This is a genomic window from Roseibium marinum (assembly GCF_002906165.1).
GTDB classification, from domain to species: domain Bacteria; phylum Pseudomonadota; class Alphaproteobacteria; order Rhizobiales; family Stappiaceae; genus Roseibium; species Roseibium marinum.
This window is the reverse complement of record NZ_PPCN01000014.1, coordinates 1-109,271: the sequence shown is the minus strand read 5'-3', so window position 1 is coordinate 109,271 and position 109,271 is coordinate 1. Positions and strand designations below refer to the sequence as shown.

109 protein-coding genes and 3 pseudogenes are annotated in these 109,271 nt (G+C 61.2%); 50 read left to right on the top strand and 62 right to left on the bottom strand.

Going from position 1 to position 109,271, the window contains the following annotated elements:
* From CLV41_RS24155 to CLV41_RS24125, 7 genes and pseudogenes are all read right to left on the bottom strand, one after another.
* Positions 1-200: pseudogene (locus CLV41_RS24155) on the bottom strand (ABC transporter substrate-binding protein); the annotation flags it as partial.
* A gap of 151 nt (positions 201-351) precedes the next feature.
* Complete coding sequence (locus CLV41_RS24150; protein WP_103225044.1) at positions 352-1,971, bottom strand: benzoate-CoA ligase family protein; 1,620 nt, start codon at positions 1,969-1,971, stop codon at positions 352-354.
* Between the two features lie 3 nt (positions 1,972-1,974).
* Positions 1,975-3,129 (bottom strand): acyl-CoA dehydrogenase family protein, encoded by a 1,155-nt coding sequence (locus tag CLV41_RS24145; RefSeq protein WP_103225043.1) that lies wholly within the window; start codon positions 3,127-3,129, stop codon positions 1,975-1,977.
* Entirely contained in the window at positions 3,129-3,929 is an 801-nt protein-coding gene (locus tag CLV41_RS24140; RefSeq protein WP_103225042.1) for an enoyl-CoA hydratase family protein, read from the bottom strand. The genes CLV41_RS24145 and CLV41_RS24140 overlap by 1 nt, the downstream gene beginning before the upstream one ends.
* Positions 3,930-3,933: 4 nt before the next feature.
* Entirely contained in the window at positions 3,934-4,404 is a 471-nt protein-coding gene (locus CLV41_RS24135) for a MarR family winged helix-turn-helix transcriptional regulator (protein WP_103225041.1), read from the bottom strand.
* Positions 4,401-5,144 (bottom strand): SDR family NAD(P)-dependent oxidoreductase, encoded by a 744-nt coding sequence (locus tag CLV41_RS24130; protein ID WP_103225040.1) that lies wholly within the window; start codon positions 5,142-5,144, stop codon positions 4,401-4,403. The genes CLV41_RS24135 and CLV41_RS24130 overlap by 4 nt, the downstream gene beginning before the upstream one ends.
* Positions 5,141-7,435, bottom strand: a complete 2,295-nt coding sequence (locus CLV41_RS24125) for a bifunctional salicylyl-CoA 5-hydroxylase/oxidoreductase (protein ID WP_103225039.1) — start codon at positions 7,433-7,435, stop codon at positions 5,141-5,143. Before CLV41_RS24125 ends, CLV41_RS24130 begins: the two co-directional genes overlap by 4 nt.
* A 226-nt stretch (positions 7,436-7,661) precedes the next feature.
* Between CLV41_RS24125 and CLV41_RS27880 the strand changes: the two genes are divergently transcribed.
* Together CLV41_RS27880 and CLV41_RS24120 are read left to right on the top strand one after the other, a co-directional pair.
* Entirely contained in the window at positions 7,662-7,805 is a 144-nt protein-coding gene (locus tag CLV41_RS27880; protein WP_170107305.1) for a hypothetical protein, read from the top strand.
* A gap of 218 nt (positions 7,806-8,023) precedes the next feature.
* A complete protein-coding gene (locus tag CLV41_RS24120) occupies positions 8,024-8,671 on the top strand; it encodes a Crp/Fnr family transcriptional regulator (protein ID WP_235867235.1) in 648 nt (215 codons plus the stop codon).
* Between the two features lie 93 nt (positions 8,672-8,764).
* On the opposite strand, the gene CLV41_RS24115 is transcribed toward CLV41_RS24120, so the two are convergent.
* The gene (locus tag CLV41_RS24115; protein ID WP_103225055.1) at positions 8,765-9,136 is read right to left on the bottom strand and encodes a response regulator; all 372 of its coding nucleotides are present in this window, start codon (positions 9,134-9,136) and stop codon (positions 8,765-8,767) included.
* Positions 9,137-9,306: 170 nt separating this feature from the next.
* Here CLV41_RS24115 and CLV41_RS27635 point away from each other — a divergent pair, with 170 nt between their 5' ends.
* Complete coding sequence (locus CLV41_RS27635) at positions 9,307-9,609, top strand: hypothetical protein (protein WP_146048630.1); 303 nt, start codon at positions 9,307-9,309, stop codon at positions 9,607-9,609.
* A gap of 285 nt (positions 9,610-9,894) precedes the next feature.
* Here the strand turns inward: CLV41_RS27635 and CLV41_RS24110 are convergent, their stop codons facing one another.
* The 4 genes from CLV41_RS24110 to CLV41_RS24095 all read right to left on the bottom strand — a co-directional run bounded on the left by CLV41_RS24110 (position 9,895) and on the right by CLV41_RS24095 (position 12,260).
* Positions 9,895-10,998, bottom strand: coding sequence for an AI-2E family transporter (locus CLV41_RS24110; RefSeq protein ID WP_103225037.1), 1,104 nt, complete (start codon positions 10,996-10,998; stop codon positions 9,895-9,897).
* A gap of 59 nt (positions 10,999-11,057) precedes the next feature.
* Entirely contained in the window at positions 11,058-11,423 is a 366-nt protein-coding gene (locus CLV41_RS24105) for a hypothetical protein (protein ID WP_103225036.1), read from the bottom strand.
* A 53-nt stretch (positions 11,424-11,476) separates the two neighbouring features.
* Entirely contained in the window at positions 11,477-11,821 is a 345-nt protein-coding gene (locus CLV41_RS24100; protein ID WP_103225035.1) for a DUF883 family protein, read from the bottom strand.
* 178 nt (positions 11,822-11,999) lie between these two features.
* On the bottom strand, positions 12,000-12,260 hold the full coding sequence (locus tag CLV41_RS24095) for a DUF7218 family protein (protein ID WP_103225034.1): 261 nt from the start codon (positions 12,258-12,260) through the stop codon (positions 12,000-12,002).
* Between the two features lie 460 nt (positions 12,261-12,720).
* Here CLV41_RS24095 and CLV41_RS24090 point away from each other — a divergent pair, with 460 nt between their 5' ends.
* Together CLV41_RS24090 and CLV41_RS24085 are read left to right on the top strand one after the other, a co-directional pair.
* Positions 12,721-13,236, top strand: coding sequence for a Dps family protein (locus CLV41_RS24090; protein WP_103225033.1), 516 nt, complete (start codon positions 12,721-12,723; stop codon positions 13,234-13,236).
* A 141-nt stretch (positions 13,237-13,377) separates the two neighbouring features.
* Positions 13,378-13,614 (top strand): hypothetical protein, encoded by a 237-nt coding sequence (locus tag CLV41_RS24085; RefSeq protein WP_103225032.1) that lies wholly within the window; start codon positions 13,378-13,380, stop codon positions 13,612-13,614.
* 52 nt (positions 13,615-13,666) lie between these two features.
* Here the strand turns inward: CLV41_RS24085 and CLV41_RS24080 are convergent, their stop codons facing one another.
* The gene (locus tag CLV41_RS24080) at positions 13,667-15,472 is read right to left on the bottom strand and encodes a sensor histidine kinase (protein ID WP_103225031.1); all 1,806 of its coding nucleotides are present in this window, start codon (positions 15,470-15,472) and stop codon (positions 13,667-13,669) included.
* Between the two features lie 192 nt (positions 15,473-15,664).
* Between CLV41_RS24080 and CLV41_RS24075 the strand changes: the two genes are divergently transcribed.
* Positions 15,665-15,862 (top strand): CsbD family protein, encoded by a 198-nt coding sequence (locus CLV41_RS24075; RefSeq protein WP_103225030.1) that lies wholly within the window; start codon positions 15,665-15,667, stop codon positions 15,860-15,862.
* Between the two features lie 177 nt (positions 15,863-16,039).
* On the opposite strand, the gene CLV41_RS24070 is transcribed toward CLV41_RS24075, so the two are convergent.
* Positions 16,040-16,837: a response regulator gene (locus CLV41_RS24070; protein WP_103225054.1), complete on the bottom strand. Its 798-nt coding sequence runs from the start codon at positions 16,835-16,837 to the stop codon at positions 16,040-16,042.
* Between the two features lie 187 nt (positions 16,838-17,024).
* Between CLV41_RS24070 and CLV41_RS24065 the strand changes: the two genes are divergently transcribed.
* The 3 genes from CLV41_RS24065 to CLV41_RS24055 all read left to right on the top strand — a co-directional run bounded on the left by CLV41_RS24065 (position 17,025) and on the right by CLV41_RS24055 (position 19,187).
* Positions 17,025-17,246, top strand: coding sequence for a NepR family anti-sigma factor (locus CLV41_RS24065; RefSeq protein WP_103225029.1), 222 nt, complete (start codon positions 17,025-17,027; stop codon positions 17,244-17,246).
* Positions 17,243-17,797 (top strand): sigma-70 family RNA polymerase sigma factor, encoded by a 555-nt coding sequence (locus CLV41_RS24060; protein WP_103225028.1) that lies wholly within the window; start codon positions 17,243-17,245, stop codon positions 17,795-17,797. Before CLV41_RS24065 ends, CLV41_RS24060 begins: the two co-directional genes overlap by 4 nt.
* A gap of 82 nt (positions 17,798-17,879) precedes the next feature.
* A complete protein-coding gene (locus tag CLV41_RS24055) occupies positions 17,880-19,187 on the top strand; it encodes a DUF2254 domain-containing protein (RefSeq protein WP_103225027.1) in 1,308 nt (435 codons plus the stop codon).
* Between the two features lie 100 nt (positions 19,188-19,287).
* Here the strand turns inward: CLV41_RS24055 and CLV41_RS24050 are convergent, their stop codons facing one another.
* Positions 19,288-19,458, bottom strand: a complete 171-nt coding sequence (locus tag CLV41_RS24050) for a DUF1328 domain-containing protein (protein ID WP_103225026.1) — start codon at positions 19,456-19,458, stop codon at positions 19,288-19,290.
* A gap of 175 nt (positions 19,459-19,633) precedes the next feature.
* Between CLV41_RS24050 and CLV41_RS24045 the strand changes: the two genes are divergently transcribed.
* The 4 genes and pseudogenes from CLV41_RS24045 to CLV41_RS24030 all read left to right on the top strand — a co-directional run bounded on the left by CLV41_RS24045 (position 19,634) and on the right by CLV41_RS24030 (position 22,163).
* A complete protein-coding gene (locus tag CLV41_RS24045; protein ID WP_103225025.1) occupies positions 19,634-19,819 on the top strand; it encodes a PLD nuclease N-terminal domain-containing protein in 186 nt (61 codons plus the stop codon).
* A gap of 123 nt (positions 19,820-19,942) precedes the next feature.
* A complete protein-coding gene (locus CLV41_RS24040; RefSeq protein WP_103225024.1) occupies positions 19,943-20,887 on the top strand; it encodes a PRC-barrel domain-containing protein in 945 nt (314 codons plus the stop codon).
* Positions 20,888-21,070: 183 nt separating this feature from the next.
* Positions 21,071-21,253: pseudogene (locus CLV41_RS24035) on the top strand (IS3 family transposase); the annotation flags it as partial.
* Between the two features lie 181 nt (positions 21,254-21,434).
* Positions 21,435-22,163, top strand: coding sequence for a GGDEF domain-containing protein (locus tag CLV41_RS24030; RefSeq protein ID WP_103225023.1), 729 nt, complete (start codon positions 21,435-21,437; stop codon positions 22,161-22,163).
* Positions 22,164-22,440: 277 nt separating this feature from the next.
* On the opposite strand, the gene CLV41_RS24025 is transcribed toward CLV41_RS24030, so the two are convergent.
* The 12 genes from CLV41_RS24025 to CLV41_RS23965 all read right to left on the bottom strand — a co-directional run bounded on the left by CLV41_RS24025 (position 22,441) and on the right by CLV41_RS23965 (position 34,516).
* A complete protein-coding gene (locus CLV41_RS24025; RefSeq protein ID WP_103225022.1) occupies positions 22,441-22,926 on the bottom strand; it encodes a DUF992 domain-containing protein in 486 nt (161 codons plus the stop codon).
* A gap of 172 nt (positions 22,927-23,098) precedes the next feature.
* Entirely contained in the window at positions 23,099-24,676 is a 1,578-nt protein-coding gene (locus CLV41_RS24020) for an acyl-CoA dehydrogenase family protein (protein WP_103225021.1), read from the bottom strand.
* A 12-nt stretch (positions 24,677-24,688) separates the two neighbouring features.
* Positions 24,689-25,144, bottom strand: coding sequence for a DUF3237 domain-containing protein (locus CLV41_RS24015; protein ID WP_103225020.1), 456 nt, complete (start codon positions 25,142-25,144; stop codon positions 24,689-24,691).
* Complete coding sequence (locus CLV41_RS24010) at positions 25,141-26,013, bottom strand: amidohydrolase family protein (protein ID WP_103225019.1); 873 nt, start codon at positions 26,011-26,013, stop codon at positions 25,141-25,143. The genes CLV41_RS24015 and CLV41_RS24010 overlap by 4 nt, the downstream gene beginning before the upstream one ends.
* A gap of 29 nt (positions 26,014-26,042) precedes the next feature.
* Entirely contained in the window at positions 26,043-27,857 is a 1,815-nt protein-coding gene (locus tag CLV41_RS24005) for a feruloyl-CoA synthase (protein ID WP_103225018.1), read from the bottom strand.
* A 286-nt stretch (positions 27,858-28,143) separates the two neighbouring features.
* Positions 28,144-28,629, bottom strand: a complete 486-nt coding sequence (locus tag CLV41_RS23995; RefSeq protein WP_103225016.1) for a MarR family winged helix-turn-helix transcriptional regulator — start codon at positions 28,627-28,629, stop codon at positions 28,144-28,146.
* Positions 28,630-28,633: 4 nt separating this feature from the next.
* Positions 28,634-29,401 carry a crotonase/enoyl-CoA hydratase family protein gene (locus tag CLV41_RS23990; protein WP_103225015.1) on the bottom strand — a complete coding sequence of 256 codons (768 nt, stop codon included), beginning with the start codon at positions 29,399-29,401 and terminating at the stop codon, positions 28,634-28,636.
* A 10-nt stretch (positions 29,402-29,411) separates the two neighbouring features.
* Complete coding sequence (locus CLV41_RS23985; RefSeq protein ID WP_103225014.1) at positions 29,412-30,176, bottom strand: SDR family NAD(P)-dependent oxidoreductase; 765 nt, start codon at positions 30,174-30,176, stop codon at positions 29,412-29,414.
* A gap of 85 nt (positions 30,177-30,261) precedes the next feature.
* Complete coding sequence (locus CLV41_RS23980) at positions 30,262-31,578, bottom strand: TRAP transporter large permease (protein ID WP_103225013.1); 1,317 nt, start codon at positions 31,576-31,578, stop codon at positions 30,262-30,264.
* The gene (locus tag CLV41_RS23975) at positions 31,575-32,162 is read right to left on the bottom strand and encodes a TRAP transporter small permease (protein ID WP_103225012.1); all 588 of its coding nucleotides are present in this window, start codon (positions 32,160-32,162) and stop codon (positions 31,575-31,577) included. The genes CLV41_RS23980 and CLV41_RS23975 overlap by 4 nt, the downstream gene beginning before the upstream one ends.
* A 68-nt stretch (positions 32,163-32,230) precedes the next feature.
* A complete protein-coding gene (locus tag CLV41_RS23970) occupies positions 32,231-33,271 on the bottom strand; it encodes a TRAP transporter substrate-binding protein (RefSeq protein WP_103225053.1) in 1,041 nt (346 codons plus the stop codon).
* Between the two features lie 336 nt (positions 33,272-33,607).
* Complete coding sequence (locus tag CLV41_RS23965; RefSeq protein ID WP_103225011.1) at positions 33,608-34,516, bottom strand: helix-turn-helix domain-containing protein; 909 nt, start codon at positions 34,514-34,516, stop codon at positions 33,608-33,610.
* A 200-nt stretch (positions 34,517-34,716) separates the two neighbouring features.
* Here CLV41_RS23965 and CLV41_RS23960 point away from each other — a divergent pair, with 200 nt between their 5' ends.
* From CLV41_RS23960 to CLV41_RS23880, 17 genes are all read left to right on the top strand, one after another.
* Positions 34,717-35,934: an amino acid ABC transporter substrate-binding protein gene (locus CLV41_RS23960; RefSeq protein WP_103225010.1), complete on the top strand. Its 1,218-nt coding sequence runs from the start codon at positions 34,717-34,719 to the stop codon at positions 35,932-35,934.
* Between the two features lie 81 nt (positions 35,935-36,015).
* On the top strand, positions 36,016-36,891 hold the full coding sequence (locus CLV41_RS23955) for a branched-chain amino acid ABC transporter permease (RefSeq protein ID WP_103225009.1): 876 nt from the start codon (positions 36,016-36,018) through the stop codon (positions 36,889-36,891).
* On the top strand, positions 36,888-37,844 hold the full coding sequence (locus tag CLV41_RS23950) for a branched-chain amino acid ABC transporter permease (protein ID WP_103225008.1): 957 nt from the start codon (positions 36,888-36,890) through the stop codon (positions 37,842-37,844). The genes CLV41_RS23955 and CLV41_RS23950 overlap by 4 nt, the downstream gene beginning before the upstream one ends.
* Positions 37,844-38,578 carry an ABC transporter ATP-binding protein gene (locus tag CLV41_RS23945; RefSeq protein ID WP_103225052.1) on the top strand — a complete coding sequence of 245 codons (735 nt, stop codon included), beginning with the start codon at positions 37,844-37,846 and terminating at the stop codon, positions 38,576-38,578. The genes CLV41_RS23950 and CLV41_RS23945 overlap by 1 nt, the downstream gene beginning before the upstream one ends.
* Positions 38,565-39,278 carry an ABC transporter ATP-binding protein gene (locus CLV41_RS23940; protein ID WP_103225007.1) on the top strand — a complete coding sequence of 238 codons (714 nt, stop codon included), beginning with the start codon at positions 38,565-38,567 and terminating at the stop codon, positions 39,276-39,278. Before CLV41_RS23945 ends, CLV41_RS23940 begins: the two co-directional genes overlap by 14 nt.
* 50 nt (positions 39,279-39,328) lie before the next feature.
* Entirely contained in the window at positions 39,329-40,780 is a 1,452-nt protein-coding gene (locus CLV41_RS23935) for an aldehyde dehydrogenase (protein ID WP_103225006.1), read from the top strand.
* Positions 40,781-40,821: 41 nt separating this feature from the next.
* Positions 40,822-41,577: an SDR family NAD(P)-dependent oxidoreductase gene (locus CLV41_RS23930; protein ID WP_103225005.1), complete on the top strand. Its 756-nt coding sequence runs from the start codon at positions 40,822-40,824 to the stop codon at positions 41,575-41,577.
* A 104-nt stretch (positions 41,578-41,681) separates the two neighbouring features.
* A complete protein-coding gene (locus CLV41_RS23925; RefSeq protein WP_103225004.1) occupies positions 41,682-42,377 on the top strand; it encodes an HAD family hydrolase in 696 nt (231 codons plus the stop codon).
* Between the two features lie 169 nt (positions 42,378-42,546).
* A complete protein-coding gene (locus CLV41_RS23920) occupies positions 42,547-44,157 on the top strand; it encodes an EAL domain-containing protein (RefSeq protein ID WP_103225003.1) in 1,611 nt (536 codons plus the stop codon).
* Between the two features lie 159 nt (positions 44,158-44,316).
* Complete coding sequence (locus tag CLV41_RS23915) at positions 44,317-45,273, top strand: sugar-binding transcriptional regulator (protein ID WP_103225002.1); 957 nt, start codon at positions 44,317-44,319, stop codon at positions 45,271-45,273.
* A gap of 164 nt (positions 45,274-45,437) precedes the next feature.
* Entirely contained in the window at positions 45,438-46,739 is a 1,302-nt protein-coding gene (locus CLV41_RS23910) for an ABC transporter substrate-binding protein (RefSeq protein ID WP_103225051.1), read from the top strand.
* A gap of 109 nt (positions 46,740-46,848) precedes the next feature.
* Positions 46,849-47,715, top strand: a complete 867-nt coding sequence (locus CLV41_RS23905; RefSeq protein WP_103225001.1) for a carbohydrate ABC transporter permease — start codon at positions 46,849-46,851, stop codon at positions 47,713-47,715.
* A gap of 12 nt (positions 47,716-47,727) precedes the next feature.
* Positions 47,728-48,558: a carbohydrate ABC transporter permease gene (locus CLV41_RS23900; RefSeq protein ID WP_103225000.1), complete on the top strand. Its 831-nt coding sequence runs from the start codon at positions 47,728-47,730 to the stop codon at positions 48,556-48,558.
* 10 nt (positions 48,559-48,568) lie between these two features.
* A complete protein-coding gene (locus tag CLV41_RS23895) occupies positions 48,569-49,573 on the top strand; it encodes an ABC transporter ATP-binding protein (protein WP_103224999.1) in 1,005 nt (334 codons plus the stop codon).
* Complete coding sequence (locus CLV41_RS23890; RefSeq protein WP_103224998.1) at positions 49,570-50,340, top strand: L-iditol 2-dehydrogenase; 771 nt, start codon at positions 49,570-49,572, stop codon at positions 50,338-50,340. Before CLV41_RS23895 ends, CLV41_RS23890 begins: the two co-directional genes overlap by 4 nt.
* Before the next feature lie 3 nt (positions 50,341-50,343).
* The gene (locus CLV41_RS23885) at positions 50,344-51,813 is read left to right on the top strand and encodes a mannitol dehydrogenase family protein (protein ID WP_103224997.1); all 1,470 of its coding nucleotides are present in this window, start codon (positions 50,344-50,346) and stop codon (positions 51,811-51,813) included.
* Between the two features lie 152 nt (positions 51,814-51,965).
* On the top strand, positions 51,966-52,502 hold the full coding sequence (locus tag CLV41_RS23880) for a TlpA family protein disulfide reductase (RefSeq protein ID WP_103224996.1): 537 nt from the start codon (positions 51,966-51,968) through the stop codon (positions 52,500-52,502).
* On the opposite strand, the gene CLV41_RS23875 is transcribed toward CLV41_RS23880, so the two are convergent.
* Genes CLV41_RS23875 through CLV41_RS23860 form a run of 4 tightly spaced genes read right to left on the bottom strand, consistent with a single transcriptional unit; the run spans position 52,491 to position 56,472 of the window.
* Positions 52,491-53,321 carry a heme ABC transporter ATP-binding protein gene (locus tag CLV41_RS23875; RefSeq protein ID WP_103224995.1) on the bottom strand — a complete coding sequence of 277 codons (831 nt, stop codon included), beginning with the start codon at positions 53,319-53,321 and terminating at the stop codon, positions 52,491-52,493. The genes CLV41_RS23880 and CLV41_RS23875 overlap by 12 nt on opposite strands.
* 12 nt (positions 53,322-53,333) lie before the next feature.
* A complete protein-coding gene (locus tag CLV41_RS23870) occupies positions 53,334-54,467 on the bottom strand; it encodes a FecCD family ABC transporter permease (protein WP_103224994.1) in 1,134 nt (377 codons plus the stop codon).
* Positions 54,468-54,475: 8 nt separating this feature from the next.
* On the bottom strand, positions 54,476-55,372 hold the full coding sequence (locus CLV41_RS23865; protein ID WP_103224993.1) for a heme/hemin ABC transporter substrate-binding protein: 897 nt from the start codon (positions 55,370-55,372) through the stop codon (positions 54,476-54,478).
* Entirely contained in the window at positions 55,369-56,472 is a 1,104-nt protein-coding gene (locus CLV41_RS23860) for a hemin-degrading factor (RefSeq protein ID WP_235867233.1), read from the bottom strand. The genes CLV41_RS23865 and CLV41_RS23860 overlap by 4 nt, the downstream gene beginning before the upstream one ends.
* Before the next feature lie 256 nt (positions 56,473-56,728).
* Between CLV41_RS23860 and CLV41_RS23855 the strand changes: the two genes are divergently transcribed.
* The 6 genes from CLV41_RS23855 to CLV41_RS23830 are packed head-to-tail and all read left to right on the top strand — an operon-like array spanning position 56,729 to position 61,909.
* Positions 56,729-58,834, top strand: a complete 2,106-nt coding sequence (locus CLV41_RS23855; RefSeq protein ID WP_208987708.1) for a TonB-dependent receptor domain-containing protein — start codon at positions 56,729-56,731, stop codon at positions 58,832-58,834.
* 55 nt (positions 58,835-58,889) lie between these two features.
* On the top strand, positions 58,890-59,330 hold the full coding sequence (locus CLV41_RS23850) for a hypothetical protein (protein ID WP_103224991.1): 441 nt from the start codon (positions 58,890-58,892) through the stop codon (positions 59,328-59,330).
* A 9-nt stretch (positions 59,331-59,339) separates the two neighbouring features.
* Positions 59,340-60,023, top strand: a complete 684-nt coding sequence (locus CLV41_RS23845) for a MotA/TolQ/ExbB proton channel family protein (RefSeq protein WP_103224990.1) — start codon at positions 59,340-59,342, stop codon at positions 60,021-60,023.
* Positions 60,013-60,399, top strand: a complete 387-nt coding sequence (locus CLV41_RS23840; RefSeq protein ID WP_103224989.1) for a biopolymer transporter ExbD — start codon at positions 60,013-60,015, stop codon at positions 60,397-60,399. The genes CLV41_RS23845 and CLV41_RS23840 overlap by 11 nt, the downstream gene beginning before the upstream one ends.
* Positions 60,396-60,797 carry an ExbD/TolR family protein gene (locus tag CLV41_RS23835; protein WP_103224988.1) on the top strand — a complete coding sequence of 134 codons (402 nt, stop codon included), beginning with the start codon at positions 60,396-60,398 and terminating at the stop codon, positions 60,795-60,797. The genes CLV41_RS23840 and CLV41_RS23835 overlap by 4 nt, the downstream gene beginning before the upstream one ends.
* On the top strand, positions 60,794-61,909 hold the full coding sequence (locus CLV41_RS23830) for an energy transducer TonB family protein (RefSeq protein ID WP_103224987.1): 1,116 nt from the start codon (positions 60,794-60,796) through the stop codon (positions 61,907-61,909). The genes CLV41_RS23835 and CLV41_RS23830 overlap by 4 nt, the downstream gene beginning before the upstream one ends.
* Positions 61,910-61,931: 22 nt before the next feature.
* Here the strand turns inward: CLV41_RS23830 and CLV41_RS23825 are convergent, their stop codons facing one another.
* From CLV41_RS23825 to CLV41_RS23815, 3 genes are read right to left on the bottom strand one after another with little or no spacing between them, the layout of a single operon-like run.
* Positions 61,932-62,999: an ABC transporter substrate-binding protein gene (locus CLV41_RS23825; RefSeq protein WP_103224986.1), complete on the bottom strand. Its 1,068-nt coding sequence runs from the start codon at positions 62,997-62,999 to the stop codon at positions 61,932-61,934.
* Positions 62,996-64,366: a sensor histidine kinase gene (locus CLV41_RS23820; RefSeq protein ID WP_208987707.1), complete on the bottom strand. Its 1,371-nt coding sequence runs from the start codon at positions 64,364-64,366 to the stop codon at positions 62,996-62,998. Before CLV41_RS23820 ends, CLV41_RS23825 begins: the two co-directional genes overlap by 4 nt.
* Before the next feature lie 19 nt (positions 64,367-64,385).
* Complete coding sequence (locus tag CLV41_RS23815; RefSeq protein ID WP_208987706.1) at positions 64,386-65,057, bottom strand: response regulator; 672 nt, start codon at positions 65,055-65,057, stop codon at positions 64,386-64,388.
* A gap of 190 nt (positions 65,058-65,247) precedes the next feature.
* On the opposite strand from CLV41_RS23815, the gene CLV41_RS23810 reads away from it, so the two are divergent.
* The 4 genes from CLV41_RS23810 (at position 65,248) to CLV41_RS23795 (ending at position 69,266) form a co-directional block, all read left to right on the top strand.
* The gene (locus tag CLV41_RS23810; protein WP_103225048.1) at positions 65,248-66,237 is read left to right on the top strand and encodes a Bug family tripartite tricarboxylate transporter substrate binding protein; all 990 of its coding nucleotides are present in this window, start codon (positions 65,248-65,250) and stop codon (positions 66,235-66,237) included.
* A gap of 306 nt (positions 66,238-66,543) precedes the next feature.
* A complete protein-coding gene (locus CLV41_RS23805; RefSeq protein WP_103224984.1) occupies positions 66,544-66,975 on the top strand; it encodes a tripartite tricarboxylate transporter TctB family protein in 432 nt (143 codons plus the stop codon).
* Positions 66,976-66,987: 12 nt separating this feature from the next.
* Entirely contained in the window at positions 66,988-68,529 is a 1,542-nt protein-coding gene (locus tag CLV41_RS23800; RefSeq protein ID WP_103224983.1) for a tripartite tricarboxylate transporter permease, read from the top strand.
* A gap of 224 nt (positions 68,530-68,753) precedes the next feature.
* The gene (locus CLV41_RS23795) at positions 68,754-69,266 is read left to right on the top strand and encodes a hypothetical protein (protein ID WP_103224982.1); all 513 of its coding nucleotides are present in this window, start codon (positions 68,754-68,756) and stop codon (positions 69,264-69,266) included.
* A gap of 120 nt (positions 69,267-69,386) precedes the next feature.
* Here CLV41_RS23795 and CLV41_RS23790 read toward each other — a convergent pair whose 3' ends face one another.
* A complete protein-coding gene (locus CLV41_RS23790) occupies positions 69,387-70,508 on the bottom strand; it encodes an alpha/beta hydrolase family protein (RefSeq protein ID WP_103224981.1) in 1,122 nt (373 codons plus the stop codon).
* Positions 70,509-70,643: 135 nt separating this feature from the next.
* Here CLV41_RS23790 and CLV41_RS23785 point away from each other — a divergent pair, with 135 nt between their 5' ends.
* Positions 70,644-71,675, top strand: coding sequence for a helix-turn-helix domain-containing protein (locus CLV41_RS23785; protein WP_170107304.1), 1,032 nt, complete (start codon positions 70,644-70,646; stop codon positions 71,673-71,675).
* A gap of 138 nt (positions 71,676-71,813) precedes the next feature.
* Here CLV41_RS23785 and CLV41_RS23780 read toward each other — a convergent pair whose 3' ends face one another.
* The 7 genes from CLV41_RS23780 to CLV41_RS23750 all read right to left on the bottom strand — a co-directional run bounded on the left by CLV41_RS23780 (position 71,814) and on the right by CLV41_RS23750 (position 80,288).
* Positions 71,814-72,977, bottom strand: coding sequence for an iron-containing alcohol dehydrogenase (locus CLV41_RS23780; RefSeq protein WP_103224979.1), 1,164 nt, complete (start codon positions 72,975-72,977; stop codon positions 71,814-71,816).
* A 308-nt stretch (positions 72,978-73,285) separates the two neighbouring features.
* Entirely contained in the window at positions 73,286-74,674 is a 1,389-nt protein-coding gene (locus CLV41_RS23775) for an aldehyde dehydrogenase family protein (RefSeq protein ID WP_103224978.1), read from the bottom strand.
* Between the two features lie 226 nt (positions 74,675-74,900).
* Complete coding sequence (locus CLV41_RS23770) at positions 74,901-76,268, bottom strand: glutamine synthetase family protein (protein ID WP_103224977.1); 1,368 nt, start codon at positions 76,266-76,268, stop codon at positions 74,901-74,903.
* 125 nt (positions 76,269-76,393) lie between these two features.
* Positions 76,394-77,443, bottom strand: a complete 1,050-nt coding sequence (locus CLV41_RS23765) for a TRAP transporter substrate-binding protein (protein WP_103225047.1) — start codon at positions 77,441-77,443, stop codon at positions 76,394-76,396.
* A gap of 118 nt (positions 77,444-77,561) precedes the next feature.
* On the bottom strand, positions 77,562-78,902 hold the full coding sequence (locus CLV41_RS23760) for a TRAP transporter large permease (RefSeq protein ID WP_103224976.1): 1,341 nt from the start codon (positions 78,900-78,902) through the stop codon (positions 77,562-77,564).
* Positions 78,902-79,498 (bottom strand): TRAP transporter small permease subunit, encoded by a 597-nt coding sequence (locus CLV41_RS23755; protein ID WP_103224975.1) that lies wholly within the window; start codon positions 79,496-79,498, stop codon positions 78,902-78,904. The genes CLV41_RS23760 and CLV41_RS23755 overlap by 1 nt, the downstream gene beginning before the upstream one ends.
* Positions 79,491-80,288: an N-formylglutamate amidohydrolase gene (locus CLV41_RS23750; protein ID WP_208987705.1), complete on the bottom strand. Its 798-nt coding sequence runs from the start codon at positions 80,286-80,288 to the stop codon at positions 79,491-79,493. The genes CLV41_RS23755 and CLV41_RS23750 overlap by 8 nt, the downstream gene beginning before the upstream one ends.
* 204 nt (positions 80,289-80,492) lie before the next feature.
* Here CLV41_RS23750 and CLV41_RS23745 point away from each other — a divergent pair, with 204 nt between their 5' ends.
* The 8 genes from CLV41_RS23745 (at position 80,493) to CLV41_RS23710 (ending at position 88,119) form a co-directional block, all read left to right on the top strand.
* Positions 80,493-81,362 carry a MurR/RpiR family transcriptional regulator gene (locus CLV41_RS23745; protein ID WP_103224974.1) on the top strand — a complete coding sequence of 290 codons (870 nt, stop codon included), beginning with the start codon at positions 80,493-80,495 and terminating at the stop codon, positions 81,360-81,362.
* Positions 81,363-81,655: 293 nt separating this feature from the next.
* Positions 81,656-82,156 carry an NUDIX domain-containing protein gene (locus tag CLV41_RS23740; protein WP_103224973.1) on the top strand — a complete coding sequence of 167 codons (501 nt, stop codon included), beginning with the start codon at positions 81,656-81,658 and terminating at the stop codon, positions 82,154-82,156.
* Positions 82,149-83,783, top strand: coding sequence for a phosphotransferase (locus CLV41_RS23735; protein ID WP_103224972.1), 1,635 nt, complete (start codon positions 82,149-82,151; stop codon positions 83,781-83,783). Before CLV41_RS23740 ends, CLV41_RS23735 begins: the two co-directional genes overlap by 8 nt.
* Positions 83,776-84,666 (top strand): GAK system ATP-grasp enzyme, encoded by an 891-nt coding sequence (locus tag CLV41_RS23730; RefSeq protein ID WP_103224971.1) that lies wholly within the window; start codon positions 83,776-83,778, stop codon positions 84,664-84,666. Before CLV41_RS23735 ends, CLV41_RS23730 begins: the two co-directional genes overlap by 8 nt.
* On the top strand, positions 84,663-85,763 hold the full coding sequence (locus CLV41_RS23725; RefSeq protein WP_103224970.1) for an HprK-related kinase B: 1,101 nt from the start codon (positions 84,663-84,665) through the stop codon (positions 85,761-85,763). Before CLV41_RS23730 ends, CLV41_RS23725 begins: the two co-directional genes overlap by 4 nt.
* Positions 85,760-86,464, top strand: a complete 705-nt coding sequence (locus CLV41_RS23720; RefSeq protein ID WP_103224969.1) for a histidine phosphatase family protein — start codon at positions 85,760-85,762, stop codon at positions 86,462-86,464. The genes CLV41_RS23725 and CLV41_RS23720 overlap by 4 nt, the downstream gene beginning before the upstream one ends.
* 30 nt (positions 86,465-86,494) lie before the next feature.
* Positions 86,495-87,832: a metallophosphoesterase family protein gene (locus tag CLV41_RS23715; RefSeq protein ID WP_208987704.1), complete on the top strand. Its 1,338-nt coding sequence runs from the start codon at positions 86,495-86,497 to the stop codon at positions 87,830-87,832.
* Positions 87,829-88,119, top strand: coding sequence for an amphi-Trp domain-containing protein (locus CLV41_RS23710; protein ID WP_103224967.1), 291 nt, complete (start codon positions 87,829-87,831; stop codon positions 88,117-88,119). Before CLV41_RS23715 ends, CLV41_RS23710 begins: the two co-directional genes overlap by 4 nt.
* An 89-nt stretch (positions 88,120-88,208) precedes the next feature.
* On the opposite strand, the gene hypE is transcribed toward CLV41_RS23710, so the two are convergent.
* The 19 genes from hypE to CLV41_RS23615 form a co-directional block, all read right to left on the bottom strand.
* A complete protein-coding gene (gene hypE / locus CLV41_RS23705) occupies positions 88,209-89,246 on the bottom strand; it encodes a hydrogenase expression/formation protein HypE (RefSeq protein ID WP_103224966.1) in 1,038 nt (345 codons plus the stop codon).
* Entirely contained in the window at positions 89,243-90,394 is a 1,152-nt protein-coding gene (hypD, locus tag CLV41_RS23700; protein ID WP_103224965.1) for a hydrogenase formation protein HypD, read from the bottom strand. The genes hypE and hypD overlap by 4 nt, the downstream gene beginning before the upstream one ends.
* Positions 90,391-90,648, bottom strand: coding sequence for a HypC/HybG/HupF family hydrogenase formation chaperone (locus CLV41_RS23695; protein WP_103224964.1), 258 nt, complete (start codon positions 90,646-90,648; stop codon positions 90,391-90,393). Before CLV41_RS23695 ends, hypD begins: the two co-directional genes overlap by 4 nt.
* Positions 90,649-90,659: 11 nt before the next feature.
* Complete coding sequence (gene hypB, locus CLV41_RS23690; RefSeq protein ID WP_103224963.1) at positions 90,660-91,499, bottom strand: hydrogenase nickel incorporation protein HypB; 840 nt, start codon at positions 91,497-91,499, stop codon at positions 90,660-90,662.
* Positions 91,499-91,840, bottom strand: a complete 342-nt coding sequence (hypA, locus tag CLV41_RS23685) for a hydrogenase maturation nickel metallochaperone HypA (protein WP_103224962.1) — start codon at positions 91,838-91,840, stop codon at positions 91,499-91,501. Before hypA ends, hypB begins: the two co-directional genes overlap by 1 nt.
* Entirely contained in the window at positions 91,833-92,291 is a 459-nt protein-coding gene (locus tag CLV41_RS23680; RefSeq protein ID WP_170107303.1) for a hydrogenase maturation protease, read from the bottom strand. Before CLV41_RS23680 ends, hypA begins: the two co-directional genes overlap by 8 nt.
* A 159-nt stretch (positions 92,292-92,450) precedes the next feature.
* A complete protein-coding gene (locus tag CLV41_RS23675; RefSeq protein ID WP_103224960.1) occupies positions 92,451-93,893 on the bottom strand; it encodes a Ni/Fe hydrogenase subunit alpha in 1,443 nt (480 codons plus the stop codon).
* Positions 93,894-93,973: 80 nt separating this feature from the next.
* Complete coding sequence (locus CLV41_RS23670; RefSeq protein ID WP_103224959.1) at positions 93,974-94,543, bottom strand: NADH-quinone oxidoreductase subunit B family protein; 570 nt, start codon at positions 94,541-94,543, stop codon at positions 93,974-93,976.
* Positions 94,540-95,268, bottom strand: coding sequence for a 2Fe-2S iron-sulfur cluster-binding protein (locus tag CLV41_RS23665; protein WP_103224958.1), 729 nt, complete (start codon positions 95,266-95,268; stop codon positions 94,540-94,542). The genes CLV41_RS23670 and CLV41_RS23665 overlap by 4 nt, the downstream gene beginning before the upstream one ends.
* Positions 95,265-97,145, bottom strand: coding sequence for an NAD(P)H-dependent oxidoreductase subunit E (locus CLV41_RS23660; protein WP_103224957.1), 1,881 nt, complete (start codon positions 97,143-97,145; stop codon positions 95,265-95,267). The genes CLV41_RS23665 and CLV41_RS23660 overlap by 4 nt, the downstream gene beginning before the upstream one ends.
* Before the next feature lie 205 nt (positions 97,146-97,350).
* Entirely contained in the window at positions 97,351-99,672 is a 2,322-nt protein-coding gene (gene hypF, locus CLV41_RS23655) for a carbamoyltransferase HypF (RefSeq protein WP_103224956.1), read from the bottom strand.
* 103 nt (positions 99,673-99,775) lie between these two features.
* Positions 99,776-100,927 (bottom strand): M56 family metallopeptidase, encoded by a 1,152-nt coding sequence (locus CLV41_RS23650; RefSeq protein WP_103224955.1) that lies wholly within the window; start codon positions 100,925-100,927, stop codon positions 99,776-99,778.
* Entirely contained in the window at positions 100,914-101,309 is a 396-nt protein-coding gene (locus tag CLV41_RS23645) for a BlaI/MecI/CopY family transcriptional regulator (RefSeq protein WP_103224954.1), read from the bottom strand. Before CLV41_RS23645 ends, CLV41_RS23650 begins: the two co-directional genes overlap by 14 nt.
* A 99-nt stretch (positions 101,310-101,408) precedes the next feature.
* The gene (locus CLV41_RS23640; RefSeq protein WP_103224953.1) at positions 101,409-101,687 is read right to left on the bottom strand and encodes a DUF2160 domain-containing protein; all 279 of its coding nucleotides are present in this window, start codon (positions 101,685-101,687) and stop codon (positions 101,409-101,411) included.
* Positions 101,687-102,484, bottom strand: coding sequence for a carbohydrate ABC transporter permease (locus tag CLV41_RS23635; RefSeq protein ID WP_103224952.1), 798 nt, complete (start codon positions 102,482-102,484; stop codon positions 101,687-101,689). The genes CLV41_RS23640 and CLV41_RS23635 overlap by 1 nt, the downstream gene beginning before the upstream one ends.
* Before the next feature lie 11 nt (positions 102,485-102,495).
* A complete protein-coding gene (locus CLV41_RS23630; protein ID WP_103224951.1) occupies positions 102,496-103,362 on the bottom strand; it encodes a carbohydrate ABC transporter permease in 867 nt (288 codons plus the stop codon).
* Entirely contained in the window at positions 103,359-104,450 is a 1,092-nt protein-coding gene (locus CLV41_RS23625; protein WP_103224950.1) for an ABC transporter ATP-binding protein, read from the bottom strand. The genes CLV41_RS23630 and CLV41_RS23625 overlap by 4 nt, the downstream gene beginning before the upstream one ends.
* Before the next feature lie 12 nt (positions 104,451-104,462).
* Complete coding sequence (locus CLV41_RS23620) at positions 104,463-105,527, bottom strand: ABC transporter ATP-binding protein (protein ID WP_103224949.1); 1,065 nt, start codon at positions 105,525-105,527, stop codon at positions 104,463-104,465.
* A gap of 125 nt (positions 105,528-105,652) precedes the next feature.
* Positions 105,653-107,392, bottom strand: a complete 1,740-nt coding sequence (locus CLV41_RS23615) for an ABC transporter substrate-binding protein (RefSeq protein ID WP_103225045.1) — start codon at positions 107,390-107,392, stop codon at positions 105,653-105,655.
* Between the two features lie 542 nt (positions 107,393-107,934).
* On the opposite strand from CLV41_RS23615, the gene CLV41_RS23610 reads away from it, so the two are divergent.
* Positions 107,935-108,990 carry an NAD-dependent epimerase/dehydratase family protein gene (locus tag CLV41_RS23610; RefSeq protein WP_103224948.1) on the top strand — a complete coding sequence of 352 codons (1,056 nt, stop codon included), beginning with the start codon at positions 107,935-107,937 and terminating at the stop codon, positions 108,988-108,990.
* Between the two features lie 155 nt (positions 108,991-109,145).
* Here CLV41_RS23610 and CLV41_RS28220 read toward each other — a convergent pair.
* A pseudogene (locus CLV41_RS28220) lies at positions 109,146-109,271 on the bottom strand (ABC transporter substrate-binding protein); the annotation flags it as partial.

Here is a 109,271-nt window from a genome sequence, read left to right as displayed (position 1 = left end):
TGGTCGTCCTCGACGATCACCTCCATGTCGGTGTTGCCGGACTGTTTCACAGCCAGCAGGAAACCGTCGCGCACATCGATCCCCAGACCAGCGCCGCCGCCCGAAAGCGTCGTGATCATGCCAACCTTCACCGGTCCGGCCTGAGCGCCCGTCAGTCCTAAAGCCAGCGCGGCAGCCGCCGCCATCGTCATCACCTTCATCACAAACTCCTCTTGTTACTGGACCTGCTATTCCCGTTTGTTTTCTCATTCGCTGTCCGGTGCCTGTTTCAAGTCTTTCCGGAAAGTTCTGGGCAGTCGTCTGTTTTTTCCTTTTCCGCGTGCCCGCGCGGGAAAGGTGTCTCCTATGGGCTCACGCCTGCGGCCGCAGCCGGAACCTCTGGATCTTGCCGGTTTCCGTCTTCGGCAAAGTGTCGGCAAACACGACCGAGCGCGGATATTTATACGGCGCGATCATTGCCTTGACATGGTCCTGCAGCACCCTGCGCAACTCGTCGCCCGGCTCGGCTCCCTCGCTCAGAACCACATGAGCCTCAACGATGGCGCCACGGTCCTCGTCCGCGACTCCGATGACAGCGCATTCCAGAACCGCCGGATGCGCCAGCAGGGCCGCCTCGACCTCCGGCCCGGCAATGTTGTAACCGCCGGAGATGATCATGTCGTCATTGCGCGCGGCGAAATGCAGATAACCGTCCGCGCTCATGGAAAAGCTGTCGCCGGTAATGTTCCAGCCATCGACGACATATTGCCCCTGACGCTCGTCCGCCAGATAGCGGCAGCCGGTCGGCCCACGTACGGCAAGCCGCCCGACTTCGCCCACAGGAACCGGCTGACCGTCCGTCCCGACGACCCTGACCTGATAGCCCGTCACCGGTTTGCCGGTGCAGGCGGGCTTGTGATCCTCGAAACGGTTGGAAACGAAGATATGCAGCATCTCCGTGGCGCCGATGCCGTCCAGCATCGGCTTGCCGGTCTTTTCCATCCAGGCGTCGTAAACCGGCGCCGGCAGGGTCTCGCCCGCCGAAACAGCCGCGCGCAGGGAGGACAGGTCCGCCCCTTCGTCCATCGCCTTCAGCATCACCCTGTAGGCGGTCGGTGCCGTGAAGCAGACGGTCGCCTTGTATTTCTGGATGATCTCGATCATCTGCGGCGGCGAGGCGTTCTCCAGAAGCGTGGCCGCCGCGCCGAAACGCAGCGGAAAGATCGCCAGACCGCCGAGACCGAAAGTGAAGGCCAGCGGCGGCGAGCCGACAAAGACGTCGTCAGGGGTCACGCCCAGCACTTCCCGCGCATAACCGTCGGCGATGATCAGAAGGTCGCGGTGAAAATGCATCGTCGCCTTCGGAGTGCCCGTCGACCCTGAGGTAAATCCGAGCAGGGCGACATCGTCGCGCCCTGTCGGCACGGCGTCGTATTGCACGGATTTTTCCAGCGCCAGCCGGTCGAGCTCCGCATCGTGATTGGAGGTGCCGTCAAAGCCGACGACCTTCTTGAGATACGAAGATGTCTTGGCACAGGCGACCATTTCCTCCATCAGCCGCGTGTCGCAGAGCGCGAATTCGATCTCCGCCTTGTCGACGACCTTGGAAAGCTCGCCCGCCCGCAGCATCGGCATGGTGTTGACGACCACCGCGCCTGCTTTCGTGGCAGCGAGCCAGCAGGCCACCATGGCCGGATTGTTGGCGGAACGGATCAGCACCCTGTTGCCGGGCCGCACGCCGAGATCCTCGCTGAGGACATGAGCCAGCCGGTTGGTCCAGTCGGCCAGTTCCTTGTAGGTCCGCCGCCTGCCGTTGCCGATCAGCGCCGTGCGGTCGCCGAAGCCCTTGTCGACCATCCTGTCGGTCAGCTCCACCGCCGCGTTGAGACGCTCCGGATAGGAGAAGCCATCGAGCAGAAACTCTGGCCAGGCGTCTTCGGGCGGCAGGTTGTCCCGCGTGAAGGTATCGGTATGTGCGGAAGGACCAAGCATGGATCAGGCCTCCTGAAATGCGCTGAACGTCTGGCGCGCTATGATGATTTTCTGAACGTCCGAGGCACCCTCGTAGATGCGCAGGGCGCGGATTTCCCGGTAAAGCGTTTCGACCGCCGTGCCCGAGCGCACACCGTCGCCGCCGTGCAGCTGCACGGCCTTGTCGATCACCTGCTGCGCCTGATCGGTGGCGAAGAGTTTGGCCATGGCCGCTTCGCGGGTCACGCGCGGCGCGCCGCTGTCCTTGGTCCAGGCGGCCCGGTAGACCAGCAGCGCGGCCGCATCGATGTCGAGCGCCATATCGGCGATATGGCCCTGCACCAGTTGCAGGTCGGCAAGCGGCGCCCCCTGAATTTCCCGGGTGGTCACCCGCCGCAGGCTCTCGTCAAGCGCCCGCCGGGCAAATCCGAGGGCAGCGGCAGCGACCGTGGAACGGAAGATATCCAGAACGGACATGGCAATTTTGAAGCCCGCTCCCGGAGCTCCGATCAGATTGGCCTTTGGAACCCGGCAATCGGTGAACCGCAGGGATGCCAGCGGATGCGGGGCGATGGTCTCCAGGCGCTCGCTCACCTCGAACCCGGCAAGGTCGGGCGTCAGAATAAAAGCGGACAGCCCCTTCGCCCCGGGAGCCTCTCCGGTCCTTGCAAACAGTGTGTAGACGTCCGCGATCCCGCCGTTGGAAATCCAGGTCTTCTCGCCGTTCAGAACATAAGCATCGCCATCGTCTGTCGCGGTCATCGTCGAATTGGCGACATCGGAGCCCGACTTCGGCTCGGTAAGCGCGAAGGCTGAAATCGCCTTGCCCGAGCGGGTCAGGGGCAGCCATTCAGACTTCTGTGCATCTGTGCCGAAAAGGGAAATCGCGCCGGTCCCCAGTCCCTGCATCGCAAAGGCGAAATCGGCCAGCCCGTCGTGACGGGCCAAGGTCTCGCGGATGATACAAAGGCTGCGCACGTCCAGCGCGCCATCCGGAGCTCCCGAATATCGGAGAAATCCGGCTGTACCCAGATCCGCGACAAGGTTGCGGCAGTCGGTATCCGTATCGCCGTGTTCGAAGTGCTTAAGCCGGGAGGAGGCCCAGCTTTCCAGTTCGTCGGCCAGCACACGGTGCCGGGCTTCGAAAAACGGCCAGTCGAGGAAGGTCCTGTCTGCCATCAATCGCCCTCGAACACAGGTTTTTCTTTCCTGACGAACGCCTCGTAGGCGCGGCGGAAATCCTTGCCCTGCATGCAGATCGCCTGGGCCTGCGCTTCCGCCTCGATGGCCTGCTCCAGGCTCATCGACCATTCCTGGGCGAGCATCGTCTTGGTCATCGAATTGGCGAAGGTCGGCCCGGCCGCGATCCGGCCGGCCATCTCCATCGCCGCACCTTCAAGGGTATCTGCCTCGGTGACGGAATTGAAAAAGCCCCATGCATGGCCCTCGGCGGCACTCATCGACCTGCCGAGATAAAGCAGCTCCGCCGCCCGGCCCTGGCCGATGATCCGCGGCAGGATCGCGCAGGCGCCCATGTCGCAGCCGGCGAGACCGACCCGGTTGAAGAGAAAGGCCACCTTTGCTTCCGGCGTCGCGATGCGAAGATCGGACGCCATGGCCATAATCGCTCCCGCGCCCGCGCAAATGCCGTCGACTGCGGCGACGATCGGCTTGCCGCAGCCGAGCATCGCCTTCACCAGATCGCCGGTCATGCGCGTGAAGGCCAGAAGCTCCTTCATGGTCATGTCGGTCAGCGGACCGATGATCTCATGTACATCGCCGCCGGAACTGAAATTGCCGCCATTGGGCAGGATCACCACCGCATGAACGTCATCGGCATAGACAAGGTCGCGGAACCAGTCGCGCAGCTCCGCGTAGCTTTCGAAGGTCAGCGGATTTTTCCGTTCCGGCCTGTTCAGGGCAATGCGCGCGATCCCGTCCTCGATCTCGCAGCGGAAATGCGTCACGTCACTTCGCATCGCGTCAGTCCTCTTCCATCTGGCGGTCCAGAATACTATCCAGATGCGCCGAAAGCGCATCGACGTTCCCGGCTGACAAGCCCTCGAGCAGGGTGTTGATCCAGTCTTCGTGGTGTTGCGCCAGATCCTCGAACGCCGCCCTGCCCTTCGCGGTCAGCCGCGCCACCTGGGCCCGGCGGTCGCCGGGCACCGCCACGCGCAGGGCAAGGCCCTCTTCGGTCAGCTTGTCGACGATGCCGGTGACATTGCCGTTGGAAACCTTCAGGTAAGACGACAGGTCACTCATCTTCAGGCCGTCCGGAAAGCGCGCCAGCGCGGACATCACGTCGAAACGCGGCAAGGTCGTCCCATGCTCCTCACGCAGGTTGCGGCGGATTTCCGTCTCTATGCCGTTGACGGATTTCAGCAGCTTCAGCCAGACACGCAGCCGTGCCTTGGACAGGGGTTCCGCCGATGGCGCCTGTGCGGACTTCATAGCTCTCCTCCCGAAAGGCTGAGTGCCTGACCGTTGACCGATTGCGCGCCGTTCGAGCAGAGCCACAGCGCCGTCGCGGCAACTTCGGACGGTTGAATGAAACGTCCCTGCGGATTATCCGCCTTCAGCGTTTCTTCGGCCGCCTCGCGGCTCATGCCCGTATTCGCGGTAATGATATCGATGGACCGTTCAAGCAGCGGGGTTTCGACGAAGCCCGGACAGATGGCGTTCACCGTGATGCCCGTCTTCGCCAGCTCACGGCCGAGCGCCCGGGTCAGGCCGACCACCGCATGCTTTGCCGCGCAATAGGCGCTGACATAGGGATAGCCTCTGAGACCGGCGGTCGAGGCGATGGCGATCATCCGGCCCCAACCGTTCGTCTTCATGTCCGGCAGCGCCGCCTGCCAGACGTTGGAAACACCAATAAGATTGACCGCCAGCATCGCTTGCAGGGTCTCGGACGTCATCTTCGCGAAGGGGACGCTTTCCGCCGCGCCGGCATTGGCGATAACCACGTCGATCGGCCCGGCTTTCGCCCTCGCCGCTTCACACGCGGCAGTGACGGCTTCGGCGCTGGTGACATCGCAGACCTGATATGGCAGGGACTGCGCCGCCAGCTTTTCCTCCGTCCGGCCGAATATCGTCACCCTTGCCCCTTCGTCCGCGAACAGCCTGGCGCAGGCGGCTCCGACGCCGCTGCCCCCACCCGTCACGATGATATGACGTCCTGAAACACTCATGCCCGCAAGGTCTCCGCGTCCCGGTCCGAAAGCCGCCAGAGCTGGTCGCGTCCGGCCAGATAGGGCAGCGGCCAGTCGCTCGCTGCCCGGTCGCCGATCCTGGCAGCTTCATGCAGGCTCCAGTAGGGATCGGCCAGATGCGGCCGGCCGACAGCCACCAAATCCGCCCGGCCCGCCATCAGGATCGAATTGGCGTGATCGGCCTCGTAGATGTTGCCCACCGCCATGGTCGGCAACCCGGCTTCATTGCGGATACGGTCGGAAAACGGCGTCTGGAACATGCGGCCGTAGACGGGTTTGGCGGCAATCGATGTCTGCCCGGCGGAGACATCGACCAGATCGACACCAGCGGCCCGGAACAGACGTGCGATCTCCACCGCCTCGTCAGGGGTCACGCCTTCGTCGCCGACCCAGTCATTGGCCGAGATACGAACCGACATCGGTTTGTCCTCGGGCCAGACGGCGCGCATGGCCGTGAAGACTTCCAGCGGCCAGCGCATCCGGTTTTCCAACGAACCGCCGTAGGCGTCCTGGCGGATATTGGAGAGCGGGGAAATGAACGACGAGAGAAGATAGCCGTGCGCCGCATGCAGCTCGATCATGTCGAAGCCGGCGCGCTCGGCCATTTTCGCGGCAGCCGTGAACTCGTCCCTGATCGCGTCCATTTCGGTTTGCGTGATCGCCCGCGGCACCGCGTTGCGGTCCGACCAGGGAGCGGCGGAGGCGGAGACCAGCTCCCAATTGCCGTCCGGCAGAGGCTGATCCATGCCTTCCCAGCCGATCCGCGTCGAGCCCTTGCGGCCCGAATGGCCGATCTGGCAGCAGATCTTCGCATCCGTTTCGCTATGGACAAAATCCGTCAGGCGTCTCCAGGCGGCCTCGTGTTCGGGCGCGTATAGACCCGGACATCCCGGCGTGATGCGGCCTTCCGCGCTGACGCAGGTCATCTCGGTAAAGACCAGCCCCGCGCCGCCCTTGGCGCGTTCGCCGTAGTGGATCAGATGCCAGTCCGTCGGCGCGCCCTCGATGGCCTTGTATTGGGCCATGGGCGACACGACGATGCGGTTCTTCAGCTCCATTCCGCGCAGCTTGAAGGGCGCGAACATCGGTGGCCGTACCGGCTTGTCGGCGCTGACGCCTGCCTGATCCATGAACCAGCGCTCGGCTGACTCCAGCCAGTCCGGGTCGCGCAGACGCAGGTTCTCGTGACTGATCCGCTGGGACCGCGTCAGCATGGAATAATTGAACTGGACGGGATCGAGATGCAGATAGCGCTCCACATGTTCGAACCATTCCAGCGAGTTGCGGGCCGCCGACTGCAGACGCAGGACCTCCAGCCGCCGCTCCGCCTCGTATCGCGCGAAGGCCGACGCCCTGTCCGGTTCCTCGTGTAGGAGGTTCGCCAGGGACATCGCCGATTCCAGCGCCAGCTTGGTCCCCGACCCGATGGAGAAATGCGCGGTCGCCGCGGCGTCGCCCAGAAGGACGACGTTCTCATGGCTCCATTTCTCGCACAGGACGCGCGGAAACCGGATCCAGGCGGAACCCCTTATGTGTTTAGCATTGGTCATCAGGGAATGACCGCCCAGATGATCCTTGAAGATCTCCTCGCAGGTCCGGATGCTGTCCTGCTGGCTCATCTCGCCAAAGCCGAAGGCATCGAAGGTCTGCTGCGTGCATTCAACGATGAAAGTCGCTGTGTCGGCATCGAACTGGTAGGCATGCGCCCAGACCCAGCCGTGCTCCGTTTCCTCGAAAATGAAGGTGAAGGCATCCGCGAAGGTCTGGTGCGTGCCAAGCCAGACGAACTGGCACAAACGCCGGTCGATATCCGGTTTGAAGGTATCGGCATAAAGCGTCCGGGTTCTGGAGTTCAGACCGTCGCTGGCAACCACCAGGTCATAGTCGCGGCGATAATCCTCCGCGCTTTCCGCTTCCGTCTCGAACTTCAGATTGACGCCCAGTTCCCGGGCGCGGGCCTGCAGGAGCGCGAGCAGCTTCATCCGGCCGATACCGCAAAAGCCGTGACCGGTGGAAACCAGCCTCTCTCCCCGCAGATGCAGGGCGATGTCGTCCCAATAGGCGAAATTTTCACCGATCGCTTTGGCGCTGACCGGATCGTTGGCCGCCAGATTCTGCAGGGTTTCTTCCGAAAGCACCACACCCCAGCCGAAAGTATCGTCGGCGCGATTGCGCTCGATGACATCGATCTCGTGGGAGGGATCGCGCAATTTCATGGAGATGGCGAAATAGAGCCCTGCAGGCCCTCCGCCCAGGCACGCGATCCGCATACGACGCTCCTTGCGCTGGCTTCAGTACCATCAGCGAACCACAGGATCGGATTTACTTCAACCCTAAAATTTCAAGCTTAAAATATTTAGATGCAACGCATGCCGTCCGGCCCTGTCAAACTGCATGCTCACCGGAAGGCGGCGTCGGAAACATTCAAAAAATCTCTCGGGTTGCCGGAACTATCCGCTGCCGGCCGCGTTTACCGCCTGCGGGAGGAACACCTGAATGACAGCGAAACATGAAGGCGAACGTCAGGCCGCCGTGGAATCCCCGCGCAATCCTTATGAAAACACCACCGCCATTGGGAGCCGCTCGCGCCATACTCTTTCAAGGGAAACCGGAACACGCGACCGGAAAAAGCGTCTTTAGGCTACGGCCCCTAACATCCGGCGGGCGCATCCCGCGCCAAGGGTCGAAATGAACGCAAGACCAGCCGATTTCAAATCCTGTATACTCCAAAAACATTTCAGTCTGTTGGACTTGTGCGCATGAACCAAGCCGTTACCTACAAAACCAAATGTCACGCCTGCCCCTTGCGGAACAAGGCCATCTTCCGCCCTTTCAAGGAGGAGGAACTGAATTTTGTCATGAAATTCAAAGCAGGCGAACTGACCGTGGAAGAAGGGGCGACCATCGTTCTGGAAGATAACAATAGCCCTCATCTTTATACACTTCTCGAGGGCTGGGCCTTTCGCCACAAGGCCCTTCAGGACGGCCGGCGGCAGGTCCTGAATTTCGCGCTGCCCGGAGAACTGATCGGGCTCCAGCTGGCGCTTCTGGACGAGATGCAGCATACGGTTACCGCACTGACCGACACCACCTTGTGCGTGTTTCACAAGGAAAAGATCTGGTCGATCTTCCAGGACTATCCCGCCCTTGCCTATTCCATTACCTGGATGGCTGCCCGTGAGGAACAGCTCATCGACAGCCATCTTCTCAGCCTGGGACAGCGGACGGCCAAGGAACGTCTCGCCAATCTCATTCTTCACCTGTATGACCGCGCGGAAACGGTCGGCTATGCCGGAAACATGACGCTTGATGCCCCTTTCTCGCAGGGACATCTTTCCGAAGCGCTCGGTATCACCACTGTGCATACCAGCCGGACGATCCGAAAACTGCACGACCTTGAGCTCATCAGCTGGACCCGGGACCGTATCCGCATCCTGAATCGCCAGGCGCTTGAGAAAGTAGCTTGTTACGAGCCTGTCGAAGCCACGCAACGACCCATGATCTGAATAGGCCGTGCGAACTCATGAATGAAGGTGAAGCACTTTGTGCGCTCACGTGCGTCCCTATCCTCGCACATGTTGCTTTTGCGGCGCAGCCTGTCAGAGCAACTTTTCAATCTGTGCCTTGGTGTAGGGCTTGCGAAGAATTGTCCTGTCCTGAAATTCGACCGGTAACGCGCTCGCATCGCCATAACCGGTCGCAAAGACAAACCGCAGCCCCCTCCTGGCCAGCAGAGCTGCGAAATCCTGGCTGCTCGTGTCGCCGGTCTGCAGATCCAGGATCGCAAAGCAGAAAATCTGATCGACGAGCAGTTCGATACCGTCCGCAAGCCTGGTCACGGCCGTCACCGGAGAAAACCCCAATTCCTCGAGCATTGTTTTTGTGTCGAGCGCGATAATCGGATTGTCCTCGACAACCAAAGCTGCTCCACGCGACTTACCCGCGGTATTGTCGTCCGGCGATATGATCATGAAGGCGCTCTTGGCGTGTCGGTCGCAAAGGAGTCCTATTTCACGATTTGTGGCGGCATTCATTAACATAAGTTATCCCCCCGGCCCGCTTTTCCCGGATCAGGCCCACTTCGATCATTTTCAGTGAAACCTTTCCTTTACTTCCGCGTTTACGGGGTGGAGGTATTGATATGATTACGATACGCAAACGCATACTGGCGGTCAGTACGCCAACCATTCTCGGGGCTGTGGCCCTCACTGGCGCCTTGAGCGCTGCGGAACTCGCTTCCAGCCCGTCAACGGCTGCAGAAACCAATGCGACTGCTACAATCATGGCGCAACTTGATGTCACCGCCGCCTCAGGCAAGGGTGACCTCAAGATCGATCTGGCCGATGCTCACAACCGGCCCATGCGTTGCGTGTCCGGCAACAACACCACCACCTGCACAGGCTGGCCGGTGGCAGGCGGCATGCTGGCGTTCAACGCCGAATAACGTCACCGAAAGACGTCAGGTTCAAAACAAAAGCCGTCCGGAAACGGGCGGCTTTTGTTTTTGCGGATGAGGGATTTGCTTCGTGAGCCAACGCTCGATCTGAAAAGAGGCGGTTTTCCGGATTGCGCATCCTGCCTTCAACCGGGTGCGGGATGCGCGACGACTTTTAAGCGTGTCGCGTTAAATTGAATTCAGGAAATCGCCCGAACGCATTTGCAATGCAAACGCTGCCTCGGCGTCTTCCTGAATCCGCTTAAACGCAACACGCTATAAAACGGTGAACTTTCAGATTTCCAATCGAGCCCGGTTGGAGGACTGCTGATCCAGCGTTTCGAAGATCGAATAGGCAACCAGCAGCAACGGCACGGCGACGAATCCGCCCGCCGGGCCCCACAACCAGATCCAGAAGGCAATCGTGAGAAACACCACGAACGGATTGAGGGTCATCGTCCGGCCCAGCACCATGGGTGTCACGAATTGCGCTTCCATGAGGTTGAGCACGAGATAGGCAGCCGGAGGCGTCAGGATCGCAAGAAGGGTATTGCCCGTCGCGAGACCTACTCCGGTCAGCACCGCCACCATGGCGGCCGGGCCGATATAGACGATGTAATTCAACAATCCGGCCAGCATGCCCCAAAGCAGCGGTGACGGCACACCCAGAGCCCACATCGCCAGGGCGACCGCCGCGCCGAGACCCACATTGATGAAGGTTATGTAGACCAGATACGTGGACAGCCGCGTTTCGATCGCCTGGATAACGGTCGCGACGTTCCTGCGTTGATGGTGATCGTCGCACATGCGCAGCAGGGACTCGCGGAAATGCGGACGGGTCAGAATGAAGAAGTAGAGACTTGCCAGGAACAGAATGACCTGAGCCACGAATGTCGGCGCGAAGTAGAAGACGCTTTCAACGGCGGACGTGTCATCGACACTGACCTGCATGTTGCCGGACTGGCCCATGGCGTTTTGCAACTCGTTCTGAAGACTGGCCACCGAGGCGAAGAAACCCTGCCAGCTGGTGAGTTGCGACTGGAGCTGAGCCCAGATAAGCGGCAGCTTGTCCATCCAGTCGGACAGCGGCACGACAAAGGCCGCACCCGTCGACAAGATCAGGGCCACGAACAGCAGCACCATGGCGAGTGCCGACATCCAGGAAGGCACCCCGATGCGCGAAAGGCGATCGGCGGCCGGCCCGAAAAGCGTGCCCACCACGAGAGAAAGACAAATCGGCGCAAGGATCACCTGACCGAAATCGAGAGCTGCCGTCAGCGCCAGACCGCAAAGGATCAGCAAGGATATCCGAACGGCCGGATCGGCGCGCAAAGCAGGTGCCGGCGTTCGGCCGGCACCTGCTTGCGCACCATCGTTGATCTTTACCTGACTTGTCATGTGGCGCTCCACTAAAGGGGACAAAGCGCCTGCGGCCACGCGCCGTGGGCGAATTCACTTTACTCTTGATCGCCGCCCTGGGTCGCCAGGAATGCCAGTCCGCCGAGGGCGGCGATGACGAGAAGGCTCCTGGATTTTGTGAGACGCGGCAGGATGGAAACCGCAGCAGCCGCGGACAAGCGCATTGCGGCGCGCCGCCGGCTGTTACGCCGCCGTTCGCGGAACTTCACGAAGCTCAGCACCGCAATAATCACAACCCCCACTCCGGCCATGACCGCCGCGATCAACGCGGCCGCCTCTGCCGGTCCCCAGAGGGGCGCGAGAAAGGCCCACACAGCAGCGAGACCGGCCACATAGGCCGTCGCGAAGCACACCCCAGCGGCGGCTGTCAGATACACGTTCCGCTTGGCACGGCGATACACCATCCGCACATCGCGTGTTGCAGCGCTCAGTGCCAGCGGTAGGGCGCGCATGACCATCAGCGGCGAACCAGTGCCGCGATCAGGAACCCGACGCCCGCGGCGATTCCCAGCGATTGCAGCGGGTGACGGCGGACACCGGAAACCAGTGCACGTTCGTAGTTGTCGAGTTCCCGCGTCAGGGTGTTGAGCGCGTCCTGAGACATCTTCGTCAGGTCCTCGCCGGCAGCGCTCGCCTTCGACGCGTATTCACCCGTCTTCCCGGCACCGTATTTTTTCAGCGAACCGGCCAGGGCGGCGATATCGGCACGAATGCGTTCGATATCCTGTTCGATTTCGCCTGCGCTTACCTGATCGTTAGCGGCGTTGCCGGTGGAAGCAGTAGCGGATTTGGGAGTTGCCATTATATCGCTCCGTTTGTGTCTCGAGGTTTGTCGAAACCTGAAAAAGATCTCATTTTACTATTTCCGGCTCCTGTCTCGGTCGCCGGCCGCGAGCCCTGTGGTACGCGGGTCACCCGGTAAACTGGAGACAAGCCGTTTGGTTCCGCATTTTCTTCAAGGGCCCTGATGCCTGGGAAAATCAACCGCGAAGGGCGTTGATCAGCTCGGCCTTGTCCATCCTCGAGCGGCCGTCGATATCGACTTCCCGGGCGCGCTCGTAGAGTTCCTCCCTGGTCCATTCCTCGTACGGTTTTGCCTTGCCGCCCTTCTTGGAGGGCGACTGCCTGTCGTTCGCCTGGGCATTTGCGATGCGCGCGGCTTTTTCCTTGCCATAGCCTTCGTCGCGCAGCGCCTCATACGTTTCTTCATCGTTGATGCTGGGTCTGTCTTTACCGGTCATTGTTCCGCTCCTCTCTCTTTCAGCTACCCACAGCCCGCGCGATCGAGAAGATGCGGAAATATCCCGCGACGAGAGGGCAGCAGCACTTACCGCCCGCCAGTCGATCGCGCTGAATGCGTCAGCAGAAAATGTATATCTGGAACAACGCCGAGCGCCTTTTATCGTTCCTCGACGAATTCAGCGATTTTTGCCTGATGCCCAAATTGTAAATAATGAATGGAGAAACAAAATTTAGAAATATTCGTAAGAAATGTTCTCAAATTCATCCCTATGGAAAATGTCTTTCTATCGTGCGGGGAGTGACAATTACGTAATTTCCCATGGGATATTTCTGCTCTCAGGTAAAATCAGATTTTTTTGAAGCAATGCCGGAACCGATGCCGTGCCGGAGACTTTTCTCTGAGAAGGCCGTTAACGCGGAAGATTGAAACCAGCCAATTCGCTCAGGAAAGGAAAGTCTATGTCTGCCACACAGATTCTGAAGGTTGAAACGCCTAAATCCGATGAAATCAATACCGGTGTCTCCGAGGAGGTCCGCGAGCAACTGGCGAAACATCTGTCGGTCATCCTGGCGGAAACCTACATCCTCACAATCAAGTCGCATCTTTACCATTGGAACGTTGTGGGTCCGATGTTCAAGGCCATCCATGACCTGACGGAAGAGCATTACGAAAATCTGTTCGCCGCGACGGACAAACTCGCGGAGCGCATTCGCGCCCTTGGTCACCGAGCGCCGGTGAACGTGCAGGAAGGCACCTTGAACCTGACCATTCATCTGCCCTCCGGCGGAATGCCCAATGCGCACGACATGATCGAGGACCTGGTTCGCAGCCACGAAATGATTTCGGCGGAGATGCGCGACATGGTGGCTTATGCGGGTGACAACGCAGACCCGGTTACCGAGGATCTTCTCACCGAACGCATCGCATTTCACGAGCAGGCTGCCTGGATGCTGCGGGCATTGAAGACGGCCTGACGTCGCCGCGGCATCGAAACGGCATTTCATACAGGCTGCCCGCCGTTACTCCGGACCAGGCCGCTTTCAAGGGTGTTCCTTGAAAGCGGCCTGGTCCGGTCGGCGCGCAGCTTTTAAACTTCATTCGGGCGCCGAGTTGTCATGATAAGCCTACCCAAACGATTTGCGGGTTTCAGTTCCGCGCAAGCTGTTCTCAACGATGCGTCGCTCTCGGCGGATCAGAAGAGAACCGCACTGCTGACCTGGCAGGCAGCCTTGAAGCAGGCCGCCAACCTGTCCGCTGGAGACAGGAACGACGCCAATCGGATAATCCGGGAAATCGATGTGGCGCTCGAGTCCCTGGACCGTCAGCGGCGCGGCCAAAGCGGACGGCAATAGTTACTGTTCAGCCCGCCCCCTGTTTTTAGGTGCCTACCCCAGGGTCCGTACCCTAACTGGCTATATGCTTGGTCGGGATCTCGATGGCGCAGTTCACGCCTTCCGGTGAGAATTCGATTTTCACGTTCCCGTCCAGCGAGGGGCCAACCAGCCTTTCAAGCAGGATTCGCCCGAAGCCGTTCCGTTTCGGCTCCGCCACCTCCGGCCCGCCACTTTCCTTCCAGTTCAGCAGAATCTTGTCGCCGGACCGCTCCCAGGAAACGGACAGCCTGCCGTCAACGACGGAAAGTGCGCCGTATTTGGCTGCATTCGTCGTCAGTTCATGAAGCGCCAGCCCCAGGTTCTGGGCAGCCTCCGCCGTGATCGTGCAGGAAATGCCCTTCAAGGTGATCTGCGGGCTGTTAGGCGCGATAGACTGGGACAATTGCGCCAGAATAAGCTCGCGCAGGTCCGCCCCATACCAGGACTGGGAGACCAGAAGATCGTGGCTCGCGGCCATCGCCTGAAGCCTTGCGGAAAAACTCTCGACAAAATCATCCGTGGTGTCGGACCGGGCAGCCGTCTGACGCGCCATCGCCTGAATCACGGCAAGCAGGTTCTTGGAGCGGTGGGTGAGCTCGCGCATGACCAGATGCATCTGCCGCTCGTTTTCCCGCTTGTGGGTCAGATCGACCGCTGTGCCGATAACCCCGGACACCCTGCCGGTCCGGTCACGGGCGGGATCGAGGCGCAGATTGTAGTTCCTGGTCTTGCCGCCGAGTTCCACGTCGAACTCGATCACTTCGCTCTCGCCGGTTTCCAGAACCTTTTTCTTCGCGGGAAGGATCTTGAGCTGGTCTTCGTCCGAGATAAGGTCCGCATCGGTCATGCCGATGAAATTTTCCTGGGCGTAGCCCGGAGGCGGGTTGACGATATGCACATATTTCAGGTCCATGTCCTGCTCGAACACGGTGATGAGAGACCCTTCCAGAGCCGTTTCGAAACGTTTGTTGGCTTCCGCGAGCTGGCTCGCCATGGACGCCAGCCGGATCTCGTAAAGGTTCTTTTCGGTCATATCGACGGCTGTGCAAAGAACACCATCGATCTCGCCCGCCGCATCGCGGGTCGGGTGCACGATCAGATCAAGAAATATCGTTCCGACTTCCTGGTCGTCGATCGCGATATAGGTTGACGCCGACTCCCCGGTTTCCATCACGGCCCGCTTCAGCGGTACGATTTCCTCGGTCGTCTCGGCCGGCAGGATTTCCGCGTCGGTCTTGCCCAGAACATCCTTGCTGCCAAAGCCGAACCGCGGGTTATGGATCCAGGTGTAGCGCAGATCCGAATCCTGCGAGAACACCGATATGTTCGATCCCGTCAGCGCCATTTCGAATTTGGAGTTGATGAGATTCAGCTCAAACCGGCTCCTGCCGACCTCATCGTTCAGTTCCAGGTTTTCCGCCTTCAGCAATTCGTTCGCCCGCTCCAGGTCGTCCATGGAGGGAATGGCAAGAAGTTTCGGCAGGATCTGCCAGATGACCACGGCCGTTGCGATGGACACAAGCGCCGTCGCCAGTTTCAGAACGCCCTGGGCGCCGAAGACCGGCCACCAGAGCGTCATGAATGTCATTGTTTCCGTGACGCCGCCGACAAAAATGAATGTGATCAGCAGATAACCGACATAGCGGGTCATTCCCTGAATGTCGGGACGCTTTTGCAGAAACCAGAAGATCGCGAGCGGTATGGCGAAATAAGAAAGCGCAATGAGAGCGTCGGAAATCGCGTGGACCCAGATGAGATCCTCGCGCCAGCGCATGTAATAGTCGAGCGACCTGAGCGAGGGATCGCCGAATAGATAGGACAGGATGTCGGAAAACATTATGCGGCACTCCCACCGGGGTGTTTGAAGTCACTTCTTCCGGCCGACCGACAGCTGGCCACGGCTGCATTCGCCCGCAGCCAAGTATTTGCACCCATCAGCGTTTTCCTGTCCGACACAGCGTATTCTCGTGGAACCTTTGATCCTGGAAACCGTTTTCCCGATGTCACGAACAACAGGAGACTTCGAGTGATGAATTGGGACCAGATTGAAGGAAATTGGCGCGAATTCAAAGGCAAGGCGCGCGTACAATGGGGCGAGTTGACCGACGACGAGCTCGACAAGATCGAAGGCCGCCGTACGGAACTCGCCGGTCTTATCCAGCAGAAATACGGCAAGACCCGTGAAGAAGCCGAGAAGGAAATCGACGGCTGGCTCAGCAACCACTGAAGGGCGCAGGCGGGACCTTCCCGCCTCCCCTCCAGGGATCTGGACAAGAAGGAACCATGACGAAGCGTCCCCCAATGGCGGACGCTTCCTTGTCCTCTCGCGAAGCGATCACGCCGATTGGGGCACACGTTAAAACCTGTCAATGCTCTCGCCTGTGGCAAGCCGGACCCCGGCCGCTCAGGCAGCGACCGCATCCGCCCCGTTAAAGAACAAGGCCTGGCTTATGCCGGCTTTCACGGTATTCGGATTGAACGGCTTGGTGATCAGGAAGGTCGGTTCCGGCCGTTCTCCGGTGAGGAGACGTTCCGGGAACGAGGTTATGAAAATCACCGGCACGGTGAGCTCGGACAGGATTTCCTTGACGGCATCGATACCCGAGGAACCGTCGGCAAGCTGAATATCGGCCAGCACGAGACCGGGGGTCTGGACTTTCGCAGCCGCGATCGCGTCGCCGGCGGTCCGCGCGACCGTTGTGACATTGTGGCCGAGAGATTCGACAATCTCGATCAGGTCCATGGAGATCAGCGGCTCATCCTCGATGATCAGAACGTCGGTCTTGGTCTGCCGGTCGATCTCTTCGATGGCTGCACTCACCAGCCGGGTGACCTCTTCCTCGGATCTGTCGATGATCCTTGCCGTTTCCGACAGCGAAAAGCCTTCCAGCGTGGTGAGCAGAAGGGTCTGCCGGCTTTCCGGGGCCATGGAGCCTAAACGCTGCTGGGCGGTCTGTTCGAAAATCGAAACGCTGCCGTCATCGCCTGCCGGCGGAATCACTGTCGCGTTCCAGAGCACATGGAACAGCCTGTAGAGAGCGATTTTCACACCAATGGACGTATCGATGATCGATTGGTCGGCCACAAGCGCCTGAAGACACGCCCGAACATACGCATCCCCGCTTTTCTGGGTCCCCGCCAGGGCTCTTGCGTAACGACGCAGATACGGCAACAGAGGCGCAATTTCTTGTGATAGGCTCACGGACATCAAGTTAATCCTTACTTTGCCACCGCTTTTATGCGGTCAAATGCGGGAAGGTGACAAGCACCGCCTGTTGGTGGAAATGCGTAAGTTGAAAAAAAGTTCCACACATAGGGAACTTTTTTTTCCGTCCGGCGTTATTTTATTGAACTCGGGTTTCGGCCCCAACACGAACTAGGAATGAGCGATGGCAAGCAAGACAAACTCGAAGTCGGCGGCTTCCGATTTTGGAATCATCAATCCGACGGCCGGAGCGACGACAAAAGAAGACTGGATCGGCAGCCAGCTCAAGCAAGTGTATGACGAAGCCCTTTCGGAGAGCATTCCGGACGACATGCTTCAACTGCTTTCCTCGCTGGATGACAAAGGCTCAAAGGAAGACAGCACCGATGAGGAGGCCGCGGAATGAGCAATGCTCAGTTCAAGGAAGATCTGGTTGCTTCCATACCGCGCTTGCGGGCGTTCGCCCGATCCATCAGCGGCAACCGCGACCGGGCCGACGATCTGGTTCAGGAAACTCTGGCCAAGGCGATCGCCAACAAGGACAAGTTCACAGAGGGCACCAATCTGACCGCGTGGCTTATCACCATACTCCGGAACCAGTATTACTCCGTCGGCCGCAAGATGCAGCGCGAAGTTGCCGATCCCGATGGCGAACATGCAGCGTCTCTTGAATCCAAGCCGCAACAGAACGGCCACCTTGAAATGAGGGATTTTCTCAGCGCCCTGCAGGTCCTGCCCGACGATCAGCGCGAAGCCCTGATCCTGATCGGCGCCAGCGGTTTTTCCTACGAAGAAGCCGCGGAAATTCTCGGCGTGAAGATCGGAACCGTCAAGAGCCGCGTCTCCCGCGCCCGGCTACGCCTGGAAGACCTCATGAACGGCGTCGAACACTTCGAACGCTCGGAACTCGCCATTGCCGAATCCGCATCCATGATCAACGATGCTTTGACCGTCTGACCGCACGCTTCCCGTTATTCCCGGACTGAATTGACCGCCGCGCGGAACGGTTGCGCGGCCCTTGAATGCGAGGACCGCAGTTATGGGTCTGGCCTACCGCGAAAATGCCCGTGAACAGGCCCTGATCAGGCTGTTCAAGGGCTTCCTCTTCATTCCCGTTTGTATCGCGCTGCTCGGCGCTCTTCTCGCTCTTCTCGCTTTGCTCATCGACGATCTGGGCCTTCTGAAAGGGATGTTCAGCGCGATCAAGTTCGAGGTGATTGGCGCGGATGGCGCCCGGTCCGTATTGTCGACCATCGCCGGCGCCATGATGTCGGTGATCAGTCTCGTCTATTCCCTGACACTGGTTGTCTTCACGCTGGCCGCCGGCAACATCTCGCCGCGTCTGCTGGAGACATTCGCCAGCAACCGCACCACACAGGTGACCATCGGTTTGCTGGGCGCGACGTTCCTGTATGCGCTTCTGGTGCTGTTCATGATCGACGGAACCCGCGACGTGCGATTTTCGGTCACCATGTCGATCGCCCTGGCCGCGGTAAGCTTCTTCTGGCTGGTGTATTTCGTCAACGATGTCGCCAGCCGGATCCGGATCGACACCGAGATCGGCCGGATCCAGGCATCGCTGCGCACATCGATCGATACATTGCTGTCGAGCGAACCGCGCGAAAAGCCCAATGACCGCGATTCAATCCCTTCCCTGCCCGTCCACGCGGTTCCGGCGACCGGCAGCGGCTATGTCACATTCATCGACAGCGCGAAGCTGATTTCCCTTGCCAGGGAGCTGGACGGCTTTGTTGAAGTGCTTGTCCCGCCCGGGGCATTCGTCATTGAAGGAATGCCGATTGCCAAAATCCGTACGAAGGTCGAACAGCCGGACGTCGAGGAGCTCCGTCTTGCCTTTAAAGTCGGCAAGGCGCGTGCGCCGGAAGGGGACATACAGTTTTCGGTTCACCTGATGGTCGAGATCGCGCTCCGGGCACTTTCGCCCGGTATCAACGATGCCTATACGGCCATCAGCGCGGTCGATCACCTGTCGGCTTCGCTTGCCCGCATTCTGCAGCGCGGCGCACCGAGTTCGCTCCTTCAGGACGACGACGAAACGCCGAGACTTTGGTTGAAACTGCTGCCTGTCAGAGACATTCTGGATGCCGCGATGCGGCCCCTCCGTCAATCGTCCGTAACCAATATTCTGGTTCTGGATCACCTGATTTCCGCTCTTGGCAAGATGGCCCAGGTCTGCAGGCCGGAACACCTGCCGCTCCTGGGAACCCAGCTACTGAATATCGCCTCGGATGCGAACCTGGTAATCCGCAGCAGGGCGGACCGCAAGCAGATCGCCGATTGCCTGAGGTCGGCGCGCGGCGCGATCAGAAGCAAAAAGCACGCGTGAAACCACTCACATGGTGTTTCCATCGAGCCGCAGCATAGCGTGCCGGAGACATCAAAAAAGGGCGCCGGAAGCGCCCTTTTTTGAACCTATCGGAAACCCGTCAGACCCTGCGTCCCCGGAAAGCATGCGCGATGGCGGAGATCAGGAAGAGGGCAATCGCCACGAAGAAAATCAGTTTGGCGATCGAGACAGCGGTCCCGGCGATACCACCGAAACCAAGAACGGCTGCAATCAGAGCAACCACCAAGAAAAACAATGCCCAGGAAAGCATAGCAAGCTCCTTCTATTGCGTTACCTGACCTAAACGCAGCCGATCCGGAATAGTTCCCGAATTTTCTTGCTCCGATGTCAGCTTTCGATCACCTCATTTCAGGTATTGCGAAATCTTTTTGGAACCATTGCGAGCCGACGTGCGTTGTACCGATAGTTCAATTCGGAGGTTTGTCATGGAATATGGAATTTTGGGTCTGGTCATTTTGGTCCTGGACATCTACGCAATCATCAAAATCGTCGGTAGCGGCGCCTCGACACTGGCGAAGCTCCTCTGGATTCTCGGGATTATTGTCTTCCCGGTGGTCGGCTTTATCGTCTGGCTCCTGGCCGGCCCGAAAGGCTCCACGGCAACCATATAAAAAGAATACTTTCTAATAAATACGCGCCTTCAGGCGCGTATTTTTTTGGGAACTCAAATCTAACTCGCACGTTTACTGAGTGTCACATGAGATTTCAAACAGAAATCAGGAAGGACTAACAAAATGCTTCGCAATTTACTTGCTACCACCGCTGTCGCAGCTCTGATGACCACTGGAGCCCTTGCTCAGACGGCAACCATGCCCAAGGCAGGCGCCGAGAGCTCGATCGAAGACAGCAGCCGCGTTTACGAGTTTGAAGTTCAAACGCTCGCGACTGACGCGACGACCGGTATCCTGGCTTCCAACATCATCGGCGAGTCCGTGATGTCCGGTGAAAGCGATGACGCTGACACCATCGGCGACATCAACGACGTTGTCATCGGCCGCGACGGCAATGTGCGCGCCGTGATCATCGGTGTCGGCGGTTTCCTCGGCATCGCGGAAAAAGACGTCGCCGTCGAATTCGAGCGTCTTTCCTTCGTGTCGAAGGACGACGGTGAATTCGACATCGCAACCGATGCTTCAAAGGAAGAACTGGAAAACGCTCCCGCCTATGAACGTCCGGACCATATTCCGAACTGGATGAGCACCTCCTCCATGAAGGAAGAGATGGACAAGGTGGCCGAAGGCACCAACAAGATGGTGGACTCGGTTCGCACGGAAGCGATTGATCCCGCCAAGAAGCGGATCGATACCACTTCGGCCGAAAAGACAGCCCTGGTCGATGACGAATCCAGCAAAATGACCCAGGTCGATGCCACCACCATTTCGACCGCCGAACTGATCGGCACGGAAGTCCATACAGGCACCGAATCCAACATCGGTGAGGTCGCGCAGGTTCTGCTCGACGAGGAAGGCCAGGCGAAAGCGGTCATCATCGACGTCGGCGGGTTCCTTGGCTTCGGCGAGAAGCCGGTTGCCGTTTCCTTCGACAGCCTGAGGCTGTTCGAAACGGAAAATGGCGATCTGATGATCACCGTGCCGTTCACCAAATCGGACCTTGAAAACGCCGAGACTTTCGATCCGGCTGCCTTCAAGTCCAACCCGGAAGGCACCATGCTGCGTTAACTGATCGGGGCTATTGCCCGAATCGTTGATCCGCCATCAAAAAACGGGCTGCGAAAGCGGCCCGTTTTTTTGCATTGCGCCTGGTGAAACCACCGGCGGGCCTGTTGAGATCGTTTTCTGCTACCTTACGAGTACATAAGCTATGTCACATACTCACAAACGGGATTGAACGAATGGATCAAGAAGGCCGAGGTCATTCATCGGCGCGGCCCATAGCAGAGCTGTGGAGCCGTCGAGTTTGCGACACTCGAATGGGTCGACTGGTTCAACCACGGGCGCTTGCTGGAGCCCATAGGAAACATCCCGCCTGCTGAGGCGAAGGCAAACTTCTACGAAGCTCTGGAAATCGAGAACATAGCCGTATAACTAATATCAATCAGTTCCTGGAAAATCCGGTGTAGTTCACCTGCTGACGGATCGGGTAGTCACGACCGGCCTTCGCTGTCAATCAGATCGAAACATTTCAGATTTATCACCGGCACCATATATTATCAGCGACTGGTTGGCGGCTGTAGCTGGCGAATTCGGTCATGCAGGAACTCCGCGAATGACGATAAGAAATAACACCGAAAAGTGGGTCTTCATTTTCTTCGTGTCGCTTGTATCAGTAGGAGGGTCGTTGCTACTGACCTGGATCGCAGCTCCCGATGGGTTGAACCCCGACTCACTTGTTCCTGCCATCGGAGTGCCGCTGATGATTGCCCCTGTGGTTTCGCTCTGGTTTGCAGGGATGATGCTGCGTATACAAGAGTTAAACCGGCAACTGGAGCATTTGGTGCGGCACGACCAGATGACCAGCCTGCTGACTCGGCGGGCATTCTTTGACAACTTCGAAGAATTGGGTATGAAAAACTCCGGATCGATCCTGGTGGCCGATATCGACAGGTTCAAGACGATTAACGACACCTACGGACACCAGATCGGCGATCGTGTAATCCGCGAAGTTGCCAGTATTTTAAAGGCAAGAAGCAAGCCTGATGGTTTTGCTGCCCGTTTTGGTGGCGAGGAATTTGTTTCCTTTTATCCCGGCGAGTGCATTCAACATGCAGAAATCCGCGCGGAGACAATTCGGGCGGCGGTAGAAAGTCAGACCATTCAGGTATCCGGTAGGGAATTGAGTTTTACGCTGTCGATCGGCGTGGAATTCTTTGATGGATCGAGGCCACTCGATCAGGTGTTACACGCAGCCGACGAAGCTCTTTACGAGGCAAAGAGAGAGGGACGAAACCGGGTTGTTCGTCAAACGGCCCAATCGGACGACAACGAAACGAGATAACGAATAGAAAAGAGTGTTCTGGGACGGGCTTTTACGCAGCATCAGTTCAAACCGCTATCAAATGCGGCCGAAATAAAGACGGCATACAATAACGCAGACTTGATCTGGTGTTTAGACGACGAAATAACCCAGCGTCCCAAAAGCCACCAGCAAAAGCACCAATCCGGTAGCGTCATGATTGTTCCCCCTGATAGGGAATTTCAGGTAATTGTTAGGCAGCAAAATAAAAGGGCCGGCAAAGCCGGCCCTTTTCACAAACAAACATGAGGTCGATCAATCAACCTGCCGACTTCAGCGACAGATAACTGACGCCCAGGGTCAGGTTGGTCCCCGTCTGGCTTTCGACGCTGATCGGATTAAGCGCGATGGACTTGTCGAAACCACCGATCAGGGCATTTGCCTTGACGCCGGCACCGAGGCTCGCACCGGCGGTGACACCGCCATATTCGCCTTCAAGGGCACCAATTTCCATATCGGCGCTCGGCGCCAGAACACCCCAGACAAGGGTCGCATTGGTCGTGGTTCCGATATCCAGGCCGAATTCCCTGACCGTACCGGTGTAATAGGCGGCCTGGCCGCCATTGGCCGGTTCGAACGTGCAGCTGAGCGTCGCATTGGACCCAACGATGAAATTCGTCTCACCTTCAACCGCGCAGGTAAGCATACCGATCTTGACGCCAGCGCTGGAGTCGGCGGCGACGACAGGCGTTGCCAGAAGCGTTGCGCCGGTCAGCGCCAGAGCGAGTTTGCTGAACCGTTTCATAAATGTTCTCCTTACTGATCGAGAGACCGCCACCGGTTTTTACAACCGGGCTGCCCGCTCATGCATCCCGGAGCCGACACCTGCCGGCTCCCGATACGTGGAAAACGAAACGCCTCGCCAAGAGTTCCCGAATAATTTGGTGGTTTTGAAGTCTACGGCACCTTACCAAAGGTCAGCCGAAGACAGCTTGCCCGTCCCGGAGAGCCAGGGCCCTGTCCGCGAGACGCCTGATGCGCCGGGGATCTGGATGACGGTCCGCGGCCTCCGCCATGCGCGCCCACAGGCATGAGACAAGCGTTGCAGCCGTCAGCGACATGAAATCATGCGCCCACAGTGCCGGGTCCGCGCTTTCCGCGATCCGGTCGCGGGCGCCACGCCATGTCTCAAGAGCCTCGTCAAGCTTGTACGCGCCGGATTGCCGGGCGGCGCATTCCTCCACCAGAAAACTCTCGAATGCGCGGCCCGCCGGACCGGAAAGCAGACGGGTCACCAGAGCCTTCTCGTGGATGCCGTTGGCGCCTTCGTAGATCGCGGTGATACGGGCATCGCGGTAGATCTGCTCCAGCCCGTATTCGCGCAGATAGCCGTAACCGCCCAGAACCTGCATGCCCAGTTCGGCCGCGCGCATCCCCGCCTCGGTGCAAAAGACCTTCGCGACCGGTTTCAAAAACTCGGCAAGATCTTGATCGCCGCCCGCTTCGATGGCCACGAGGGTCAGATGCGCCACTGCCCGCCCGCCCAGAGCCAGGGCATCGATTTCGTCGAGCATCCGCCGGACATCCGCATGCCGGTCGATGGTGACCGGCTTGCCGTCCGGTCCGCGCCCCTGCACACGCTCGCCGGCGTAACCGCGCGCGATATCGAAGGCGCGGGCGGCATGGGCGACACCCTGCAGCGCCACATCGACCCTTGCATGGTTCATCAGCGTGAACATCGCCCGCAGACCCGCGCCCGCTTCGCCGATAAGCTCCGCCTCCGCCCCGTCAAAAGCGAGCTGGCAGGTGGGCGAGGCATGCAGCCCCATCTTTTCTTCGATCCGGGTGACCGAGATCGCATTGCGCGATCCGTCCGCACGTGTGCAGGGGGATATGAACAGGGAAAGCCCCTTCACGCCTTCCTCCGAGGTGCGCGCGAGCACAAGATGATGGATCTTGTCGCTCATGTCCTGGTCGCCGCCGGAAATGAAAATCTTCTCCCCCGTCAGGCTCCAGCAATCACCCGAAAGAACGCCCTTGCAGCGGATACGGGCAAGATCCGACCCCGCCTCCGGTTCGGTCAGGCACATGGTCGCCAGCGCTTCTCCGGAGGCGAGCGAGGGAATGAAACGCGCCTGCTGCTCCGCGGTACCGAAGGACAGCAGCGTGCTGACGGCGCCCGGCACGAGACCGGTCACCATCTGCAGGCTGTGGTTCGCGCCGGAGAAGATCTCGGACGTGACGGCCAGCACCGTGCCGTCCAGACCCTGGCCACCCAATTGCTCCGGAACCGTCAGACCCGGCCAGCCCTGTTCGGCGTAAGCCTTGTAGGCTTCGGCAAAGCCCTCGGGCATCCGCACCCGCCCGCCTTCCAGCCGGCATCCCAGACGATCCCCCGGCTCGTTGAGCGGCGCCAGTTGCTCTTCGGCGAAGGCGGCGAAGTGCTTTCCGACTTCGCATGCAAGATCCCCGTCCCAATGCGGCAGACTGCCGGCCCGGGCAACATGGTTCAGCGAGAAGAGAATGTCATCGAGCGGCGCCGAGAACGGTTTCATCGGGACAAGTCCTCAGTTTACGGAAAAGAGCGACACGAGAACAGCGGAAGCCAGCCGTCTGCCAGTGCCGACAAAAATCGTCCGGTTAACCCATTGATATCTCGCGTCACCCGTCTCCAGGCGCGCGGTCGTGCGGAAATAATAGAGCGCGGGATCGACGTCGTCGCCGCGCGCCAGTGCCTGCAGGATCTCCGGCGGCCCGTGCCGCACACCCTTGTTGACGATCTCGATCAGCGCGCCGTCATCGGTTTCGAAGGCGTAGCGCGTATCGATGTCGGCCGAACCGTCGGCAAGGATCGTCTGCCAGTCGGCCCCCAGATCCAGAACCCTTCCGCTGACCTTTCCCGTCACCGTTCCGCCAATGATCGGAATGATGCGGCGTCCGCCGCAGCGCCCCGGCCCCATCTCCATGACGGGACCGAGCCGCACTTCAAGATCGCAGAAGTGACTGAGCCCGGGGATACTCATGACAGACCCAGCAGCCGGGCCGCGTTGCCCTTCACGATGTCGGGGCGCAGCTCGTCCTTGATGGCGATCTTCTCGAAGTCCGCCAGCCAGCGCTCCGGGGTGATCATCGGCCAGTCGGAGCCGAACAGCACCTTCTTCTTCAGGATCGAATTGCAGTATTTGACCAGAATTTCCGGAAAATATTTCGGCGACCAGCCCGACAGGTCGATATAGACATTCGGCTTGTGCTGGGCAACGGCCAATGCCTCCTCCTGCCAGGGGAAAGATGGATGGGCAAGGATGATCTTCATGTCCGGGAAGTCGACCGCGACGTCGTCCAAATACATCGGATTGGAGTATTTCAGCCGCATGCCGTTGCCGCCGCGCATGCCGCTGCCGACCCCGGTCTGGCCGGTATGAAACAGCGCGATCGCGCCTTGCGCGGCGATTTCCTCGTAGAGGTCATAGGCCAACCGGTCGTTGGGGAAAAAGCCCTGCATGGTCGGGTGGAACTTGAAACCCTTGATGCCGAACTCCTTCATCAGCCGCCGGGCCTCGCGCGCGCCCAGCTTGCCCTTGTGCGGATCGATGGAGGCGAAAGGTATAAGGACGTCGTCATTCTCCGCCGCCAGCTCAGCCACTTCCTCGTTCTTGTAGCGGCGATACCCGGTCTCGCGTTCCGCATCGACGGGAAATATCACCGCGGCGATGTTCTGCTCGCGGTAGTGGGCCGCTGTTTGCGGAACCGTCGGCGGGTGGCTCCACGGCGCGCGGAAATATTTCGCCATCGTCGCCTGCAGCTCGTCATAACCGTCATCGGAATGGCAGCCGCAGGGTTCCTCCGCATGGGTATGGATGTCGATCGCCCGGACCTTGGATATATCGACCATTTTAGGCTCTCCTCTGGAGTTGACCGGTATTAAATCGTGACCACAGCCGGGTCGTTGTCGTCATAGAGCCGCTCCAGCAGCTTCTCGCGGCGCACCAGCACCTTGCGGATATTCAGATTGCCCTTTGCCGTCATTTCGCCTTCGGGCATCGAAGGCGGTTCGGCAAGAACGATGGCCCGGGACACCAGCGTCGAGCTGCCACTGATTTCGCGCGCCCGCTCGCTCAGCCTCCGGCGGATCTCTCCCTGCAGCAGCGCGCAGCTATAGGCTCCCCCCTCCTCCTGAAGACTGAAGCCCTCGCGGTTCAGTTCCGCGACATTCGGGAAAATCATCACCCCGATCTGCCTGCGGTCCGCACCGGTGATGACCAGATCGGCGGAAAGCGGTGTAAGGCGCGACAGCATGTCGAGTTTCAACTGCGCCGCACGCACCCAGGTTCCGGACTGCAGCTTGAAATCCTCCGACATCCTGCCGTCGAAGCGCATCCCCTTGTCGGGGTCATTGTCATCGAGGAACACCATCGCATCGCCGGTGATGAAGAAGCCTTCCTCGTCGAAGGCCGCCCGGGTCTTTTCCGGATCGTTGAAATAGCCCTGCATGATATTCGGGCCCTTGACACGGACCTCGCAGCGCATGTCCGCGTCCGGGATGAGCTTCACCGTGACGCCGTTCACGGGCACGCCGACGATGCCGGACCGCGGCGCGGGTTCCTGCTGCATCATCGCGCAGGGCGCGGTCTCCGTAAGCCCCCAGGAAGAGGTCATCAGCGGGATTTCGCCCTTCACTTCCATCGCCATGCGTTCAAAACCCGACCAGACCTCCTGCGGCAGCGAGGCCCCCGCATAGAAGATCAGGTCGAGATCCTCGAAAAAGCGCCGGCGCAAACCGTCGTCCTTCTCCAGTGCGCCGAGCAGCATGCCGAAGCCAAGCGGCACATTGAACGCCAGGGTGCCGGTCTTCAGAGAAAGGTTTTCCAGCGTGCGCTCGAACAGTCCCTTCACCGGCTTGCCGTCGTCGATGTACAGGCTGCCGCCATTGGCAAGCATCATGTTGAAGTTGTGCGAGCCACCGAAAACGTGGTTCCAGGGCAGCCAGTCCACGATCACCGGCGGCCGCTCCCGCAGGAACGGCAGGGCGTCCGCAAGCTGAGCCTGGTTGACGCACATCATGCGGTGCGTTGTCGGTACGCCCTTTGGGCTGGAGGTGGACCCGCTGGTCATAAGGATCTTGCCGACCGTTTCAGCGGTTACTTCCGCGAACGCGGCATCGACATCGACGCTCTCGTCGCCCTTCAAAAGCTCTGCAAACGCGGTCACCTGTGCCGAGCCCGGTCGGCTGGCAACGATTTCGACGGAGTGGAGCGCATCGAGGGCCAGCGCTTCGCCGTATTGGTCGCCATCCACCACATAGGCCATCCTCGGCCGGATCAGGCCGATGACGTCCCGAAGACGGCCGTGAGCGCCGTGAACCAGGGAATACTGCTCGGCCACCGGCACGACCGGAACACCGACATATTGCGCGGCCAGCGCCAGAAGACCGTGATCGACGCCGTTGCCCGACATGATCAGGATCGGTGTCTCCGGTCCCATTCCGCGTGCCAGCAGGGACGCGCCGATCGCCCGCACCTGGCCCAGCACGCCTTCATAGGTTTCCTCGCGCCAGCCGGCGCCACTTCTCTCGGCCAGAAAAACCCGCCCCGGGGCGGCCTCCGCCCAGACATGCAGCCAGTCTCCGGTGCGCTCGACCGCCGGACTGAGAGCATGCCTGGACCTAAGCAGGATCGACCCGTCAGCGCGCTGTTGCCGTTCCACGGAATGAGGCTGAAATTGCGATGTGCGTTTCATGACTGTTTCCTCCCTAGGGTCTGTGGACAATTAGGTTTGGGTCGCGGCGCGAGCCGGATTTCGGTGTCCGAACAGGAGGAAAGTCCGCAGTGGTGCCGCCCACCACAAGGACTTTCCGACGCAGTCGGGACCGAAATCCGCCGCGTCTCGAAGAGACTTGGCGCAAAACGCCCATTTCGGCGTCCCAATGTCTTGAAAGGGAACACCCTTCCTGCGACCTTGCTTCTTGAACTGGGCGTTTTGCATCCAAACCTCGACCAAATCCTTATTGTCCACAGACCCTAGGTCAGGCATCCCGCTTACGGTTTTTCTCGACACGGCGCATGACGTCCATCGCCACCGCCAGAGCCTCCGCCTCCACGCCCCGCAGGAAGGTTTTCTCGTGCGCGGATACCGCGGCGAAGCTCTTTTCATAAAGCCGCCTCCCGGCCAGCGTGACCTTCAGGGCATAGGCCCGGCGGTCTTTCGGCAGCCGGTCCCGGATGATCAGCTCCCGCCGTTCCAGCTCGTCGATGATCACAACGAGGTTCGGCCGCTCGATATCCATGGCCTCCGCAAGCTGCGCCTGGCTGAGACCGGGATTGTCGACCACCAGAACGAGGGCGGTATAAGTCAGCATCCGCAGATCGAAAGGTTTCAGCGTCCGGTTCAGGTCGGACTGGATGAGGTTGAAGGTCCGTTTCATCTGGTAGCCGAAAAACGCGCGCAGGGTCCTGTCGCTGATGCTGAGGGCGCCGTTCTCCGGTGCGGGCTCGGGTGCTGATTTTTTCATGACGTCACCTGAAGGTCGGGTTGCGTTTTTCCAGAAAGGCCGCGAGGCCCTCAACCGCGTCGGGGCTGGTCTGGGTAATCGCCGCGCACAGACTTTCGGTGAACAGGCCGTCGGCTTTCGACATGTCCTCGATCCGCGCCAGCGCCTGGATCATGATGTAGTTCGACAGCGATGCGTTGGACGCGATTCTGCGCGCCAGCTCCCGGGCCCTCGAAAGCGCTTCGCCATCCTCGACAGTGTAGTGCGCCAGTCCGAGCGCCAGGCCTTCGGCGGCATCGTATCTGCGTCCCGTCAGCATCATTTCCGTCATCCGGTCGGCGCCGAGGATGCGCCCCACACGGACGGAAGCGCCGCCGCCCACGAAAATGCCGCGCCGCCCCTCGGGCAACTGGAAGAAGGCCGATGGCTCAGCGACGCGCACATGCGTGGCTGCCGCCATCTCCAGGCCGCCCCCGATGACCGCCCCGAACAGGGCAGAGACGACCGGCAGCCCGCTGAACTCGATCCTGTCCATCACCTGGTGCCAGCCGCGCGAATGGCGCATGGTGCCCTCGGCATCGCGGGCGACATGTTCGCTGAGATCGAGGCCGGAGCAGAAATGCCCCGCCGTCCCGGTGATGACGACGGCTTTCGTTTCCTTCGGCGGGTCCGAAAAGAAACCGTCAATGGCGGCAAGCAGCTCGTCGCACATGGCGTTGCGCTTGTCCGGGCGGTTCATGGTCAGGGTCGCGACACTGTCGCTCAGTTCAACCTTCAACATCGGTTCACTCATTGGTTCTTCCTCAGCGCGGCGGCAGGCGCACGGCCCCGTCCAGGCGAATGGTGGTGCCGTTGAGGAACGGATTGGCGACGATATGCGCGGCAAGCAGGGCGTATTCATCCGGGTCTCCCAGACGGGGCGGAAACGGAATATTCGCTGTGATCTTCGCGGCAACCTCTTCCGGCAGTCCGGCCATCATCGGCGTCTGGAACAGCCCCGGCGCAATTCCCATGACGCGGATGCCGTGCTGGGCGAATTCGCGCGCCGCCGGAAGGCACATGGAGGCAATACCGCCCTTGGACGCCGCATAGGCGGCCTGGCCGAGCTGCCCGTCTTCCCAGGCGACGGAGGCGGTGTTGATGATCACCCCGCGCTCTCCGGTTTCCAGCGGCTCCAGCGCCATCATGCGTCTGGCGGCATGGCTCATCACGTTGTAGGTGCCGAACAGGTTGACCCTGAGCGTCGTCTCGAAAACGTCGAAGGACATCTTGCCTTCGCGTCCGACGATCCGCGCCGCACGGCCGATGCCCGCGCAGTTCACCACGATCCGCGGTGCGCTTCCCAGAAGCTGCGCCGCGTCCTCCAGCGCGCTGTCGACGGCCTCCTGATCGCCGACATCGGCCTGGACCGCATGACCGCCGCAGTCCTGAGCCACACTCCGGCCGCGATCGATATCGAAATCGAGGATCGCGACCCTGGCCCCCAGAGAGGCGAAGTGGCGGGCCGTCGCGGCGCCCAGGCCGCTGCCGCCGCCAGTCACGAGAACAGTCTGTCCGGAAGTCAGCATCACCGCACCTCAATACCTGTTTGCTTCATCATTGTTATATTCCATACCTATTCAAACCTGCCGATATCCTCGCCCCGCCCTCCGGTTAACCGGAGAGCAGGAACAGGGTGATCGACGGGAAGATCACCAGCAGGATCACCCGCACGATGTCGGACGTGACGAACCAGAGGACCGCCTTGTAGGTGTCCTTCATCGGCGTCGTCCGGTCGATGGCATTGATGATGAACAGATTCATGCCGACAGGCGGCGTTATCAGCCCGACCTCAACGACAATCAGCACCAGGATACCGAACCAGATGGCAACATGTTCCGGGCTCATGCCGAACTCCAGGACACTGATCACCGGAAAGAAGATCGGGATCGTCAGCAGGATCATCGACAGGCTGTCCATCAGGCAGCCGAAGACCAGATAGAAGAGCAGGATCAGGGTGAGAACGACCCACGGGCTGAAGCCCTGGCCGACAACCCAGCCGGAAAGCTCCTGCGGCAGCTGGCTCAGCGCCAGGAAACTGTTGTAGAAAGCCGCGCCAAGCACGATGAAGAAGATCATCGCGGTGCTGAGCGCCGTCTGGATGATGCTGTCCAGAAACATCTTTCGCGTGAGATTACCCGAAACCAGGGCGAGCAGACCCGTTCCCGCAGCGCCCACGGCGGCACCTTCGGTGGGGGTGAACCAGCCCCGATAGATCCCGCCGACAACAAGGCCGAAGACCAGCAGAACCGGCCAGACATCCATCAGCGCCCGGACCCGCTGCGGATAGGGAACCGGCTCGCGCGTGCCGGCCGCTTTCGGATTGAAGCGCACATAGATGGAGATCGTGATCATGTAGCCGATGGCGGCCAGCATACCCGGCACGAAGGCCGCCAGGAACAGCTTGGCGATATTCTGCTCCGTCAGGATGGCGTAGATCACCAGAATGACGGACGGCGGGATGAGAATGCCGAGCGTGCCGCCGGCCGCGAGAGTTGCCGTCGAAAACCCGCCCGAATAGCCGTAGCGGCGCAACTCGGGAAGCGCCACGCGGCTCATGGTGGCGGCGGTCGCGAGCGAGGATCCGCAGATCGCGCCGAAGCCGGCACAGGCGCCGACCGCGGCCATGGCCACGCCGCCCTTGCGGTGGCCGAGCCAGCTCTCCGCCGCCTTGAACAGCGACGCGGACATGCCCGAATGGGTTGCGAACTGACCCATCAGCAGGAACATCGGAATGATGGTCAGCGAATAGCTGGAGAAGGTCGTATAGGTTTCGCTCTTCAGCTTGGACAGAAAGATATTCGGGCTACCCGTGGCAAGGTAGAGCCCGCCGAGACCGCACAGCAACATGGCGAGCCCGATCGGCGCGCGCAGGAATATCAGCACCAGCAGCAGGGGAAACGAGAGATATCCGAGTTCGAGCAGGCTCAATGGACTCCCCCTTCCATATCCTGAATGAACCGGCGTCCCGAAATCAGTTCGACAACGCTGGCGGCAGCGCAGTAGGCGGCGACCACCGATGCGATCGCGGCAGCGGCGAAGCTGAGGGCGTAGGACCACCAGATGGGGAACTGCAGTATGAATGTGGTTTCCGAATAGCGCATCTTGTCCTGCATCCCGACGAAGAGACGCCAGGTGATGAGCACGATGACGGCGCTGAGGAGAACTTCCCACAAGGTCACAAGGAAACGGTTCAGCCAGCGCGGGAAATGGCTTGCGAACACATCCACCGTCGCATGCGCCTTGCGCAGCTGACAGATCGGCAGAAACGCGAAGATGGTGAAGCTGATCCCGGCCTCGACCAGTTCGAAATCGCCGAAAACCGGTCCGACACCTGTCGCGATCAGGGCGTTCGCGGCCGATTCCGACAGCGACGTCAGAAACGTTGAATGTCCGAAAGTATTGAGCCCGCGCCCGAGTACGCTGACGCATGTCAGGGCGATCAGCGCCGTCAGCACCAGTCCGCCGAGGATCGCCATGAAGCGCGCGAGACGCTCCACCAGGGTAAACAGCATTGTTCAGAATTCCTGCGGGAAAGGTCTCCCGGAAGACGGACTTCCGGGAGACCGGTTGGCCTAAAAGATCAGTTGCTCATCAGTTCCGCTGCGCGCTTGCGCAGACCGGTGCCGTCGAGACCTTTCACGTCCATTTCAGCCGTCCACTCATCGATCGTTCCCTGGGCGGCCGCTTCCCATTTCGCGGCCTGTTCGGGCGTGAGGGTGATGATGTTGTTGCCCATGTCGATGGCAGCCTTGCGCGGGCCGGCATCGTCGGCCTGCATCTGCTTGCCTGCGAACTTGGAGAACTCCAGACCCGAATTCGCATCGATCACGGCTTTGAGGTCATCGGGCAGCGACTCGTATTTGTCCTTGTTCATCGCGAACAGGAAAGTGGTCGTGTAGATCGCCTTGCCGGGGAACTCGGTGTGATTTTTCACCAGTTCGTTCACCTTGAGGGCACCGACGACCTCCCAGGGGATAACGGTCGCATCCACGACGCCCTTGCTGAGGGCTTCGGGAATGGCCGGCACCGGCAGGCCGATCGGGGTCGCGCCGAGGTTCGAGAACAGTTTGTTCGTCACCCGTGTCGGTGCGCGAAGCTTGACGCCGTTCAGGTCGGAAAGTTCCGTGATCGGCTCGCTGGAATGGATCACGCCAGGGCCGTGCACCCAGAGCGCGAGCGGTTTGAAGGGCGCGAATTCCGTATCCATCATTTCTTCTTCGGCGAGCTTCCAATACGCCTCGGACATCGTCTCCGCGTCCGTCATGGTGAAGGGCAACTCGAACACTTCGGCGCGCGGGAATCGGCCCGGTGTGTATCCGGCGACCGTCCAGACGATATCGACAACGCCGTCGACGACCTGGTCGATCAGCTCCGGCGGCTTGCCGCCAAGCTGCATGGCGGGATAGCGCTCGATCTTGATGCGCCCTCCAGATTCCGCCTCGACCTTGTCCGCCCAGGGATCGAGAACGTTCTTGGGAACGTTTGCCTGGGCAGGCAGAAACTGGTGCATGCGAAGCGTGACTTCCTGACCCAGTGACGTGGATGCGGTTCCGGCAAGTGCGATTGTGGAAATGGCGGCAGCCGCCGCGAATGTCGCGAGCTGCTTGTGGAAGTTGATCATCATGTCCTCCCTTTCAGATCAACATTACAAACTGACCGGAGTCCTCCTCCCGATCAGGTAATGATCCATAATAGTTATCTCGTATAACCTTTTTTGAATTCCTGTCCATCACGAAATGATGGCGGGGAAATATCGCAGGCGTGCACGAGACGTGGGCAGCGCTGCCGTTCCGGCCTGTCTTCCAGGATTGAACTGGATCCGCGCATCGCCAGGTCCTTCTCCAACGCATGTCCCCGGCCGGCACCTTATCATTGTTTTCCCGGAAGAAAATCCACCTGGACCTAGACTTTTGCCGACCCCGTCAGATTAGGATACGGACCCGCAAATCGGTTGATTTTACGGCCACTCATGGAAGCCCGGGAAGGATTTCTTGCGCTCCGCGCCGCGTTTGCGGGTCCGGCCTGGCGGGATGCCGGTCTCTCGCTTGTAGAAGCGGTTGAAATAACCGGCATCCTTGAAGCCCAGCGCGTCTGCGATCTCCGCGACCTGAAGATTGGACTCCGCCAGAAGCGCTTCCGCCTCGATCACAAGGCGCTCGTGGATCAGTTCCAAAGGCGCTCTTCCGGTGATCCGCTTGACCGCGCTGGTCAGCCGCGCCCGTGAAACCTTCAAGACCCCGGCATAGGCGGCAATCGTCCAGTGATCGCGAAGGTGCAGTTCGAGAAGATGGAGAAAATTCCGCACGATGGTTCTGGGAGCCGCCTGCACCTGTTGCGGCTGGGGACTGGAAATCCGCCACAGCGTCATGAGCGCCAGCACGAGATGATGGCGCGCCGCCTCCTGGCCGCCCGGCAGCTCGCTGCGAAGTTCCCGTTCCACCGCTTCGATGGCGCTCATCAATTCCAGCGCCTGGGGCTTTTGCAGGCGGGCGCCGATGAGCGGGTGCAGCAGGGCATCCTTCACCTGCCGTCCGACGAGCCCGGCGGGAACCGCCCTGCCGAAGGCCAGCTCGGACACCGACACCAGCGCGCCCCGCGACCCGGACTTCAGCGTCAGGCGCGCTGTCTTGCCGGCCGGCAGCCAGATGGCGCAAGGGCTGATGAACGGCAGTTCGCTGCTTTCGAAATCCAGTTGCCCTTCGCCCGACACCAGCACGAAGCCCCGGTTCCGCCGGCCGCGCAATGTCCAGCTCGTCGGCGTCAGCGCGGTCCGGATCACCCCGGCTTCCGTATCCGGCAGGATTTCGATCTGGTGCTGCGCGGGGCTGGAGGGCCAGTCGCCGGAAGCGGTATCGAAAAGACTCATGGGTTAGCGACCTCAGGTTCCGGCGACCTGTCCGGTTTGAAGGCATGTTTACCTGAAAATTCGTATCATTCGTACAATTCTTTCCGTTAAATGTACATTTTTCTCCGGACTTTTCCGGCTAGTGTAATGACGGCGCCGGTCGTGGAGAACCGGCCCCGCCGCAGTCGCACACGCGAATTGCGGCCGATTGGGAGGAAAACATGATCACAACATTTCGCAGGCTCAGCCTGACCGTGCTTGCGGGCACGGCAGCGCTCGCACTTGCCGCCCTGCCGGGCACCGCGCAGGACCATCCGGACAAGGTCAAGATCGGATACGCGGTCTCAAAGACCGGCGCCAATGCCGGCGGCGCCGCAATGACCACCATTCCGAATTACAAGCTCTGGCTTTCGGACCTGGAAGCCAAGGGCGGCCTGGAAATGCCGGACGGAACGAAAATTCCGGTCGAGCTCATCGAATATGACGACCGGTCCAGCGCCGAGGAAGTCGTGCGCGCTGTCGAGCGACTGGCCGGACAGGATGAAGCCCATTTCATTCTTCCGCCCTGGGGCACCGGCTTCAACCTCGCCGTCGCGCCGCTGTTCGACCGTTACGGCTATCCTCAGCTCGCGGTTTCCGCCGTGACCGACAAGGCGCCGGATTTCGTCAAGCGCTGGCCGAAAAGCTTCTGGTTCCTCGGCGGTGGCCACGACTACACGAATGCCCTGGCGACCCTCCTGGCCGACCAGGTCAAGGCGGGTGTGATCAATTCCAAGGTCGCGATGATTTCCGTGGCCGACGGCTTCGGCATCGATCTCGTCACCGCGGCCCGTCCGTCCTTCAAGGAAGCAGGTCTGGATGTCGTCATGGATCAGACCTACCCGGTCGGGACCCAGGACTTCACCACCATCCTGAACGAGGCGAAAGCCTCCGGTGCGGACACATTCGTCGCCTTTTCCTATCCTCCGGGCACCTTCGCCCTCACCCAGCAGGCGCAGGTAAACAGCTTCAATCCGAAGGTGCTTTATCTTGGCGTCGGCGTCGGTTTTCCGCCTTATGGCGCGAACCTTGGCGAGAAGGCCGAAGGCATCATGACGCTCGGCGGCATCGACCCGGCCAACGAGAGCAACAAGGCCTACCGCGAGCGCCACAACGAGGTGAACGGCCAGTATCCGGATCTGTGGGGCAGCGTCATAACCTATGCCAGCCTGCAGATGCTGGAAGAGGCCATCAAGCGCGTCGGTCTGGACCGGGAGGCCGTTTCGAAGGAACTGTCGACCGGAACCTTCGAGACCGTTCTCGGCGAGACCAGCCTTCAGGACAATCAGCTCCGCAACCTGTGGCTGGTGGGCCAGTGGCAGGACGGCACGCTCGCCGGTGTGGCGCCTGCCGACCGGAAAGGCGCCTCCAAGGCGAAGCTGCCGAAACAGCCCTGGTAAGACACTTCAAAGGATAAGAGACCGGCGGAAAAAGCCGCCGGTCTCCCATGCCCGACAGATCAACGGTTTCGGCAGGAACATATGACACTGACCACCACGCTGATAGCGGGCCTCGTGCTCGGCGGCACCTACGCGCTTGTCGCCATGGGACTGACCCTGCAATACGGCATTGCCCGCATCATGAATCTCGCCTATGGCGACATGATCATTACCGCCGCTTTCGCCGCCTTCATCGTGCAGGCCCTGCCGTCGATAAACCCGCTGACAGGACTTGCCATTGTTGTCCCCGGCGGCTTCGTTTTCGGCTATCTGGTCTATGTGTTTCTTCTGTCGCCTCTGGTGAAACGCGCACCAAATCAGGCGGCCCTGGAAGTTGATTCCATCCTGACCACTTTCGGCCTTCTGTTCGTGATCCAGGGCGTATTGCTGGTGCTTTTCGGCAGCAACTACACCAGCTACACATTCCTCAACGTGCCTGTCTCGATCTTCGGCACGACCGTGGCCGCCAACCGGCTGATCGCGCTTGTTCTGGCGCTTGCCATCGGCCTGCTGTTCTATGCGCTCCTGACGCGCACCCGCTGGGGCACGGCCCTCAGGGCGGTTGCGGTTTCACCGCAATCCGCGCAGCTCGTCGGCATCAATACCGACCGCGCCGCCGCCATCGCCTTCGCCATGGGCACGGCCCTTGCCGCAGCCGGCGGCACCGTGATTTCCATGTACCAGACCTTCACCGCCACGGGCGGGGTCGTCTTCACCATGAAGGCCCTTATCGTGGTGATCATGGGGGGCGTCGGCAATCTTCTGGGCGCGCTGACCGCCGGGCTCGTACTCGGCATCGTGGAGACGGCCGTGTCCACCTATGTGGATCCGGGGCTCACTCTGGCCGCGACCTACACGATCTTCCTCGTCGTTCTGCTTTGGCGCCCCGAGGGCCTGTTTGGACGGCGGGTGCGATGATAGCAGCATTTTCCTTCACTGCGCTGGCGGCCGTCTTCACCGCCCTCGCCGCAGCCCCCTTCTTTCTCGGCACATACGGCACAGGGTTCCTGCTCGGGCTTGTCGGATACGTGACGCTCGCAAGCGCCTGGGCGCTGTTTTCCGGGCCGACGCGATACGTTTCGCTCGCAACCGTCGCCTTCTTCGGCATAGGCGCCTATACGGTGGCAGTGCTCTATGAAACCCTGCCCTCCTGGCTCGTTCTGGTGGTCGCCGCACTGATCGGGCTGGTCGTCGCTCTGCTCGTCGGCCTGTCGACGCTGCGTCTGGCCGGCGTTTATTTCGTCATCTTCACGTTCGGTCTGGCCGAGCTGATCCGCCAGATCGTCACCTGGTACGAGGTCAATATCACCGGAACGCTCGGGCGTTATCTTTTCGTCGATTACGGACCCGAGGTCGTCTACTGGAAGCTGCTCGCCCTGTGTGCGGTGACGCTGGCCATCGGTTATCTCGTCAAGCGCAGCCGCTGGGGACTGGCGCTGAAGATGATCGGCGACGACGAAGTGGTCGCGGAGCATTGCGGTCTGCCGACGGCCCGGGTAAAGCTGGCCCTCTTCGCGGCAAGCTCGGTAATCATCACGCTGGTCGGCGCCATCCAGGCACCGCGCTGGACCTATATCGAACCGACGATTGTCTTCAACCCGACCATTTCGTTCCTGACACTGATCATGGCGCTTCTCGGCGGCGCTGGCAGACTGTGGGGTCCCGTGGTCGGAGCAGTACCGCTGTTTCTTCTGTTCGAATGGCTGTCCGCCAACTTCCCCGACCATTATTCGATCATCCTGGGACTTCTGTTCATCGCCATCGTGTTCGTTCTGCCCAACGGTGTGCTCGGCTTCCTCGAAGAACACTGGACCCGGTTGCGCGCGAACAGATCAGCAAAAAGCGATTTAGAGAAACGGGAGGCCGGATGATGCAGGACCTTCTGGACGTCAGGAACCTTACCAAACGTTTCGGTGGGCTAACCGCGGTCAACGATCTGTCCTTCACCCTCCGGCAGGGCGAAGTGGCCGCGCTTCTCGGCCCCAACGGATCGGGAAAGACGACGGCGCTGAACATGATCTCGGGATTCCAGCCCGCTTCGAGCGGCACCGTCCTGCTGGACGGCGAACGGCTGACCGGCAGGCCGCCGCACTGGATCTCCCATGCCGGCGTCGCGCGCACCTTCCAGCTTGTGCGGGTGCTTTCCTCCCTGAATGTGGAAGAAAATATTCTGGCGGCGGTGATGTTCCGCAAGAACCCGCCCGCCAAAGAGACCGCGCAAGAGGAAGTTCAGCGTTTGCTGGAAGACGTCGGCCTGGCGGGACGCTCCAATGAAAATGCCGCTTCGCTCACATACATCGACCAGAAGCGCATGGAGCTCGCCCGGGCACTGGCCTCGAAACCGAAGCTGCTGCTGCTCGACGAATGGCTCGCGGGCCTCAATCCGTCCGAGCTCTCCATCGGCATCGGGCTGATCTCCAACCTCAACGAGAAGGGCATCACCATCCTGCTGGTCGAGCATGTCATGGATGCGATCCGGGCATTGTGTCCGCGCGCGGTTGTCATGAACGCCGGACGCAAGATCGCCGATGGCGCGACCGCCGAGGTGCTCAGGGATCCGGAAGTCGTGCGCGCATATCTGGGAGGCGCCCATGCTGTCGCTTGAGGCCCTTTCCGTGCGCTACGGCAAGCACATCGCCCTGGACAATGTGCACCTGCGCGTCGATCCGGGAGAAACGGTCGTGATCCTCGGTGCGAACGGCGCCGGAAAATCCAGCCTCCTCAAGGCGATTTCAGGGCTGGTGACACCGGAGCCGGGCGCCCGCATCGCACTTGACGGCCACGAACTGGCAGGTGTTCCACCGCACCGGATACCCGATGAAGGGATCGCCCTCGTTCCGGAGGGCCGGGGCATCTTCACGGCGCTCACCGTTGACGAAAATCTCGCCCTTGGCGCCTATTCCAAACGTGCCCGCGCGGGTGAGGCACGGCAGCGGGAATTCATCTTCGATCTGTTCCCACGCCTTGCCGAACGGCGCAAACAGATCGCCGGCACCATGTCCGGCGGCGAACAGCAGATGGTCGCCATCGCAAGGGCGCTGATGTCCAATCCCCGGCTCCTGATGCTGGACGAACCGAGCCTCGGCCTCGCGCCGGTGGTTGTCGGTGAACTCTTCGATGCCCTTGGCCGGATCGGCGCGTCCGGTGTGGCTCTCCTGCTCGTGGAGCAGAACGTGACGATCAGCCTTCAACTCGCCGCAAGGGGATATCTTCTGGAAGTCGGCCGCGTGGTTGGGGAAGGCAGCGCCGTCGAGTTGAAGGAAGACCCCGCCGTTCGGCGCGCATTTCTCGGCCTGAATGCCTGAACCCGGACAGACCGTCTGGAAAACAATAATGACAAACTGGGAAGACTGACATGGATGCACTCGGATTATTGATCGGCACGGAAAACACGCAAGCCTCCGACGGCAGGGTCTTTGAACGCCTCAACCCCATCACCGGCGAGGTCGCCAGCCGTGTCGCCGCCGCCACGAAGGAAGACGCCAGGCAGGCCTGCGACGCGGCCGCCGCCGCTTTCCCCGACTGGGCGGATATGGCTCCCGGCCCGCGCCGGAAACTGCTTCTGGCCGCGACCGCGGCGCTGGAGGCCCGAGCGGATGATTTCGTTGCGGCGATGGCCGACGAAATCGGAGCGACGGAAGGCTGGGCACGGTTCAATGTTCACCTTGCGGCCGACATGCTGCGCGAAGCCGCCGCTCTGACCACCCAGATAAGCGGTGAAATCATTCCCTCCAACCGGAAGGGCAGCCTCGCCATGGGCGTGCGTCAGCCGGTCGGCGTCGTCCTGTCCCTCGCCCCCTGGAATGCCCCGATTATCCTCGGTGTGCGTTCTCTCGCCACACCGCTTGCCTGCGGCAACACAGTGGTGATGAAGACCTCGGAAATCTGCCCGCGCACCCACCGGCTGATCGTCGACGCACTGCGAGAGGGCGGGATACCGCCCGGCGTGCTGAACGCGATCTCCAACGCACCCGAGGACGCGCCGGAAATCGTCGAGACGATGATTTCCCACCCGGCGGTCCGCAGGGTGAATTTCACCGGCTCCACCCGTGTAGGCAGAGTCATCGCGGAAATGTGTGGCCGCAACCTGAAACCCGCCCTTCTGGAACTCGGCGGCAAGGCGCCATTCCTGGTTCTTGACGATGCCGACCTGGACGCGGCCGTTTCCGCCGCCGCCTTCGGCGCCTACATGAACCAGGGCCAGATCTGCATGTCGACCGAACGCATCATCGTCGATGACGCCGTGGCCGAAGCCTTCATCGGCAAATTCGGCACGAAGGTGAAATCGCTCAAGGCGGGCGATCCGAGAAAAGGCGAAACGCCGCTCGGAGCCGTTGTCGATGTGCGGGCCGCGGACCGGATCCAGGAACTCGTCAGAGACGCCGTCAGCAAGGGCGCCGTGCTGATCACCGGTGGCGGCGCTGACGGCGCCGTCATGGACGCCACCCTGCTCGACCGTGTGACCCCGTCCATGCGCATCTATAACGAGGAGAGCTTCGGTCCGGTTGCGATCGTCGTGCGTGTCTCCGGCGAGGACGAAGCGGTGCGGGTGGCGAACGATACTGAATACGGTCTGTCCTCAGCCATTTTCAGCGCCGACGTCAACCGGGCGATGCGCGTTGCCCGCCGGATAGAATCCGGTATCTGCCACATCAACGGGCCAACCGTTCACGACGAGGCGCAAATGCCGTTCGGCGGCGTCAAGGACAGCGGCTACGGCCGCTTCGGAGGCAAGGCCGGCATTGCCGAGTTTACGGAGCTGCGCTGGATCACCATTCAGGACGGGCCTATCCACTATCCGATCTGATTGCGGGACAGATCCCGTCACTCCTATCTCGGAAGCTGCAGATGAAACTGGAAAACAAGACCGCCCTGATTACCGGCGGTGCGGGAAGCCTGGGCCTGGCGACGGCCAGGCTCTTCGTCGAGGAAGGCGCGCGCGTGGTTCTCATGGACCGCGACCGCGCATCTCTCGACAGGGCATCGGAGGCATTGCCGTCCGATCGGGTGTTGTTCCTGACCGCGGATGTCACCTCCGAGCCGGAAATGGCAGCCGCCGTCGAAACCGCGCAAGGGTTCTTCGGAGCCATTGACATCGTGTTTTCCAACGCCGGAAACTTCGGCGAGGTCACACCCATCGCGGACTACCCCCTCGCGGCGTTTCAGAGCGTTCTGAACGTCCATGTGACCGGTGCGTTCCTGACCGCCAAATACGCCGTCCCCGCCATGCGGGACGGCGGCAGCATGATCATCACCTCCAGCGTGGCGGGCACCCGCGGCGATCCCGGCGTCTATGGCTATATCACCGCCAAGCACGCCCAGGTCGGCCTCATGCGCTGTCTGTCAAAGGAGCTCGCTCCAAGACGCATCCGTGTCAACACGGTCCATCCCGGTCCCCTCGACAACAGTTTCCAGCAAGCGGTCGAGGACGGCATCGGAAAGACGCTCGGCGTCGACGGAACGAAAATGTTCAACGACATGATCCCGCTCGGCCGCCACGGCACCGTGGCGGAAGTCGCCCGCGCGGTACTGTTTCTCGCCAGCGACGACAGCAGCTTCACCACAGGTTCGATGCTCATGGCCGACGGCGGCATGAGCGCCTGACGCTCCCGGCCCTCACCGGTGAGCCGACGAGCTCTCTGAAAGGTGGCAAACCGGCGGAAAAATCGTTAGACAAGCGTTCCCACCACGGTTTCGTCAGGTCTCGAATGCGCTCCGGAAAGACTGTCCAACTTGTTATTTTCGACTGCGACGGTGTCCTGATCGACAGCGAAGTGATCAGCGCGCGCATGCTGGTCGCCGAACTCGCCAATCGCGACGTTCACATCACCATGGACTATGTCGCCCATCATTTTCTTGGCCGCAGCTACCCTGTTGTCCTGCAACAGATCCGCAAGGAATTCGGGATCGATCTGCCTCCCGAATTCGAGATCCGTTACCGCGCAAGTCTCCTCAGCGCCTTTGAGAAGGATCTGAAACCGATCTCGGGAGTGCGCTCCGTGATAGAGCGCCTGAAACCGGACTACTGCCTTGCCACAAGCTCCAGCCCGCCGAGGCTGGCAAAGTCGCTCGAGATCACCGGGCTGAAGGATCTGTTTACGGACCGCACGACAACAGCCTCCGAGGTCATGCACGGCAAGCCCGCCCCGGACCTGTTCCTGCTGGCGGCGCAAAAGCGGGGTATAGATCCGGCGGACTGCCTGGTCATCGAGGACAGCGAAAACGGCGTCAGGGCAGGACTTGCCGCCGGCATGCAGGTCTGGCGGTTCATCGGCGGTTCGCACCTCAAAAACCTCGTAAATACCGAAGGCGCTTCCGGTGGCGCCACTAAAGTATTTGCTTCTTTTGAGGAATTCTATCGGCTCAGGCCGGATTTGAGGGTAGGATCCGAGCCGTTGAAATAGACTGCGCCGTACTGAGCTGAAGCTGACACGAACCGTTAAAGCCCTCCTGATTGCTCCGTCCCCTGGGGAATACCTGTCCCCCAGACCGGTCGGAACCGGCACTATTCTTACGCTACGTTAAATAAAGTCGGATACAGTGCACCGGACTGAACCGGAAGGTGTCCAACGAATGCGGTCAAAAGTATCCAGAAATACAGTCATTCCGTTGGCCGCCGCTTTGACGGTGTTCGGGCTCGGCGCGATTGCCGTCTGGCTGATCGCTGCCCAGCAGTTACACGCGGTTCTGAGCGATCAGAAAAATTACGTCGTTCAGAAGATCAGCCTGGAATTCCGTCATCGCGACGAGTTGCTCCAGGACTTCGCGGAGCGCGCCAACCAGGGTTGCTCCGACAAGTTGCTGGAAGAGATGCGCCGCGCCCTCTTCGATCATAACAGCACCCGGGACATTGCCATTCTCGACGATGGCGCGAACGAAATCCGGTGCACGGCCCTGCTCGGTGCTCTGGAACGGCCCGCGCTGCTGCAGCCGGAGGCAGGTCTGCCCACCCCCAAGGAGGGAAGAATCGTCTGGATGAACCCGGCAGGTCTGGACTATCCTCACTCGACCAACCTCGTTGTATTCCGGGAAGGCCCGCTCGCGGTCATCAGTTATCCGGCATGGACCGGCGATCTTCCGGATTATCGCAGATGGGAGGTAACCGCGACCACTCCGAACAGCGGGACGAAAGTGACGGTCCTCGGCCAGAGCGGGGTGTCGGGCGACTACCAATGGTCGAGATGGAACCCCTTTGTCTCGCTTCTCTACGTGCGCTCCTGCGAGCTCGAAAACGGCATCATCTGTCTCTATCTGAATGCGGGACTGGGTGAACTGGCCGCCAACGAATGGCCCCTGCTGGTCACGGGCAATCTTGTCAATGCCACCATGGCCGTCCTGCTTTTTCTGCAGGTCCGCACCCATCTGCTGCTCCGCAATTCGGTCGGCAGCCGGATCCGGCGCTCGATCCGCTCCGGCGGCGTTCAGTTCCGGTGCGTCTACCAGCCGATCATTGACCTGCGTTCCGACCGGCTTTCCGGTTGCGAGGTTCTGGCCCGCTACGAGGATGAGTACGGACCGCTTTCACCTGCCGAATTCATTCCGGAAGTGGAGCGGCAGCAATTGACCTGGGCCTTCACGGAAATTGTGCTCTCCCGCGCGCTTAAGGATCTGGAACCGATTCTGGATAGGCATCCGGAGCTGAACGTCTCGGTGAATTTCTTTCCCGGCGATCTCGACGACGTCCACGTGGAGCGGCTCAGCACGAACCCATCGCTCCGGTGGGCGGCCAGCCGCAAATTCCGGCTGTGCTTCGAAATCCTGGAGACGGGCATACTCTCGGCGGACCACATGCAGAAAGTCCAGAGATTCCTGGACCGATGCGGGTTCCTGACCGCGATCGACGATTTCGGAACCGGCTACTCCAACATCTCCCAGGTCAGGGACAGCCACATCAACCTCATCAAGATCGATCGGTCCTTTGTTCAGGAACTCGACCGGAAACTGCCCGCCATGCGCGCCTCCCTGGTCGGCCCGATGATCGAGATCGCCCGCTCGATTAATGTCGAGGTCGTCGCCGAAGGCATCGAAACGGAAACTCAACTGTCGCAGATCAAGGAATTGAAGGTACGTTTCGGCCAGGGTTTTTTCCTCTCGAGACCCCTCGAAACCGACGCTTTCCGGGACTTCGCGCAAGCCGACCGGAACAATGCGCCGCAGACCGTCGTCAGCATGAAACGTTCGTGAGGACACAAGCGGATGCGGGTCTGGCGTCTCATAGGCGGTTCCTGTCCGGCATCCCGGATGAATTCAGGGGACGCGTCGACGGGAGTCACGCAAGTATTTGCATCTTTCGAGGAATTCCATCAGCTTAGGTCACGAATTCAAGACTGGGCAACGGCTGAGATGAAACAGAAAAACACTGCCGAGACCTCCCGGCTCGATGACGCGGCGCGCGCCGGATGGCTGTATTATGTCGCCGGCAATACACAGGACGAAATTGCCCGCAAACTCGGCGTCTCGCGCCAATCCGCGCAGCGCCTCGTCTCCCTTGCGGTCAGCGAGCGGCTCGTCAAGGTGCGGCTAGATCACCCGATCGCCCGGTGCATGGAACTCAGTGCCCGGATGATCGACCGTTTCGCATTGCAGAGCTGCGAAGTTGTTCCCAGCGATCCGGACGCACCGTCCTCGACGATCGGCATCGCCCAGGCGGCTTCCGCCGAAATGGAACGTCATTTCAACTCGCAGCAACCCAAGATCATTGCCTTTGGCACCGGCCGCACGCTCAGGGCTTCGGTCGACCAGGTCCCGTCCATGGACTGCCCGCAGCACCGTATTGTCTCTCTGCTCGGCAACATGATGTCGGACGGCTCGGCATCGGCCTACAACGTCATCATCCGCCTCGCAGACCGGATCAATGCCAGGCACTACCCCATGCCCCTGCCTGTCTTCGCCAGGTCCAGGGAAGAACTGCATCTTCTGCATAATCAGGAAGCGGTTCACAGCATCCTGGATCTCATCCGTCAGGCGGACGTGACCTTTGTCGGCATCGGCAATATGGGACCCACGGCTCCGCTTGCGGTCGACGGCTTCGTCAGCCTGGACGAAATGCGCGCCCTGCAAAGGGCCGGAGCGATCGGCGAGATTACCAGCTGGGTGTACAACAGCAGCGGCGCCCTAATCAGCGGCCTCACCAACGATCTTGTCGCGAGTGCCCCCTTGCGGCCTGCCGGCGAGAAACCGGTCTACGGTGTCGCTGCCGGCGAGGTCAAGGTGCCGGCAATGCTGGGTGCTCTCGCGGGCAGGTTCATCAACTGCCTGATCACCAACGAGACCACTGCTGAGCAATTGCTCAAGGCGTGAGCGAATTCTCATCATCTGCAACTAACTGAATTAAAACATTTTTTTGCACTGCAGCGAGGAATTATCTATTTTTTAGGTGATTCCTTCCTTGACTCAAGCACAAATAAAGAGCGAATATTTGCCCGCAAGAATGGCAAATGCCCAATCTCGCTTGGGAGGAAAATATGGCATTTCATACCCGTGCGCTGCTCGGCGCATGTGCGGTTGCAGCACTGTGTGCTCCGGCGACCGCAGAAACACTCACCATCGCGACCGTGAACAACGGCGACATGATCCGCATGCAGGGTCTGACGCAGGATTTCACCGACAAGACCGGCCACACTGTCGAGTGGGTCACGCTTGAGGAAAACGTCCTTCGCCAGCGCGTTACCCAGGACATCGCCGCCAAGGGCGGCCAGTTCGACATCATGACCATCGGCATGTACGAAACGCCGATCTGGGGCAAGCAGGACTGGCTGGTCGCGCTTGACGATCTGCCGGACAGCTACGACACCGACGACATCCTGCCCGCCATGCGCGGCGGTCTGTCCGTCGACGGCACGCTCTACGCCGCACCGTTCTACGGCGAAAGCTCCATGATCATGTATCGGACCGATCTGATGGAGAAGGCCGGGCTGGAAATGCCCGACGCGCCGACCTGGGAATTCGTTGCCGACGCGGCTCGCAAGATGACCGACAAGGACAACGAAATCTACGGCATCTGCCTACGGGGCAAGGCCGGCTGGGGCGAGAACATGGCGTTCCTGACCGCAACCGGCAATTCCTTTGGCACCCGCTGGTTCGACGAAGACTGGAAGCCCCAGTTCGACAGCCCGCAGTGGAAGGAAACCCTCACCTTCTATATCGATCTGCTGAACGAAGCAGGTCCTCCGGGCGCTTCGACCAACGGCTTCAACGAAAACCTGTCGCTGTTCCAGCAGGGCAAGTGCGGCATGTGGATCGACGCCACCGTGGCGGCCTCCTTCGTGACCAATCCGGACGATTCCACCGTGGCCGACAAGGTCGGTTTTGCCCTGGCACCGGACACCGGCCTTGGCAAGCGCGGCAACTGGCTCTGGGCCTGGGCGCTCGCCATTCCGGCAGGCACCCAGAAGGAAGCAGCCGCCAAGGAATTCATCGAATGGGCAACTTCCAAGGAATACCTTGACCTTGTCGCTTCGAAAGAAGGCTGGGCAAACGTTCCTCCCGGGACGCGGACTTCTCTTTACGAGAATCCGGAATACGCCAAGATCCCGTTTGCGAAGATGACCCTGGACAGCATCAATTCGGCTGATCCGACCAATCCGACTGTCGACCCGGTTCCCTATATCGGTGTGCAGTTTGTTGCCATCCCCGAGTTCGCGGGCATTGCAACCCAGGTCGGCCAGGAATTCTCCGCCGCTCTGGCGGGTCAGCAAACGGTTGACGAAGCTCTGGCCAAGGCACAGGCCCTGACGGCGGAAGAAATGGAAGCCGCGGGCTACTAGCGTCTCCTCCCGAACTTGGGAGGGCGGGTTACATCCCGCCCTCTCTTTCTCTGAAAAAGCTTTCACCCATCATTGACGGAAAGTCCCGTCGACAGATCAGGTGTGACCCATGGCAACCCAGCATTCCCGCTCCGCCGCCCGCATCATGATGGCGCCCGCCGTCGTTCTGCTGCTCGGCTGGATGCTCATCCCGCTGACGATGACCCTCTACTTCTCCTTCAAGAAGTACCTGCCGCTGCGCGGCGGCGACCTTGGATGGGTCGGGTTCGACAACTACGTCCGCTTCGTTTCCTCCAGCGCCTTCTGGCCCAGCGTTCAAACGACGCTCATCATTGTCGGCGGCGTGCTGCTGATCACCGTCATCCTCGGTGTCCTTCTCGCGATCCTGCTGGATCAGCCGCTTTGGGGACAGGGCATCGTCCGGATTCTCGTGATCGCGCCCTTCTTCGTCATGCCGACGGTCTCGGCGCTGGTCTGGAAGAACATGTTCATGGATCCCGTGAACGGTCTTTTCGCGCATCTGTGGAAATTCTTCGGCGCGCAGCCGGTGGAATGGCTGAGCGACGCCCCCCTCTTCTCGATCATTATGATCGTATCCTGGCAGTGGCTGCCCTTCGCGACGCTGATCCTTCTGACCGCGATCCAGTCTCTCGACAGCGAGCAGCTGGAAGCCTCCGAGATGGACGGCGCACCGCCCCTTTCGCGCTTCGGCTATATCATTCTGCCGCACCTGTCCCGCGCCATCACGATCGTCGTGCTGATCCAGACGATCTTCCTGCTGGCGGTCTTCGCGGAGATCTTCGTGACCACGCAGGGATCCTTCGGCACACGCACACTGACCTATCTGATTTTCCAGCGCGTTCTGGAGAGCCAGAATGTCGGGCTGGGATCCGCGGGCGGTGTTTACGCAATCATTCTGGCCAACATTGTCGCGATCTTCCTGATGCGCATTGTCGGCAAGAATCTGGACTCTTGAGGAGGAGAGACCATGGCCCGTGCAGTCACCACACGCCGCAAGGCCCTCAACACGCTGATCGCGTGGAGTATCGGTCTGCTGATATTCTTTCCCATCCTCTGGACGATCCTGACCAGTTTCAAGACCGAGGCCCAGGCGATCAACGACCCGCCGCTGTTCCTTTTCTTTGACTGGACCCTCGAGAACTACGCCGTCGTCCAGGAGCGTTCGGACTACATGCGCTTCCTCTGGAACTCGGTGATCATCGCCGGCGGCTCCACCGTGATAGGTATCCTGATCGCGGTGCCCGCCGCCTGGTCCATGGCTTTCGTGCCCTCAAAACGCACCAAGGACATTCTGCTGTGGATGCTGTCGACGAAAATGCTGCCGGCCGTCGGCGTCCTCTACCCGATCTACCTGCTCTTCATCGAGCTGGGGCTGCTCGATACCCGTGTCGGCCTGACGATCGTCCTCATGCTGATCAACCTGCCGATCATCGTCTGGATGCTGTACACCTACTTCAAGGAAATTCCGGGGGAAATTCTCGAGGCCGCCCGCATGGACGGCGCGGCCCTGAAAGAAGAGATCCTCTACATCCTCACGCCAATGGCCGTGCCCGGTATCGCCTCCACCTTGCTGCTCAACATCATCCTGGCCTGGAACGAGGCGTTCTGGACCTTGAACCTGACCGCGGCGAAAGCCGCCCCCCTGACAGCATTCATTGCCAGCTATTCCAGCCCGGAAGGTTTGTTCTACGCCAAGCTGAGCGCCGCCTCCACAATGGCGATCGCACCCATTCTCATTCTGGGCTGGTTCAGCCAGAAACAGCTAGTGCGCGGCCTGACCTTCGGCGCGGTCAAATAGGAGCCTGATCATGGGTCAGATAACCCTCAAGCAGATTACCAAGAACTTCGGCGACGTTCAGGTTATCCCGCCGCTGGATCTGCGCATCGACGATGGTGAGTTTGTTGTCTTTGTCGGTCCGTCCGGCTGCGGCAAGTCCACTCTCCTGCGCCTGATCGCCGGACTGGAGGACGTCACCAGCGGTGCGATCACCATTGACGACAGGGACGCCACCGAAGTTCCACCGGCCAAACGCGGCCTTGCCATGGTGTTTCAGTCCTACGCGCTCTACCCGCATATGTCGGTGCGCAAGAACATCGCCTTTCCTCTGCGCATGGCCGGTCTCGACAAGGCCGCCCAGAACGCCAAGGTGGACGCGGCGGCAAAAGTCCTGAACCTGACGGATTATCTCGACCGCCGTCCCGGTCAGCTTTCCGGCGGCCAGCGCCAGCGCGTCGCGATCGGCCGGGCGATCGTGCGCGAACCGGACGCCTTCCTGTTCGATGAACCGCTGTCCAACCTCGACGCGGCGCTGCGCGTCAACATGCGGCTGGAAATCTCCGAACTGCACCAGACGCTCAAGACCACCATGATCTACGTGACGCACGACCAGGTCGAAGCCATGACCATGGCGGACAAGATCGTCGTCCTGCAGGCGGGCGTGATCGAGCAGGTCGGCTCACCTCTGGAGCTCTACCACACGCCGCGCAACAAGTTCGTCGCAGGCTTCATCGGCTCGCCGAAGATGAATTTCCTTGCCGGAGAATACGCCGCCGGATATGGCGCGGCGACCATCGGCGTCCGGCCGGAACACATTTCGGTCTCCTCGAGCGAGGGAGCCTGGCCCGGCAAGGTCGGGGTCTCGGAACATCTCGGCTCCGACACGTTCCTTTATGTCGATATCGACGGCGTTGACGAACCGATCACGGTCCGCTCAAGCGGGGAGATCAGCGCGCGTCACGGCGATAACATCTATCTCACCCCGGATGTCAGCAAGATCCACCGCTTCGACAACCAGGATCTCAGAATCGCATGAGACTGAAAGGCAAATCCGCGCTGATCACCGGCGCGGCGCGCGGCATCGGCAAGGCCTTTGCCCACCGCTACGTGCAGGAAGGCGCGACCGTGGCGATCGGCGACATCAACATGGCGGGCGCTGAAGCTGCCGCATCGGAGATCGGCCCGGGCGCCTGGGCCGTGCAGTTGGACGTCACCAGCCAGGCCTCGATTGACGCCGCCATCGCTTCGGTCGAGGCGAAAACCGGCGGCATCGACATTCTGATCAACAATGCCGCGCTGTTCGATCTGGCGCCGGTCGTGGATATCACGAGGGACAGCTATCAGCGTCTGTTCGACATCAATGTCGGCGGAACCCTGTTCATGATGCAGGCGGCAGCGAAGTCGATGATCGGCCGCGGGAAAGGCGGCAAGATCATCAACATGGCCAGCCAGGCGGGCCGCCGGGGCGAGGCTCTGGTTGGCGTCTATTGCGCCACCAAGGCGGCTGTCATCAGCCTCACCCAGTCTGCCGGGCTCGACCTGATCCGCCACGGCATCAACGTCAACGCCATTGCCCCCGGCGTCGTTGACGGCGAGCACTGGGACGGCGTCGACGCGCTTTTTGCAAAATACGAAGGACTGAAGCCCGGCGAGAAAAAAGCCGCGGTCGGTGCCGCCGTGCCCTATGGCCGGATGGCAACCGCGGAGGATCTCACCGGCATGGCCGTGTTCCTGGCGTCCGGTGAGGCCGACTACATTCTGGCCCAAACCTATAACGTCGACGGCGGCAACTGGATGAGCTGACCAATGACCCAAAAACTAGATAAGACTGTGCTCAATTCTCTTCCCGACACCATCAGCAGACCCGCATATGACCGCGCGGATCTATCGCCCGGCATCGTGCATATCGGTGTCGGCAACTTCCACCGCGCCCATCAGGCCATCTATCTGGACAGGCTGTTCAGTCTTGGCGAGGGGCACGACTGGGCAATTGTCGGTGCGGGGCTCAAGCCCTATGACGCGGCCATGCGGGAGCGGCTGAAGCCCCAGGACTGGCTCACCACCGTCGTAGAACTCGACCCGAAGGGGCTGAGCGCGCGGATCTGCGGTTCGATGATCGATTTCGTCGACGTCGACCCGGCAGCCCTGATCCGCAGGCTGGTGGAACCCGGCATCCGCATCGTTTCGATGACCATCACCGAAGGCGGATACTATGTCGATGCGAATACCGGCGGCTTCGACAGCGGCCATCCGGAAATTCAGGCGGACCTGGAAAATCCGGATCATCCCCGCACCGTGTTCGGCGTACTGGTTGCCGCCCTCATGAAACGCAGGGCCGCCGGTGTCGCACCGTTCACCGTCATGTCCTGCGACAACCTTCCCGAAAACGGGCATATGGCAAAGCAGGCGGTCGTCGGTTTCGCACGTGCCCTGTCCGCAGATGCGGCCGACTGGATCGCCGAACATGTCGCTTTCCCGAATGGCATGGTCGATTGCATCACCCCGGCAACCGGAGACCGGGAACGCAATCTCGTGCGCGACACCTTCGGCATCGAGGATGCCGCGCCTGTCGTCTGCGAACCGTTCCGGCAATGGGTGCTTGAGGACAATTTTCCCACGGGACGCCCGGCGCTTGAAAAGGTCGGCGTCGAATTCGTCAGGGACGTCGCGCCCTACGAACTCATGAAATTGCGCATCCTCAATGGCGGCCATGCGGCCATCGCCTATCCGAGCGCGCTTCTGGGCCATTATTTTGTCCATGACGCCATGGCGGACCCGCTGATCCGCGACTTTCTCAGGAAACTGGAGGAAGACGAGATCCTGCCCACCGTCCCGGAAATTCCGGGGGTCAGCTTTGACGATTATCTGACAACGATTACGGAGCGCTTCTCCAACCCGGCGGTGGGCGACACCATTCCCCGCCTTTGCCTCGACGGATCGAACCGCCAGCCGAAATTCATCCTGCCGACCATCCAGGACCGGCTCGACAGAGGCCTGCCCATCAAGGGGCTCGCTCTCGAAACAGCCCTGTGGTGCCGTTACTGTCTGGGAACGGACGAGGCCGGGAATGCGATCCGCCTTGAAGACGACAATGCCGGCAAGCTGAGCGCCTGGGCGGCGAGTGTCTATGACACATCGTCCGGGGAATTCGAGATGCCGGATCTGCTCGGCAACCTCGCCTGCGAACCGGCCTTTTTTCAGGCCTTCCGCGAAGCCGCGCGGACCATCGCAACGCTGGGTGTCACCGAAACGCTCAAGGCCTATCTCAAGGGTTAGTCTCGAAAACTCAACTCTCGTTTGAATGTGAATGCCGGTGACTTCACAACGCTATCCGGACGGCCTACTGCTGGCGCGTCCGGTGCGCGAGCAAACGCCAGTTTCGTTTCTCTGCGTGCGGACTGGTGCAGTTTCAAAACCGGGGCGACGGCATGACGAGGTTCAATCGGCGCGAGTTTCTGGGCGGATGTGCGGCGATGGCCGTGGCTGGCGGACCGGCCTATGCCGAAGAGGATGATCTGCGGGCTCTTGGGCTTTCCCGACCACTCATTGCGATCGAGACACCGGAACTCGGGATAGCGGATCTTCAAGGAGACATTCACCGCCTCGACGACTACCGGGGCAAAACCGTCATCGTCTCGTTCTGGGCGGCATGGTGCCCGCCCTGCCGCAAGGAATTGCCGACGCTTGCCAGGCTGAGGCGGCAACTCGGCTCCGATGACTTCGCGGTTCTTGCGGTGAATGCCGGTGACCGGGAAGACCGCATTCGCGCATTCCTTGAGGGCATCGACAGCGATGGACTGATAGTTCTTGCGGACACGAAAAGAACGCTGTCCGGCACATGGTTCATCAAAGGCCTGCCGGTCACCTATATTCTCAACAGATCCGGCCAGGCCGTCCTCACCGCCATCGGCGACCGGATCTGGGATTCGCCCCGAATGATTGCGGCCATCCGGTCATTGGGCTGAACCGGGCGCCGGCACGACGAGGGGGACATTGGAATCTCCAAAACGTGTGAGCGCCAGCGGAAAGTCATAGGCATCCGACAGGAGATCGGCCCGCATCACGTCGTCCCGGACTCCGAAAGTCAGACGCTTGCCGTTTTTCATGACCAGAATGCGGTCCGCGAAGGCCGCGGTCAGGTTGAGATCATGCATTACCGCGACAACACCGCCGCCCGCAGCGGCGTAACCGGCCGCGAGCCGCATGATCTGGAACTGGTGCTTGATGTCGAGGCTGGAGACCGGTTCGTCCAGAAACAGCCAGCGCGGCTGACCATCGGCCGCCACCGGCTCCCAGACTTGGCAGAGCACCCGGGCAAGCTGCACCCGCTGCTGTTCGCCACCTGAGAGCTCCTGGTAGCTTCGCCCCTCGAACCCGTGGAGCCCGACTTTCGCAAGCGCATCTGCAATCCGGCGGGTTCGGCCGTCCCTGCCCCGCCGCCTGTCGATCACGCCCAGACCCACGACTTCCGAGACATTGAGCGGAAACGAGATCTGGCTCGCCTGCGGCAGGACCCCGCGCAGTCGCGCCAGATATTCCGCCGAGAGCTTTCCGGTCTCCAGTCCTGCGAGCCGGATCGATCCGGAATAGGCCAGCTCACCGGTCATCGCCTTCAGCAGGGTTGTCTTGCCCGACCCGCTCGGCCCGATGATCGCCGTGAACTCTCCCGCATGGGCATTGAAGGTAACTTCCCGGATGATCGGGACGCGGCCTATGGAAACGCCGGCGCAGTCAACCTGGAGTTCGGATGAGGACTGCTCCTCCGCGAGCTTGAACTGATGCAACCTGCGTTCCTTTCAAAGACCGGTGAGGCCGCGTTTGCGCAGCAGGATCCAGAGGAAGAACGGCGCTCCGGCAAAGGCGGTGATGATGCCGATAGGCAGCTCGGCGGGGGCGACGATGGTGCGGGCGAGCGTATCGGCGCCGATCAGAAGGATTGCGCCCAGTAGCGCCGACGCGGGCAGGAGATACTTGTGGTCGGGACCGATGGTCAGCCGCAGAAGATGCGGCACCACGATGCCGACAAAGCCGATCCCGCCGCTGACGGCCACCGACGCGCCGGTCGCCGCGGCGACCAGCAGGATGCTGATGTTCTTCAGCCGCTGCACCCGGATGCCGATATGGGCCGCCGCCGCCTCTCCAAGGGTCAGCCCGTTCAACCCCCTTGCCAGAAACGGCACGCTGACCAGCATGACCCCGATGATGGGAGCGGCCGAGGCCACCTTTTCCCAGTTGGACCCGGCAAGCGAACCGAGTCCCCAGAACTGCAGGTCCCGCAATTGCTGGTCATCGGACGCATAGACAAGAAGACCTGTCATTGCCCCGGTAAGGGCGCCCAGCGCGATACCGGCAAGCAGGAGCGTTGCGACGGAAGTGATCCCGCCCCTTGTGCCGATCCGGTAAAGCAGCAACGTGGTGATCAGACCGCCAACAAAGGCCGCGACCGGCACCGCGTAGATGCCGAGTACCGCAACCACGGGCGCCAGCACCGCATTCCCCAGCACGATGAAAAGCGCCGCCCCGAGCCCGGCCCCGGCCGAAACGCCGACGATACCGGGATCGGCGAGCGGATTACGGAACAAGCCCTGCATGACCGCCCCGGCGACCGCGAGCGCCGCCCCGACCAGGGCACCAAGCACCACGCGCGGCAAACGGATTTCCATGACGACAATCCAGTCGCGGACCGACACGCCCTCCGGCGCACCGGCGCTTGCCGCCAGAACGCGCCCTGGCATGTGCGGCAGAAGCTCCAGTACGGGAATGGCGATAGGACCGATCGCCAGACTGCCGAGCATTGTCACCAGGGCCAGGACAACCAGAAGTGCGATGGCGGCACGCGCAAGAGGTTCACGGTTTCCGCTACTTGCTTCAGGTCTGCCGAACCAGGCAAACCGCCGGGCAGATCGTTCGGGGAGTATTATGCCGGTCATGCTATCGGTCAGTTCCGGACACTTGAGAGCTCCACGGCAAGGTCGCCGACCGCATCCGCTGTCCGGGGCCCGAAGCCGAGCAGATACTGTCCGCCCATTGTAATCAGCCTGTTGTTCCTGCCAGCCGGCGTCTGCGCCAGGGCGGGATGGCTGAACAGCTCATCGGCGCCTGCGCCGTGATTGCCGTTCCGCGCCATCATCAGCACCACATCCGGCGCCGCGCTGATGATGGCCTCGTCGCTGAGCTGCTTGTAGCCAGAAAAATCGGCCACAGCGTTTTGCGCGCCGGCGAGTTTGAGTATGCCGTCGGCAGCCGTATCGGATCCGGACGCCAGAATGCGCCCGCCGTTGGTCGATAGAATGAACAGAACGCGCACGCCGGATGTCTGTCCGGCCGCTTTGCTCCGCGCCGCTTCAAGGTCGGTTTCCAGCTTGAGCGCCAGCTCTTCAGCCTTCTCCGGCACGGCCAGAGCCGCGCCGATTGCGCGCACCTTGGCCACAATGCCTTCGGCCGTGAAGGCATGCGGGATGTTCGCGATGGCGATGCCGGATTGCTGGAGAAGATCGACGGTCTCGCGCGGGCCACTGCCTTCCAGCATCAGGATCAGCTCCGGCTCGACGGACAGCACGCCTTCCGGCGACAGCGCCCGCATATAGCCGACATCCGGCAATTCCAGTGCTTCCTCGGGATAGGTGCTCGTGCTGTCGCGTGCGATCAGACGCCCTTCTTCGCCGAGCGCATAGACCACTTCGGTCACCGAGCCGCCGACCGCGACAATGCGTTTCGCGGAAGACTGTTGCGTGCCTTCGGCGAAAAGCGATTTGGCCGGCGTGACGAGGGCGGCGGCGGTCAGGGCCGTCGCCACGGCAACGCCGTAAAGACGGGAATGCAAAAGCGTCTTCATTCCGCCACCTCCAATTCTACGGCGCGATCCAGCCTCGGCAGGTTTTCCACCAGGCTCCGCCAATCGCCACGCTCGGCATTGCCTTCGCCGCGCACGCCGAAGAACTGGATGATCTGCTGCCCGTCGCGGTCATAGGCCTCGATCGAGGTGACGTGGCCGATATCGGCGGGTTTACGCACCGCCCAGACCTCGTGGATATGGTCGGTGCGAAGGTGCAGATGAAAGGTTGGATCCATGATGTTGATCCAGGGTCCTCTGTCCATCACCGTTTCCACCACTCCGGTGTGGATCTGGATACAACCCCGATTGCCGACAAAGCACATGAGCGGAATTCTTTCCGAAGCCGTGAGCCGCAAAAGAGCCGGAACCGACCCGGCGTCCAGAGGCCAGGCCCATGTCTCGCCCGCAAGTTCGAAAGCGCTGACCCGGTCGAGATCGAGATCCTTGAGCAATCCGTGAAACTGATGGGGGTCCTTCATCGCCCGCCAGCGCTCGCGCAGCGCTGTTTCAACGCCCTCAGACGGGATTTTTCGGCGAAACGGCTCAGCCCGGGTCACCTCCGGCAACACGTCTTCCCTCTGATCCTCCAGGCTCAGCCGGTCGACCAGCCGTTCCCAGGCCACCATGTCCGTTTCCGGGCGGGCGTGAATTTTCTGGACAGCGTCTCCATGCGCATCGAAAAACTGCAGCGACCTGCGCACATCCTTGCCGTCCGTCTTTTCAACGGCAAACCCATGCACCCAGTTGCCGGGAAACATGCGCATGTCGATCTGTTCGCCCAGCATCAGGGCGGCCCGCTTGCCCTGAATGAACTTTTCGAAAGGCCCGATCTTTTCGTGAACGGCGCTTTTGTTGCGGGTCAGCGCCATGACTTCACCAACCTCTTTCAGTCCCGGAAAAAGATCGTCGAACCGCGGCTCGATCCGGCGGGTTCCGTGTCCGACGAAGCTTGCCACCAGTTCCGCTTCGCTCACGCCGAGGCTGCTGGCCAGATCCCGTTCCCGCGTTTTCGGATTTTGAGCGCGCGCCTCTCTGATAGCAGCGGCGCTCGGTCTGTTTTCGTTGGAATCCTGATCGGCGTTCATGCGTCTTGCCTTCATTGACTATGTTCTGCGTCACCGCGGCCACCGCAGCTCAAGTCTTGCCACGCCTCCAGACCGGTAACCTGCTGGCAACGAACGATAAATTGGAACCGTTCTAAAGAGGGCAAGAAGCGCGACGGCCGCTATCTTATACTTGACTCCTATACTCACGTTTCATATTGACTTCAATACCTGAGTTGTTAACTCATGTTTAGAACGCTGTTTGAGAGGCAGCGATAAAGGACGCGAATAACGCGCATTTTGGAGTAATTTAATGGGGCTCACGATAACCGGACACGCTCAGCTGATGGGTGGTGTCGCTCTCTGGGTTATGGTTTTAAATGGCGGCGTGGCCGCACAGGACGCACCGGTAACGCCGGTAACGCCGCTTCAGCGGATTGTCGTCGGAACGGGTAACGACAAGGTAGCCATCGATACGCCGCAGGCGGTGACCGTGCTGGATCAGGAAGCGATCGACGCCCAGCAAGCGCGTACAATAGGGGACCTCTTCAGCGAAGTCCCGGGCGTGACGCCGATCGGCAGCAACTCGGTGCTGGGGGAAAGTTTCAACATCCGCGGCATCGGCGAAGCATTTTCCGGTGACGAGAACCGGATCATCATTCAGGTCGACGGTGTCAACAAGTTCTATGAACAGTACCGGATGGGATCGTTCTTTTCCGATCCCGAACTTTACAAGCAGGTCGAAGTCTTGCGCGGCCCGGCCTCATCGACGCTCTACGGTTCAGGCGCCATGGGCGGCGTCATCACCTTCACGACCAAGGATGCAAGCGACTTTCTCGATCCGGGCGACAGGATCGGCGGACGCTTGAAAACCTCCTGGGATTCCAACGGCAACGGCTGGCTCGGCAGCGCGATAATCGCGGCGGAACCGGTCAAGAACCTCGAACTGCTCGGCAATCTCAACTACCGGCAGTCCCAGGATATCAAGGACGGCCAGGGCAATGACATCAACGACACCGACTTCAGTTCGGTCAATGGTCTGATCAAGGCCCGCTATACCTTCGGGGAAAACGACGATCAGTCGGTCTTCGCCAGCTACGAGAACTGGTCAAGCGACGAGGACGACCAGAATTACGACCAGATCAGCTGGGGTCCGGATTTCGGCGAAGTCGACCGCACGGTGACCGATCAGACCGCCATTATCGGCTACGAAAATTCGTTCTACGGCAACGACCTTCTTGATGTGAAGGCGCAGGTGAGCTGGTCGGACACAAGAGTGGAACAGAAGAACCAGGACGAGCTCTGCGTCCAGTTCGCACCGCCTCCCGCGCCTCCGACCTGCTACTACCCCTTCGGTTACAACTCCGAATATTCTTATGAAACCTGGCAAGGCAAGGCCGACAACGTGGCGACCTTCCAGCTTGGTGAGAGCTGGATGGCCTATCTGACGACGGGTATCGACGGACAGTATCAGGAGCGGCGCAATCCGCGAGATTTCGGATCGTATCAGCGCAGCGGATCCGGATCCCATCCGGAAGGGGAAACCACCAATGTCGGCGGTTACACCCAGGCCGAACTGGTCTGGAACGACCGGATCACCCTCATTCCGGGCATGCGCATCGACTACTCCAACGTCTCGGTCGACAGCTATGTCGACGGCAGCGGCAACACGATCAATCTGAACGAGGACAAAAGCGAGGTCGGCTACTCTCCGAAACTTGCCGCGATGATCAAAATGTCCGACTGGTTCGGAGTCTTCGGCTCCATCGCCCACACGGAGCGCCTGCCCTCCCTGGACGAGGTCTTCACCAACTACACGCTCAACGACGTCGAAAAGGAGCTGTCCAACAACTTCGAGGCCGGCTTCACCTTGTCCTTCGACGATCTGGCTCTGGAAGGCGACGCCTTCCGGCTGAAGGCGACCGCGTTCCGCAACAATGTCACCAACTTCTATGCGAGCTACTGGGACGGCACGTCGGTCGTGACCGAAATCATCCCGAAGGCGCGCTATGAAGGTCTGGAACTCGAGGCGTCCTACGCGACGAACAGCGTTTACGGAACACTTGGCGCCTCCCTGATCCGCGGCGAGAATGCCACCACCGGCGGTTATCTCAATGCCATTCCCGCCGACAATGCCTTCCTGAAAATCGGCTACCTATACCGCCCCTGGAACCTGGACTTCGGCTGGAAGGGTGACTTCTACGCTTCCCAGGATCTGGTCGGCGACGACGAGGAAAAAACCGCCGGTTATGCCCTGCATAACCTTTATGCGGCCTGGAAGCCGACTGAAGGTCACTTGGCCGACAGCGAGTTCCGTTTCAATGTCGACAACGTGTTCGACAAATCTTACCGCAACCACCTCAGCGACGATGAAGGTGCGGGCCGCAGCTTCAAGCTGAGCTTCGCCAGGAAGTTCTGACCGCCACCCCGCCGCCTGTCCCCGCGGGCGGCGGGCTTACCGGAGTTTTTTAAAGATGGCAGTGCGAATATCGAAATCTATCCTTCCCGCTCTGTATGCAGGGCTGCTCGGACTTTGTGCCACGCTACCCGTCCATGCCCAGTCGGAAGCACCGGCCATCACGCTTGAACTCAACAAGGCGGAGGACAGCGGAGAAAACTGCCGGCTGTCCTTCGTCATGACCAACGGCACCGGCCGGCCTATCGAGTCCGCCGCCTATGAACTCGTTCTTTTCACGAAGGACGGCGTCATCAACCAGATGTCCGTCTTCGATTTCGGCGCGCTCCCCGAGGGCAAGACGGTTGTCCGGCAATTCGAGCTTCCCGCTCTGGACTGCGCGCAGGCGGGAAACCTGCTGATCAACGGCCCGGCCGGTTGCCCGGCGGATCAGGCTCCCGCGCATTGCACCGCGCCTCTCAGGCTCTCCAGCCGGACCGGCTTCACTCTCACCCAATAGGAACGCATCATGGTGTCTGACGTTTTCGATCATATCGCCTCGCTCCTGCAACTCGGCGGACCCGTCGTCACGGTGATCGCGGGTCTCTCGGTGGTGGCGACCGCGCTTGTCCTGGTCAAGGTCTTCGAGTTTCTTTCCTGCGGCATCGGTAACGACACCAGGGCGCAGAAAGCCGTTCATCACTGGCATGCCGGACAACTGGCAAAGGCGAAGGCAAGCAACGCGCAGCCGAAGAGCGCTGCCGGCAGAGCCGTCGCAACCGCCCTTTCCCTGCTGGAATTGCGCAAGGACAAGGCGGAAATCGAGGAACGTATCGGCGTGCAGGCGGCGGGAGACCTGCATCATTTTTCCAAAGGCGTGCGTGCCCTTGAGGCCATCGCCCAGATCGCGCCTCTCATCGGCCTGTTCGGCACCGTGCTCGGCATGATCGAAGCCTTTCAGGCACTGCAATCCGCCGGAAGCAATGTCGATCCGTCCGCCCTTGCCGGCGGCATCTGGGTCGCGCTGATGACGACGGCGGCCGGGCTCGGGGTCGCCATGCCGGTATCTCTGGCCGTCACCTGGCTTGAAGGACGGCTGGAGACGGAGCGCGTGTGCATCGAGACGCTGACCTCTTCCCTGCTGCTGCAGCAACTGCCGGAACTGCAAGCCGCTCCATCCTCAAGGGGGCAGAACCTCTCCTATGCGCGTTGAACGGCCGGTCAGAAAGCAGAAACCGATTTCCCTGACGCCGCTTGTCGACGTCATTTTCCTGCTTCTGCTGTTCTTCATGCTGTCTTCCACCTTCACCTCCTTCGGCCAGGTGGAGATCGGCGCACCGGCCGGTGGCGGCGGCAGTGGGGCGGCACCCAAGGCGTTGCTGGTCCTGCGGGAGGACAAGCTCCTGCTGAACGGCAGCGAGATAGAATCCGGACATCTGGAGGAAGAGGCGCGCAAGCTTGTTGAGCGCGATACCGGCAGTCTCTTGGTGCTGGTGCGCGGCGGCACCACCACCCAGGAACTGGTGACGGTCGTCAGCAGACTGAGGACCGTTCCGGATCTCGGTGTCACGGTTGCGGGCACCGAATGATCAGGGTTCCACGCAAACCGGCGAGACGGCCGCTGGAAACGACGATCTCGCTGATCAATATCGTTTTCCTGATGCTGATCTTTTTCCTCGTCGCCGGCCGGCTGGCCCCGCCGCAGGACCCGGAAGTTACCCTGTCGCAAGCCGAAAAGGCTGATCCGCTGCCGCCACCTGACGCGCTTTACGCCCGCGCCGACGGCACGCTTCATTACCGGGAGCAGCCGGTGAGCGCGCAGGAATACCTGTCACAGCACATTTTAGCCGAGGAGACCTCCAAGCCGGTTGTCAGGCTCGCCGCCGACGAAAGCCTGAAGGCGGAAGACCTGCTGCGCCATGTCGGCGCGCTTTACCGGGCTGGTGCCGGGCGGGTCGTCATCGTAACCAGGACATCGTCCGAATGAAGACGTTCCGCACACCCTTGATTATCGCGCTCGCCGTGTCGCTTGCCATCCATCTCCTCGCCGTGGCGATGACGTTGCAAAGCCGCCCGGACCTCGAAATCGAGGGCGCCGGTGAAGTCCTTCACGCCGTGCTCGGCCAATCGCCGTTCGACACTCTTGTTGCCGGAACCATCGCCCAGTCGGAAAGAACGGAGCCTGTTGAGACCCAAGAGGTTCAAACGCCTGTCGAACCGGAAACAGCGACCGCGAAGCCGGTGGAAACCGCCCGCGTTGCCAGGGTGGAACCGCTTGACTCCGTAAAGGTGGCGGTGCCCGTACAGACGGTCGAAGCCATAAAACCGGTCCAGCCTCGCCCGTCCCAAGTGTCTGCAAGCCTTGCGGCTTCATCAACCGCCGCCCTCGCCATTCCGGTCACCCCGAAACTGCAACCGGAAAGTCCGGCGGCCGTCCAGCAAGTCGAAACCGTCGAAGCCGGGAGCGTTATACGCCAGCCTGCTCCGGCCCGGCCCGCGGAGCAGGTTTCCGCGGCAGCAGTTCCTCTCAAGGCAGTAACTCCCGAGGCGCTTCCGCCCTCGAAAGTGATCGAAGCCATTGTTGCCGAAGCACCGGCAGCCGAAACCGGTGTGTCGGCTCCCCGCACAAAACCGGAGCCTCCGGCAAAACAGGTTTCCCAGGTGCTACCTGATAAAGCTCCGCCACCCGACACCGCGAAACCGGCCAAACCACTGCCCAGGGCGGAAAAGGCAACCAGTAGCGGCGCCGGCGGCAAGTCGGCCAAAACGACCCCGAAAGGCGGATCTCAGCGGAAGGGAAAGGCGAAAACCGCGGGCAATTCCGACGTCACGAATTACCCTGCCAAGGTTCATCGCAAGCTTATGAGATCCGTACGCGCTGTTGGAGGCAGCAGGCGCGCCAAGGGCGATGCGGTGGTCCGTTTCACGGTCCACAGCAACGGCTCGGTCGCCTCCGTTCGCCTTGCCCGCTCCTCCGGCTCCAAACCTTTCGATCAGGCGGCCTTGAAGGCGGTCAGCCGCGCCGCCCCTTTCCCGCCGATCCCGAGCTCCGCCGGACGCAGCAGCTGGACTTTCACCCTGCCGGTGGCGATGAGGTGAACAGTTCTCAGCTTGGAGATGACTAAGGAAACGTCGCCCGCCAGCGGCGCAGGAAGGTCTCCCGGGTAAGGCCGTCGAGGGCCACCATGAGGGCCGGGGAAAGGCCGATCGGGCGCAGGGCCGTTGAGCTGAGTCCCTCGCCCTCGTTGCCGTCTTCCGCTTCCAGCAGCGGGCTGATCAGCAGCGCGGTCCGGAGCGCGAGGGTGCCTTCCGGCGACAGCAGGAAGTCCAGGAACGCTTCCGCCAGCGGTTTCCGCCGGGCCTGCTTCGGGATCATCAACGCGCGGGAGAGAACCAGCGTATAGTCGGACGGCAGGACGATGCCGATCCGCTCGTCCTGCTGCTGGTAGCCCTGCGCATAGGACCCCAGCACGTTATAGGCGATCAGATATTGTCCCTCGGCAACGCCCCGGATGATGTCCGCCGAGCAGCAGGTGGAAATCGCCCGCGTCCGCCCGAAGGATTCCTGCAAGGCGCCGAAGGTGGAAGCCTCCTGGGCGTCGGCGAAGGCAAAGAGATAGCCGAGACCGGATTCCTCGATGTCGTAGGTCGCGACCCGCCCCGCATATCGGGTGTCCGACGGCCGCAGAAGATCCAGAAGATCGAAGCGCGTCCGCGGGATGTCGCCCGCCGGCACGAGATCGCGGTTATAGACCATCACCGCCGGTTCCCTGGTAATGCCCCACAGCTCGTCCCGCCACCTGAGCGCCCCCGGCAACTGGTCCGTCAACCGCGAGCGGTAGCCGGCCGCGCAGGCCTCGTTGACGAGCTGGACCATCTGGTGCACGGCCGAGCTGATGACGATATCGGCTCCGGCCTCATCGCTGCGGCAGTCTTGGCGAGACAACCGGTAGAGTTCGTTGGAGCCCCATTGCTCATAACGCAACCTGACATCCGGGTGCGCTTGCAGGAACGTTTCGACGACTGGACCGAAGATTGCGATGTCGGTCGTGGATCTCAGCACCAGGTCTTGTCCGGCGCCCTCGCGGCCGAAGTCAGCCACCATTTCCTGCGCGGCGCTCAGACCGCAATTCAGCAGCACAAGAATTCCGGCCAGGAAAGTCCGCCAGGATAGGAATACCGTCCTCATGCCGACCTCGCCGGCGCGGCATCGAACAGCAAGGCGGCGCGGAACCGCTCACCGGACGTTTGTTCCAGAACAAGCTCGCCGCCAAAGGAAACGGCGACGGAATGGGCGATCGCCAGTCCGAGCCCGGAGCTCGCCTGCCGGGCAAGGGTCCCCCTGTTGAACCTGGTGCCGAGTTCGTCCAGCGTCTGCCGGTCCGGTCCCTTCCCCGCATCTTCCACCCAGATCACCGCCTTGCCGTCTTCCAGGGATGCTCCGATCCGGACCGGCGGCCGGCCGTATTTGAAGGCATTGCTCAAAAGGTTCTTCAGCGCCTCTTTAAGCGACGGCACGTCCGCCAAAACCTCGACGGGTTTCTCTCCGATGTCGAGGGCCACATCCATCTCCGGGTTCAGCACCGCGTGGTCGCCTTCCTCGAAGACATCCAGCGCGATATCGCGCAGGTCCACTGTCTCCCTGCGCGCGCTGTCGCCGCGATGGATGACCAGCGCCTGGCTCAGCATCTGGTCAAGCAGACGGCCGAGGCTGGCCGAGCGGGTCTGGATCCGCTCGACGATCTTCTCCTTGCGGGAAAGATCTGCCTCGCCGGAAAAAAGATCCGCCTGCGCCCGCAGCGCCGCGACAGGTGTCCTGAGCTGGTGCGCCGTGTCGGAAATCAGGTGGCGCATCGAATTCATCTGCCGGTCGAGCCGCGCCATGAAGCCGTTGAGCGCGTCGATCATGACGGCGGTTTCCCGGGGAACGGAGGTGTCCATGGGCGTCAGGTCATGGGGGTCGCGCGCCGACAGCCCACCGGCGATCCTCTCCAGCGGCGTCAGGACGGAGCGCACGACCACCACCGCCAGCAGGATCATTGCCAGACCCGAGGCGGCCAGCACGTAGAGCGCCTTGCGCGTGATGTCGTAGGCCATCGAATTGCGGGCCAGCATCGTCTGGCCGACGACAACCCTGATCGTGCCGTTGAGCGTGCGCTCGGCAAAGCGGCGGGAGACGATGGCGTAGCGCGCGGGCTCACCGAAAAACGACCCGTCGAAATAGCCGTCCCGGAGATCGCGGCGGTTTGCGGGCAGCGCAATCTCTTCATAGCCGGTGAGCGTCTTGCCTTCCGGCCCGATGATGCGGTAGCCGATCCGGTCGTCGGGAGCGAATGCCAGAAGCTCGAACGCCGAGACGGGAAGCTCGATCACCGGTTTTCCGTCCTGAACGGTTATTGCCGAGGCGATATCGTGCGCGGCGCCGAGCAGCAGACGGTCAAAGGCGCTGCGGGCCGCTTCCCGGCCATAGGCAAACGCCGCGATGGAAACGATGACACCGCCGATGATCAGCAGCACCGCCACGCCGGCCGCGACGCGAGCGGTCAGAGAGGTCATTTGCAGTCTGTGCCTCAAATCAGGCATCGGCATCCAGCTTGTAGCCAAGCCCTCTCTGGGTCTCGATCCTGACGGAGCAGCCGGCAAGTTTCTTGCGCAGCCGGGCGATGTAGAGTTCCAGCGCGTTCATGCCGACATCGGTGTCCTGAAAACTGAAGACACCTTCGAACAGCCGTTCCTTGCTGACCGTCTTGCCCCGGTTGCGGATCAGGATTTCCAGGAGCGAGAATTCGCGGCGGGTCAGGCTGATCGGACTGTCGTCCCGCCTGACCACCCGGGCCGACGCGTTGAAGGTCAGATTGCCGAACACCAGCTCCTCGGCCTTGTCGCTCTGTTCCCTGCGGTAGAGCGCCCGGATGCGGGCTTCCAGTTCCCTATGGTCGAACGGTTTGACGAGATAGTCGTCGGCGCCGGAATTGAGCGACGAGACCCGGTCATCGACGGAAAACTCCGCCGTCAGCATCAGCACTGGCGTGCGGTCTCCGGCCGCGCGCATCTCTTTCAGGAGCTCTGTCCCGAGCCCGTCCGGCAGATTGATGTCCAGAACGATCACGTCATAGCGCTGCACCTCAACACAGGCCCTTGCCTGTTCCAGCGTTTTGGCCAGATCGCAGGCGATGCCCGACCTCTCCAGCCGGATCATGATCGCTTCCGCCATGTCGAATGTGTCTTCAACGAGCAAAAGACGCACGGATGAAGTCCTCCCTCGTTCTGTCATGCCCCGGCTTTTCGCCCCATGCAAGCGACGCCGCCCCAAATGACAGGTTGGTGACAGGGTTCGGCGCTAGGCTTGGTCAACATCCGTGGGGAGGACCCGCTTGCGCGGTCTCGCGGATATCAAGGGCAATCCAAAAGCCTGGCTCATGTGGAGGACACACAACATGGCATTCAATTCGACCCGCCTTCTCCTGGCGGCGGCCTTTCTTGGCGCGTCGGCATTCGGCGTATCCGCGGCCGACTTCAAACCGGAGAATCCGGAATGCATCGCACCGGCCAACCCGGGCGGCGGCTGGGACTTCACCTGCCGTCAGGTCGGCAAGTCCCTGCAGGACCAGAAGCTGCTCGACACGACGATGCAGGTAGTGAACCTGGCCGGCGGCGGCGGCGGTGTCGCCTTTGCCGAAGTCGTCAACAAGCGCGATGACGACAACGACCTGATCGTGGCGGCCTCTTCGGCAACCGCAACCCGTCTGGCCCAGGGCGCCTATCCGGGCAACACCATGGACCAGGTCCGCTGGGTCGCCTCCGTGGGCGCCGATTACGGCGTGATCGCGGTTGCCGCCGACAGCCCGATCAACACGCTGCCCGAACTGCTCGACCGGATCAAGTCAGACCCGACCTCCATTTCCGTTGCTGGCGGTTCCGCCGTCGGCGGCTGGGATCACCTGAAAGTTCTGATCGCGGCCAACGCCTACGGCATCGACGACGTGCGCTCCGTCAAGTACATCGCCTTCGATGGCGGCGGCGAAGCGGTCACCCAGCTTCTGGCCGGTTCGGTCCAGGCCTTCACCGGCGATATCTCCGAAGCCAAGGGCTTCGTCGACAGCGGCGACATCAAGGTGATCGCTGTTCTGGCGCCGGAGCGTCTTCCCGGTGAATTCGATGTCTTCCCAACCGCGAAGGAACAGGGCATCGACGCCATCGGCGCAAACTGGCGCGGTTTCTACGCACCCGGACACATGTCCGACGATGCCTATAACGCCTGGGTCAGCATGATCGCCGATCTCTATGCCAGCGATCAGTGGAAGGGCGTGATGGCCGCCAACGGTATGGCGCCGCTCGATCTGCAGGGCGAGGAATTTCAGAAGTTCGTCGCGAACTCTGTCGCCCAGATCCAGAAAATTTCCAAAGAGATCGGCATCATAAAATAACAATCGCCCCATCGATCTCACGGGCGGGGGCGCATTTCATGTGCCCCCGCTCTTTTCCCGGCATTGCCCATCCACGGACGTCTCCTCGTTTTGGGGTCCAAAGCGGCGCGCAGCCTCGAATGACGGACCGCGCATCGTGAATGTGCCACCCGTGCTTCGAAACGGACCTGCGGCCTTCCCCCCGCATGAGGATGGCAGTGTTGCTTGCCGGTCATTTCAAGGGCACCGTCGAAGTGCCTTGTAATCTTACATCCCGTTTCAGGCGTCCGCCGCACCCCGGCTGGGACCGCCGTTAGGAAAGTAACCATGAGCGACCGCATTTTTGGCGCGGTCGGGCTGATCCTCGCGCTGGGATATGCCTGGGCCGCACTTGTTATCGAAGAAAGCTTCCTGTCCGACGCCGTCGGCCCGAAAGCCTTTCCCCTGATCATCGCGGCGGTTCTGGGCCTGTCGTCTCTGGTGATTTTTTTCAAGCCCGACGCGGCGCCGAACTGGCCCGCGCTACCGCGCCTGATGGAAGTCGGCGCCGCGATCCTGGTGATGGTCCTCTACGCGATCCTGCTGCCGGAACTGGGCTTCGTCATCGCCACCGCGCTCGCCGCCACCTATCTGACCTGGCGCCTCGGCACCACTCCGGTGTCCTCGCTCGTTTCCGGCTGCCTGACATCGCTCGGCATCTATGCGGTCTTCCACCTTGTCCTCGGCCTCTCGCTGGCCCGTGGCCCCCTCGGCTTTTAACGGAGCGCTTCCATGGAAACCCTGTCTTCTCTGGCCGACGGCTTCGTCATCGCCCTCACCTGGCAGAACCTGCTGCTGGCCTTTCTCGGCTGTTTTCTCGGCACCATGATGGGCGCCCTGCCCGGCCTCGGCCCCTCCAACGGCGTTGCCATCCTGATCCCGCTGGCCTTCACGCTCGGGCTCGGGGCAACCCCGTCGCTGATCCTTCTGACCTCGGTCTATTACGGCGCCATGTACGGCGGCCGCATCTCGTCGATCCTGCTCAACATCCCCGGTGACGAACCGGCGATGATGACCTGCCTCGACGGCTATCCGATGGCCAAAAACGGCCGCGCTGGCGAGGCCCTGTCGCTGTCCGGCATCGCGTCCTTCGTCGGCGCCTTTCTGGCGACATGGGGCCTCATCCTGCTGGCGCCGCAGCTCGTCAAGATCGCCCTGCTGTTCGGTCCCGCGGAATATTTCGCCCTCTTCACCCTGGCCTTCGCCACCCTTGGCGGCGTCGCCTCCACCAACCAGGCCAAGACGGCCTTTGCCGCCGCCCTCGGCATCGGCCTTGCCACCGTCGGCGTCGATACGCAGACCGGCGTGCCGCGCTTCACCTTCGGCGAAGTGCATCTTTATGACGGCATCGACTTCCTGGTGGCGATTGTCGGCCTCTTCGCCCTGTCCGAGGTCTTCCTGTTTCTGGAACACCGGCACGGCAACGCGGACGCGAGCGGCCACAAGGTCACTGTCGGCCGCCTGATGCCGAGCTGGTCCCTGCTCAAGTCCTGCACCCCGACCATGTTGCGCTCGAGTTTCCTCGGCTTTCTCGCCGGCGTGCTGCCGGGCGCGGGCGCCTCGCTCGGCTCGTTCATCGCCTATACGTTCGAAAAGAAACTGGTCGACAAGGAAGGTACCTTCGGCACGGGCGATCCGCGCGGTGTCGCGGCTCCCGAAGCCGGGAACAATGCGGCGGCGGGCGGGGCCCTGGTGCCCATGCTTGCTCTCGGCGTTCCAGGCTCCGGCACCACCGCCGTCCTGCTGGCTGTTCTTCTTTCCCTCAACATCACGCCCGGCCCGCTGCTCTTTACCCAGCAGCCGGACGTCGTCTGGGGCCTGATCGCGGCGCTCTTTATCGCCAACTTCATGCTGCTTCTGATGAACATCCCGATGATCGGCCTCTTCACCCGTGTCCTGCTGATCCCGCCGCGCATCCTGATGCCCATCGTGGCGATGGTCAGTTTCGTCGGGATCTACGGCATATCCGGATCGTCATTCGACCTTGTGGTGATGGTCGGTTTCGGCGTTCTGGGCTGGGTACTGCGCAAGCTCGACGTGCCGCTGGTGCCGATCATTCTGGGAACCCTGCTCGGCAACGCCATGGAAAACAATCTCCGCCGCGCGATCACCATCGATAACGGCGACTGGTTCGCGCTGATCGACAGCCCGCTGTCGATCGGTCTGTGGACCCTCGCCGTCATCGGCTTCCTCCTGCCGATCATCTTCGGCAAGGTCGTCAAAGCCCGCATTCGCCACATGGCCAGGGACGAGGAAGGCGCGACGATCGATTGAAGGCGGTACAACTGGATCAACAGCCTCCAATTGGTTTCGATTGGAGGGCTGTTGATCGAGGTCACGGGTCAAGCGAGGCCCCGCAAAGCGTTTCCCAGTTGACCGATCACCCCTTTCTCACAAACTTGTCACCCGTCCCGGCTCCAATTTTATTTCAAAGTGATCGCGATCTATCCCACGTATCGGCTGCTACAAAATTCACTCCCTGAAAAGGAGACGCAGTCATGAATACGCCCCCTTCCGAAGTTCGGCTGGCGAGCAGCATTCCGGCAGTCAATTTCAACACTCTTGGCCTGATGTTCATTTCCGGCTTCTTCGCCACCATCGCCTTTGACTTGTGGGGACAGGTTCTCAGTCCGGCGCTCGGGTTCGCCAGCCTGTCCCCGCACGGACTCGCCCGCAGCCTGCTCGGCAGCCTGGGCCTGCCCAACAACGATTTCGCGGGCTATTTCGTCCACTTCTACGTCGTCGGCCTGATCGGTTATCCCATCGGCTGGATGTTCATCTTCGCACCGCTCTGGCAACGCCTCATCGGCAAGACGCACTGGCTGCTGCCATCGGCAATCTATGGTTTCGGCCTGTGGATCTTTGCCATTGGCGGCATCACGACGGTCGCCGGCCTGCCGTTCTTTTTGAACTTCAGCGGCATCGCCTGGGTCGCGCTGGTCGGCCACGTGCTCTATGGCATCGCGCTGGTCGCGGTTCTCAAGCTGATTGAGCGTCAGCAAAGCGCCTGATCGCCTTGAGCACCCGGGAACGGCAAATCGGGACACCCGTCCGCGACGATGGCAGGCGGGGGTCCCGTGCCGTGAAAATCGCCTCACATCCAATCGGCACGCGGATGAATGGCGGACGCGTCAGTCGCGCGGACCCAGCATCCGCTCGAAGGCTTCTGCGATGTCTCGTTCCAACTCCGCGTGAATATCGGCGCGCGACCGAAGACCGCCGTCGGTACACAATGCGTCGGGCTCGCCGATGGATCTCATGAATGCGGCGGCGCCGTCTGCGCATGTTGGCATGAAACTGAAATGCACCGCATCCATTATCCAGCTATGGGTCACATCAGGAGCGCGTCCGGCAAGACCGTCAGCCTTGACCGAGATCGGCACGGTGTCCGGATCGCCCAGATTGATGAAATGCAGGGCACTGCGGATATTCGCGACGCTTGCTTCATCGAAGGCCAGGGCAAGGGACGGGTCGACGAGCACGGCGGCCCTGATACGAGGATCGAGATTGGACTGCTCGAAACGCTCCTTGTCGACCGAGCGCAGGTCGAATTTGTCTACATCGATGGCTTCGCGGTTCCGGTAGCCTCGGCCGCCGGCAAACCACACGCAATCCGCCATGTCCGGATAGGTGTCGCAATAGCGGATATAGGCATCGAGATCCGCGCGCGCCCCGGCGAGTTCCAGCGCCGCCGCTCCTCCGAGCGAGAACCCGAGCACACCGATCTTGTCCGCCGCGATCGCAGAACGCCAGGGTGCCTCGGATAGCAGAGCCGAAATCACGTTTGAAAGGTCATCGGTGCGCTGCCAGAGTTTCGGGGTATCCTCCGGTGTGGAATCCCCGCTTGTCGTCCCCGGATGGTTGGGACCGGCGACGATAAACCCTTTTTCGGCGAGCCTCGTGGCGAGCCAGCTCATCTTGTGAATGGATGCGCCCGACCCGTGCGAAAAGACGATCAGCGGATAGGCCCCCGGCCTGACCGGCGCGTCCGCGTATGCTTCCGTACCCTCGAAAATCCTGTCCGCGCCGGCCAGGACCACTTGACCGGAAGCGCTGGCCGGATACCAGACCGTTACGTCAAGGTCCCTGCCGCGCGCCGGCGACGCGACCTTTATCTCCCTGATGCCGATGCCTTCTCCGGGCTCTTGGTCCGCCCGGTCGTAGGCTTGGTCTCCGGCATTGGACTGAACGACCAGTCCCATGGCCAGGACCAGAACCAGGACCGGGGAACCGAAAATGATTTTGGCTTTCATGACATCTCCCGCAGGTGGTGGTGAACTGCGGACACTTTTGCTAACGGTTTCAAAAAGGGCGTCCTGAATCGCGATCCAGTCATCCTGAAACGCGATCGAGGACGCGCCTCTCACCAGCGCGTCAGGTCAATTGTCTTGATATTCGTCCCTCTGCCTTTCGTCTTCGCCCTGTTGCTGTGGTTGCTTTTCCTCTATCTGCTGCGCAGCAATGGCGCCTTGTCGACGAAGCCGTTCCTGATGCTGATCGGCCTGTGCGCGATCCAGTCCACAATCGTCGGACTGCGCTGGGGCTATGGCATCGCCGAGCTGCGCTTCGTCCTTCCCGTCCTGGCGGTCGCGCTTCCGCCGCTTATCTACGAATGCTTCCGGGGACTGGTGGATCATTCTCAAACCAGCCGCATCCGGCTTGCCGCCGCGCCGTCCGCCGCGTTTGCCATCTTCATTCTTCTGCTTGTTCAGCCGATACTGGTCGATGCCGCGATCATCGTGCTCTTCGCCGGATATGCGCTGGCGCTTGTGAAGCTCGCCCATTCCGGTCCGGACGGCCTCGATCTGGCCCGGCTGGAAAGCGCCGGGTCCGCCTATCGTGCGATGATCCTTGCTGCCGCCTGCCTCTTTCTTTCCGCTCTGTTCGATATCCTGATCCTGCTGGACTTCCAGTGGACCAGCGGGCAAAACGCGCTGATCCTTGTCAGCAACGCGCATCTCTTTACGTTGCTGCTGATCGGACTTGCGGCTTCAGTGGCCGCGCGCAGCCGGGCGGACAAGGAAGGCGAGACCGTTCCGGACAGCGCGCAAGCCGACCCGACCGCACGGGATGCCGACGTGATTGCGCGCGTCGATGCCCTGATGCGGGATCACAAGCTCTACAGGGACGAAAACCTCAATCTCGCAAAGCTGGCGAGGCGGACCGGACTGCCCGCACGACAAGTTTCAAGCGTCATCAACCGGGTGACCGGCGGGAACGTCTCCCGCTATGTGAATGATTTCCGGATCGGCGAAGTCCGCCGGATACTTGCCGAGGAAAACACCACCATAACCACGGCGATGTTCGAGTCCGGCTTTGCGACAAAGTCGAATTTCAACAGGGAGTTCCAGCGGGTCACCGGACAAAGCCCGGACGCGTGGCGGAAGTCGGCCCGGCAAAAGGCCGAACCTGCATCTTGAAGTCAGAGCCTTGTTGAAGGACCGGACCCGAACAAAGTTCCGCCCTCAACTGCTCCCGCCGGGATCAATGCTCTACGAAAGGCGGTCCCGGCTCAAGCACGGCTTGGCCGGGACCGTTGATGGCAGCTGTTTCGGCAGTCAGACCGTTCCGCTTTGCGCCTTGTCGAAGATCTCCAGGGCACCATCCTTCGTCAGCGGCACCGGATTGCCTCCGGCAGTCGGATCGACAATGGCCATTTCGGCGATCAGGTCGCGCTTGGCGTCGTCCACGTTGAGACCGGCCAGCGTATGCGGCACGCCGAGGTCCTCGCGCAATTTCAGGACGGTCTCCAGCACGCCCTGATAGCCGCCGGCAATGCCGAGGAACCCGGCCAGACGCACGAACTTGTCTTCGATGGCCGACCTGTTGAACTGCAGCACATAGGGCATGAACACCGCGTTGGTCATGCCGTGATGGGTGTCGTAAAGCGCCCCGACCGGATGGGAGAGCGAATGGATCGCGCCAAGGCCCTTCTGGAAGGCGACGGCGCCCATGGCGGCCGCACTCATCAGGTGCCCGCGCGCTTCCAGGTCGGCGCCATCGGCGACAACCTTGGGGAGGTTTTCCAGCACAAGGCGGATCCCCTCCAGCGCGATGCCTTCCGACATCGGGTGATACATCGGCGCCGAATAGGCCTCCAGGCAATGGGCCAGCGCATCCATGCCGGTGCCGACCGTGATGAAGCGCGGCATCCCGACCGTAAGTTGCGGATCGCAGATGACGATCGCGGGCAGCATCTTCGGATGGAAGATCACCTTCTTGGTGTGGGTCGCCTCGTTGGTGACGACCCCTGCCCTTCCGACTTCCGAACCCGTGCCTGCCGTGGTCGGGACGGCGACGATCGGCGCGATGCCGGCCGGATCGGCACGGGTCCACCAGTCGCCGATATCCTCGAAATCCCAGATCGGCCGGATCTGCCCGGACATGAAGGCGATCAGCTTGCCGGCGTCGAGCCCCGAGCCGCCTCCGAAGGCGATCACGCCGTCATGGCTGCCGGCCTTATAGGCCGCGACCCCGGCGGAAATATTGCTGTCGACCGGGTTCGGTTTGACGTCTGAAAAGACCGCGGCCCTGAGGCCCGCTGCTTCAAGGCTCGCAATCGCCTCCGCGACCATCGGCAGGGCGGCAAGCCCCGGATCGGTCACCAGCAGCGGATTGGCCATGCCCGCGGCCCTGACCGCTTCCGGCAGCTCCTTGATGCGTCCCGCACCGAAGCGGACAGATGTGGGGTAGGACCAGTTGACGGAAGGAAGTGCGCTCATGTGTGTCTCGTGGGTTTGAAGCTCTGGTTGTCTAAAGTCTCACCTGCGCTGCAGGCGTTCGCCGATCTTTGAAGCGCTGCATCAGGCACCCCTCTCCCCCCTTGAGGGGGAGATGTCCGTGAAACGGACAGAGGGGGAATGGCAGTGCGTCATATTCCGGACCTCAATGTATCGGGAGGCTGATACCCCCCTCTGTCTCCTGATGGAGACATCTCCCCCTCAAGGGGGGAGAATGGAGCAAGCCCGAATGCTTCAGCAACAAGTGCCGCCACAGAATAGGACTTGCCCGGTCGTTCGTCCGTTCCGCCTCAATGCTCAACGCGGAAGTGGAAGGATTTCGGCCGGGTCAGATTGTGGAAGCCGATCTCCGACAGCGCGGCGCCCTTGCCGGTATCCTTGACGCCGGTCCACACCAGGGCCGGATCGAGATAGTCGCAGCGGTTCATGAACACCGTGCCGGTCTCGACCCTGTCACCGATCTGCGCGGCGGCATCGACATCCTCCGTCCAGATCGACGCTGTCAGGCCATAGGGGCTGTCGTTCATGAGCTGCAGCGCTTCCTCGTCATCCTTGACCTTCATGATGCCGACCACCGGGCCGAAGCTTTCCTCGCGCATCACCGACATCTGGTGATTGACGTCGGTCAGCACCTGCGGCGCAAGGTAGGGTGTACCGTCCTTGTCCGCGGAAAATTTCGACAGGTCGATATGCGCCTTCGCGCCCTTGCGCAGCGCTTCCTGCGTCTGTTCGCGCACCCAGGCGGCAAAGCGCGCCTGAGCCATGGGACCGAGCGTCGTGGCTTCGTCCAGCGGGTTGCCGAGCTTGTACTGGCTGGTCAGATCGACAAAGCCGTCGACGAACCGGTCGAACAGGCTTTCATGCACATAGACGCGCTCGATACCGCAGCAGCACTGGCCGGAATTGAAGAAAGCCCCGTCCACAAGGTTGCCGATCGCATAGTCGAGATCGGCATCCGCGCGGACATAGGCCGGATCCTTGCCACCAAGCTCGAGACCGAGCGTGGCGAAGGTGCCGGCCAGAGCCTTTTCGATGGCGCGGCCGCCACCGACGGACCCGGTGAAGTTGACATGATCGATCACCCCCGAGCCGAGCAGCTTTTCGGTGCCGCCATGGGTCAGGACAATGTTCTGGAAGACGCCTTTCGGCAGACCGGCGATCTCGAAGGCCTTTGCAAGGCGTTCGCCGACCAGCAGTGTCTGCGCCGCGTGCTTGAGCAGGATCGCGTTGCCCGCCATCAGCGCCGGCATGATGGTGTTGATCGCCGTCATGAACGGATAATTCCACGGCGCGATGACCATGACGACGCCGAGCGGCACGCGTTTCAGATAGCGCTTGAAGCCCGGCTTGTCGGTGCGCTCTATATCCGCCAAAGCGTCAGCGGCGGTCCGCGCGCAATATTCGGTGCGCTCGATGGTGCCGCCCAGTTCGCCGCCATAACGCACCGGCCGGCCCATCTGCCAGGCCAGTTCCGGGACGACCTCGTCATTCATCGCCTTCAGTGCTTCGAGCGCCTTGAGGCAATAGGCCACCCGTTCGGCAACCGGCAGAGCCGCCCAGTCGGCCTGGGCAGCCTTTGCAACCGAAACGGTCTTCTCGACCGCCGTCTCGTCCAGAGCCGGCCGTTCGGCATAGACCGATCCGTCAATGGGGGAGATGAGCTTGATTACATCTGACATTTTGAACCTCTCATAACCGCATCTTCCCGTGCGGCTTTGTTGAAAGTGGTTGGCCCGTCCGGTCGTTTAAGCCGGCTGCAACCGCGCCTCATCCTGAGGAAGCGCGGTAGCGCTGTCTCGAAGGACGGGCCACTTGCTCCGTACCGTGCCGCCCATCCTTCGAGACGGGCTTGCGGCCCTCCTCAGGATGAGGCCGAACAGAACTGGCCGCCTCCTGTTTCGTCCCTTACGCCCGCTCGAAACCCCGGGCGATTTCATAATCCGTGACCGCCCGGTCGAATTCCTCGATTTCCCATTCGGCGGCGCGCGCGTAGTGATCGATCACCTGATCGGAAAAGGTCTCGCGCAGGAATTTCGATTTACGCAGGGTCTCGCGTGCCTCGCGCAGGGTCTGCGGGATTTCCTTCGCGCGCCTGGCCTCGTAGACATCGCCGGTCGCCGGCGGATCGAGCGGCAGTTTTTCTTCAATCCCCTTCAGGCCGGCGGCGATCTGGACGGCAAGCGCAAGATAGGGATTGAGATCCGAGCCGCCGATGCGGCATTCGATCCGGAGCCCCTTGGTACCCTCGCCGCACAGGCGGAAACCGGCGGTGCGGTTGTCGACGGACCAGACGGTTTTTGTCGGGGCGAAGGTTCCCTTCTGGAAGCGCTTGTAGCTGTTGATGTAGGGCGCCAGGAAATAGGTGTAGTCGGGCGCGTATTTGATCAGCCCGGCAAGGTAGTGGCGCATCGTCTCCGACATGCCGTGTTCGCCTTTGGCGTCACAGAAGACGTTGTTGCCGTCCTTGTCGAACAGCGACTGGTGCACATGCGAGGAGGACCCGACCTTGTCGTGGCGCCATTTTGCCAGGAACGACGCGGAGCGCCCCTTGGCCCAGGCGATTTCCTTTACCGCATGTTTGGCGATGCTGTGATATTCGGCCGTGTCCAGGGCCGGCGCGTATTTGATGTTGAGCTCTTCCTGGCCTGCCTCCGCCTCGCCCTTGGTGTTCTCCACCGGAATGCCTGCGTCGAAGAGACAGTTGCGCACCGGGCGCATGATGTCCTCTTCCTTTGTGGTCTGCAGGATATGGTAATCCTCGTTATAGCCCGAGATCGGCTCCAGGTCGCGGAAGCCGCCCTTACGCATGTCGTCGTAGCTTTTCTCGAACAGGAAGAACTCCAGTTCGGTCGCCATGACCGGCGTCAGGCCGAGCGCGTCCATGCGGGCAACCTGGGCCTTCAGCATGGCTCGCGGAGAATGAGGCACGTCCTTGTGTGTATGATGATCCTGCACATCGCAGATCACCATGGCCGTTCCTTCCAGCCACGGCACCAGCCGCAGCGTGGCCAGATCCGGCTTCATCACATAGTCGCCGTAGCCGCCCGACCAGCTCGTCGCCGCGTAGCCTTCGACCGTGTACATCTCAAGATCGGTCGCCAGCAGGTAGTTGCAGCAATGGGTCTCGTTATAGGCGCTGTCGACAAAATGCCGGGCATGAAACCGCTTGCCCATCAGCCGCCCCTGCATATCGACGATACAGGTCAGCACCGTATCGATTTCGCCCGAGGAAACGAGGGATTTCAGCGCATCGAAGGTCAGGTTGCCTGGCATTTCTTGAGTCCGTGTTGGGCGGGTCTTGTGTCTATAAAATCCGAAAAGCCGGTCCGGAGCTCAAGGCTCCGGACCGGTAAGTGCGGTCATGCCGGCCTATGGGTGGCGGCATGCCCGGGCCTGTATCAGCTGTAACGATAAGGCCGTCCGGCCTTCTTCATGTCCTGATTGTACTTCTTGAAGATCTCGACGACCTTCGCCTTGACCGGCGACTCCGCGGCGATCTCGTCCCAGAAGGCCATCGCGGCACCTTCAACCGTTTCCCACTCGGCATCGGGAATGGTGGTCAGTTCCATCTTGGTGCCGTTGACGCGCAGGTTGGCTTCGCCGCCCCAGTACCACCACTGGCGATAATAATGCGACGCATCCATGGCGAGCTGCAGCATGGTCTTCAGGTGATCCGGCAGTTCGTTCCAGCGTTCCTGATTGGCGAAGAAGGAGCCTGCCCATGCGCCGGAGATATTGTTGGTCAGGAAGTAGTTGGTCACATCCGCCCAGCCGACGGTGTAATCCTCGGTGATGCCGGACCAAGCAATGCCGTCGAGTTCGCCGGTCTGGACGGCAACCTCGATATCTTCCCACGGCAGCGTGACCGGCACGACACCGAACTGGCTCATGAAACGGCCGGCGGTCGGGAAGGTGAAGACGCGCTTGCCTTCAAGATCCTTCAGCGAGCGGATCGGGTCCTTGGTGGCGAAGTGGCACGGATCCCACGAACCGGCGGAGATGTGCTTGACGCCGACCTTGGCGTATTCCTCTTCCCAGATCTCCTTCAGGCCGTACTGGTTGAACAGCACCGGCACGTCGAGGGAATAGCGGGAAGCGAACGGGAAGTAGCCGCCGAAGACGGTGACTTCCGTCGGAGACGCCATGCTGTCGTCGTCGGACTGCACGGCGTCGATGGTGCCCTGCTGCATCGCCCGGAACAGTTCACCGGTCGGAACCAGCTGATCGGCGGTGTAAAGCTCGATTACCATCTCGCCGTTCGCCGCCTTGTTGAAGGCATCGATATGCGGCTTGATCACATGCTCGGCCAGGGCCGGGCCCGCGTAGGTCTGCAGGCGCCATTTGATCGGCGATTGCCCGTGAACGGCCGGAGCCGCGAGAGTGGTGGCGCCCGCGGCGGCAACAGTGCCGACACCGGCCTTTTTCAAGAAATCACGTCTGTTGGTCATCGTCAGTTCCCCTTGTTCATTCAACTACTGTGGCAATCCGGCCGATTTACGGTTCTGATCCGGCTGCCATTCAACTCCGTTTCTTCCGGATGTTGTTTTTATTATCCCCATATCGGGCCTATTTGCCGTAGATCGTGTCCGGCAGCCAGAGTGCGATTTGCGGGAATGCCATTACCAGCGCCAGCGCCCCGATCATCACCATGACGAACGGCGTGATCGAGCCGTAGATGTCGCGCATGGAAATGTCCGGGGGCGCCATCGCCCGCATCAAAAAGAGATTGTAGCCGAAAGGCGGCGTCATATAGGCGATCTGTGTCGTGATCGTGTAGAGCACGCCGTACCAGATCAGCACGTCGCCCGCGGGCATGCCGAGATCCAGCGTGGCGACCAGCGGCACATAGAGCGGCGCGACGATCACCAGCATGGCCGTGTCGTCGAGAAAGGTTCCCATCACCAGGAAGGACAGCTGCATCAGGATGAGGATCATCCACGGCGACAGGCCGAGCTGTTCGGTGAACAGGCTCTCGATTGCCTTGACCGCGCCCAGCCCGTCGAACACCGCGCCGAACCCGAGCGCCGCCAGGATGATCCACATGAACATGCACGAAATGCCGAGCGTGTTCTTCATGCACCGGATCAGGATGTCCAGCGTCATGCGGCGGCGCACGACGGCGGCAAGCAGCGCGGTGAGTGCGCCGATGGCGGAACTCTCCACCAGGCTCGTCCAGCCGTTGACGAAGGGCACCATCATCGTCGCGAAGATCGCGATCGGCAGAATACCGGCCAGCAGCAGCTGGTATCTCTCGCCTTTCGAGGCCTGCCGCTCGTCTTCGCTCAGCGCCGGGCCCAGTTCCGGGTTCATCCTGCAGCGGACGGCGATATAGACGATGAACATGGCCGCCATCATCAGGCCGGGCACCACACCGGCGAGCCAGAGCTGGCCGACGGGCGCGCGCGCGATCATCGCATAAAGCACCAGCACCACGGAGGGAGGCACCAGGATGCCCAGGGACGACCCGGCCTGGATCACCCCCGTGACCATGCGCTTGTCGTATTTTCGTTTCAGCAGTTCGGGCAGCGCGATGGTGGCGCCGATCGCCATGCCGGCCACCGAAAGTCCGTTCATGGCGGAAATCAGCACCATCAGCAGGATCGTGCCGATGGCCAGTCCGCCGTTTACCGGCCCCATCCAGACATGGAACATCTTGTAGAGATCGTCGGCGATCTTCGTTTCCGACAGGATGTACCCCATGAAGATAAACATCGGCAGGGTGAGCAGCGGATACCACTTCATCAGCTTCATCGCGGCCGAAAACGGAATGTCGCCGCCGCCGGTGCCCCACAGGGCCAGAGCCGCGATGGCCGCGATACCGCCGATTGCGCCGAAGACGCGCTGCCCCGTCAGAAGCATCAGCATCATCGACGAGAACATGAGAATGGCGATCATCTCATAGGACATCAGACCGTCTCTCCCCGAAGCACGACGACATCCTTCAGGAACTCCGAAAGCGCCTGCAGCAGCATCAGGAAGAAACCGAAAACCATGACGAATTTGACCGGCCACAGATACGGCCGCCAGGCGGTCGGACTGCGTTCGATATACCCGAGTTTCTCGCCGGCCGCTTCCGGACCGCCGGTCACGAACGCGGTGATGAGATCCCAATAGAACGCGAAGGGTTCCTTGCCGAAATAGCCGAGCGAATAGGCGGTCGAATTCAGCGCGCCGTAAAGCAGCACACCGAGATAGAACATCAGCAGCAACACGGTAAAAGCATCGAACCAGGCTTTTTTCTTCACGCTCCACTCCGCATAGAACAGGTCCATACGAACGTTGGAGCCGAGTTGAACCGAATAGGGGCCCCCAAGAACGTAATAGGTGACCATGGCGAACTGGGCGACTTCCAGCGTCCAGAGCGAAGGGTTGAAAAACGTCTTGGAAACGGACGACCAGAGCAGGATGGCGGCCATCACGAAGATGCCCCACATGATGATCTTGCCAAGGCCCCGGTTAAAGCCGTCGACCGCATGAATGTAACAGCGCGCGGCCTTAAGCATGGGCACTCCCCTTTGCGCTGTCGAGTTTCGCCTCGACCGCATGTGCAAGCATCGGCGCGAGCATCTCCGACCAGCGGATCTCTTCCTCCGCCGTCTTCACTTCATCGTTGCGGATCTCGATCATCAGGCACGGCAGCTTTCGGTCCTCGCCGTGACGGCGGATGGTGTAATAGACGCCATCGGCAGGCGCATAGGGTTCATTGTCGCCGACGGTCAGATCGCCTCTCGCCCTCAGCTCGCAAAGCACCGGATCCGCGAGGCTGCGGTCCGTGTCGGAAATCAGGCCGATCTCCCAGGGTCTGATTTTTCCCTTGTAGACCGGCGTGAAGGAATGGATAGACACCACGGCTGTCGGCAATCCACGCTCGAGACGCCGATTGATGACCTTGTCGACCGCCTTGTGAAACGGTCGGTGCGCCAGATTCAGCCGAAACGCTATCTCGGACGCCGGCAAGTCTCTGTTGCCCGCGATCTGCGTGGTTTCACTCAGGCAGGGGATCAGGTCCGGCCGGGTCTCTTCCCGATTGCAGTCGATAATCAGACGGGAGACCGTGCTGTGGACCAGCGGTGCGTCGAGCGCCCGCGAAAGCCCCCTGGCAACGCCGAGCGCGCCGGGGTCCCAGGCGATATGGGCGCTCTTGTCTGCTTGCGTGATACCGAGAGACTGGTCGTAAGGCGACGGCAGGAAGTTGGAAGCATGGTCGCACACGAACACGAAGGGACCGGTTCCCTCCGCATTTTCGACCGAGACAGCCCGGGACATGCCGTCCACCTGGGGGCTCGCTCCCATACAAAACTCCCTGAAAAATCAAACCGGCACGTTTGTAACATTTATTACAGTATTGCCGACTAAGCCAAGTTCTGTAATATTTGATACGTAGATTGCAGCCGCTGTCAAATGAAATTCAACGCCGCAGAACATTCTTAAATCGATCAACTTTGGGCATCCAGTCGATTTCGATTGAATTTCCGTTGATCCAAAAGGCCCACCGCCATGGAACGCCCGCTTCTGGAAGAAATCCGCGACCGTCTGGACGAATTCACCGCGACGGAAAAGAAGGCGGCCCATGCGCTTCTGGCGAATTATCCGATGCAGGGCCTGGGTACGGTCGCCCAGTTCGCCGAAGCGGCGGGGGTCAGTTCACCGACCATCCTGCGCTTCATCGGCAGGCTGGGATATCCGGGCTTTGCGGAGTTCCAGAAAAAGCTGCGCGGCGAGTTGGAAAACCAGCTCAATTCGCCACTGGCAAGAAGCGCGCACATGGCCGGGGACGGGGACGGCGACCCGCATGTGGGCCAGCTTGTGGAAAATGTGCGCGAGACCTTCGCTCATCTGCCCAAAGGCGAACTGACCGGCCTCATCCGGCTGCTGTCGGACGAACGCAAGACCATTCATCTGATCGGCGGCCGGTTCACCGACGGTCTTGCCCGTTACATGGCGGCGCATCTGAGGATCGTAAGGTCCAACGTCAGCCATGTCGCCGGCCAGCAGGGCAACTGGCTGGACCAGCTCATCGGCATCGGCTCCAGGGACGTCGTCGTGGTGTTCGACATCCGCCGGTACCAGGCCGAGATCATTCAATTCGCCGAAGCCGCCGCCAAACAGGGCGCGACGGTGGCGCTGATCACCGACAGCTGGATGTCGCCGGTCGGCCGGATCGCAAGCTATGTCCTGCCCGCCCGCGTTGCCGTGCCGTCCCCGTGGGACTCCTCCCTGGCCCTCATGGCGATTGCCGAAGTTCTGATCGCGGGCGTCACCCGCGAGAACCAGGAACGCGCCCAGGAACGCATGCGCGCCCTGGAAAAGTTGCGCAACGAAATCGACCCTTCGACCGAAGGCCGGCGAACAGGGCCTGACATCTGAGACCCGGAAGGCTCAGGCCGCAGATCTTGCCACAGCCATTTCCGGCATTGCGGCGTTAAACTGTACTAGTGCCGTCCCGGCCTTGAGCCGGGCCCCCTCCCATCAGGTATTGCCGTCAGGTGCGGCGCCTGCCGCTTCAATCGATCGATGGTGTCTATTCTGAACCTGGTCCCCGGCAGGCTATTGTTTAGCCGCAGCAGGCTATTGTTTAGCCGCACATGGGCGACTCACCTATACTCGAGGACCGGGCGAACCCACCATTGGGACGCTTTTTGGGTCATGTGGCCCCGGGAATGGAGCCAAGAGCAATTCAGACACAAAACCGTCCCTGCCCCGAGTTTCGCCCCCTCATCCGCTCGACCCCGCGCGCGTTCATCCTTCGCGGCGACAGCTTGCTGGTCCAGGAAAAACGCCATCCGGACAAGGGGCTTTATTTCACGCTTCCCGGCGGCAAACAGGACCCCGGCGAGACCCTCACCGAGTGCCTGAAGCGCGAATGCCTGGAAGAGGTCGGCGCGGCTGTGACGGTTGAAGGCCTCCTGCATGTCGCGGAGGTCTACCGGTTGAAGACCGGCGAGCGGGAGCGTCAGCATCAGCTCGATTTTGTCTTCGCGTGCAGCGTTCCTGAAGATTACACGCCCGTCCTCGGCAGCCATCCGGACCCTCACCAGACCGGAACACGGTGGATATTGGCTGAAAACGCTCAACAACTTCGTCCGGCCTATGTCACAAAACTGTTTTCACTTGGCTGTACGCGAGGTCTCGAAGTCTATCTCGGACCCTATAATGACTAATTTACCGAAACCGATCCGGGAAAATCTCCATTTTCTGTGCGCGGAGATTGATGGCCAACTGGGTCAGCTGGAAGCTTTCTTTGCGGAACCGACAGTGGCGACCGCGCGCCGGATCATGGACCGGGCCGGATACGCGCATAATCTGAAGACCCGCATTCACGCGGCCTGTGTCCGGCGGTTGGCCGCAACCGGCAAGGACAACCGGGCGCATCTCACCCTGCGCAGCCTGGAGTTCATCGCGACCGATCTGCAACGCCTCGCCAATCTGGCACGCCAGTCCCTGCGCCATGTCGAACGGATCGAGTCATTCGAAACACTGGTTCCGGCACGCTATCCGGCGATTGTGCAGCGGGTCCGCCAAGGTGTCGCCAGGATCGAGGAAGCCTTTTTCAAGAACGACAGCGAGCGGGCCATCGGCATTGGCCAGCTACAGGACAAGATCGAGACCGACTACCGGAAACTCTTCAGGATCTACACAAGGGAGATGCGCAATCCCGACGTCCTTCCAGCTGACATCGCCAACAGCCTGCTGGTTGCCAGCGAGTTCCAGCGCATGGGCGAATCCCTGAAATCCATCAGCGAGGCCGTAATTTCGGCGAATATCGGTCAGGCGGTCAATTTCGAGCGCTATTTCGCCCTTCAAAGCCTGATGTCGGACATGGAAGGCAATGGCGGCGACCTCAAGGTCGAGACCATCGCCGAAACCCGCTCGGGCAGTTCCATATCGGCGATCAGGCACGGGAAGACGCAAGCCGTGGCCGCCGTCTTCAAGGACGGGGAAAAAAGCAAGGTCAAGGAGGAGCGCCAGGGCGTGAAGAGCTGGCACTCGATCTATCCCGGCCTTGCCCCGAAAATCCTCTCCTACCGCAAGCGCGATCAGTCGGCGGCGCTCCTGATTGAACATCTGCCGGGCCTGACTTTCGAACATATCGTGCTCAGTGAATCCGATACGCTCTGCGAAACCGCGCTCGCCTGCCTTGCCGCCACCTTGAAGGACATCTGGAAACAGACCAGGACCAGCGAGCCGGCCGAACTCGGCAGCATGCAGCAACTCGCCAAGAGACTGGGGTCGGTGCGCCGGGTGCATCCGGAATTCAAGGACACCAGAATACGGTTTGCAGGTGAGGTCCTCCCCTCTTTCGACGCGCTCATCGCCGAGGCCGCTGCCCGCGAGGCGAAAGTGCCGGCGCCCTTCTCCGTCTATATCCATGGCGATTTCAACGTCGACAACATCATCTTCGATCCGGGCGAGAAGCGGATCCATTTCATCGACCTGCACCGTTCGCGATACATGGATTATGTGCAGGACGTGTCGGTTTTCATGGTCTCGAACTACCGCCTTCAGGTCCTCGACCTGGAAACCAGGCAGCGGATCATGAATGTCTCCCAGTCTTTCTTCAAGTCGGCCCGCGCATTCGCGCGCAAACAAGGCGACGAGACGTTCGAATACCGGCTGGCTCTTGGCCTTGCCCGTTCCTTCGCGAGTTCGACCCGGTTCATTTTCGATAAATCCCACGCCCGGCGCATGTGGCTGCGGGCACGCTACCTGATCGAACAGGCCGTCGCCTGCCCGCCCGGCGGAGAAGCCGGGTTCCGGCTTCAGATGAAGGAGATCTTTGTTGACTGATCTGAAAATCGGCGTCGTCGGCATTCCCGGCAAGTGGTCCACCGAGGTTCTGGCGGATGCGCTGGAGGCACGGACCGGATTCCGTTGCGTGGTCGACATGGCCGATGCCGTCCTCGATCTGGAAAACCGGGCGCTTGTGGCAAACGGCCAGAACCTGTGCGGCCTGGACGGCCTCGTCATCAAGAAGATCAGCCAGGAATACAGCCCGGCGACGCTGGACCGGCTGGAGATGCTCCGGTTCGCCGAGGCCTGCGGTGTCAGGATCTTCTCAAGGACCCGGTCCATTCTGGGTCTGGTCAACCGGCTGAGCTGCACGGTAACCCTTGCCAATGCGGGCATTGCGATGCCGGCAACCTGCGTGACCGAAAACATCGATGCAGCCTGCGCCGCGGTTCAGCGCTTCGGCGGAGCTGTCTTCAAGCCGCTGTTTTCGACCAAGGCGCGCGGCATGACCTTGATGGATGCTGACGAGGGCGAAGCGGTTCTCAGGAAAAAAATCGCTGATTTCAAGGTGGAAAACCCGGTGATGTATCTGCAGAAGAAGGTCAATCTCTCCGGCCGGGATCTCGGCATGGTGTTCCTGGGCGGCGACTATCTGGGAACCTACGCACGGGTCGCGCAGACCGGCAGCTGGAACACAACGATCCTGCACGGCGGCAAATACGAGCCCTACACCCCGGATGACGATCTGATCGATCTGGCCCGCCGCGCGCAGGCGCCCTTCGAACTGGATTTCACGACCGTGGACGTGGGGCTCACCGGTGACGGTCCGGTCATTTTCGAGGTCTCGGCCTTCGGTGGTTTCAAAGGTGCGCTCGAAGGCGCGTCCATCGACGCCGCCACGCTCTACGCCGACCATGTGATCGCGGGGGTTTCGGCATGAGCAGGATCGGCGTTCAGGATATCGTCGATGCGCTTGCACCGGCGCGGGAAACCCGGCTCTGCGACCCGGTCTGCCTCACGGTCGGCGACCTTGTCGTCGAAATCCGCTGCGTATCGGAAACGCTGCTGGCAGAGCTGCTGCGCTATTTCCAGCACGTGATTTCCGCCCCGGACGAGCCGGACCTGACCGTCCATGTGCTTGGCGAGGTCGAACTCCCTTTCACTATCGACTATCGCGATTGGGCCAGGGAGCCCGGCAAGACCGGCCGCAAGGACGCCATCTGCGATCTGGCTGGCGGCCGCATGATTTTCAAGGTGCGCACCGGCATCCAGTTCCTGCAATCGCCCGGCTGGGCGGTCGCCTTCGGCCCGACCGCAGATCATCCCAACCAGGTGGTCAATTTCGTCAACACCCAGATCCTCAATCACTTTCAGCGCGAGGGTTGGGTGGCCTGCCATGCGGCCGCGGTGAAAACCGCCACCAGGGGGCTTGGCATTTCCGGTCTTTCCGGCGGCGGCAAATCCACCACCATGCTGCGGCTGATGGAAATCGCCGGCACCCAGTATGTCACCAACGACCGTCTGCTGGTCAGGAACAAGGACAGCCGGACGGACGCGCTCGGAATTCCCAAGCTGCCACGGATCAATCCCGGCACGATCGTCTCCAACGCACGGCTTGCCGGCATTCTCGACGAGGAGCGCGAGGAAGAGCTGCGCAACATGGAACCGGATGAACTCTGGCACGTTGAAGAAAAATACGACCTCTTCATCGAGGACATCTACGGTCCCGGCCGCATCGCCCATGAAGCCGGGCTGACCGATTTCTGGGTCCTGAACTGGTCGCGTGACAGTGACGAGCCAACGAACGTGAAAAAGGCGGACCTTAAGGATCGAGCCGATCTCCTGTCCGCCATCATGAAGAGCCCCGGGCCGTTCTACCAGTTACCGGACGGATCCTTCTGGAGCGACCGGTCGCCGATGGACACGACGGCCTATCTGGAGGCCCTTGCCGGCATTCAGGTCTGGGAGGTCACCGGACAGATCGATTTCGATGCCCTCTTCGACGAGGGCGCTCACCTGCTGGGAAGTTCGTCATGACCACCCGCTACGCCATTTTGCTGCGCCATGGCGACTACCGCCAGAAACCGGAGACGCCGAGCGCCCTGCAGCCCTATGGCCTGACGGAATCCGGAAAGCAGCAGGCTCTGGACGCCGGTCGTGAACTCGCCCGAATGGCCGAGGACCAAGGCTGGCGGCTCTCCCCGGAAGTCTTTTCCTCACGGCAGCAGCGCGCATGGCAAACGGCCACCCTGATGTGCCAGTCCCTTTCGGAGGCATCAGGACTGACCCTCAGCGTGAGCGAAGACGAGGCGCTCGCGGAGCGCGGCGTCGGCGCCCTGGCCAATCTGACCCTCGCTGAGATCGAACAGGTCCTGGCGGACGATCCCCGTCACGCGCCGCCGCCCGGCGACTGGAAATCGGACAGCCACTACAAGCTGCCGGTCCAGGGAGCCGAAAGCCTGATGGAGGCGGGTGAACGGGTGGCTGCTTTTCTCAGGGAAAAGCTCGGCGAACCCGATGAACGGCATCCCGGTGCGAACGCGCGGATCTTTGTCGGTCACGGCGCGGCCTTGCGCCACGCCGCCCATCATCTGGGGGTTCTGGAATTCGAAGAGATCCGGCGCTTGAGCATGTATCACGCAAAGCCCGTCGTTCTGAAATTCGGCGCGGACGGCACCTGGTCACATCACTGCGGCGCATGGAAACAGCGCCGCTCCCTGGAAACCGCAATGGACTGAATGGGACGGCACAAGACGATGAGGATCGATATGCCCCTGACCCCGCTTCTTCCGCGCATCGCGCATGACGCCGATCTTGGCATTCCGGAAAGTTGCATCCTCTGGCCGCTGGACAGGCCGAACGACAGCTTGATGCCCGGCGCCTCCCGCGCTCCGGATCTGGTCACCAGCCTTGCCAGGACCAATGCGCTCGGCCATTGGGACTGGCCGGAAAAGCCGGTGGTGTTCATTTCCGATCTTCATGCGGATGCCGAAAGCCTGCTGCGCTCCCTGGTGGCCGCAAGGGCGATCCTGCGCGGCGGTGACGGCCTGACCGATTTCAGTCTCACGCCCTTCGGCCGGAGCTGCCAGATCGTCATCGGCGGCGATTGTCTCGACAAGGGCCCGAGCAACCTCGACCTGCTCGACAGCCTCGCCTGGCTGATGAAATCCGGCGCGGATGTGGTTCTGCTGGCCGGCAATCACGACTTGCGGCTGTATCTTGGCCTCGAGGCGCTGACCGTGAAGCGCAAGTCTGTCAACGCCCACATGTTCGTGCGCATGGGCAAGAAGGTCATGCCACTCCTCAAAGAGGTTTTCGAGCGCTATGTGGACGCCGAAACCGCGATGGCAGGCCTGCCTGACGAGACGGCCTGCCTGGACCTGATGGTACCGGGAAAAAGATGGACAAGGCAGTTTCCCAGGGCGGCCGCCCAGTACATGAACAAGGCCGCGATCGACAAGGAAATGCGGCGCCTGAAAAGGAAGACTGAAAAATTCGCCGACCATGCGGCGGAATCCGGGCTCTCCATCCGTCAGCTTTATGCGGCGGCCCTGAAATGCCGGGAGCTGTTCGTCGAACCGTCGGGACGCTACGCCTGGTTTTTCCAGTGCATGAAAGCCGTCCATCAGAGCGGCTCGCTGCTCTTTGTACATGCCGGTATCGACGATCACATGGCTGCGCAGATTTCCAGCAAGGGCGTCGCCCATGTCAACCGGCGTTTCAGGAAGGAAAGCCGAAAAGATCCGTTCGTGTTCTATTCGGGGACGGTCGCGAACCTGATGCGCACCAAGTACCGGGACGTGGACCACCCGCTGACGGAAACCGGTGTCGAGGAGCTGCATCTCGCCGGGATCAAGCTTCTTGTTCAGGGGCACGTCAACCGGCACAACGGCCAGGAGCTGAAATCCAAACACGGCCTCCTGCACCTGGAAGCGGACATCACCCTTGACCGGCACTCCAGAAGCACCGAGGGTCTGGAAGGCATCGGCACCGGAGCGACGATCATCTATCCCGACGGCAATATTCTCGGCATCAGCCGCGACTACCCGCACGCCAAACTTTTCAATCCGGCGCGGTTTCTCCAGCAACACGGGCTGTCGCGATGATGGAACGAAAAGGGCGCTTCCGGCACCAGTCCCTCCAGGACAAGAAGTCCATCCAGAAACTGCTCGACGCGGTCAAGCGCGGCATCGCCAAGGGTGAATTGCAGTTCGGCGACGATACCGGCGAAATCACCCTTGAACCCAAGGGCCTGATGAACCTGCGCGTCACGGCCACCGCCGAGGACGACCAGTCCCGCCTAGACCTGCGCATCACCTGGACCAATGACAGCTCGGACAAGCCGGACAGCGGCAAATTGAAGGTAAAGGGCGGCAAAACCCCTACCACCTGAGTTACGCCTTGACCGTCGATCTGGGTTGCCGAACTACCGCAGCAAATTCCCTCATGCTGAGGAACCGCGTGTTCGCACGCAACCTTCCCTCAACAGATCCGCGGCAGCTGCTCACCCGAGAGCCAGTCGACAACGCGCGATCCGCCGAACCCGGTGCGCATGACCACCATATGGTCCGCGTCGTCGACAACCGCCCCGATCCGCGCCGCCCTTGCCCCGAGCGGATGCGCGCGCATGACCTTCAGCAGAAGATCGGAATCGGCGGCCTCGCAGATACAGATCAGCTTGCCTTCATTGGCGACATAAAGCGGATCGAGACCCAGAAGCTCGCAGGCCGCATCGACATCCGGCGCGACGGGGATGTCATCTTCCTCGAGGACCACGCCAACTCCGGATGCATGCGCGATTTCATTGAGCGCGGTGGCCAGGCCGCCACGCGTCGGGTCGCGCAGGACGGCAATGCCGGGCACGGCCGCGATCATCTCCGCGACGAGCCCGTGCAGCGCCGCGCTGTCGGAGAGAATTTCGGTTTCGAATTCCAGGTTTTCCCGCTTCGACAGGATCGCCACGCCATGGTCGCCGATGGACCCGGAGACCAGCACCGCCTGCCCCGGCCGTGCGGCGGACGGCGAGATCGACACGCCGTCCGGCAGAACGCCCACACCGGCGGTGGTGATGAAAACGCCGTCCCCCTTGCCCTTTTCCACCACCTTGGTATCGCCCGAGACAACGGGAACGCCCGCCTCCCGCGCGGCCCGGGCCATGGAAATGACGATCCGCTCCAGATCGGCAAGCGGAAAGCCCTCCTCCAGAATGAAGCCGGCGGTCAGCGACAGCGGCCGCCCGCCCGCCATGGCGATATCGTTCAAGGTGCCGTGCACCGACAGGGATCCGATGTCGCCGCCGGGAAAGAACAGCGGCGAGATCACATGCGCGTCGGTGGACATCACCAGCCGTCCCGGCGGCACGTCGAAGACCGCCGCATCGTGCCCCTGATCGAGGATCGGGTTTTTCAGATGCCGGTGGAACAGGCCTTCGATCAACTCCGCCATTGCACGGCCGCCGCCGCCATGGGTCATGTCGACATTGCCGGTGCGGTATTTTGGCGGGAGGTCCGCACCGCTCATGCAGCGGCTCCCTTTGCCGAAAGCACAGCCTCGCGTTTGCGGCCATAAGTCCAGTAGGCGGCGCAGGCCCCTTCCGAGGACACCATGCAGGCCCCCATCGGATTGTCCGGCGTGCAGACCGTTCCGAACAGCTTGCACTCCGTCGGTTTTTTCACCCCGCGCAGGATTGCCGGGCATTCGCAGGATTTGACTTCCCGGGATTCTTTCGGACTGACGGTGAAGCGTTTTTCCGCGTCGAACGCGGCATAAGTCTCACGGATTCTCAAGGCACTGTCTGGAACGTAGCCAAGGCCGCGCCATTCGAAAGTCTTGCGCAGCTCCAGCACCCGCGCAACGATTTCCTGCGCCTTTCGGTTGCCTTCCCGCGTGACGACCCTGGTGTACTGGTTTTCCACCACATGGCGCCCCTCGTTGATCTGGCGGATCAGCATCAAGGTCGACTGCATCACGTCCAGCGGCTCGAAACCGGCGATCACCACCGGTTTTTCGAAATCCCGCGCCGCCGGCTCATAGGGTGCCCAGCCGATGACCGAGCTGACATGGGACGGCCCGAGAAATCCGTCGATCCGCACCGGTTTCTCACCCGGTTCCGACGGTGCGTTGACGATATGGGCAATGGCGGGCGGGGTCAGCACATGGTTGCAGAAGACGGAGAAGTTCGTCAGGCCTTCCGCACGCGCCTGCAGGATCGCGACGGCCGTCGGCGGGGTCGTGGTTTCAAAACCGATGGCGAAGAAGACGACCTCCCGTTCGCGATTGTCCCGGGCCACCTTGAGCGCGTCCTGCGTGGAATAGACCATGCGGATATCCGCGCCTTCGGCCTTGGCCCGGATCAGGCTTTTCTGCTTTGTACCCGGCACCCGCATCATGTCGCCGTAAGTGGTGAGGATCACGCCTTCTTTCAGCGCGAGTTCAACCGCATCGTCGAGCCGCCGTACCGGAAGCACGCAGACCGGGCAGCCGGGACCATGCACATATTCGACATTCGCGGGAACGAGGTCCTGCACACCATAGCGGAAGATGGCGTGGGTATGCCCGCCGCAGAATTCCATCAGGCTGTAATGCCGGTGCGGATCGGCTTCCAGAGCGATGGCTTTCGCGAGCTTTTGCGCCAGTTTTCCGTCGCGGAATTCCCGGATGTATTTCATGCGCCGGCCTCCGCCGCCATTTCTTCCAGTTCTTCCGCCAGCACACCGGCTTCAGCCATCAGTTGGAGCGTGCGCTCGGCTTCTTCCTCGCTGAGCTTGTGCAGCGCGAAGCCGACATGGACGAGGACATAGTCCCCGACGGCCACGTCTTCGAGCAGAGCCGTCGAAACCGCCTTCCTGATACCTTCCAGGGCAACGGTCGCCATATCGTCGCTTTCGATTGAAACGACACGGGCTGGGATGGCAAGGCACATTCCAAAATCTCCTATTCGGCCGCGATGCCGGTTGACCCTGCGGAGCGCAGGGTGCGCGCACCCTCCAGCCAGCTCATCCAGCCTTCCAGCCCCTCGCCCGTACGGGCCGAGACCTGCAGCACCTTGATCCGGCTGTTCACCCGCCTTGCATTGGCGACGGCCGCGCCGACACAGAAATCGACATGCGGCAGGAGATCGGTCTTGTTGAGGATCATCAGATCGGCCTTGGCGAAGATATCGGGATATTTCAGCGGCTTGTCCTCGCCCTCGGTCACCGACAGGATCACCACCTTGAAGGCTTCGCCGAGATCGAAACCGGCCGGACAGACAAGATTTCCGACATTCTCGATGAAAAGAATACCCGCCGGTTCAAGCGGCAGCTTTTCGAGGGCGTGACCGACCATATGCGCATCGAGATGGCAGCCCTTGCCCGTATTGATCTGGATTGCCGGCGCGCCCGTTTCGCGGATCCGGTCGGCATCGTTGGATGTCTGCTGGTCCCCTTCGATCACCGCGGCGGGCGTTTTCCCGGCGAGCCGCTTCAGCGTCTCCACCAGCAGGGAGGTCTTTCCCGACCCAGGACTGGACACCAGATTGAGCGCCAGAACGCCTTTTTCGGCGAGCAGCGTCCTGTTTCGCTCCGCGTAAGCATCGTTCTTGCCGAGAATATCCGCCTCCAGCCGGATGAGACGCGACTGGCTCATGCCCGGCACCGAGAGCCCGGCATCGCCTTCACCGAAGTGAACGTGAGCTGTCCCATCGCCGTGATCATGTCCGTGAACATGATCGGGGCCGTCATCATGCTTGTGCTCATGCACATGGCTGGTACCGCAACCGCAGACCGTACACATCACACCACCTCCAGTTCCCGGATTTTCAATTCTTCCCCGCTCACGACCTGCAGGGCTTCCGAGCCACACAGCGGGCAGGTATCGAACCGCTCTTTCACCGGGACGGTCTTGAAACAGGACAGGCAGAGGGCTTCGGCCGGCGGGCGGGAAATCTCCAGCACCGCCCCCTCCGCCAATGACCCCTTCATGACAACGTCGAAGCCGAATTGCAGCGCTTCCGGCTCCACGCAGGACAGCGGGCCGATATCGACGCGAACGCGTTTGACCCGGGTAAACCGGTCCCTGTCGGCCTGATCCTTCAAAATGTCGAGAATGCTCTCGCAGAGCGACATTTCATGCATGGGCCGCCCCCGCGCGTGGAACGGTTTGCGCCAGCCAGCCCAGGAAAAACGTCTCCGCATCCGCAAGGTTCATGGCCGCCTTTTCCGAGAGCCCTTCTTTCACTTCACCATAGTCATACCCGGAAATGCCGAGCACATAGGCGCGCGGCAAGGTTCCGTAAAGCGTCTCGCAAAGGGCGATGACCGTTTCCGGGACCAGGCTGTGGCTGCCCAGAACCTCCGGTGCGCCGGGCGATACTTCCCTGAAGGAGAACGCTTTCTCTCCACCGATTTCGGCATCGGCGAACACCACCAGATCGTGGCCGGAAACCGCCAGCGCATGCTCGGCGACAAGCTGATAATCGGTATCGACATCCAGTCCCGGCAGGCCGCGCGCGGCCATGGCTTCCGAAAAAGCCGGACCAAGCCCGTCATCCCCGCGTCCCGGATTGCCGTAACCGATCAGAAGCATTCCATTTTCCTTCTCACATCCGCAAAGCCTACACATTCCTGGATCCCGGAAATGTCTTGCACCTCCACGCACACTCCGCCGTCCCGGCCTTGCGCCGGGACCTGACCCGGGGCCCCGGCGCAAGGCCGGGGCGGCAGTGGAAAGTTGCGCCATCGCCCATCACACACACTGCGTCCGGCTGTCGAGCAGGCCGCCATCCGCGTTGAACAGCTCCACCTGCAACGGCATCTGACCGAGGGCGTGGGTGGCGCAGGACAGGCACGGGTCATAGGCACGGATCGCCACCTCGACATGATTGAGCATGCCTTCGGTGATCTGCTCCTTGCCGGAAAGGTGCTTAACCGCGACATCCTTCACCGCCCGGTTCATGCCCTCATTGTTATGCGTGGTGGAGACGATCAGGTTGCAGTAGGTCACCTGATCGTGCTCGTCGACCTTGTAGTGGTGGATGAGATTGCCGCGCGGCGCTTCGATCACACCGATACCCTCCTCGCGCCGGTCGCCCGTGGCGATCAGATCCGTGCCCTGCAGGTCCGGATCGTGCAGAAGCTCGCGCATCTTCTCCACGCAATGCAGCACCTCGATCATGCGCGCCCAGTGATTGGCGAGCGTCGAGTTGTTCGGCGTGCCGCAGGTGACCGCCTTCAGCTCCTTGAGGGCGGCATTGGCGAGCGGCGTGTCGATGAAACTCGCCGTGTTCATGCGCGCCAGCGGTCCGACCCGGTACCAGCCGTTGTCCGGCCCTATATCCCGGATGAAGGGGAACTTCATGTAGGACCAGGAGCGCACATCCTCCACGATCAGCTCGTGATATTTGCTGTACGGCACCTGGTCGAAGAGTATCTCGCCTGTGGAACTGAGCGCCCGGAGGTTGCCGTGATAAAGATCCAGCGCCCCGTCGCTCTCGCGCACCAGCGACATGTAGTTGGAGGGGAAGGAGCCGAATTCGGCGACCAGATCCTCGTGCTCCAGCGTGTAGTCGCGGGCGAGGCCGACCGCGTCCTGCGCCCACTCGGTCATCTCGTCTATCGAACCAAGAAAATGATCGCGGCGTTCGATCGGTAGATTGCGGTTGATGCCGCCCGGGATGGCACCGGTGCCGTGCACCTTCTTGCCGGCCGTCGCCTCGATGATCTCCTGGCCGTATTTGCGCATCAGAATTGCGCGCCTGCCGAGCTCCGGCTTCTCCTTGATCACCTCGAAGATGTTGCGCTTTTCCGCTGGGGCCCCGAAACCGAACAGCAGATCGGGTGCGGCCAGATGAAAGAAATGCAGCACGTGCGACTGCATCACCTGTCCGTAATGCATCAGCCGGCGCATCTTTTCCGCCGTCGGGGTGAGCTGGTCGACACCGGCGATCATGTCCATCGCCTTGGCCGCGGCCAGATGATGGCTGACCGGGCAGATGCCGCAAAGCCGCTGCACGATGACCGGCACTTCCCACATCAGCCGGCCCCGGATGAACCGCTCGAAGCCGCGGAACTCGACAATATGCAGCCGCGCCTCGTCAACCTGATTGTCCGCGTCGAGGTGGATGGTCACCTTGCCGTGGCCCTCCACGCGGGTGACCGGAGAGATCTCGATCAGTCTGGGTTCGCTCATGTCGGCAACTCCAAAACCCTGTCCTTGATTGTCGCGTTTCCGAAACGGAAAAACCGGTATCAGCTTTTCCTGAAAACGCTTTAGTCAAACTTGATCATCTCACGCTCGAAGCCGCGGAACTTTCCGGTCAGCAGCTTGGCAAGCGTGTCGAAGATGATATCGCCGCTCGGGGCGCAGCCCGGGATCTGGTAGTCGATTTCCACCACTTCCGAACACGGATAGACCTCATCCAGCAGCAACGGCAGCGCCGGATCGTTGGGCACGTTGTGGGTCGTGTTACGGATATATTTGCCGGTGATATAGGCTTCCTCCAGACACTCCCTGAGCGGGGCGTCCGAATGCATGATCGCATTGCGCATCGCAGGCAGACCGCCCATGATGGCGCATTGTCCGAGGGCGATCAGCACATCGCAATTGCGCCGGAAATCGTACAGCACATGCACGTTCTCCTCGTTGCAGCAGCCACCCTCGATGATGCCGATGTCGCAGCGCGTGGTGAAGCGCTTCTTGTCGGTCAGCGGTGAGCGGTCGACGTCCACAAGCTGCATCAGCTCGATCAGGCGCTCGTCGATATCGAGGATCGCCATGTGGCAGCCGAAACAGCCGGCCAGCGACGCCGTGGCGATGCGTGCCTTCGGAAGCTCGCTCATTTGCGCCTCTCCTCGATTTCGTGACCGATCAGTCCCTTGTCGAATTCCCGTTCGCCGATGGGCGTGACGAAACCGACCCGCTTGCGGATGATGCAGCCGACCGGACAGACCTCGGACGAAATCGCGTGATCCGTCACCTGCGCATCCGTATCGGCGAGATTTTCTCCGTTCACCGCGACACGCCGGTGAATGCCCCGCCCGACATAACCGAAGACGCCCTTGCCATCGACATCCTCCGACGCGCGGATGCACCGCCCGCAACTGATGCAGCGGTTGGTGTCGAGCGCGATATCGGGATGCGAGGCGTCGAGCGCCCGGCAGGGCTCCAGATAGGGAAACCGCGTCGTTTCGGTCATGTCGAGCCGGTAGGCCATCGCCTGCAATTCGCAATTGCCGCTCGCCTCGCAGATCGGGCACAGATGGTTGCCTTCGTGAAACAGCATCTCAACCAGATCGCGGCGCATCTTGTTCAGATGCGGCGTTTCGTTTTCGACCGCCTGTCCGGGTGCCGCCGGCTGCGTGCAGGCGGCAACGCTGCGCCCGCCGGCCTTGACCGTGCACACGCGGCAGCTGCCCTGATGGCGCAGGCCCTCGTGGTCGCACAGGCGCGGGATATAGACCCCGGCTTCGTCCGCCGCTTCCATGACCGTTTGCCCGGCATAGGCGGTGACTTCGATCCCGTCGATCGTGAAAGTGAAGCCGGTCTCTTTCTTGGTGCCGCTCATTGCGTGAAGTCCCTGTCGAAGATGTAGGAGCGGCGCTTGGCGATCTTGCGCGCGCCATCGATGGCAGACTGGATGTCGAACGTGTCGCGGATACCGTCCTTGTTCGGTTTGGTCAGCGCCGAGTAGACGAGCGGAAAGTTTTTCAAGGTGGTGAGGATCGGGTTGGGAGACGTCATGCCCAGGCCGCAGCGGCTGGTCTCGATGATCGTACCGGAAAGCTCCTTCAGATATTCGATATCCTCCGGGTTCGCGAGACCCTTGCGGAATTTGCCGATCGCCTTCTGCAGAAAGACGTTGCCGACCCGGCAGGGCGTGCAGTAGCCGCAGCTCTCATGCACGAAGAAGGACATGTAATATTCGACGATCTCGAGAATGTTGCGCTCACCGTTGAAGACGATGATCGCGCCGCCGGTCGCCAGATCGTCGAAGGTCAGTTTGCGGTGAAAGCTGTCGCGGGCAATCATCGCGCCGCTCGGACCGCCGACCTGGACAGCCGCCGCGTCCTGCCCGCCGGCCATCTCCAGGATCTCGCGGACGCTATGGCCGTAGGGAAGCTCGTAGATGCCGGGATTGAGACAATCGCCGCAGATGGAGAAAAGCTTGGTGCCGTGAGAGCCTTCCGTGCCCATCGCGTGGAACCATCCGGCCCCCCTGTCCAGAATGCGCGCCGCGTGGCAGAAGGTCTCGACATTGTTGACGACCGTCGGATGACCGAGATAGCCGCGGTTGACCGGAAATGGCGGACGGGTCTTCGGCTCGCCCGGCAGGCCCTCGCAGGAGCTGATGAGCGCGCCTTCCTCACCGCAGATATAGGCCCCCGCGCCGAGCTGCAGGCGGATGTCGAAATCGAAACCCCTGACCCCGAGAATGTCCTTGCCGAGGAGTCCCCGGCGGCGGCGTTCCTCCAGAACCTGTTCCACAAGCTCGCGCAGATAGACATATTCACCGCGCAGATAGAGAATGCCCTCGCTGGCCCCGACGGCCCTGGCGGCGATCGTCATGCCTTCGATCAAAAGATGCGGCCTCTCGCTCAGAAGCACCCGGTCCTTGAACGTTCCAGGTTCGCCTTCATCCGCGTTGCACAGGATAAAGCGCCTCTCGGCCCGTTCGCCGGCGGCAAAGCGCCACTTGCGGCCGGTCGTGAACCCGGCCCCGCCGCAGCCGCGCAGACCGCTGTCCTCGATTGCGGTGACGATCTGCGCCGGCATCATCGCGGCGGCCTTGTTCAGCCCCGCGTCTTCAGGCACCGGACCAAGCAGCACTTCACCGGCGTGGCGGACGTTGTTGTCCACCATACGGTTCGCCCGTTCATGCGGCGTCAGGTCTGAAAAGCGCTCGCTGACCAGATGTTCCGGCGTCAGGCCCGCTTTCAGCGCTTCGGCGGCCGCGCGGGCGGTATCAGCCGTCAGCCGGGTCAGAACCACGTCGTTGATCATCGCGGCGGGAGCCTGATCGCACATGCCGATACAGGGCGTGTATTCAAGAGAGAAGGCCCTGTCCGGCGACGTCTCGCCCACACGGATGCCGAGAACCTGCTCGAAGGCGGCGGTCACCTCCGCCAAACCCGCGTAGCGATCGACAATGTCGTCACACAGGCGGATGGTGATCCGGCCCTTCGGAGACAGGGAGAGAAACGAATAGAAACTCGCGACGCCTTCCACCTGGATGCGACTGAGACCGGTCTCGGTCGCGACCCTGTCCATCGTCGACGGTGAAATGCAGTGGTAGCGGTCCTGAACGGTCCGCAGGATATCCAGCATCCGGTGCTTGTCGTTGCCGAAAGCCTTGCAGATCGCCGCGATCTCTTCTCCGGGAACCGCAGAGACATCACACGCGGTCGACGAGAGCCCGTTGGTGCAGGCCTGGCCGTTATCCATGGCGGGCACCCTTCAGGCAGCGAAAGAACAAGCCTTTGGCTCTTAAATCGATTTGATCGAGTTGAACGTCCTTGCTCATGATAAAACCGCCAAATCGCTTGTGAAGATCCCGATGACCTTACGCTTCCAGAGTTGCAGGCTAGCGTCGTTGACGCAAATCAACATGCCTGAATTCGAGGCAGTCTTTTTGGAAAACACGCGGTTTTCAATCGCCGCCGGCCACATACCTGGCCGCCGCGATCACCCCCTGCCCGAGCGCCAGCCCACCATCGTTGGCGGGGAAATTTTCCTGATTCAGAACCCGGAACCCCATGTCTTTCAGACGGCCGGTCAAACCGTCTTTCACGATAGCGTTCTGAAAGACGCCGCCGGAGAAGACGACCGCGTCCCCCGGCCTCCCTCCACTTCGTGACAGCCCGTCAGCAAGCCCGCCGATCAGACCGAGATGGAACCGGGCCGCGATACGCCCGTCCGCTGCCCCGGCGTGCAGATCCGCGATAAGCTGCTGCCACAGTGCCACGAATGAAAGGCAAAGGGGAGACGACTTGAAATCGACCGCATAGCCGCGTTCCTCCTTCAGGAAGGGCCGCGCGAGACTTTCAAGAGCCATCGCGGCCTGTCCCTCGAAACTCTGCCGGCCGAAGCTGATCCCGAGAGCGGCGGCGACCGCATCGAAAAGACGTCCCGCGGAGGAAGACAGTGGCGAATTGAGCGATCTTTCCATCATCCGGTCCAGCATCGCCATATTCTTTTCCTCAAGGGCCGCCGCCAGCGGCAGCCCGGCTAGCCGCTCGCGGTAGTCGGGACCGAATGCGGTGCGAAGATGAGCCGCAAGGTTCCGCCACGGCTCGCGGACCGCAACCGCTCCCCCCGGCAGGGGAACCGGCTGGAAATGTCCGAGACGCTGAAAGCCCGCAAACCCACCCTTGAGGATCTCCCCGCCCCAGATCTTGCCATCCTCTCCCCAGCCGAGACCGTCGAGGATGATGCCGTAAGCCGATCCTTCTCCGGTAAGCGGCCAGCCCTGCCCGGCGAGGCAGGCCGCCAGATGCGCATGGTGATGCTGCACCCGCAGCAGATCGATACCGAATTCCGCCGCGAGTTGCTCACCGTAAACCGTCGAGAGATATTGCGGATGCCCGTCCACCGCGATGACGTCCGGCCTGAACCGGTAGAGATCGAGGTAAAGCCGCAACGTTTTCTTGTAGTCGGCGAATGTCTGCGCATTTTCCAGATCGCCTATATGCTGCGACAGCACCGCATCGCGGCCGTTTATCAGGCAGAAGGTGGATTTCAGCTCTCCGCCCATGGCGAGCACTCTGGGCGCCTGATCGAAATCCGGCGCCAGCCTCACCGAGGCAGGCGCATAGCCACGGGCGCGGCGCAACATGGAAACTCCCGACCGATCGAGCCGCAGGACGCTGTCATCCAGCCGGTTGACGATGTCCCGGTCGTGCATCAGGAAACCGTCGACGAGCCCGGCGAGGTGCTGCCGCGCCGCCGCGTTCTCCGTTTCCTGCGGATTGTCCGAAAGATTGCCGGATGTCATGACGATCGGCCGTTCAAGCTCGGCAAGAAGCAGGTGATGCAAGGGCGTGTTCGCCAGCATGACCCCGAGCCGGTCCTGTCCTGGCGCGATGCTTTCCGCAAGCGCCGGACCGGCCTTTTGGAGAAGCAGAATGGGCGCTGCCGCGCTTGCCAGCATGTCCGCTTCCCGCTCGCTGACACTGCAATAACCGAGGATCTGGTCCAGATCCCGCGCCATCAGGGCCAGAGGCTTGTCCGGCCGGCGTTTGCGATGGCGAAGCGTCCTGACGGCGGTCTCATTGCCCGCATCGACGGCGATCTGAAAGCCTCCAAGGCCCTTGACCGCCAGAATGCCGCCAGCCCGTAACCGTTGGACAGCAACCGCGAGGGGGTCGCCTTGCGCCTCACGTCCATCGGCGTCCTCGAACCACAGCCTTGGACCGCAGTCCGGACAGGCGACCGGCTGGGCATGGAACCGGCGGTCGTCGGGATCCTCATACTCCACCCGGCAGGACGGGCACATGGGAAAGCCGGACATGGAGGTCGATGCGCGGTCATAGGGAATATGCCGCAGGATGGACAGGCGCGGACCGCAGTGGGTGCAGTTGGTGAACGCGTAGCCGTGACGCCTGTCGGACGGATTGCCGATATCGGCAAGGCAGGCTGGACAGGTGGCGGCATCCGGAACAACCCCGGTCGCGACGGCGCCCTCGCCGCTGCCGAGGATTTGGAAGCTGTCGGGAACGGGAACGGGAGCGGGATCGGTGTCGGCGATATCGATCCGGTCCACGCGGGCAAGCGGTGGCGGCTCGGCGGTCAACCGGACAAGAAACTTCTCCAGCGCCTCCACCGGTCCGAACGCCTCGATCCGCACACCGGCTCCGTCATTCAGCACATGGCCGGTGATCTCCAGTTCGCGTGCAAGCCGCCAGACGAACGGACGGAAGCCGACACCCTGCACCAGCCCCCTGACCCGAATGGATTTGCCAGCCTGTCTCACGCGCTTTGCGGCCCCAATAAAAGCAATGCTCTTACAGAGCCGGTCGGATGCCTGAAATCAAGGTCGACTTGCGCCGCCTGAGCGTGAGTGCTGACTGCCCGCCCTACGGCCGCTGTCCAAAGCTGTTGATCACCTGCAGCCGTTCCAGATTGACGATCGCCGCGAGCATGAGCCGGTCCTGGCTCCAGTCCGCCGGTTTCTGGATCGACAGGGCCGTCAGGAAAATGACCGCCACCATAGGCAGAACCGCAAGCCCGACGATGCCCCAATGCGGGTGAAGCCGGTTCGGTTCCATCAAGGCTTCCACCCGGCGCCGGAGCTTCTGGGCCGGTGAGCGGCGCAGCAGCCGGTCATTGACTTCAAGCAGGGCCACGGAGGCGACGCTGCCCGAGCGATCGTGTGTCATGAGTTCCTGCCGCTTTTTCAGCCCCGCCTGAGCGGCCCTTAATAGGCACAGGCAATAGGATCTCAGATCCACGCGCGCGTCCTCGGCGACTTTCTGGTCGCAGGCCAGTTCGCGAAGCCGCTCGACCTCCGATTTCCACACGTAATAGAACGGGTTCCAGAACAGGAAGGGGCGCAGGCATTCCAGCGCGACTTCCCAGGTCACGTCGCCCCGGCGCAGATGCTGGAATTCATGCCTGAGTACCAGACCGAGATCGTCCGGCTCGGCCAGGAGATCCGACGGGATCACCACGTAGTGATGACGAAGGCCGCGAGCGGAAAAAGGCACAAGCGCGCGATCGGACAGCAGCAGTTTCAAACGCCCGTTGCGCCGCCACAGGTGGCAGCCGGACAGCATGCGGTGGAGCCGCGCGAAACTGACTGCCAGCCGCAGTGCGAAATATGTGAACCCGGCGATCAGAAACAGCGCCACGCCTTTGCCGAACCCCGGTTCCATGGCGAGAATGCTCTCGCTCATGTGGCTGCGCAATCCGAGAAGCGACTGGAAGTCCTCCGCCGGAATGCCGATGCCGCCGCGCAGATATTGCGCGACAGCATAATCCGCCAGATTGACCGGCAGCCTGGCGGGAAGCACTTCCGCCGCAAGCATGCTGTGATAGGCGGCCACGATGGCCGGTGACAGAACAATGATGGCAAACAGGCCGTTCAGCAATCCGAGCTGGAGCGTAAAGGCGAGCCTTTTTCCAATCCGGGCCAGAACCAGTTTTGCGGCTAACCACACGAGAGCCGTAACGGCCAGTGTGATGTTCAGATCGATGTAAACATCGAACATCCCGTTAAGTAGCGTCATCTGTCCTCCTCCTGTCCAGCAACGCTCTGATCTCCTCCAGGTCCTCCTTCGAAAGGTCGTATTCATCGACGAGCCGCGCCACCAGGGACGCCGGCGTGCCGTCGAACAGTTTATCCGACAGGTTTCGAAGAAAACGGGACTGGTAGGTGTCTTTGGTCAGCCGGGGGGAATAGATGAATGTCTTGCCTTCTTTCCGGCTGTCCACGAAGTTCTTTTCGTCCAGGATCCGCATGATGGTGGCACACGACGTATAGGCCAGTTTTCTCTCCGGCGGCAGACATGCGAGAATATCCCGCACGGAGCCTTCGCCGAGTTTCCAGAGTTCGGTCATGAACTCCAGCTCGACTTCGGTCAAAAACTCGTTGGTCTTACGTTTTCTCATTATTTTCCTGCGCCATTTGCGGATTGGATGGGGCCACGGCGCCTATTCTTGCATCAATGGTCGGTAAAATACTATTCCTTTAGTCGGGCCTGCTCCCGGTCATACTTTCCAGAAGCAGAATGTCCCCCAGCCAAGGCTGATCGCCAGGGGCCACCAGAGCGGCGGGCCCATCAATCCGAGCCAGGCGAAGAAGATGAAGGCGCTGCCCAGCAGGGTGATGAACAGCCGGTCGCCGCGCGTTGTCGTCAACCCCAGAACACCGTTGCGGGCCTGTCCGCCCGGATAGCGCACCTCCAGCAGCACCAGCACTCCGATTGCGGTGAAAATCCCGACGAACAGCAGCGCCGTCGGCCAGGTCCAGGCCATCCAGCCGAGCATCAGACCCTCCCCAGGGCAAAGCCCTTGGCGATATAGTTACGGACAAAATAGATGACGATGGCGCCGGGAATGATGGTCAGGGTCCCGGCCGCCGCCAGGAGCCCGAGTTCGTAGCCCGCGGAGGAAGCGGTCCGGGTCATTACGGCGGCGATAGGTTTGGCCGCGACGGCGGTCAGCGTCTTGGCGAGCAGCAGTTCCACCCAGGAGAACATGAAGCAGAAGAAGGCCGCGACGCCGACCCCTGCCGTGATCGAGGGCAGGAATATGGTGACGAAGAACCTCGGGAAGGAATAGCCGTCCACATAGGCCGTTTCATCCAGTTCCTTCGGTACGCCGCTCATGAACCCTTCCAGGATCCACACCGCCAGCGGCACGTTGAACAGGCAATGGGCAAGCGCCACCGCGATATGGGTGTCGAACAGTCCGACGGCCGAATAAAGCTGGAAGAAGGGCAGCGCGAAGACGGCCGCCGGAGCCATGCGGTTGGTCAGCAGCCAGAAGAACAGGTGCTTGTCGCCCACGAAGGTGTAGCGGGAGAAGGCATAGGCAGCCGGCAGCGCGACCAGGACCGAGATCACCGTGTTCAGCGTCACATAGATGATGGAGTTGATATAACCCCAGTACCAGGTCGGATCGGTGAGGATCTCGGTATAGTTCGCCAGTGTCCAGGTCTGCGGGAACAGGGAGAACCCGGCCAGGATCTCGTTGGTGGTCTTGAAACTCATCGCGACCAGCCAGTAGATCGGCAGCATCAGGAACAGGATGTAAAGCGCGGGAACCAGGCTTTTCAGGCGCATTTCGGTTCTCCCTAGGATTTGTTGTCGTTCATCGTCATCAGCGTGTAGAACAGCCAGGAGACCAGCAGCGTGATGGCGAAATAGATGAGGGACATGGCGGCCGCCGGTCCGAGATCGAACTGGCCGAGGGCGATTTTCACCAGATCGATGGAAAGCAGCGTGGTGGAGTTGCCCGGTCCGCCACCGGTCAGCACGAACGGTTCGGTATAGATGTTGAAGCTGTCCATGAAGCGCAGCAGGATGGCGATGGTCAGCACCGTTTTCATCTTCGGAAGCTGGATGAAGCGGAACACCGCCCATCCGGACGCCCCGTCGATTTCCGCCGCCTGGTAATAGGCGTTCGGGATCGAGACCAGACCGGCATAGGCAAGCAGCACCACCAGCGACGTCCAGTGCCAGACATCCATGATGACGATCGTCACCCAGGCGGCGAACGGGTTCTGGGTCATGTCATAGGGAATACCCAGCGTGTGGTTCATGAAATAGCCGAGCAGGCCGATATCCGGCAAGGTGAAGATGTTCCACATCGCCCCGACCACGTTCCACGGGATCAGCATGGGAAGCGCCATCGTGACCAGGCAGAACGGCACCCAGAAGCCCTGCCTGGGCATGGCGAGCGCGATGGCAACGCCAAGCGGCACCTCGATGATCAGGATCAGGAAGGTGAACAGAAACTGACGGCCGAGCGCCTTGTGAAAGCGTTCCGACGTCAGCACCTGCTCGAACCAGTCGATCCCCTGCCAGAAAAACAGATTGTCGCCGAAGGTCTCCTGAACGGAATAGTTCACCACGGTCATCATCGGGATGAGCGCGTTGAATGCGACCAGCAGCAGCACCGGCGTGACGAACAGCCAGGCCCGTTGATTCAGCTTCTTCATCGCACATCTCCCTCGGGCCGGCTCGCCAGCCAGCCGTCCTTGTAGAGCCGGGTCTGGGATCGTTTGAAGTCGAGCATCACCGCATCGCCCGCATTCGGCGCGTCGCCCTCGAGGATCGCATGGATGCGGCTGTCATGGGCGATGGCTTCAACCACCTTGTGGCGGCCGATATCGGCCACCTTGCGGACATGGGCGGCGATACCGCCGCCGGTTGTGGAAACCGACACGAATTCCGGCCGGATACCGACCTCCGCCTTGCCGTCGGCGGCGCCGCCCGCCGGACCTTCCAGCGCGACTTGCTCGCCGCCGAAGAAGGCGGCCCCGCCCTTCACCTCGCAGGGCAGGACATTCATGCCCGGTGAGCCGATGAAATGGCCAACGAAGGTGTGCGCCGGACGTTCGAACAGATCCACCGGCGTGCCGATTTGAACGATCTCGCCGTCCTGCATCACCACCACCTGATCGGCGAAGGTCAATGCCTCCGTCTGGTCGTGGGTGACATAGATCATGGTCGCCCGCACCCGCTGGTGCAGCTCCTTGAGCTTGGAGCGCAGCTTCCACTTCAGATGCGGATCGATCACGGTCAGCGGCTCGTCGAACATGACGACGTTGACATCCTCGCGCACCAGGCCGCGGCCCATGGAGATCTTCTGCTTGTTGTCCGGGGAAAGGTTCGACGCGCGCGTCGACAGCATGCCGGTGACTTCCAGCATCTCCGCGATGGCGGTCACCCGGCGCTTGACGATGTCCTCGTCCCGGCCGCGGTTGCGCAAGGGAAAGGCCAGATTGTCGTAGACGGTCATGGTGTCGTAAATGACCGGAAACTGGAACACCTGAGCGATATTGCGCTTTGCCGGCGGCAGGGCCGTCACATCCCGGTCGTCGAACAGGATCTTGCCTTCCGAAGGAACGAGAAGGCCCGAGATGATGTTCAAAAGCGTGGACTTGCCGCAGCCGGACGGGCCCAGAAGCGCATAGGCGCCGCCGTCGTCCCAGGTAAGATCGATTTTCTTGAGCGCGTAATCGTCATCGTCCGCCGGATCGGGGCGATAGCTGTGCCGCAGGTTGGAGAGTGTGATTTGTGCCATGAGGTCCTCTCCCTATGCTGCCAGCGTGCCGTCAGGCGTGAAGAAAAAACAATGGTTCGGGTCCAGATGGAACGTATGGACCTCACCGACCTGATAGGGATGCACGCCAGCTGACAGGGACACCCAGGGCTGGCCGCTCATTTCGAAATGGGCACTGCTTTCCGAACCGCTGAGTTCGGTCACCAGAACGCGGCCCGAGAGCCTGACCGAATGAGCCGGCGTTTCCACCGGCAGCACATGATGCGGCCGGATCGCCAGCGTATAGGGTCCATCGGCAAGGGTCGCGGCGGCACCCGGCAGGGTCCAGCTTGTCGTCTCGTTCAGAATGACCCTTTCCCCCTGCTTGGTCACCCCGGCGACGTTGATCGGAGGATTGGAGAACACTTTCGCCGCATCCAGATCCCTGGGCTTGCGGTAGATGTCGGCGGTCGGGCCGAACTGGACCACCTTGCCGTCGGTCATCAGCGCGGTCTGCCCGCCCAGCAGAAGCGCTTCCTCGGGTTCGGAGGTCGCGTAGACAACAACCGCCCCACGGCCGGCGAACAGTTCGGGAAGCTGGTCGCGCAGTTCCTCGCGCAGCTTGTAGTCCAGGTTCGCCAGCGGCTCGTCGAGGAAAACGGCGTCGCTTTCCTTCACGATGGCGCGCGCCAGCGCGGTCCGCTGCTGCTGGCCGCCGGACAGTTCGTGCGGCTTGCGGTTCAGGAAGGGTTTCAGTTTCAAAATCCCCGCCGCCTCGTCCACCCGGCCTTCGATTTCCGACCTGGCAACGCCGGCGACCTTCAGCGGCGATGCGATGTTGTCGAAGACCGACATATGCGGGTAGTTGACGAAAAACTGGTGCACCAGGCTGATGTTGCGCTTTTGCGCCGACAGACCGGAGACATCCCTGCCATTGAGGATGATCTGCCCGGAGGCGAGGCTGTCGAGGCCGGCCATCAGCTTGATCAGCGAGGTCTTGCCCGAACCGGTTTCTCCCAGGAGAACGTTGAAATGACCGGTTTCGAGCGTCAGGCTCGTTTCCTTGACGTGGGTGATGCCTGCCACGCGCTTACTGACGTTTTTAAGTTCCAGGGACATATATCTTCGCCCGCGTCCGGACAGGCACAAGGCGCGGAACTCGGTCCCGCGGGCTGTCACATTCGCAAAAGTGATGGACCGGGGAATGCCCCGGTCCTGTTGTTGGGTTCAAGCGACGGTCCGGCTTATTTTTCCGCCCAGCGGGCAACCAGCTCGTCATAGTTCACGGTCTGGCCCTGAGGCTTCTCGTTGTCGAGTTTGGCCTTCGGAGCACCCGGCTGTGACAGCCAGTATTCCGGGTCCTTTTCCTCGTTCAGACGCGGACCGCAACCGCCATAGACATTGGCGCGTTCGTCGGCCTGCTGCATGCGGGCCATGACGATGTCCATTTCCTCCGCCAGACGGTCCATGGCCTCCTGCGGCGTGAAGGCGCCGGAGTTCACGTCACCGATCTGCTGCCACCAGATCTGGGCCAGCTTCGGATAATCCGGGACATTGATGCCGGTCGGCGACCAGGCCACCCGGTCCGGAGAGCGGTAGAATTCGACCAGCCCGCCGAGTTTCGGAGCCCGCTCGGAGAAGGACTCGTGACGCACCGTGCTGTCGCGGATGAAGGTGAGACCGACATGGCTCTTCTTCACGTCCACTGTCTTGGACACCACGAACTGGGCGTAGAGCCAGGCGGCTTTCGCACGGTCTTCGGGCGTGGATTTCAGGATGGTCCAGGACCCGACGTCCTGATAACCGACCTTCTGACCTTCTTCCCAATAGGGGCCATGCGGGCTCGGTGCCATGCGCCACAGCGGCGTACCTTCGTCATCCACCGTGTTGTTGCCTTCGGACTTCGGCTTCACCATGTCCGCTGTGAACGCGGTGTACCAGAAGATCTGCTGGGCGACGTTGCCCTGGCTGAGTGCCGGCAGGGACTGGTAAAAGTCGAAGCTGGCGGCGCCCGGAGGGGCGTAGTTGCGCAGCCACTCGTCCCATTTGCGGATCGCGTAGACGGCCGCCGGACCGTTGGCGGCACCACCGCGGGAAACCGACGCACCCACCGGGTTGCAGGTCCCCTTTTCCATGCGGATGCCCCATTCGTCGACCGGGATGCCGTTCGGCTCACCCTTGTCGCCGGCCCCGGCCATGGACAGCCAGGCGTCGGTCATGCGCCAGCCGAGATCGGGTGCGCGCTTGCCGTAATCCATGTGTCCGAAGATCTGGACGCCATCGACTTCCTTCACGTCGTTGGTGAAGAACTCGGCAATATCCTCATAGGCCGACCAGTTGACCGGAACGCCGAGGTCATAACCGTATTTGTCCTTGAAGGCCTTCTTCAGGTCTTCCCGGTCGAACCAGTCCTTGCGGAACCAGTAGAGGTTCGCGAACTGCTGGTCGGGCAACTGATAAAGATCGCCGTCCGGACCGGTGGTGAACTGCGTGCCCATGAAGTCGTCCAGGTCGAGCCCCGGATTGGTGACATCCTTCGCCGCGCCGCCCATCCAGTCGGACAGATTGTAGGCAAGCTGCAGACGGGAATGGGTGCCGATCAGATCGCTGTCGTTGACATAGGCGTCATAGAGGTTCCGTCCGGTCTGCATCTGGGTCTGGACGGCCTGAACGACTTCGCCTTCACCGAGAATCTGGTGATTGACCTTGATACCGGTGATTTCCTCAAACGCCTTTGTCAGAACTTCCGACTCGTACGAATGGGTCGGAATACCTTCCGACAGAACGTTGATCTCCATGCCGTTGAACGGCTCGGCCGCCTTGATGAACCACTGCATCTCGGCGAGCTGATCGTCCTTCGACAGGACCGATGGCTGGAATTCCTGGTCAATCCACTTCTGTGCCGCTGCTTCGTCGGCAAAAGCTGATCCTGACCCCGCAATCACAGCGCAAGCTGCAACCGCGGAGAGTAGATACTTACGCATCTGCATCTCCTCCCAATGAGATAAATAGCGCCGTGTTTATCCGGCTGCCGATACTTGGACACACCGCCGCCATGTTGTCAAACTAATTTTTTAGTAGATTTATTTCGACCCAAAAAACAAATCAACACATTGATATAATTATAATTATTTCAGTACGCATTTAATCCGGCGATAGCCCATCTTGTCGCTTTAGTGTTGTTGTCAGCGTCGAGTGTGGCACAAATTTGTCGGCAAATGTAGCGCGAAAACGGCTTTCGGATCTTTCATTTGAAGGATTATATTTCGGCAAATTATCTTCGTTTGGAGAGGTAAAACGAAAATATTTGATTGGCACGGCAGCGCAACAAGGCCTGTTGCAGCGCCACACGGAGACAATCTCCATCCCGGACCGCCTCTTTTTCCCGTTATGAGTGCAGTGACCGGTCGCCCTCGCAAAACGCTCTCACCAGGGATGCCAGAGCACGCGTTTTATGTTGCAAAGCCAGCCCCGGAAAAGGATGACTGTAAAAAGCGCATCAGCCGGGAGCCGGACCTCAGTGAACATGTCGATCCCCACAAGGCATCCGGTTCTGGTAACCGGCGCCACCGGCTACGTGGCCGGCTGGCTGGTGAAGGAACTGCTGGAGGCCGGCGTTACCGTAAACGCGGCGGTACGCAACCCCGGCAACGCGGCGAAGCTCCGGCATCTTCGCGAAATCGCGGATGGATCGCCCGGCACAATAAGGTTCTTTGAAGCGGATCTCCTGAAACCGGGATCCTACGCCGCCGCCATGGAAGGCTGTTCCGTTGTCTTCCACACCGCCTCCCCCTTCACCACCCGGGTCAGGAACCCTCAAAAGGAACTGATCGATCCGGCACTCAAGGGCACCCGGAATGTACTCGAAACCGCCGCCGCGATTGCGGCGGTCGAACGGGTCGTCGTCACCAGTTCCTGCGCGGCGATCTACACCGACGCCATCGACTGCCGCAAAGCCCCCGGCGGGATCCTGCGCGAAGACATCTGGAACACCACCGCATCGCTCACTTACCAGCCTTACAGCTTTTCCAAGACGCTGGCGGAACGGGAAGCCTGGAGGATCGCAGACGCGCAGAACCGGTTCAAACTGGTCGCCGTGAACCCGTCGCTGGTAATCGGCCCGGCCCTGAATCCGGACCCGACTTCCGAGAGTTTCAACATCGTCCGGCAGTTTGGCAATGGCACCATGAAACTGGGTGCCCCGAAGCTCGGGTTAGGGGCCGTGGACGTTCGCGATCTCGCCCGGGCGCATCTCGCGGCCGGCTTTGTTCCGAATGCGGAAGGCCGCTACATCGTCTCGGGCCACAACACCAATATTCTCGAACTCGGCAAGGCGCTCATCGAAAAATACGGCAACACCCATCCCGTGCCGCGCAAATCCGTGCCGAAATCCCTTGTCTGGCTGCTCGGCCCGATCCTGGGCGGCATCTCCCGCAGGTTCGTCATCAACAATGTCGATGTGAAATGGCGCGCGGACAATTCCAGAAGCAAACGCGACCTTGGAATGACCTACCGCCCGCTTGAAGAGTCCATGGAAGACATGTTCCAGCAGATGATCGATGTGGCGGCATTGGGGAAATAGCCGATATCCCGCACTTGCTGCACTCATGCGCAGCGAAAACGGTCATCCTCGGATCTCCCGTCTTGCCGTTCCGGACCTGATCCGGGACCTTGAAGGCGGCAATCGAAAAGCTGTCCCGGCGAAAGGCCGGGACAGCGGATGAGAGCGGGCCTGTCTTACATATCGCATTCGGCCCAATAGGCATCCGCATGGCTGGTCAGCGCCGTGCCGATGATCTTGTTGGTGTAGACATCGCCTTCCTTGATCACCTCGCGGACATGGATGTCCTGGATCGGGTGATG

Bases quoted from the DNA above. Each gene is read 5' to 3' on its own strand.
- CLV41_RS24150 (WP_103225044.1), bottom strand. From the start codon at position 1,971: ATGCTTGGTCCTTCCGCACATACCGATACCTTCACGCGGGACAACCTG.
- CLV41_RS24145 (WP_103225043.1), bottom strand. From the start codon at position 3,129: ATGGCAGACAGGACCTTCCTCGACTGGCCGTTTTTCGAAGCCCGGCAC.
- CLV41_RS24140 (WP_103225042.1), bottom strand. From the start codon at position 3,929: ATGCGAAGTGACGTGACGCATTTCCGCTGCGAGATCGAGGACGGGATC.
- CLV41_RS24135 (WP_103225041.1), bottom strand. From the start codon at position 4,404: ATGAAGTCCGCACAGGCGCCATCGGCGGAACCCCTGTCCAAGGCACGG.
- CLV41_RS24130 (WP_103225040.1), bottom strand. From the start codon at position 5,144: ATGAGTGTTTCAGGACGTCATATCATCGTGACGGGTGGGGGCAGCGGC.
- CLV41_RS24125 (WP_103225039.1), bottom strand. From the start codon at position 7,435: ATGCGGATCGCGTGCCTGGGCGGAGGGCCTGCAGGGCTCTATTTCGCC.
- CLV41_RS27880 (WP_170107305.1), top strand. From the start codon at position 7,662: ATGACAGCGAAACATGAAGGCGAACGTCAGGCCGCCGTGGAATCCCCG.
- CLV41_RS24120 (WP_235867235.1), top strand. From the start codon at position 8,024: ATGAAATTCAAAGCAGGCGAACTGACCGTGGAAGAAGGGGCGACCATC.
- CLV41_RS24115 (WP_103225055.1), bottom strand. From the start codon at position 9,136: ATGATCATATCGCCGGACGACAATACCGCGGGTAAGTCGCGTGGAGCA.
- CLV41_RS27635 (WP_146048630.1), top strand. From the start codon at position 9,307: ATGATTACGATACGCAAACGCATACTGGCGGTCAGTACGCCAACCATT.
- CLV41_RS24110 (WP_103225037.1), bottom strand. From the start codon at position 10,998: ATGACAAGTCAGGTAAAGATCAACGATGGTGCGCAAGCAGGTGCCGGC.
- CLV41_RS24105 (WP_103225036.1), bottom strand. From the start codon at position 11,423: ATGGTGTATCGCCGTGCCAAGCGGAACGTGTATCTGACAGCCGCCGCT.
- CLV41_RS24100 (WP_103225035.1), bottom strand. From the start codon at position 11,821: ATGGCAACTCCCAAATCCGCTACTGCTTCCACCGGCAACGCCGCTAAC.
- CLV41_RS24095 (WP_103225034.1), bottom strand. From the start codon at position 12,260: ATGACCGGTAAAGACAGACCCAGCATCAACGATGAAGAAACGTATGAG.
- CLV41_RS24090 (WP_103225033.1), top strand. From the start codon at position 12,721: ATGTCTGCCACACAGATTCTGAAGGTTGAAACGCCTAAATCCGATGAA.
- CLV41_RS24085 (WP_103225032.1), top strand. From the start codon at position 13,378: ATGATAAGCCTACCCAAACGATTTGCGGGTTTCAGTTCCGCGCAAGCT.
- CLV41_RS24080 (WP_103225031.1), bottom strand. From the start codon at position 15,472: ATGTTTTCCGACATCCTGTCCTATCTATTCGGCGATCCCTCGCTCAGG.
- CLV41_RS24075 (WP_103225030.1), top strand. From the start codon at position 15,665: ATGAATTGGGACCAGATTGAAGGAAATTGGCGCGAATTCAAAGGCAAG.
- CLV41_RS24065 (WP_103225029.1), top strand. From the start codon at position 17,025: ATGGCAAGCAAGACAAACTCGAAGTCGGCGGCTTCCGATTTTGGAATC.
- CLV41_RS24060 (WP_103225028.1), top strand. From the start codon at position 17,243: ATGAGCAATGCTCAGTTCAAGGAAGATCTGGTTGCTTCCATACCGCGC.
- CLV41_RS24055 (WP_103225027.1), top strand. From the start codon at position 17,880: ATGGGTCTGGCCTACCGCGAAAATGCCCGTGAACAGGCCCTGATCAGG.
- CLV41_RS24050 (WP_103225026.1), bottom strand. From the start codon at position 19,458: ATGCTTTCCTGGGCATTGTTTTTCTTGGTGGTTGCTCTGATTGCAGCC.
- CLV41_RS24045 (WP_103225025.1), top strand. From the start codon at position 19,634: ATGGAATATGGAATTTTGGGTCTGGTCATTTTGGTCCTGGACATCTAC.
- CLV41_RS24040 (WP_103225024.1), top strand. From the start codon at position 19,943: ATGCTTCGCAATTTACTTGCTACCACCGCTGTCGCAGCTCTGATGACC.
- CLV41_RS24030 (WP_103225023.1), top strand. From the start codon at position 21,435: ATGACGATAAGAAATAACACCGAAAAGTGGGTCTTCATTTTCTTCGTG.
- CLV41_RS24025 (WP_103225022.1), bottom strand. From the start codon at position 22,926: ATGAAACGGTTCAGCAAACTCGCTCTGGCGCTGACCGGCGCAACGCTT.
- CLV41_RS24020 (WP_103225021.1), bottom strand. From the start codon at position 24,676: ATGAAACCGTTCTCGGCGCCGCTCGATGACATTCTCTTCTCGCTGAAC.
- CLV41_RS24015 (WP_103225020.1), bottom strand. From the start codon at position 25,144: ATGAGTATCCCCGGGCTCAGTCACTTCTGCGATCTTGAAGTGCGGCTC.
- CLV41_RS24010 (WP_103225019.1), bottom strand. From the start codon at position 26,013: ATGGTCGATATATCCAAGGTCCGGGCGATCGACATCCATACCCATGCG.
- CLV41_RS24005 (WP_103225018.1), bottom strand. From the start codon at position 27,857: ATGAAACGCACATCGCAATTTCAGCCTCATTCCGTGGAACGGCAACAG.
- CLV41_RS23995 (WP_103225016.1), bottom strand. From the start codon at position 28,629: ATGAAAAAATCAGCACCCGAGCCCGCACCGGAGAACGGCGCCCTCAGC.
- CLV41_RS23990 (WP_103225015.1), bottom strand. From the start codon at position 29,401: ATGAGTGAACCGATGTTGAAGGTTGAACTGAGCGACAGTGTCGCGACC.
- CLV41_RS23985 (WP_103225014.1), bottom strand. From the start codon at position 30,176: ATGCTGACTTCCGGACAGACTGTTCTCGTGACTGGCGGCGGCAGCGGC.
- CLV41_RS23975 (WP_103225012.1), bottom strand. From the start codon at position 32,162: ATGCTGTTTACCCTGGTGGAGCGTCTCGCGCGCTTCATGGCGATCCTC.
- CLV41_RS23970 (WP_103225053.1), bottom strand. From the start codon at position 33,271: ATGATCAACTTCCACAAGCAGCTCGCGACATTCGCGGCGGCTGCCGCC.
- CLV41_RS23965 (WP_103225011.1), bottom strand. From the start codon at position 34,516: ATGAGTCTTTTCGATACCGCTTCCGGCGACTGGCCCTCCAGCCCCGCG.
- CLV41_RS23960 (WP_103225010.1), top strand. From the start codon at position 34,717: ATGATCACAACATTTCGCAGGCTCAGCCTGACCGTGCTTGCGGGCACG.
- CLV41_RS23955 (WP_103225009.1), top strand. From the start codon at position 36,016: ATGACACTGACCACCACGCTGATAGCGGGCCTCGTGCTCGGCGGCACC.
- CLV41_RS23950 (WP_103225008.1), top strand. From the start codon at position 36,888: ATGATAGCAGCATTTTCCTTCACTGCGCTGGCGGCCGTCTTCACCGCC.
- CLV41_RS23945 (WP_103225052.1), top strand. From the start codon at position 37,844: ATGCAGGACCTTCTGGACGTCAGGAACCTTACCAAACGTTTCGGTGGG.
- CLV41_RS23940 (WP_103225007.1), top strand. From the start codon at position 38,565: ATGCTGTCGCTTGAGGCCCTTTCCGTGCGCTACGGCAAGCACATCGCC.
- CLV41_RS23935 (WP_103225006.1), top strand. From the start codon at position 39,329: ATGGATGCACTCGGATTATTGATCGGCACGGAAAACACGCAAGCCTCC.
- CLV41_RS23930 (WP_103225005.1), top strand. From the start codon at position 40,822: ATGAAACTGGAAAACAAGACCGCCCTGATTACCGGCGGTGCGGGAAGC.
- CLV41_RS23925 (WP_103225004.1), top strand. From the start codon at position 41,682: ATGCGCTCCGGAAAGACTGTCCAACTTGTTATTTTCGACTGCGACGGT.
- CLV41_RS23920 (WP_103225003.1), top strand. From the start codon at position 42,547: ATGCGGTCAAAAGTATCCAGAAATACAGTCATTCCGTTGGCCGCCGCT.
- CLV41_RS23915 (WP_103225002.1), top strand. From the start codon at position 44,317: ATGAAACAGAAAAACACTGCCGAGACCTCCCGGCTCGATGACGCGGCG.
- CLV41_RS23910 (WP_103225051.1), top strand. From the start codon at position 45,438: ATGGCATTTCATACCCGTGCGCTGCTCGGCGCATGTGCGGTTGCAGCA.
- CLV41_RS23905 (WP_103225001.1), top strand. From the start codon at position 46,849: ATGGCAACCCAGCATTCCCGCTCCGCCGCCCGCATCATGATGGCGCCC.
- CLV41_RS23900 (WP_103225000.1), top strand. From the start codon at position 47,728: ATGGCCCGTGCAGTCACCACACGCCGCAAGGCCCTCAACACGCTGATC.
- CLV41_RS23895 (WP_103224999.1), top strand. From the start codon at position 48,569: ATGGGTCAGATAACCCTCAAGCAGATTACCAAGAACTTCGGCGACGTT.
- CLV41_RS23890 (WP_103224998.1), top strand. From the start codon at position 49,570: ATGAGACTGAAAGGCAAATCCGCGCTGATCACCGGCGCGGCGCGCGGC.
- CLV41_RS23885 (WP_103224997.1), top strand. From the start codon at position 50,344: ATGACCCAAAAACTAGATAAGACTGTGCTCAATTCTCTTCCCGACACC.
- CLV41_RS23880 (WP_103224996.1), top strand. From the start codon at position 51,966: ATGACGAGGTTCAATCGGCGCGAGTTTCTGGGCGGATGTGCGGCGATG.
- CLV41_RS23870 (WP_103224994.1), bottom strand. From the start codon at position 54,467: ATGACCGGCATAATACTCCCCGAACGATCTGCCCGGCGGTTTGCCTGG.
- CLV41_RS23865 (WP_103224993.1), bottom strand. From the start codon at position 55,372: ATGAAGACGCTTTTGCATTCCCGTCTTTACGGCGTTGCCGTGGCGACG.
- CLV41_RS23860 (WP_235867233.1), bottom strand. From the start codon at position 56,472: ATGAAGGCAAGACGCATGAACGCCGATCAGGATTCCAACGAAAACAGA.
- CLV41_RS23855 (WP_208987708.1), top strand. From the start codon at position 56,729: ATGGGGCTCACGATAACCGGACACGCTCAGCTGATGGGTGGTGTCGCT.
- CLV41_RS23850 (WP_103224991.1), top strand. From the start codon at position 58,890: ATGGCAGTGCGAATATCGAAATCTATCCTTCCCGCTCTGTATGCAGGG.
- CLV41_RS23845 (WP_103224990.1), top strand. From the start codon at position 59,340: ATGGTGTCTGACGTTTTCGATCATATCGCCTCGCTCCTGCAACTCGGC.
- CLV41_RS23840 (WP_103224989.1), top strand. From the start codon at position 60,013: ATGCGCGTTGAACGGCCGGTCAGAAAGCAGAAACCGATTTCCCTGACG.
- CLV41_RS23835 (WP_103224988.1), top strand. From the start codon at position 60,396: ATGATCAGGGTTCCACGCAAACCGGCGAGACGGCCGCTGGAAACGACG.
- CLV41_RS23830 (WP_103224987.1), top strand. From the start codon at position 60,794: ATGAAGACGTTCCGCACACCCTTGATTATCGCGCTCGCCGTGTCGCTT.
- CLV41_RS23825 (WP_103224986.1), bottom strand. From the start codon at position 62,999: ATGAGGACGGTATTCCTATCCTGGCGGACTTTCCTGGCCGGAATTCTT.
- CLV41_RS23820 (WP_208987707.1), bottom strand. From the start codon at position 64,366: ATGACCTCTCTGACCGCTCGCGTCGCGGCCGGCGTGGCGGTGCTGCTG.
- CLV41_RS23810 (WP_103225048.1), top strand. From the start codon at position 65,248: ATGGCATTCAATTCGACCCGCCTTCTCCTGGCGGCGGCCTTTCTTGGC.
- CLV41_RS23805 (WP_103224984.1), top strand. From the start codon at position 66,544: ATGAGCGACCGCATTTTTGGCGCGGTCGGGCTGATCCTCGCGCTGGGA.
- CLV41_RS23800 (WP_103224983.1), top strand. From the start codon at position 66,988: ATGGAAACCCTGTCTTCTCTGGCCGACGGCTTCGTCATCGCCCTCACC.
- CLV41_RS23795 (WP_103224982.1), top strand. From the start codon at position 68,754: ATGAATACGCCCCCTTCCGAAGTTCGGCTGGCGAGCAGCATTCCGGCA.
- CLV41_RS23790 (WP_103224981.1), bottom strand. From the start codon at position 70,508: ATGAAAGCCAAAATCATTTTCGGTTCCCCGGTCCTGGTTCTGGTCCTG.
- CLV41_RS23780 (WP_103224979.1), bottom strand. From the start codon at position 72,977: ATGAGCGCACTTCCTTCCGTCAACTGGTCCTACCCCACATCTGTCCGC.
- CLV41_RS23775 (WP_103224978.1), bottom strand. From the start codon at position 74,674: ATGTCAGATGTAATCAAGCTCATCTCCCCCATTGACGGATCGGTCTAT.
- CLV41_RS23770 (WP_103224977.1), bottom strand. From the start codon at position 76,268: ATGCCAGGCAACCTGACCTTCGATGCGCTGAAATCCCTCGTTTCCTCG.
- CLV41_RS23765 (WP_103225047.1), bottom strand. From the start codon at position 77,443: ATGACCAACAGACGTGATTTCTTGAAAAAGGCCGGTGTCGGCACTGTT.
- CLV41_RS23760 (WP_103224976.1), bottom strand. From the start codon at position 78,902: ATGTCCTATGAGATGATCGCCATTCTCATGTTCTCGTCGATGATGCTG.
- CLV41_RS23755 (WP_103224975.1), bottom strand. From the start codon at position 79,498: ATGCTTAAGGCCGCGCGCTGTTACATTCATGCGGTCGACGGCTTTAAC.
- CLV41_RS23750 (WP_208987705.1), bottom strand. From the start codon at position 80,288: ATGGGAGCGAGCCCCCAGGTGGACGGCATGTCCCGGGCTGTCTCGGTC.
- CLV41_RS23745 (WP_103224974.1), top strand. From the start codon at position 80,493: ATGGAACGCCCGCTTCTGGAAGAAATCCGCGACCGTCTGGACGAATTC.
- CLV41_RS23740 (WP_103224973.1), top strand. From the start codon at position 81,656: ATGGAGCCAAGAGCAATTCAGACACAAAACCGTCCCTGCCCCGAGTTT.
- CLV41_RS23735 (WP_103224972.1), top strand. From the start codon at position 82,149: ATGACTAATTTACCGAAACCGATCCGGGAAAATCTCCATTTTCTGTGC.
- CLV41_RS23725 (WP_103224970.1), top strand. From the start codon at position 84,663: ATGAGCAGGATCGGCGTTCAGGATATCGTCGATGCGCTTGCACCGGCG.
- CLV41_RS23720 (WP_103224969.1), top strand. From the start codon at position 85,760: ATGACCACCCGCTACGCCATTTTGCTGCGCCATGGCGACTACCGCCAG.
- CLV41_RS23715 (WP_208987704.1), top strand. From the start codon at position 86,495: ATGCCCCTGACCCCGCTTCTTCCGCGCATCGCGCATGACGCCGATCTT.
- CLV41_RS23710 (WP_103224967.1), top strand. From the start codon at position 87,829: ATGATGGAACGAAAAGGGCGCTTCCGGCACCAGTCCCTCCAGGACAAG.
- hypE (WP_103224966.1), bottom strand. From the start codon at position 89,246: ATGAGCGGTGCGGACCTCCCGCCAAAATACCGCACCGGCAATGTCGAC.
- hypD (WP_103224965.1), bottom strand. From the start codon at position 90,394: ATGAAATACATCCGGGAATTCCGCGACGGAAAACTGGCGCAAAAGCTC.
- CLV41_RS23695 (WP_103224964.1), bottom strand. From the start codon at position 90,648: ATGTGCCTTGCCATCCCAGCCCGTGTCGTTTCAATCGAAAGCGACGAT.
- hypB (WP_103224963.1), bottom strand. From the start codon at position 91,499: ATGTGTACGGTCTGCGGTTGCGGTACCAGCCATGTGCATGAGCACAAG.
- hypA (WP_103224962.1), bottom strand. From the start codon at position 91,840: ATGCATGAAATGTCGCTCTGCGAGAGCATTCTCGACATTTTGAAGGAT.
- CLV41_RS23680 (WP_170107303.1), bottom strand. From the start codon at position 92,291: ATGCTTCTGATCGGTTACGGCAATCCGGGACGCGGGGATGACGGGCTT.
- CLV41_RS23675 (WP_103224960.1), bottom strand. From the start codon at position 93,893: ATGAGCGAACCCAGACTGATCGAGATCTCTCCGGTCACCCGCGTGGAG.
- CLV41_RS23670 (WP_103224959.1), bottom strand. From the start codon at position 94,543: ATGAGCGAGCTTCCGAAGGCACGCATCGCCACGGCGTCGCTGGCCGGC.
- CLV41_RS23665 (WP_103224958.1), bottom strand. From the start codon at position 95,268: ATGAGCGGCACCAAGAAAGAGACCGGCTTCACTTTCACGATCGACGGG.
- CLV41_RS23660 (WP_103224957.1), bottom strand. From the start codon at position 97,145: ATGGATAACGGCCAGGCCTGCACCAACGGGCTCTCGTCGACCGCGTGT.
- CLV41_RS23650 (WP_103224955.1), bottom strand. From the start codon at position 100,927: ATGACGCTACTTAACGGGATGTTCGATGTTTACATCGATCTGAACATC.
- CLV41_RS23645 (WP_103224954.1), bottom strand. From the start codon at position 101,309: ATGAGAAAACGTAAGACCAACGAGTTTTTGACCGAAGTCGAGCTGGAG.
- CLV41_RS23640 (WP_103224953.1), bottom strand. From the start codon at position 101,687: ATGCTCGGCTGGATGGCCTGGACCTGGCCGACGGCGCTGCTGTTCGTC.
- CLV41_RS23635 (WP_103224952.1), bottom strand. From the start codon at position 102,484: ATGCGCCTGAAAAGCCTGGTTCCCGCGCTTTACATCCTGTTCCTGATG.
- CLV41_RS23630 (WP_103224951.1), bottom strand. From the start codon at position 103,362: ATGAAGAAGCTGAATCAACGGGCCTGGCTGTTCGTCACGCCGGTGCTG.
- CLV41_RS23625 (WP_103224950.1), bottom strand. From the start codon at position 104,450: ATGGCACAAATCACACTCTCCAACCTGCGGCACAGCTATCGCCCCGAT.
- CLV41_RS23620 (WP_103224949.1), bottom strand. From the start codon at position 105,527: ATGTCCCTGGAACTTAAAAACGTCAGTAAGCGCGTGGCAGGCATCACC.
- CLV41_RS23615 (WP_103225045.1), bottom strand. From the start codon at position 107,392: ATGCGTAAGTATCTACTCTCCGCGGTTGCAGCTTGCGCTGTGATTGCG.
- CLV41_RS23610 (WP_103224948.1), top strand. From the start codon at position 107,935: ATGTCGATCCCCACAAGGCATCCGGTTCTGGTAACCGGCGCCACCGGC.